Source organism: Eggerthella sinensis, assembly GCF_003339815.1.
Lineage (GTDB): Bacteria > Actinomycetota > Coriobacteriia > Coriobacteriales > Eggerthellaceae > Eggerthella > Eggerthella sinensis.
In genome coordinates, this window is sequence record NZ_PPTT01000003.1 from 1 (window position 1) to 115,343 (window position 115,343).

General features: G+C 63.8%; 92 protein-coding genes, 4 tRNA genes and 1 riboswitch (1 of these 97 running past the window's edge). Of the genes, 28 read left to right on the forward strand and 68 right to left on the reverse strand.

Going from position 1 to position 115,343, the window contains the following annotated elements:
- Positions 1-285: 285 nt before the first annotated feature.
- Entirely contained in the window at positions 286-555 is a 270-nt protein-coding gene (locus C1876_RS01950; RefSeq protein WP_114545055.1) for an ACT domain-containing protein, read from the reverse strand.
- Between the two features lie 188 nt (positions 556-743).
- Positions 744-1,313 carry a GTP cyclohydrolase I FolE gene (gene folE / locus C1876_RS01955; RefSeq protein WP_114545056.1) on the reverse strand — a complete coding sequence of 190 codons (570 nt, stop codon included), beginning with the start codon at positions 1,311-1,313 and terminating at the stop codon, positions 744-746.
- 173 nt (positions 1,314-1,486) lie between these two features.
- Here folE and C1876_RS01960 point away from each other — a divergent pair, with 173 nt between their 5' ends.
- On the forward strand, positions 1,487-3,109 hold the full coding sequence (locus C1876_RS01960; protein WP_158544550.1) for an FAD-dependent oxidoreductase: 1,623 nt from the start codon (positions 1,487-1,489) through the stop codon (positions 3,107-3,109).
- A 99-nt stretch (positions 3,110-3,208) separates the two neighbouring features.
- Positions 3,209-4,756, forward strand: coding sequence for a response regulator transcription factor (locus tag C1876_RS01965; RefSeq protein ID WP_114545058.1), 1,548 nt, complete (start codon positions 3,209-3,211; stop codon positions 4,754-4,756).
- A gap of 99 nt (positions 4,757-4,855) precedes the next feature.
- Here C1876_RS01965 and C1876_RS01970 read toward each other — a convergent pair whose 3' ends face one another.
- Complete coding sequence (locus tag C1876_RS01970; protein WP_114545201.1) at positions 4,856-5,533, reverse strand: cytochrome c3 family protein; 678 nt, start codon at positions 5,531-5,533, stop codon at positions 4,856-4,858.
- A 69-nt stretch (positions 5,534-5,602) separates the two neighbouring features.
- The gene (locus C1876_RS01975) at positions 5,603-7,267 is read right to left on the reverse strand and encodes an FAD-dependent oxidoreductase (RefSeq protein ID WP_114545059.1); all 1,665 of its coding nucleotides are present in this window, start codon (positions 7,265-7,267) and stop codon (positions 5,603-5,605) included.
- A gap of 298 nt (positions 7,268-7,565) precedes the next feature.
- Here C1876_RS01975 and C1876_RS01980 point away from each other — a divergent pair, with 298 nt between their 5' ends.
- Positions 7,566-9,152, forward strand: coding sequence for a LuxR family transcriptional regulator (locus C1876_RS01980; protein ID WP_158544552.1), 1,587 nt, complete (start codon positions 7,566-7,568; stop codon positions 9,150-9,152).
- Here C1876_RS01980 and C1876_RS01985 read toward each other — a convergent pair.
- The 4 genes from C1876_RS01985 to C1876_RS02000 all read right to left on the reverse strand — a co-directional run bounded on the left by C1876_RS01985 (position 9,149) and on the right by C1876_RS02000 (position 13,079).
- The gene (locus C1876_RS01985; protein ID WP_114545061.1) at positions 9,149-9,793 is read right to left on the reverse strand and encodes a peptidylprolyl isomerase; all 645 of its coding nucleotides are present in this window, start codon (positions 9,791-9,793) and stop codon (positions 9,149-9,151) included. The genes C1876_RS01980 and C1876_RS01985 overlap by 4 nt on opposite strands.
- Before the next feature lie 108 nt (positions 9,794-9,901).
- Positions 9,902-10,759, reverse strand: a complete 858-nt coding sequence (locus tag C1876_RS01990) for an exodeoxyribonuclease III (RefSeq protein WP_114545062.1) — start codon at positions 10,757-10,759, stop codon at positions 9,902-9,904.
- 86 nt (positions 10,760-10,845) lie between these two features.
- A complete protein-coding gene (locus C1876_RS01995) occupies positions 10,846-11,454 on the reverse strand; it encodes a cytochrome c3 family protein (protein WP_158544554.1) in 609 nt (202 codons plus the stop codon).
- Between the two features lie 20 nt (positions 11,455-11,474).
- Complete coding sequence (locus C1876_RS02000) at positions 11,475-13,079, reverse strand: FAD-dependent oxidoreductase (RefSeq protein ID WP_114545064.1); 1,605 nt, start codon at positions 13,077-13,079, stop codon at positions 11,475-11,477.
- Positions 13,080-13,245: 166 nt separating this feature from the next.
- Here C1876_RS02000 and C1876_RS02005 point away from each other — a divergent pair, with 166 nt between their 5' ends.
- Complete coding sequence (locus C1876_RS02005; protein ID WP_158544556.1) at positions 13,246-14,682, forward strand: response regulator transcription factor; 1,437 nt, start codon at positions 13,246-13,248, stop codon at positions 14,680-14,682.
- 121 nt (positions 14,683-14,803) lie between these two features.
- Positions 14,804-18,142, forward strand: a complete 3,339-nt coding sequence (locus C1876_RS02010) for a metallopeptidase domain-containing protein (RefSeq protein WP_114545066.1) — start codon at positions 14,804-14,806, stop codon at positions 18,140-18,142.
- On the opposite strand, the gene C1876_RS02015 is transcribed toward C1876_RS02010, so the two are convergent.
- Complete coding sequence (locus tag C1876_RS02015; protein WP_114545067.1) at positions 18,133-18,603, reverse strand: 23S rRNA (pseudouridine(1915)-N(3))-methyltransferase RlmH; 471 nt, start codon at positions 18,601-18,603, stop codon at positions 18,133-18,135. The two genes, C1876_RS02010 and C1876_RS02015, sit on opposite strands and share 10 nt — an antisense overlap.
- Before the next feature lie 67 nt (positions 18,604-18,670).
- On the reverse strand, positions 18,671-20,332 hold the full coding sequence (locus C1876_RS02020) for an FAD-dependent oxidoreductase (RefSeq protein WP_158544558.1): 1,662 nt from the start codon (positions 20,330-20,332) through the stop codon (positions 18,671-18,673).
- 200 nt (positions 20,333-20,532) lie between these two features.
- Between C1876_RS02020 and C1876_RS02025 the strand changes: the two genes are divergently transcribed.
- On the forward strand, positions 20,533-22,020 hold the full coding sequence (locus tag C1876_RS02025; RefSeq protein WP_114545069.1) for a LuxR family transcriptional regulator: 1,488 nt from the start codon (positions 20,533-20,535) through the stop codon (positions 22,018-22,020).
- An 80-nt stretch (positions 22,021-22,100) separates the two neighbouring features.
- On the opposite strand, the gene C1876_RS02030 is transcribed toward C1876_RS02025, so the two are convergent.
- Positions 22,101-23,912 (reverse strand): FAD-binding protein, encoded by a 1,812-nt coding sequence (locus C1876_RS02030; protein WP_114545070.1) that lies wholly within the window; start codon positions 23,910-23,912, stop codon positions 22,101-22,103.
- A gap of 316 nt (positions 23,913-24,228) precedes the next feature.
- Between C1876_RS02030 and C1876_RS02035 the strand changes: the two genes are divergently transcribed.
- Complete coding sequence (locus C1876_RS02035; protein WP_244909991.1) at positions 24,229-25,686, forward strand: helix-turn-helix transcriptional regulator; 1,458 nt, start codon at positions 24,229-24,231, stop codon at positions 25,684-25,686.
- 77 nt (positions 25,687-25,763) lie between these two features.
- On the opposite strand, the gene C1876_RS02040 is transcribed toward C1876_RS02035, so the two are convergent.
- From C1876_RS02040 to C1876_RS02095, 12 genes are all read right to left on the reverse strand, one after another.
- Positions 25,764-26,657: a 4Fe-4S binding protein gene (locus C1876_RS02040; RefSeq protein ID WP_114545072.1), complete on the reverse strand. Its 894-nt coding sequence runs from the start codon at positions 26,655-26,657 to the stop codon at positions 25,764-25,766.
- Positions 26,654-27,406 carry a 4Fe-4S dicluster domain-containing protein gene (locus C1876_RS02045; protein ID WP_114545073.1) on the reverse strand — a complete coding sequence of 251 codons (753 nt, stop codon included), beginning with the start codon at positions 27,404-27,406 and terminating at the stop codon, positions 26,654-26,656. Before C1876_RS02045 ends, C1876_RS02040 begins: the two co-directional genes overlap by 4 nt.
- 57 nt (positions 27,407-27,463) lie before the next feature.
- Complete coding sequence (locus tag C1876_RS02050; protein WP_114545074.1) at positions 27,464-28,141, reverse strand: TorD/DmsD family molecular chaperone; 678 nt, start codon at positions 28,139-28,141, stop codon at positions 27,464-27,466.
- 240 nt (positions 28,142-28,381) lie between these two features.
- Positions 28,382-29,260: a dimethyl sulfoxide reductase anchor subunit family protein gene (locus C1876_RS02055; RefSeq protein ID WP_114545075.1), complete on the reverse strand. Its 879-nt coding sequence runs from the start codon at positions 29,258-29,260 to the stop codon at positions 28,382-28,384.
- A gap of 2 nt (positions 29,261-29,262) precedes the next feature.
- Positions 29,263-29,835, reverse strand: a complete 573-nt coding sequence (locus C1876_RS02060; protein WP_114545076.1) for a 4Fe-4S dicluster domain-containing protein — start codon at positions 29,833-29,835, stop codon at positions 29,263-29,265.
- A 1-nt stretch (position 29,836) separates the two neighbouring features.
- Positions 29,837-32,752, reverse strand: a complete 2,916-nt coding sequence (locus C1876_RS02065; RefSeq protein ID WP_114545077.1) for a molybdopterin-containing oxidoreductase family protein — start codon at positions 32,750-32,752, stop codon at positions 29,837-29,839.
- A gap of 360 nt (positions 32,753-33,112) precedes the next feature.
- Positions 33,113-34,399: a sensor histidine kinase gene (locus C1876_RS02070; protein WP_114545078.1), complete on the reverse strand. Its 1,287-nt coding sequence runs from the start codon at positions 34,397-34,399 to the stop codon at positions 33,113-33,115.
- Positions 34,400-34,402: 3 nt separating this feature from the next.
- A complete protein-coding gene (locus tag C1876_RS02075; protein WP_114545079.1) occupies positions 34,403-35,107 on the reverse strand; it encodes a response regulator transcription factor in 705 nt (234 codons plus the stop codon).
- Complete coding sequence (locus C1876_RS02080; RefSeq protein ID WP_114545080.1) at positions 35,104-35,826, reverse strand: sensor histidine kinase; 723 nt, start codon at positions 35,824-35,826, stop codon at positions 35,104-35,106. The genes C1876_RS02075 and C1876_RS02080 overlap by 4 nt, the downstream gene beginning before the upstream one ends.
- A 4-nt stretch (positions 35,827-35,830) precedes the next feature.
- Positions 35,831-36,577 carry a TorD/DmsD family molecular chaperone gene (locus C1876_RS02085; protein WP_114545081.1) on the reverse strand — a complete coding sequence of 249 codons (747 nt, stop codon included), beginning with the start codon at positions 36,575-36,577 and terminating at the stop codon, positions 35,831-35,833.
- 52 nt (positions 36,578-36,629) lie between these two features.
- Positions 36,630-37,181, reverse strand: a complete 552-nt coding sequence (locus C1876_RS02090; RefSeq protein ID WP_114545082.1) for a DMSO/selenate family reductase complex B subunit — start codon at positions 37,179-37,181, stop codon at positions 36,630-36,632.
- 3 nt (positions 37,182-37,184) lie between these two features.
- Positions 37,185-39,818 (reverse strand): molybdopterin-dependent oxidoreductase, encoded by a 2,634-nt coding sequence (locus tag C1876_RS02095; RefSeq protein WP_114545083.1) that lies wholly within the window; start codon positions 39,816-39,818, stop codon positions 37,185-37,187.
- A 300-nt stretch (positions 39,819-40,118) separates the two neighbouring features.
- On the opposite strand from C1876_RS02095, the gene C1876_RS02100 reads away from it, so the two are divergent.
- Positions 40,119-40,562: a MarR family winged helix-turn-helix transcriptional regulator gene (locus tag C1876_RS02100; protein WP_114545084.1), complete on the forward strand. Its 444-nt coding sequence runs from the start codon at positions 40,119-40,121 to the stop codon at positions 40,560-40,562.
- A gap of 3 nt (positions 40,563-40,565) precedes the next feature.
- On the opposite strand, the gene C1876_RS18110 is transcribed toward C1876_RS02100, so the two are convergent.
- The gene (locus tag C1876_RS18110; protein WP_158544560.1) at positions 40,566-45,602 is read right to left on the reverse strand and encodes a SpaA isopeptide-forming pilin-related protein; all 5,037 of its coding nucleotides are present in this window, start codon (positions 45,600-45,602) and stop codon (positions 40,566-40,568) included.
- 258 nt (positions 45,603-45,860) lie between these two features.
- Positions 45,861-45,964, forward strand: a riboswitch (glycine riboswitch).
- Positions 45,965-46,081: 117 nt separating this feature from the next.
- Here C1876_RS18110 and C1876_RS02110 point away from each other — a divergent pair.
- Positions 46,082-47,599 (forward strand): alanine/glycine:cation symporter family protein, encoded by a 1,518-nt coding sequence (locus C1876_RS02110; RefSeq protein WP_264464925.1) that lies wholly within the window; start codon positions 46,082-46,084, stop codon positions 47,597-47,599.
- Positions 47,600-47,704: 105 nt separating this feature from the next.
- Here C1876_RS02110 and C1876_RS02115 read toward each other — a convergent pair whose 3' ends face one another.
- Positions 47,705-49,183 carry a LuxR C-terminal-related transcriptional regulator gene (locus tag C1876_RS02115; protein WP_244909992.1) on the reverse strand — a complete coding sequence of 493 codons (1,479 nt, stop codon included), beginning with the start codon at positions 49,181-49,183 and terminating at the stop codon, positions 47,705-47,707.
- A gap of 220 nt (positions 49,184-49,403) precedes the next feature.
- On the opposite strand from C1876_RS02115, the gene C1876_RS02120 reads away from it, so the two are divergent.
- Positions 49,404-51,218 (forward strand): flavocytochrome c, encoded by a 1,815-nt coding sequence (locus tag C1876_RS02120; RefSeq protein WP_114545087.1) that lies wholly within the window; start codon positions 49,404-49,406, stop codon positions 51,216-51,218.
- 146 nt (positions 51,219-51,364) lie between these two features.
- Entirely contained in the window at positions 51,365-51,967 is a 603-nt protein-coding gene (locus C1876_RS02125; protein WP_114545088.1) for a cytidylate kinase-like family protein, read from the forward strand.
- Positions 51,968-52,097: 130 nt separating this feature from the next.
- Here C1876_RS02125 and C1876_RS02130 read toward each other — a convergent pair whose 3' ends face one another.
- The 4 genes from C1876_RS02130 to C1876_RS02145 form a co-directional block, all read right to left on the reverse strand.
- Positions 52,098-52,466, reverse strand: a complete 369-nt coding sequence (locus tag C1876_RS02130) for a tRNA-binding protein (protein ID WP_114545089.1) — start codon at positions 52,464-52,466, stop codon at positions 52,098-52,100.
- Between the two features lie 9 nt (positions 52,467-52,475).
- A complete protein-coding gene (locus C1876_RS02135; RefSeq protein WP_114545090.1) occupies positions 52,476-52,985 on the reverse strand; it encodes a shikimate kinase in 510 nt (169 codons plus the stop codon).
- An 81-nt stretch (positions 52,986-53,066) separates the two neighbouring features.
- Positions 53,067-54,014, reverse strand: coding sequence for a DMT family transporter (locus tag C1876_RS02140; RefSeq protein WP_114545091.1), 948 nt, complete (start codon positions 54,012-54,014; stop codon positions 53,067-53,069).
- A gap of 9 nt (positions 54,015-54,023) precedes the next feature.
- Positions 54,024-55,505, reverse strand: coding sequence for a helix-turn-helix transcriptional regulator (locus C1876_RS02145; RefSeq protein WP_114545092.1), 1,482 nt, complete (start codon positions 55,503-55,505; stop codon positions 54,024-54,026).
- A gap of 184 nt (positions 55,506-55,689) precedes the next feature.
- On the opposite strand from C1876_RS02145, the gene C1876_RS02150 reads away from it, so the two are divergent.
- Entirely contained in the window at positions 55,690-57,330 is a 1,641-nt protein-coding gene (locus C1876_RS02150; RefSeq protein ID WP_114545093.1) for an FAD-dependent oxidoreductase, read from the forward strand.
- 84 nt (positions 57,331-57,414) lie between these two features.
- Here the strand turns inward: C1876_RS02150 and C1876_RS02155 are convergent, their stop codons facing one another.
- Complete coding sequence (locus C1876_RS02155) at positions 57,415-59,355, reverse strand: DUF2207 domain-containing protein (protein WP_244909993.1); 1,941 nt, start codon at positions 59,353-59,355, stop codon at positions 57,415-57,417.
- A gap of 127 nt (positions 59,356-59,482) precedes the next feature.
- Between C1876_RS02155 and C1876_RS02160 the strand changes: the two genes are divergently transcribed.
- A tRNA-Ser gene (locus C1876_RS02160) sits at positions 59,483-59,573 on the forward strand.
- Between the two features lie 55 nt (positions 59,574-59,628).
- Here C1876_RS02160 and C1876_RS02165 read toward each other — a convergent pair.
- The 3 genes from C1876_RS02165 to C1876_RS02175 form a co-directional block, all read right to left on the reverse strand.
- Complete coding sequence (locus tag C1876_RS02165; RefSeq protein ID WP_114545094.1) at positions 59,629-59,994, reverse strand: guanylate cyclase; 366 nt, start codon at positions 59,992-59,994, stop codon at positions 59,629-59,631.
- Positions 59,995-60,105: 111 nt separating this feature from the next.
- Positions 60,106-62,088 (reverse strand): hybrid sensor histidine kinase/response regulator, encoded by a 1,983-nt coding sequence (locus tag C1876_RS02170; protein WP_114545095.1) that lies wholly within the window; start codon positions 62,086-62,088, stop codon positions 60,106-60,108.
- Positions 62,089-62,205: 117 nt separating this feature from the next.
- Complete coding sequence (locus C1876_RS02175; RefSeq protein ID WP_114545096.1) at positions 62,206-62,760, reverse strand: LemA family protein; 555 nt, start codon at positions 62,758-62,760, stop codon at positions 62,206-62,208.
- 220 nt (positions 62,761-62,980) lie between these two features.
- Here C1876_RS02175 and C1876_RS02180 point away from each other — a divergent pair, with 220 nt between their 5' ends.
- Positions 62,981-63,550 carry a DUF308 domain-containing protein gene (locus C1876_RS02180; RefSeq protein ID WP_114545203.1) on the forward strand — a complete coding sequence of 190 codons (570 nt, stop codon included), beginning with the start codon at positions 62,981-62,983 and terminating at the stop codon, positions 63,548-63,550.
- Here the strand turns inward: C1876_RS02180 and ispE are convergent.
- Complete coding sequence (gene ispE / locus C1876_RS02185) at positions 63,547-64,599, reverse strand: 4-(cytidine 5'-diphospho)-2-C-methyl-D-erythritol kinase (protein WP_114545097.1); 1,053 nt, start codon at positions 64,597-64,599, stop codon at positions 63,547-63,549. The genes C1876_RS02180 and ispE overlap by 4 nt on opposite strands.
- Complete coding sequence (locus tag C1876_RS02190; protein ID WP_114545098.1) at positions 64,596-65,099, reverse strand: nucleoside deaminase; 504 nt, start codon at positions 65,097-65,099, stop codon at positions 64,596-64,598. The genes ispE and C1876_RS02190 overlap by 4 nt, the downstream gene beginning before the upstream one ends.
- Positions 65,100-65,221: 122 nt before the next feature.
- Between C1876_RS02190 and C1876_RS02195 the strand changes: the two genes are divergently transcribed.
- Positions 65,222-65,309, forward strand: a tRNA-Ser gene (locus tag C1876_RS02195).
- 24 nt (positions 65,310-65,333) lie between these two features.
- On the opposite strand, the gene C1876_RS02200 is transcribed toward C1876_RS02195, so the two are convergent.
- Complete coding sequence (locus C1876_RS02200; protein ID WP_114545099.1) at positions 65,334-66,746, reverse strand: MFS transporter; 1,413 nt, start codon at positions 66,744-66,746, stop codon at positions 65,334-65,336.
- Positions 66,747-67,000: 254 nt separating this feature from the next.
- Complete coding sequence (locus C1876_RS02205; RefSeq protein ID WP_114545100.1) at positions 67,001-68,347, reverse strand: citrate/2-methylcitrate synthase; 1,347 nt, start codon at positions 68,345-68,347, stop codon at positions 67,001-67,003.
- A 294-nt stretch (positions 68,348-68,641) separates the two neighbouring features.
- Between C1876_RS02205 and C1876_RS02210 the strand changes: the two genes are divergently transcribed.
- The 5 genes from C1876_RS02210 (at position 68,642) to C1876_RS02230 (ending at position 73,500) form a co-directional block, all read left to right on the forward strand.
- Positions 68,642-70,237, forward strand: a complete 1,596-nt coding sequence (locus C1876_RS02210) for an ABC transporter permease/substrate-binding protein (protein ID WP_244909994.1) — start codon at positions 68,642-68,644, stop codon at positions 70,235-70,237.
- On the forward strand, positions 70,238-70,996 hold the full coding sequence (locus C1876_RS02215) for an ATP-binding cassette domain-containing protein (protein WP_114545101.1): 759 nt from the start codon (positions 70,238-70,240) through the stop codon (positions 70,994-70,996).
- 143 nt (positions 70,997-71,139) lie between these two features.
- Positions 71,140-71,778, forward strand: coding sequence for a TetR/AcrR family transcriptional regulator (locus tag C1876_RS02220; protein WP_114545102.1), 639 nt, complete (start codon positions 71,140-71,142; stop codon positions 71,776-71,778).
- Positions 71,775-72,710 carry an ABC transporter ATP-binding protein gene (locus C1876_RS02225; RefSeq protein ID WP_114545103.1) on the forward strand — a complete coding sequence of 312 codons (936 nt, stop codon included), beginning with the start codon at positions 71,775-71,777 and terminating at the stop codon, positions 72,708-72,710. Before C1876_RS02220 ends, C1876_RS02225 begins: the two co-directional genes overlap by 4 nt.
- Positions 72,703-73,500, forward strand: coding sequence for an efflux permease Rv1217c-related protein (locus C1876_RS02230; RefSeq protein WP_114545104.1), 798 nt, complete (start codon positions 72,703-72,705; stop codon positions 73,498-73,500). Before C1876_RS02225 ends, C1876_RS02230 begins: the two co-directional genes overlap by 8 nt.
- On the opposite strand, the gene C1876_RS02235 is transcribed toward C1876_RS02230, so the two are convergent.
- From C1876_RS02235 to C1876_RS02255, 5 genes are all read right to left on the reverse strand, one after another.
- Positions 73,497-74,693 carry a S41 family peptidase gene (locus C1876_RS02235; protein ID WP_148707936.1) on the reverse strand — a complete coding sequence of 399 codons (1,197 nt, stop codon included), beginning with the start codon at positions 74,691-74,693 and terminating at the stop codon, positions 73,497-73,499. The genes C1876_RS02230 and C1876_RS02235 overlap by 4 nt on opposite strands.
- A gap of 103 nt (positions 74,694-74,796) precedes the next feature.
- Positions 74,797-76,839 (reverse strand): FAD-binding protein, encoded by a 2,043-nt coding sequence (locus tag C1876_RS02240; protein WP_114545106.1) that lies wholly within the window; start codon positions 76,837-76,839, stop codon positions 74,797-74,799.
- 207 nt (positions 76,840-77,046) lie between these two features.
- A complete protein-coding gene (locus C1876_RS02245) occupies positions 77,047-78,459 on the reverse strand; it encodes a helix-turn-helix transcriptional regulator (RefSeq protein WP_148044496.1) in 1,413 nt (470 codons plus the stop codon).
- A gap of 130 nt (positions 78,460-78,589) precedes the next feature.
- Complete coding sequence (locus C1876_RS02250) at positions 78,590-79,015, reverse strand: protease inhibitor I42 family protein (protein WP_114545108.1); 426 nt, start codon at positions 79,013-79,015, stop codon at positions 78,590-78,592.
- A 63-nt stretch (positions 79,016-79,078) separates the two neighbouring features.
- Entirely contained in the window at positions 79,079-79,657 is a 579-nt protein-coding gene (locus C1876_RS02255) for a protease inhibitor I42 family protein (RefSeq protein WP_114545109.1), read from the reverse strand.
- 288 nt (positions 79,658-79,945) lie between these two features.
- Between C1876_RS02255 and C1876_RS02260 the strand changes: the two genes are divergently transcribed.
- From C1876_RS02260 to C1876_RS02270, 3 genes are all read left to right on the forward strand, one after another.
- Positions 79,946-80,022: transfer RNA gene (locus tag C1876_RS02260), tRNA-Arg, on the forward strand.
- Between the two features lie 170 nt (positions 80,023-80,192).
- Complete coding sequence (locus C1876_RS02265) at positions 80,193-81,545, forward strand: magnesium transporter (RefSeq protein WP_114545110.1); 1,353 nt, start codon at positions 80,193-80,195, stop codon at positions 81,543-81,545.
- Between the two features lie 4 nt (positions 81,546-81,549).
- On the forward strand, positions 81,550-82,848 hold the full coding sequence (locus tag C1876_RS02270; RefSeq protein ID WP_114545111.1) for an Nramp family divalent metal transporter: 1,299 nt from the start codon (positions 81,550-81,552) through the stop codon (positions 82,846-82,848).
- Positions 82,849-82,881: 33 nt separating this feature from the next.
- Here C1876_RS02270 and C1876_RS02275 read toward each other — a convergent pair whose 3' ends face one another.
- Entirely contained in the window at positions 82,882-83,355 is a 474-nt protein-coding gene (locus C1876_RS02275; protein WP_114545112.1) for an Rrf2 family transcriptional regulator, read from the reverse strand.
- A 319-nt stretch (positions 83,356-83,674) separates the two neighbouring features.
- Here C1876_RS02275 and C1876_RS02280 point away from each other — a divergent pair, with 319 nt between their 5' ends.
- Positions 83,675-84,301 (forward strand): 5-formyltetrahydrofolate cyclo-ligase, encoded by a 627-nt coding sequence (locus C1876_RS02280; protein ID WP_244909995.1) that lies wholly within the window; start codon positions 83,675-83,677, stop codon positions 84,299-84,301.
- A 124-nt stretch (positions 84,302-84,425) separates the two neighbouring features.
- Here the strand turns inward: C1876_RS02280 and C1876_RS17765 are convergent, their stop codons facing one another.
- Entirely contained in the window at positions 84,426-84,587 is a 162-nt protein-coding gene (locus C1876_RS17765) for a hypothetical protein (protein WP_170139506.1), read from the reverse strand.
- Positions 84,588-84,813: 226 nt separating this feature from the next.
- On the opposite strand from C1876_RS17765, the gene C1876_RS02285 reads away from it, so the two are divergent.
- The gene (locus C1876_RS02285) at positions 84,814-86,247 is read left to right on the forward strand and encodes a response regulator transcription factor (RefSeq protein ID WP_114545114.1); all 1,434 of its coding nucleotides are present in this window, start codon (positions 84,814-84,816) and stop codon (positions 86,245-86,247) included.
- A gap of 23 nt (positions 86,248-86,270) precedes the next feature.
- On the opposite strand, the gene C1876_RS02290 is transcribed toward C1876_RS02285, so the two are convergent.
- The 12 genes from C1876_RS02290 to C1876_RS02345 form a co-directional block, all read right to left on the reverse strand.
- On the reverse strand, positions 86,271-87,809 hold the full coding sequence (locus tag C1876_RS02290) for an FAD-dependent oxidoreductase (RefSeq protein ID WP_114545115.1): 1,539 nt from the start codon (positions 87,807-87,809) through the stop codon (positions 86,271-86,273).
- Positions 87,810-88,003: 194 nt separating this feature from the next.
- On the reverse strand, positions 88,004-89,665 hold the full coding sequence (locus C1876_RS02295; protein ID WP_114545116.1) for a Na+/H+ antiporter NhaC family protein: 1,662 nt from the start codon (positions 89,663-89,665) through the stop codon (positions 88,004-88,006).
- Between the two features lie 97 nt (positions 89,666-89,762).
- Positions 89,763-90,764: a YdcF family protein gene (locus C1876_RS02300; protein ID WP_114545117.1), complete on the reverse strand. Its 1,002-nt coding sequence runs from the start codon at positions 90,762-90,764 to the stop codon at positions 89,763-89,765.
- A 156-nt stretch (positions 90,765-90,920) separates the two neighbouring features.
- Entirely contained in the window at positions 90,921-92,459 is a 1,539-nt protein-coding gene (locus tag C1876_RS02305) for a sodium:solute symporter family protein (RefSeq protein WP_114545118.1), read from the reverse strand.
- A 459-nt stretch (positions 92,460-92,918) separates the two neighbouring features.
- Entirely contained in the window at positions 92,919-94,154 is a 1,236-nt protein-coding gene (locus C1876_RS02310) for a phenylacetate--CoA ligase family protein (protein ID WP_114545119.1), read from the reverse strand.
- 185 nt (positions 94,155-94,339) lie between these two features.
- Positions 94,340-95,329 (reverse strand): diguanylate cyclase domain-containing protein, encoded by a 990-nt coding sequence (locus tag C1876_RS02315; protein ID WP_244909996.1) that lies wholly within the window; start codon positions 95,327-95,329, stop codon positions 94,340-94,342.
- Between the two features lie 78 nt (positions 95,330-95,407).
- Positions 95,408-96,004, reverse strand: a complete 597-nt coding sequence (locus C1876_RS02320; protein WP_114545120.1) for an indolepyruvate oxidoreductase subunit beta — start codon at positions 96,002-96,004, stop codon at positions 95,408-95,410.
- A complete protein-coding gene (locus C1876_RS02325) occupies positions 95,997-97,958 on the reverse strand; it encodes a thiamine pyrophosphate-dependent enzyme (protein ID WP_114545121.1) in 1,962 nt (653 codons plus the stop codon). Before C1876_RS02325 ends, C1876_RS02320 begins: the two co-directional genes overlap by 8 nt.
- A 109-nt stretch (positions 97,959-98,067) precedes the next feature.
- Entirely contained in the window at positions 98,068-99,819 is a 1,752-nt protein-coding gene (locus C1876_RS02330) for a hypothetical protein (RefSeq protein WP_148044497.1), read from the reverse strand.
- Complete coding sequence (locus C1876_RS02335) at positions 99,749-100,324, reverse strand: RNA polymerase sigma factor (RefSeq protein ID WP_114545123.1); 576 nt, start codon at positions 100,322-100,324, stop codon at positions 99,749-99,751. Before C1876_RS02335 ends, C1876_RS02330 begins: the two co-directional genes overlap by 71 nt.
- 149 nt (positions 100,325-100,473) lie before the next feature.
- On the reverse strand, positions 100,474-100,944 hold the full coding sequence (gene purE / locus C1876_RS02340; protein WP_114545124.1) for a 5-(carboxyamino)imidazole ribonucleotide mutase: 471 nt from the start codon (positions 100,942-100,944) through the stop codon (positions 100,474-100,476).
- Between the two features lie 68 nt (positions 100,945-101,012).
- Positions 101,013-101,651, reverse strand: a complete 639-nt coding sequence (locus C1876_RS02345; protein WP_114545125.1) for a TetR/AcrR family transcriptional regulator — start codon at positions 101,649-101,651, stop codon at positions 101,013-101,015.
- 193 nt (positions 101,652-101,844) lie between these two features.
- Here C1876_RS02345 and C1876_RS02350 point away from each other — a divergent pair, with 193 nt between their 5' ends.
- The 3 genes from C1876_RS02350 (at position 101,845) to C1876_RS02360 (ending at position 104,938) form a co-directional block, all read left to right on the forward strand.
- Positions 101,845-102,015, forward strand: a complete 171-nt coding sequence (locus C1876_RS02350; protein WP_114545126.1) for a twin-arginine translocase TatA/TatE family subunit — start codon at positions 101,845-101,847, stop codon at positions 102,013-102,015.
- A gap of 89 nt (positions 102,016-102,104) precedes the next feature.
- Positions 102,105-102,180, forward strand: a tRNA-Phe gene (locus C1876_RS02355).
- 361 nt (positions 102,181-102,541) lie between these two features.
- Positions 102,542-104,938, forward strand: coding sequence for a transporter substrate-binding domain-containing diguanylate cyclase (locus C1876_RS02360; protein ID WP_244909997.1), 2,397 nt, complete (start codon positions 102,542-102,544; stop codon positions 104,936-104,938).
- Between the two features lie 60 nt (positions 104,939-104,998).
- Here C1876_RS02360 and C1876_RS02365 read toward each other — a convergent pair whose 3' ends face one another.
- The 12 genes from C1876_RS02365 to C1876_RS02420 all read right to left on the reverse strand — a co-directional run.
- Positions 104,999-105,601: a type II secretion system protein M gene (locus C1876_RS02365; protein ID WP_114545127.1), complete on the reverse strand. Its 603-nt coding sequence runs from the start codon at positions 105,599-105,601 to the stop codon at positions 104,999-105,001.
- The gene (locus tag C1876_RS02370) at positions 105,588-106,232 is read right to left on the reverse strand and encodes a PilN family protein (RefSeq protein ID WP_114545128.1); all 645 of its coding nucleotides are present in this window, start codon (positions 106,230-106,232) and stop codon (positions 105,588-105,590) included. The genes C1876_RS02365 and C1876_RS02370 overlap by 14 nt, the downstream gene beginning before the upstream one ends.
- A gap of 2 nt (positions 106,233-106,234) precedes the next feature.
- Positions 106,235-107,230: a pilus assembly protein PilM gene (gene pilM, locus C1876_RS02375; RefSeq protein WP_114545129.1), complete on the reverse strand. Its 996-nt coding sequence runs from the start codon at positions 107,228-107,230 to the stop codon at positions 106,235-106,237.
- A 33-nt stretch (positions 107,231-107,263) separates the two neighbouring features.
- Positions 107,264-108,145: a prepilin peptidase gene (locus tag C1876_RS02380; RefSeq protein WP_114545130.1), complete on the reverse strand. Its 882-nt coding sequence runs from the start codon at positions 108,143-108,145 to the stop codon at positions 107,264-107,266.
- Positions 108,146-108,152: 7 nt separating this feature from the next.
- Positions 108,153-108,566, reverse strand: a complete 414-nt coding sequence (locus tag C1876_RS02385) for a type IV pilin protein (RefSeq protein WP_244910012.1) — start codon at positions 108,564-108,566, stop codon at positions 108,153-108,155.
- Between the two features lie 111 nt (positions 108,567-108,677).
- The gene (locus C1876_RS02390) at positions 108,678-109,886 is read right to left on the reverse strand and encodes a type II secretion system F family protein (RefSeq protein WP_114545132.1); all 1,209 of its coding nucleotides are present in this window, start codon (positions 109,884-109,886) and stop codon (positions 108,678-108,680) included.
- On the reverse strand, positions 109,886-110,941 hold the full coding sequence (locus C1876_RS02395; RefSeq protein ID WP_114545133.1) for a type IV pilus twitching motility protein PilT: 1,056 nt from the start codon (positions 110,939-110,941) through the stop codon (positions 109,886-109,888). Before C1876_RS02395 ends, C1876_RS02390 begins: the two co-directional genes overlap by 1 nt.
- 21 nt (positions 110,942-110,962) lie before the next feature.
- Positions 110,963-112,669 carry a GspE/PulE family protein gene (locus C1876_RS02400; RefSeq protein WP_114545134.1) on the reverse strand — a complete coding sequence of 569 codons (1,707 nt, stop codon included), beginning with the start codon at positions 112,667-112,669 and terminating at the stop codon, positions 110,963-110,965.
- Positions 112,670-113,167, reverse strand: a complete 498-nt coding sequence (locus C1876_RS02405; RefSeq protein ID WP_114545135.1) for a hypothetical protein — start codon at positions 113,165-113,167, stop codon at positions 112,670-112,672.
- Positions 113,164-113,445: a hypothetical protein gene (locus C1876_RS02410; protein WP_244909999.1), complete on the reverse strand. Its 282-nt coding sequence runs from the start codon at positions 113,443-113,445 to the stop codon at positions 113,164-113,166. The genes C1876_RS02405 and C1876_RS02410 overlap by 4 nt, the downstream gene beginning before the upstream one ends.
- A gap of 56 nt (positions 113,446-113,501) precedes the next feature.
- Complete coding sequence (locus tag C1876_RS02415; RefSeq protein WP_244910000.1) at positions 113,502-114,155, reverse strand: hypothetical protein; 654 nt, start codon at positions 114,153-114,155, stop codon at positions 113,502-113,504.
- Positions 114,152-115,343 carry the 3' portion of a pilus assembly FimT family protein gene (locus C1876_RS02420; RefSeq protein ID WP_114545138.1) on the reverse strand. It continues 2,969 nt past the right edge of the window, so the window shows 1,192 of its 4,161 coding nt (coding positions 2,970-4,161); its start codon lies off the right edge, out of view; its stop codon occupies positions 114,152-114,154. The genes C1876_RS02415 and C1876_RS02420 overlap by 4 nt, the downstream gene beginning before the upstream one ends.

Here is a 115,343-nt window from a genome sequence, read left to right on the forward strand (position 1 = left end):
AATGCATCATAACCCTAGCTGGCGGCCACCGCCCCGCAAGGGCGGAGCCTTCGACGCGCACCCGCATAGCGGGTGGTTCTTTTCCCGCCGCGCTGCGCGCGCCGGGCGGGGTCACGACCCCGAAAAAGAGATGCCCGTTTCGCGCGAAACGGGCATGGGAGGTTGCGTCGGTAGGGCCATCCGCAGCCTCGGTTCGTCCTCCTGCGGCGGCCGAGGCGTATCTTTCGATAGCGCCCGAACCACGAGCGCTATCGCCCTCGTCGGCCACCCACCTGAACGTTCGGTTTAGATCTTGTACATGAACTGGAAGACGTCTTCGCGTTGGATGATGATTTGGACGCCGAGGGCCTCGCCCACCGCTTCCAGCTTCTCCTGCACGGTGTTGAAGTCGGCCACCTCGGGGTTGAGCGTGGTGAGCATGGTCATCGAGAAGATATCGTCCAGGATGGTCTGGCTGATGTCGTCGATGTTCGCGCCGCACGCGGCGAGCGCCGTCGCGACTTCGGCAACGATGCCGCTGCGGTCCTTGCCCAAAACGGAGACTACGCACTTCATGTTGGTTCCTTCCCTTGCCAAAGCCAATTATGAGATTATAGTACCTGATCACGAACGAATGTTTCACGTGAAACATTCCCCGCATGCGAATCACGGGATATGCGGCGACTCGCCCGGTGACTATCTTCGCTCGGAAAACACGCTACACGTTCTGTGGCGTGTTTTCCGAGCGAAGATTGGTGGTGCCGTTATTTCCTGCGTGCGAAAATGAGCGACAGCGCTTCGGCGCGCGTCGCCTGACTCTTCTCGAACGCGCCGCGGACGGCGCTTGTGGTGGTGGTCGTGCCGGGCTTCTTCACGCCGCGCATGCTCATGCACATGTGCTCGGCTTCCAAAACCACGATGACCCCTTGCGGATGCAGCTGCTCGATGAGCGTGTCGGCGATTTGCGACGTGAGGCGCTCCTGCACCTGCGGGCGTTTCGCGAACGCGTCCACGAGGCGCGCGAGCTTCGACAGGCCGCAGATGCGGCCGTTCGCTGCCGGGATGTAGGCGATGTGCGCCACGCCGAAGAACGGCACGAGATGATGCTCGCACATGGAGTAGAACGGGATGTCGCGCACGAGCACCATTTCCTCGTGATGTTCGTCGAACGTGGTTTCGAAGTGTTCGGCGGGGTTCTCGGTCAAACCGGCGAACACCTCTTCGTACATCTTCGCCACGCGCTCGGGGGTTTTCACCAAGCCCTCGCGCTCGGGGTCCTCGCCCACGCCCTCGAGAATCAGCCGCACACCCTGTTCGATTTTAGCTCTATCCATAACCATCTTTCCATCGAATCCACGAACACGCATGATACCACGTCGCAGCATCCCCCGCGGCGGGTGAACAGGCTCTCCCGATAAACACTCCCCGTCGGGGGATGGCGGCGGCGTTGAATCAGCCGTATGGTCGATCTCGTGCAAGGGGCACAATCGACACCAAGGAGGGAACCATGAAGAACGTATCGCAGGAAGGATTCACCCGCAGGACCTTCGTAGCAGGAGCGGGGCTGAGCGCCCTCGGCGCCGTCGCCGCAGGCATGTTGGGGTGCGCGCCCGAAACAAGCGCAGCCAAGCAAGCGCCCGCAACCGACGATCAGGCGGAAACGAAAACCGCCGCGGCTTCGCCAACCGATGTCGCCATGACCGAAACCGTGGAAGCGGATGTCGTGGTAATCGGCACGGGCGTGTCGGGCTTGACCGCGGCTATCTCCGCCGCAGAAGGCGGCGCTCGTGTCACCGTCCTCGAGCAGCTCGACGGGCTCAAAAAGGTGTACGCCCACAGCATCACGGCGGTGGGAACCTCGTTCCAAAAGGAGCTCGGAGAAGACTGGACGCCCGAGGAACTGGTGGATTTCTGGAACCAATACCCCGATAGCGATTCGTTTATGGACCGCGAGGCACAGCTGTTCGCGGCACAACATTCCGCAGAATCGATCGAGTGGCTTATCGACCACGGCGTGGACATCGTCGGCGTCACCGCTCCTCCGACCAACCCCTTCCAAGTGCCCGTGCGCACCTTCGTCACCAGCGCCGATCGCGACGGCGTGAAGGCGTACCTCGAACCGCTCAAGGCGAAAGCGGAAGAATTGGGCGTGGAATTCCGTTTCTCAACCGAGGCGACGAAGATCGTCGTGGACGACAAGGGCTCGGTCACGGGGCTCGAAACGGTTTCGGGCTCAACCGGCACGCTTTTCAAGCTCAAGTCGCTCATCGTGGCCGCGGGCGGCTTCGGCGCCTCCCCCGACCTGCTGCGTCTGTACGCGCCGCGTACCCCGAACTGCTCAACGTTCGACGGAGAGTCAAAGGGCTTTGCGATCGTGCAGGCTCCCACCGTAGGCGCCGACGTGGTGGCGCCGGGCGGCACGATGGCCTACTTCGTGAACGTCGACGGCGGCTACACCGACAATGTCGGGCAGGGAATGTTCGTGAACCGCGAGGGGAAGCGCTGGGTCAACGAGAACCTGTACTTCCTCGATCGTGCGGGCATTGCGTACAAGCAAGGCATCACCGAATACTGGGCGCTCTACGATGCGACGCTGTACGACCAGGTGGCAGCCCAAACGGGTGAGAAGGGGCTCGCATCCGGCAGCATCGTCACCGCCGACACCATCGAAGAGCTTGCGCGCGCCATGAACGTCAACGTCGCAGCGCTCAAGGAAACCGTCGACGAGTACAACGGATTCTGCACTGCAGGCGAAGATGCCGCATTCGGAAAGCCCGCAACGCGAGCGGGACGCGTTTTCGATCCGGACGACGCCAAAGCATACGATCTCGACCTGATCGAAAAGGAATTCACCCTGCTCAACCCCCTGGCAACGCCTCCGTTCTACGCCATCAACGCAACCGTGCAGACAATGGCGCTCTCGGGAACCACGGGCGGCATGCGCACGAACACCGATGGCGAGGTGCTCGACGTCGAAGGCAATCCCATCCCCAACCTGTACGCCGTGGGAGAATCGGCGAACGGCCACCTCATCGGCTACTTCTACCCGCAATCGGGCACGTCGCTGTGCATGTGCTTCTGCTTCGGCCGCTACGCAGGAGCCGCAGCTGCCGAGAACGCAAAGAGCTAGCGCTCGATAACGGAGCAAACGACCACCCTCCCTTCCCTCGACCCCCGCAGTTGGCGGGGGTCGAGCCTATGCTACACTCACCGCAAGGAGGGATATTCCATGCAACACGATGCCACGCGGCAATCGGGACGCTCGGTCATGCGCACTCTGCGCCGATTCCGAGCCATCGCCACCTCGTATCCGGCGGTCTGGATAGGGTTCGCTTTCGTATGCGCCTGGCCCTGGAGCTGCACATCGGCCTCGCTCGTGTACGAAAATGCGAGCACCGTGGGATCGGCGGCGTGGCTTGGGTCCAATCTCACGTACCTGGTCATGGGCCTCTGCGGTTTTGCACTGGGGCTTTCTCGCAAACGTGACAACCCAACCGGCGCAGCGACGTCAACGGCTGCGGTCGCGGGAGTCTGCTACGTGGCGGCTTCGGTTCTGTTCGTGATGTTGTGCAAGCTTCCGAGCGAAACCATCGATGCCAGCTATCAAGCCGTGGCGGTGATCTGGCCGTTCTTCGCCGGAGCAGGGCAAGCGCTCCTGTTCGTCGAATGGGTGAAGGCCTTCGGCGCCGTGGGGCCTCGCAAAACCATTGCGCTCGTGGTACCCGCGTCCATACTGGGGGCAGCGCTGCTTATCGCGCTCAACTTCATTCCGCAAGAAGCGCGCGAACTCATGCCAGCTCTCGTCGGCGCCGCAGCTGCCGCGTGCGCGTACGCCATGGCGCGCACGCTTCGCACCCGCGCAAAAGCAAACGAGCCGATGAAGGAAACCGCACCGACCGCCGCCGGAAAAGCAGCTCGTCAGCGACCTCCCTGGAAATTGCTCGTCACCGCCGCCGTTGCAGGATGCGCGTTCGGCATGTTCCAAAGCCTTTCGTTCACCGGCACGTTCGGAACCACCGCTTGGTACACATTCGGCGTTGTAGGGTTTCTGGTTGCCGCCATCCTGCTCGCCCTCATCACCTTGGTTCTTCGCCTGAACTTCAACTACATGATCTACCGGTTCTCTTTTGTGCTCATGGCTTTGGGAGGATTCGTATGCGTGATAGCACCGATCGGTTCGGCATGGGGGTACGGTATATTCTGCGTGGGATATCGCTGCTTTGACATGCTTGTTTGGTGTCTGTGCGCCCATCTCATCTACCGTCGGCACGCCTCGTCCGAATGGCTGGGCGGCCTGTGCGTAGGATCGCTGCTTATCGGACGCTTTCTGGGCTTCGAAGCGTTCACGTTGCTGCACGCCGCCCCGTTCGACATCTCGGATACCCTGCTCATCGTCACCGTCATGTTCGCGCTCATGTTCACGGCTCTTTCCCTGGTGAACCACAACAACCTGCTTGAAGCTTGGGGTATGGCGAAACCGGGCGAGGCAGACGATGATGCCGAGCTCCTCACGCTGTGCTGCGCGCACATCACCGACGCGTGCGGCCTCTCGGCGCGCGAGCGCGACGTGTTCGAGCAATTGGCACGCGGATCGAGCCGCGCCGACGTGGGTCGTATGCTGGTGCTGTCCGAGGAAACGGTCAAGACGCATATCCGGCACATCTACCGAAAATGCAACATCCACTCGCGACAAGAGCTCGAAGGCCTTGTCGCCGCAACGCGCGACGAGCTGGAAAACGATCGCATGGACCTCGCCAAGCACGATACCTTCGAATAGGCCGAAGGAGCAAACCCCAACGCAAAGCGAGGGCCCGGCTGGGAGGCAGGAGGCCGGGCCCTCTGCGAGTGGGGCGAAGGGGTTCGATGGTGCGAGGCGCTAACTCACGGCGCGTTGTCGCAGTTCATGGCAGGTGCCGCACTCGAAGACACCGCGATGGTGGCACTGGGCGCAATACTTCATGGCGTCCTTTTGCAGGTCCTTCGTGTGCACCTTGTGACAATCGGTGCAGGTGGGCTGGTTCGCGTCGTGCTGCTCGTTGCTGGGGAGCTCGTGCGGGTTCGCCACGGTGCCCTTGTCGTCCACGAGCTCCTGGCTGTCCGCCGTGATGGCGGCCATGTCCTCCATGGTGCCGTGGCAAGCGGAGGCCTGGCACGTTTCCGCATCAACGGTGACCACCGTGGCCTTGGACGCCGGCTTGTCGGCATACGTCACGCCCTCGTGCGCTTGCTTGAGCGTGGCTTCCTCGGTGTGGCACTGCGTGCAGGCCAAGTCGGCGTGCTGAGAAGCCTGCGGGCAGCTGGCATCCTGCATGGTGTCCGCCTCGTGCGTATGGCAGGTCTTGCAGTCGATCTGCATGTTCCAGTCAACCGCCTGCGTGGTCATGGGGTCTTCCTTTTGCGCGGACTTGGCCGAATCGCCGGAGTCCGCACCCTCGGACGCCTGCGGGCTGCAACCTGCAGCCAATCCCAGCAGCAGCGCGAGAAGCACCGTCATGGCGACGATGGCCGCCATCATCATGCCGCGCTGCCGCGTACGTTCTTGTTGTAGGCTCATGGCATCGTCCTTCGTGGTCGGCCCGCCCGGACGGCGCCGGGCGGGCTTCGCGCTCATGTGTCGGATAGGCTACTTCTTGTCCCACGCCTCGAGGCCGGCGCAGTGGCGTCCGCCGATACGGCCCCACACCATGTTCTCGGAGTTGTTTCCACCGGTGATGCCGTAGCTGTGCGCTTGGAAGTTGCCGAAGCTGCCTGCCGCGTACAGACGCGGGATGATGTTGCCAGCAGGATCGAGCACCTGGGCGTTCGCGTTCTTCTTCGGGCCGCCCAACGTGGAGCAGGAGCCGGGATAGATGGAGATGGCGTAGTACGGGCCCTCTTCGGTGAGCTTGTTCTCTTCGGCCGTGAGCTCGCGATCGAAGCGCGCGTCCTTTCCGACGTCGCAGAACGCCTGGTACTCGTCGAACGTGGCCTTGAGCGTCTCGTAGTCCATCCAGTGGTCGAAGTCCTTGATCTTCTTGGCAAGCGCCTCAAGCGTGTCGCCCTTCAGCACCCAGCCGCGCTCGATCTCCTTCTGGTTGTCGTCGGTCCAACCGTCCCACGCACGAATCTCGTCGGGCAGGTCGGAGGTGTAGTTGCCACACTCGAACCAGCCGCCCTGCTGTGTGCCCATCGGGCCGCCGTCGATGCCCTTCTGGTCGAAAATCTGCCACGACGGAATGCGGTCGTAATCGTCGATGGCGTCGTTGAACGACATGAGCGTGTGCCAGCCGTTGTGCGCCGTGCCGCCCGTCTTCGCCTCGTTCTGGAAGCGCTTGCCCAGACGGTTCACCGTGAAGAACGCGTCGGATTGCGGGCTTGCGAAAATGGCGAAGTCGTAGTCGGGATCGCGCGTCCACATGGCGGTCGTGGAGATGACCATGCCCATGTGCCACAGCTTCGCGCCCACTTCTTCAACCATGCGGATGCCGTCGCCCGTGTTGTACTGCCAGCCCTCGAACTTGAACGGGTAGATTTTCAGGTACTCGTTCTTGAGATCCTCGTTGAACTCGAAGCCGCCGGTGCACAGCACCACGCCCTTGCGCGCCTTGATGGTTTTCTCGACGCCGTCTTCCAGGAAGCGCACGCCGCAGATTTCCTTGGTGTCGGGATTCTGGATGAGGTGCTCTTCGGTGCACTTGAACTTGAGCTCGATGGGCAGGCCAAGCTCGGCGCGCTTCGCCTCAAGCTCGTGGAACGTCGTCATGCCGAAGCCGTCCACCGACGACACGCCGATGCAGCCGGCATACTTGCCGTCGTCGAGGAACCAATACTCGGGGATGGTGCCGGCCAGCGCTTGCTCGGCAACCTCGTAGGTCATGCCGTACTTGTCGGCGTAATCGGTGTGCTGCGAAGCCTCGGCGATGTAGGCGTCGATCATATCCTCTTCGATCAGGCCGTGGCCGAACGCCACGCAGTAATCGCGGAACACCTTCTCGTCCTTGATGACCGTCCATTCGCCGTTGTTGATGCGGCTGTTGCCGCCGCCCTCGGCGGGAGCCTTTTCCAGAATGACGACCTCCGAGCCGCCTTCGTCAGCCGCGACGAGCGACGACCACATGCCGGCGCCGCCGTAGCCCACCACCACGACGTCGGTCTCGTAATCCCACGACTTCGGCTGCCAATCCGCCGATGCGGCGGTGGAGCCCGACGCGCATCCGGCAAGCGCGGCGCTGCCGGCCACGGCGGCGCCCGTAATGGCGGCACCCTTCAGGAAATTGCGGCGAGACAGACTCTTCGATTCCGTTGCCATGCTTCCTCCTTGTGGTAGAACGGATACGTCCGATCAATCGCCCCTTGCGATGATGCCCATCCCTCGAAGGGCTATCCGTTCATTGAGGCGCATTCTAGTGAGCGTTGCACGGCTTGGCACCGCATGGGGAATGTGATTTTTCTTTTCGCTCATTTATCCGATGCGAACTGGGAAAACGTTAGCTTCTCACACTATTGATCCGAGGGACCGAACCAGCCTGAAACGAAACCACGTACCAATTGTGGATCAAATTGGTCGGCGAGTATGTTTATACTGGGGGAAGGGATGGAAGGCGTACATGGCTGGGGAGATCATGGTGCGAAGCGGGGACGCGGCCCAAAATCCGCATATGGGGCTCAACGATCAGAAGCTCATCGACTACCTGTTGGTTATCGCCGGGTTCGGCCTGTGCCGGGCGTGGATCGTGTTTTGCCTGTCGGCTTCTATCGACGGCGCATCGTTCAGCGTGGACTGGGCGTTCTTGCTCATGGGCGCGGCGGCGGCCGGCATCGCGGCGTGGCGGGCATCTCGCGCGCGTTCGCACGACGAGGGGCATCGTCGCCACGAGCACCTGACCACCGTCATGGTGGGGTTCATCGTGGCTTCCATCGTGTTCATTCCCGCATCGGCGTGGCTCAACTCGCCGCTGCTGCTTGCGCTCGGAGTGCTCACGGGCGGCGCGGGGTCGGGCCTGCTGCAGGTGGTATGGGGCGAGCGCTTCGCCGCGCAGAACCTGTACTTCTCGCTGCTGAGCGCGCCGGCCGCAGCCATCGTCACCGGGCTCGTGCTCTCGATGACGTCGGCGAACTCCCAGATCATCTTCGTGTCGCTGCCGCTCGCATCGCTGCTGTTGCTCGTGGTGGAGTGCAAGCGCTGCGGCGTGGCGTGGCGCACGAACAAGGACGAGGACGGCGCCGACGAGCCGCCCGTCGAAGAACCGCCCGCCGACGGGGAGCAACCCGCACGCATCCGGCTGGACAAGGCGTCGCTCAAGCTCATGGTGTCCATCATGGTGTTCTCGTTCCTCGTGCGGTCGTTCGACGCGTTTCCCATCGTGGGCCACGATCCGTTTCAGCTGTTCGGCGGGTGCGGATCGTTCTCGCTCGTCATCGTCGGCGGCATGTTCCTGGCGATTTCCGTCGTGCTCAAAGACCGCATGAACGTCTCGCTCATGTACCGACTGTCGCTGCCTATCATCATCACGGGGCTCGTCATCATCGCGCTGTTCTTCGGGTCGCGCACGTTCTGGTCGGTGCTGCTCGTAGGCATCGGGTACGAGCTGTTCGACATCTTGTCGTGGATTCTGTTCGGCGACATCGCGCGCACGCACGTGCATTCGGGCACGTACGCCTACGGGCTGGGCGTGGCGTTCACGTTCGTGGGCATGGCCGCCGGCTACCTGCTGGGCAGCGCGCTGAGCCCGCTCGTGGAAGACGGCACCATCCAGATCAGCGCGTTGGCGCTCGTGGCCATCGTGTGCCTCGTGATCATCGCGTTTCTCGTGCTGCCGGAAAGCGTGATCGCATCCATTCCGCGCGCGGCGAAGCACGCGGACGAGGGCATGTCGGGAGCGGAAAACGTCGAGGGAGCGAAAGCGGCTGACGACGCTCTTGAGTCTGCGGAGGACGATGCGGAAAAGCCTTCCGACCTCGATGTTTCATGCGCGGGAGTGGCCGAGCGGTTCTCGCTCACTCCGCGCGAAAGCGAGGTGCTCGTGTTCCTCGCGCGCGGGCGCACGCTGCCCATCGTGGCGCGCGATCTGCACATCACGAAGAACACCGCGCGCACCCACATCGAGAAAATCTACCAGAAGACCGGCATCCACAAGCAGCAGGACCTCATCGACTACATCGAGGATTGGGACGAAGCCCCTCACGCCCGCTAGATCACCGGCTTGCGGCTGAGCAGCTCGTCGACGGCTTCGGTTGCCTTGCGGGCGGTTTCGTCATCCGCAGCCGCCTGGTCGGCGGGAAGCTCGTGCGCGCCCTCGATGCGCACCCGTTCGATCAGGTCGCCGATGCGCAGACGGTGCATCACCTCAAGCCCCTCGATCACCTGGCCGAACGCGGTGAACTGGTCGTCGTATTCGGGATGATCGGCCAGCGAGAAGAAGAACTGGCAGCTCCCGCTGTCGGCGCTCTTCTTGTGCGCAAGCGACACGGCGCCTTCCCCGTGATGATTGCGCGGGTTGCCAACCCACTCGTCGGCAATCACGTAGCCCGCGTCGCCCATGCCCGGATGGATACCGCGCAGCTGCTCGCGCACGGCCATGCGCACCTGCTGCGGACGAAGCGGCCGCGTGATAGGGCATCCGCCCACCACCACGTCGCCGTCGCGCCGTCCGTAGAAGTTCAGCTCGTCGTAAAACCCCTTCTGCGCCAGTTCGACGAAGTTGCCCACGGTGAGCGGCGCTTCCTTGCCGAACAGCTCCACGCGCATGGTGCCCTTGTCCGTCTCGATGATGGCCACCTCGTCGCCCGACGGCACGTAGCGCGGCGTGTACAGCGGCTTCAAAATCTGCCCCATGAAATTCCCCTTCCCTCACGTTCATGACGCCACCACCCTACGCCGAACGCCCCCTCAAAGCATCGGATCAAGAATGCGATTTTCCGGAACGAGCGTGATTGGCCTCTCCTACAGCTCCAACTCCAACCCTACCGGGCAGTGGTCGCTGCCGTAGACTTCGTCGTAGATGCAAGCGCTTGTGATCTTCGGGGCCAGCTCGTCGCTGACCAGGAAGTAGTCGATGCGCCACCCCGCGTTGTTCTCCCGCGCCTTGAAGCGGTAGCTCCACCACGAGTACGCGCCCGTCACGTCGGGATGCAGCGCGCGGAACGTGTCGGTGAACCCGTCGCCCAGCAGGTGGGTGAACGTGCCGCGCTCCTCGTCGGAGAAGCCCGCCTTGCCGCGGTTCGGACCCGGGTTCTTCAGGTCGATCTCCTGGTGCGCCACGTTGAAATCGCCGCACATGATGACGGGCTTCGGCTCGGCCGTCTCGCCCGGCTGCGTCACCGGCAGCTCGGAGATGGCCACGTGCCCCTCGCCCTTCGCCGGACGCTCGACGGGCACGCCGGCGGGCAGCACGCCCTCCTCGAGCCCCTTGCAGAAATCGCGGAACGCGTCGTCCCACTCCATGCGGTGCGCGATGCGCGCCAGCTCGTTCTGCGCGTTCGGCGTGTACACGTCCACGAACCAGAACTTCTCGAACTCGAGCGCCACGATGCGCCCCTCGGTGTCGAGGTGCGGAAAGCCCAGGCCATGCAGCGCCTGCAACGGCTCTTCCTTGCAGAACACCGCCGTGCCCGAGTAGCCCTTCTTCTCGGCGTAGCTCCAATACTCGCGATACTGCGGCAGGTCGAGCGTGGCCTGGCCCTCCTGCAGCTTCGTCTCCTGCAAGGCCACGATGTCGGCATCGAGCTCGCACACGATGTCCTCGAAACCCTTTTTGAGGACGGCGCGCAAGCCGTTCACGTTCCACGATATGAAGCGCATAGCAACCTCCTCCGTCGCCCCCGGCGACTTCCTGTGTGTCGCGACTCAGTATAGCGGAACGAGACAAAAGCTCACGCGCACGAGCATCATTCGTGGCAGGTATAGCATTCGTACTTATCATAATGATGGCATCCCAAACAGAGTTCGGGTGCCGCGCCGAGAGGGTCACTGCGTTCATGGGCGCGGTGACAATCGACGCATCGAACGTCGACATGACCCGGAGTATCTGGTAGGTCGTGGGGATTCACGGTCAGCCCATCCTCATCGGTACATCCGATGTAGTCAGCCGCGCGAGATAGTAGATCCCCCTTCTCGTGACACGACAGGCATCCGTCGTTGGTCACCTTGGTAGTTTTCAGGCGCTTGGGTGTTTTGTCATCGGTCGTCACGCCTTCGTGGACACTTGCAAGCCCCGCATCGTCACCATGGCAGGACGAGCATGTCAGTCCTTCGCTCACATGGGCTCCGGCAAGACAGGTTGCATCGTCCATCGAGCTCGCCTGATCGACATGACACACCATGCAGTCGACCGTCGGTGACCAGGAGACCGACACCGCCTCAGCCGCAGCGGCGTTCTTCTCACCGCTTGAGCCTGGCTGCTGTGGAGCGCAGCCCGCCACTGACGCGCCGCCAATCAACGCCACGACGCCAAGAACAAGCACCGACCGCCGCAATCGCATCCGGTTCGCTCGCATAGTAGCCCCCTTCCGCACGATTAGTTCTCTTTGCTTTCCCACGGCTCCTCTTCCACGGCGTTGTTGGCCGCGATCTGGCCCGACACAACGATTTCGCAGATGTTCCATCCGCCGCCGGAGTACAGAAAGCCCTGTACGGAACCCATTTCACCTGTTCCGTACAGATGGCCCACCGGTTGACCGTCAGGCTTCACGATCTGCCCCTTCGCGTTGCGGCGTGGGCCACCGAACGTGTTGACACCGCCGGGATACATCTTGAGCGCATAGTAAGGCGGCGTGCTGAGTGGCTGCATGTCGGCTGCAGGACGCCCGAACTGAGGGTCTTCGCCCACCGATGCGTACCCGTTAAAATCACTCAAGGTTTGGGCCAGCACCGCGGGGTCCATATGGCCCTTGATTTCAGGATCGTCGTTCATCTTCGCAGCAAGTTCTTCGATGGTGTCGCCCTTCAGAATCCACCCGGCAGCAATTTCCTTACTATTATCTTTGCTCCATTCGTATGCGTTCACCTTCATCATGCCGCCTGTCACCACCGGACCGGCATCGACGGCCGTCTGGTCGAAGATGGAAAATGCGGGGATGGCCGGGAAATCACAAAGGTCGGTGCTGAACTTGACAGACTCAAGCACCGCCGAATGGGCCTTCCAATTTTCGTTCATGAAACGCTTGCCGTAATGATCGACCAGCAAATAAGGATCGGGGGTGCCGCCTTGCAGACCGAACCCCAAATCGGGAAAGAACGGAATCACACGGCCGCCGATAAGACCCATATGCCACAGGTCCGCACCCGCAGCTTGCGCCATGCGAATACCGTCGCCGGTGTTGTCAGGGTTAGCATAGAATCGCGGCGTCGGCGCGTACACATACTGGTTGAGCATGTCGAAATCGTACTCGAATCCACCTGTTGCGAGCACAACCGCCTTGGTTGCCTTCACATACACATCGCTATCGCCCCGTTTGGCTTTCACGCCGATAACGACGCCCTCGTTGTTCGTGACGAGCTCCATCGCAGGCGTCTCGTACAACACCTCGATGTCGCGCTCGTCGGCTGCATCCTGCAGCACCTGCCACAATTCGGGACCCTGCCCCTTGAAGTTGAAGCAGTTGTAGTTGGCGCCCTCGGGAAACAGATCGAGCGGATACTCGGTGGTTTCGCCGGCATCGAAAATGTCAGCTCCCAAACCCTGCATGAACTCGCCGGTATGGGGAGCAAACTTCGCCCATGAAGCAATCACGTCGTCGGGCGTTGCACCGCGCGAAGTGGCCGTCAAGTAGGCGACGGCCTCGGATTCGCTATTGAAGTTCATCATCGTAGCATGACACAGGCGCGTGGAATTGGTCTGGTTCATCTTATCGCCATCATCCTGCGGCTGCTTTTCAAGCACGAGCACACTCGCGCCGTTGTCGCTTGCTTGGATTGCCGTGATGGCACCCGAACCGCCAAAACCGCACACCACGATCTCGGCTTCATGCTCCCACGCGATGACCTCCTCCGCGTTGCGCACCTCTTTCGCGGCACCTCCCTGCGCGGTTCCGCCCGCCGAGCACCCCACCATACCCGCTGCGGTTGCGGCTGCCGCAATACCTGCTCCAACGATGAAATTCCTGCGACTAAGCTCACTCATGTCATCCTCCTCGTGCTCTATGTCTCCTTGTCTTCGAGCCTCCCTTCGGCTCTTCCAAAGAGATACCTCCCTCCATATCACCCGTTACAGCGCAAAAATTTCTCAACATAACACGCTGCGTATGCACCTCCTCCTGATACGATGCGGGTGTAGCAAGGGGAGGGCTATGGGGAACAATCAGAGCAACCAATTCGGAGCGGTACTGAGCTTCCTGCTCGCCGCGGGATCGTACTGGGCGCTGGGCATTCTTGTGTCCACGGATGCCTCGTCGTTTCATCTTGTATCGGCGGAGACAGTCGACCCGATGTACTTGTGGATGCTGTTACGATGCGCCGCATTCGGCATGGCTATTGCGTGGTGCGATCGATTGGCCAGCCGGGTGCGGCGTCCGTGGTTCAGCGTTGCCGCAGGGCTCACGTTCATCGCTTCCTGGTTCGCGATCGCGCCGCTCGTGCCGACAGGCCTACCGTACTCGTTGCTCCCGTACGCAGGCTATGCAATTGGGTATGTTGGCCTGCTCCTATCGCTCGTACCGTTTCTCGCCGGCATTCAATCATGGAGCATGCGCGTTATTCTCCTGTCGGCTTCCATGGCGGTGGGATTCCTCGAATTGCTCGTGATACGGCACTTCCCCGAAAGCGTGCAAGTGCTCGCACCCGTGCTGATTGTGGCGCTCTCGGCGACCGCTTCCGCGGCGCTCAATCGGGCAGCGCCGCGCGCGAATGCTCCCGGCGCACGCGATGGCGAGCTTCGCACGCTGCTTATGAACATACCCGTTTCGATGCTGGTGGGCTTTGTCGCGCTGTCGGTGCCACTCTCGTTTTTCAGGAGCTATTCAAACGCGTTCCAGACCCCAGTAGAATGGTCGCTCGTCACAGCACTGGCGCTATCGTTCACCATCGTCATTTGGGCGCTCAACAAGTTCTGGATCAGCCTGCACGTGAACAAGACGCTTTACGTGTTCTGTTTCGCCTCGCTGCTGTTCGTCGGCATGCTCACGCTTTCGTTCTTAGGCATTGGGTCCATCGCCGGCTCGCTCATCTACGCTGGGGCGTACCTTCTGCGCGCGTACATCTATGCAGCCATGGGCGTTTACGCACGCGAGGGCAACCTCGGCGACGGCATCCGCCTCTTCTCGATAGCCAGTATTGCCATCATGGTAGGTCATTTCATCGGGCTGCTCGGGTCGAACATCGCAGCGCACTTTTCCACGTCATCGTTCGAGTACCTGTTCATCGTCATCATCTACGCGGTATTCTTAGCTGGCTATTACTTCGCTTTCCGTATCGAACGCAGTATGCGCATCGCCGTTGAAGAACCCTCCGGCGAACAACATGCCGAAGAACACGTCCCCGACACGTTGGTCACTGCTATTGAAGAATTATGCGATGCGGCAGCGCAACGCTACGGGCTGTCCGAGCGGGAAACGGATATCGTCACGCTACTCATGCGCGGAAAGAGCGTAAACACGATCGCCGAAGCCCTGGTGCTTTCCCCTAACACCGTGAAGTCCCACATGAACCGCATCTACAAGAAGATGCGCGTGCATTCGCGCGAAGAGCTCATGGCCGCCGTCGAGAAATGCACGCTGCGGAAAGGCTAGCGACCCTCGATATGCGCTTGGGCATTCGGGGAGCTTGGGGATGCCGATCTCCGAAAGGGGGTGGGCGAATGTTGAGCGCGCGGGTATGATAACGAAACTGGATTCGGGTGAAGGGGACCTCATGATTCGTGCTACTCGATTTGCCGCGGCTTCGCTGGTGGCTCTGCTCGCTCTGTTCGCGCCGGGGCTGGCGTTCGCTGACGAGCAACCCGTCTCGCCGTGCGTGGCAACCGACGAGCAGTGCGCGGCGTACGCCGAGGACGGCACGCTTGAAGCGCGCTCCGCGTTCCAGGAGAACCTGGGCAACGACGAGCCGTCCGCAGGGCTCGTGCAACAGGCCATCGCGCGCGAGCAGGCCAACAACGGCATCGCCACGAACGCCGTGCCCGGCGACGACAGCGGCATGGCCCTTGCGGGCAAGGCGCACGTGCTGGCGCTGCGCGTGTCGTTCCCCGATCAGACATTCGCCGAGGGCGACACGCTCGAGGCCCTGCAAGCGCTCATCGGCCCGCGCAGCGAAGGCGAAGCCGCCTTGCCGAGTGCCGGCCCCTTCCCCTACGAGAACCTGCACGACTACTATCAGCGCGCATCCTACGGCAAGCTCTCCATCACCGGCGAGGCGTTCGACTACGAGGCGCAGCACGAGCGCGCCTACTACGCGACGAACATCGGGTCGCTGTTCAGCGAGGCGCTCGCCTACCTCGACAAGCAGCCCGACGTCGACCTCGGACGCTTCGACGCGAACGGCGACGGACGCATCGACGCCGTCTACCTGCACTTCGCCGGGCCCGACACCGGTTGGGGCAGCGTGTGGTGGAGCAACGAGCAGGTGTTCGGCGCGGAAACGGCTACGTACGCGAACGGCGTGCGGCTGTGGAACGGCGTGGCGCTGGCGAACCCGTGCGACCAGGCGTGGGCGGCGCAGACGATCATCCACGAAACCGGTCACGTGCTGGGCCTTCCCGATTTCTACGATTACCTCAGCCAGAAAGGCGGCGCGACGAGCCGCACCGGCATCCTCACGTTCGACATGATGATGCAGAACCAGGGAGACCACAACGGGTTCTCCAAGTGGATGCTCGGATGGCTGCCGGAGAGCAAGGTCACGCGGGTGTTCGCGAACGAGGACGGCATCGACGTGAAGCGCGACGGCCAGGTGGTGCAGCACGTCGATGCTGCACCGGACGGCAGCTCGTCCATCGAGGAAGCGCTGTCGGCGTTCACGTCGGACGACCTCAAAGAGACGGGCGGGATCATCGTCGTATCCAACGAGGACAAAGGCACGGGCATGTTCTCCTCGTACTACCTGCTGCAATACGACCAGTTCGCCAGCAATCAGAGCGTGTACTACGAAAGCGGCGGCCAGAGCACGCAGATTCCTTCGGGATTCCGGCTGTTCCGCGTGCAAGCGGACATCGGCGAAGGCGGGGGCCTCCTGCATTCCAACACAGCCGGCACGGTGCACAACCAGCTCATCGAGCTGGTCGACCCCGACATGGGCGTCGCGCACGCCAACGGCACCTTGACCGTCCCAACGGCTATCGGGGCCACCGCGTACGGGTGCATGCTCTTCGCGGGCGACCAGATGACGCCGGAGGGCTACCCCTCCACGAACTTCTACGAGAACATCAACGTCGGCTTCACGGGATTGACGTTTGCCGTCACGGAAAGCGGTGCGGAAGCCGGGCGCGTATCCATCTCGTACTCGGACGCCGACAAGCCCGCCGACCCCGCGGACTTCACGCTCACGCCCGCCTTCGACAGCTTCTCGAACGTGGACACGCTCACGTTCAACGCGTCGTCCCAGCCGCTGCTCGCCACAGCGCTTCCGTCGGCGGTGCAGCTGATAGTTGACGGCGAACCGCACGCTCTCCTCGACATCTCAGTGGACGGCACCACGGTGAGCCTGCCCTGCCTACTTGACGCGAGCAGCATCGGGCCCACGTCCACGTGCGAGATCGTGTTCCCGCCCGGCATCTTCGTCCTGTCGCAGGCGGGCGGGGAAACCGCGTACTCGCCCGAGATACGGCTGCCGCTCACGCCAAGCGCTTCGATGACGGCCGTCGGGCGCTCGGGCACGTACGAAGGCACCGCGTACCAGGCGGACACGACGACGCTCAGCAGCGTGTTCACCAGCCCCGACGGCACAAAGCGCTTCTTCCAAATAGCCGACGGCGTGCTCAAGCTGCACACGATTGACTCCCGGGACGCCGGGCGAGTGACCTCGCTCGACGTGAGCAATGCACCACTCGCCTCCTCAGGTGGCGAACAGCGGCTCAGCGTTGCAGCGCTGTCGGACACCATGGCGTTCCTCGTGTATTACAGCGCAACCGGCGCGGAGACGGGCACCGGTTGCTGGGTCGATATGGAGCGCGGCACCGTAACCGCCTCGCATGTCATAGAGCAGGCCTACGCCATGCCGTTCGCATCGAGCGGCACCTCCGTGGTGGTTACGTCGTACTATCGGGGGCTCCCAAGCCCCGACGGCACACGGGGTGGCATGCTGCTCACCTCGCTCACGCCGCGCGAGGACGGAACGGTGGAGACGCACCACGGCTGGACGGCCGCGCAGAACGCGGCTGCCGCCAGCCCGAACGCCCTCGCGTGCGCGTTTTCGGACGAGAACGGCACGCTGATCAAAGAGGTGCGCGTTGCCGAAGCGGCCAACCTGGTGGAAGCCCTCGCGAAGAGCACCGCCACGGCCGACGACGCGGCAGCGGCGGGCGAGATGTGCACGACCGAACGCGTTGCCGCCGTGCTGCCGCTCTCATCGAGCCGCACGGTGCTCGATGTGCAGCGCGCCGATGGCGACTACTACGTGCTGATGGGTTCGGACTACATGCATTCCGAACCGGACGCGGCGCAGACGAACATGGTGGTGCGGTTCGACGCCTCGGGAACCGAGCGCTCGCGTTTCGTCGTCACCGTTTCCGAGGGCGACCCGTACGGACGGCTGCGCGTCGCGCGCTACGGCACGGTGGCGCTGTTGCGCTCGACCGTTTCCCCGAAGCACAGCATAGCCCTGACCAACGCGCTGTTCTGCACGAACGACGGACAGCCCCTCTCGACGCTCACCACGGCATCCGTCGGCACGGGCGCGTGGCTTGCCGACGGCTCGTGGCTTGACGTGGGCACCTCCATCGCCGGCTCGTTCGGGCCGAAGGGGTCCCCGGTTGAGCCGGGGTCCGAAGGCGGTGGCGAAGGCGGCGAGGCGGAGGGCGCGAAGGCGCGCTACACCATCACGGCGACGCTCGACCAGAAACCGACCGACCCGGGCGACAACCCGGAAGAGCCCGTCAACCCGCAACCCCTTCCGCAGCCGAACGATCAAGCTAGCAGCAACCCGAAGCCGCTCGCATCAACCGGCGACCCCGTCGGCGCGGCGACGCTTGCCGCCTGCGCGGCCATCATGCTCGCGGGCGTCGCGCTTGCGCGCATGCGGCGAAGCTCCTACTTGTGATACGGCTCGCCGCGCGAGATTTTCTGCGCGCGGTACAGCTGCTCGAGCAGCACGACGCGCGCGAGGTTGTGCGGCAGCGTGATGGGACCGAACGACAGCGTCTCGTTCGCGCGCTCGCGCACGGCCGCACTCACGCCGTCGGAGCCGCCGATGACGAACGCGATGTCGCTCGTACCGCCCAACGCCAGCGCGTCGAGCCGCTGGGAGAACGACACGCTCGAGCGCTCCTTGCCGTCGATGGCCAACAGGATGACGTGCGACGATGCGAGCAGCGCCGCCACGATGGCAGCCCCTTCGCGGTCGCGCGCCGCGTCGATGCCGCCGGCGCGCGCGGGGTCGATGTCGGCGATTTCCTTCACTGCCGTCTTGCCGTACGGTTGCATGCGCTTGAGGTACTCGGCGCACGCGTCCGCCCAAAACCGCTCCTTGAGCTTCCCCACCGCCACAATGGTGAACTTCATGTGCATCTCCTTCGTCGTCCACCATCATACCAGCGACGCCCGAAGGAGGGTTCGGGCGTCGCAAGCTTTACTTCCCTGCCACTATCGTCTCCACGGCCACGCGCGCGGTGATGATGGCGCGCGAACTGGGAACACCGGGGATGCACATGGGCTGCACGAGCCCGGCGAACCACGCGCCGCCCGAGTTGTTACCGCACGCGAACAGCCCCGGGATGACCTCGCCCGCTTCATCGAGCACCTGAGCGTTGAGGTTGATGGCAAGGCCGCTCAGGCAGCTGAGCGAGAACGCGTGACGCGGAACCGCATAAAACGGCGCCTTCTCAATGGGGAACAGGTACTCCGCCGGCTTCCCGAAGTCCTCGTCCTTGCCCTGCTCAACCAGCGTGTTGTACCGGTCCACCGTCGCCTTGAGCGTCGCCGCGTCCACGCCCACCTTACCTGCCAGCTCTTCGATGGTGGCACCTTCGCACATCGTGCCCAATTCGAGGTGCGCTTTGATGATGGCAGCGTAGTCGCTCAGGCCCGCATGATCGATGCCCTTCTCGTCGAGATACGCTCGATAGGTTGGCGCGAACGCCTCGACCGGCGGGTCCGATCGGTACAATCCGGTTCCCATGAGCGGCTTGTACTGCTCGTAGTTCGCATCGAACACGTCGATGTGCATGCAATCAGGCTGCGAGGCGTCCTGCAAAGGGATCAGCCCATACACCACGTCTTCGTTGCTGAAGCGCTGTCCTTCCCGATTGACGCGCAGCCAGGGAATGCCGCTGCCGAACACCTGCGAGGTGTTGAAGTCGATGAGATCGTAGTGGATGTTCGTGCAGTGCGGCTTCTTGTCCATCGCCGCGCCCACCCAGAGCGCCATAAGGTCGCCGTCGCCCGTGTTCACCGCCGGCGTGACCGCGCTTGAGAAGCCTTCCGCATGCGGCATGAACTCGGCGCGCATGGCGGGATTGTTGCCGTAGTCGCCGGCGCACAGGATGACCGCCTTCGACGCCTCGAACTTGAGATACGAGCCGTCGTCGCCCTGCGCGATCACCGCCGTCACACGGCCGGTGCCGTCGCCCTCGCGCTCAAGCTGCACGGCCGGCGTGCTGAACCGGAATTCGACGCCCTTCGCCTGGGCCTTTTCCGCTAAAAGCGGCATGGCCGCGATGCAATCGAACATGCCCATGATGGGCTCGGGTTCGTCCCAGCTCCACGAGGGCGCATCGAGATCGGTGTCGGCCATGAGATCGTACAGCCAATCGGCATCCTTGCCGCTGCGCTCCTTCCACAACTCGATGAAGCGGCGGTCGGGCAGGTTCGTCGCTTGGCTCATGTACAGGCTGAGCAGCTCGTCGACGTCGTACTTATCCGGCGCGCCCGCTTCGATCTGAGCGCGGCAATTGTACGACGCGATGCCCGTGGCATAGTTGAACACGCGATCGAGCTTTTGGAGCACGATCGTCTTGAGCCCCGCCTCCGCCGCGCTCATCGCCGCACAGCAACCGGCCAAGCCCGCGCCCACGATCACCACGTCCGTCGACACCGTTTCCGCAATGTCGTCCGCGGCGATGGGCTCGGGCGCTTGCCTCCAGTCGGGCGCGGTCTCCGTCGTCGGCGCCTGCGCGGCCGTCGCCCCTGAAGAAGCGGGCGCGCACCCGAGCAAACCCGCCCCGGCCATTGCGACCGTCCCCATGCCGGCCCCCATCAAAAACGAGCGTCGCGACACCTTTTGATTACGCATGTCCTCTCCCTTCAATCGAGCGCCGACCGACCCCCGGTCGAGCGCTGGCCCCATACAACCAGGAAACGCCGCGGACGTCTTCGCCCCTCACGAGGAACTTCCCCGATTCACCCGCACGGGTGAATTCAGGCGAATCCCGAAAAGGCCCCCGAAGCGCCGCGCCGCATGGGGTATGCTGGCCCCGAGGGGAGGAGGTATGCATGAACCATTCGCCGTTCAATCCCAAATCGGATCGGAAACGAGCGCTGACGGATTTCCGCCGAACGCTGAGCGCCCATCCGTACGCACTGCTCTGCTTCTGCGGCTATGCGACGTGGATGATCCTTGTGTTCCAAAGCTCGGCGCTGCTGCCGTCTGCACAGTTCTTCGGATGGAGCCTTCCCGGCTGGTTGCCCCCGATGGCGTGCATGGCGCTCACCTCGTTCCTCTTCGCCATCGCCTTCTGGGTGAAACGATTCGTCATCCCCCGTCGCGCGCTGCTGATTGCCATGGGCACGCTCATGACGGGCGGAGCGCTTTGCTTCGCGTTCTGGCTGGGCGCCGGAGACGTTCTTGCAGGGTCTACCGCGCTGCTCTTCGTCGGCTCGCTTTCCACCGGCATGGGCACGGCGCTTCTGTACATCGAGGTGAACCGGTTGCTCGGGCAGCTCGGCATGCGCAAAACCGGATTCCTCGCAATCGCGGCCATGGCGGCCTCGTCGCTGCTGACGTCGGCGCTGTCGTTCGCACCCCTCAGCGTCAAGCTTCCCGTCATCGTCGCGCTGCCGCTGGCGGTTGTCGCGCTGTACCGTAAGGCCATCGCGCCGTTCCCTCCCGAAGAATACCTGCTGCACGGCATCGACGCACGCCTGTACTTTCCCTGGAAATACCTTGTCACGTCGTTTTTACAGGGCGTGTCGCTGGGTATCGTAAGCGGCAGCGTCGTGTTCTTGCGCGCTCACGACCTGGGCGTCCTGCCCAACGCTCTCGGGTGCGTGCTGGCGTGCGCCTTGTTCCTGGTCACCATCACGTTTCTCAAGCTCGATTTCAATCGGCTCATCTACCAGATAGGCTTCCCTCTGATGGCTTGCGGCTTCTATCTGATCGGACTGCTTGCCCCCATCGAAGCCTTCGGCGGACTGCTGCAAATGCTGGGCTATTACTTCGTCGACCTGGCCATGTGGTGCTTGGGGTCGTACCTCATCAAGAACTGCGGGCTGCCTGCCACCTGGATTGCCATGGGACCCAGCTGCAGCCTGTTCATCGGCACCATGGCGGGAGGATTGCTCGGTTGGCTAGCCAGCGGAACCTTCCCCTACGAGGGCGTGAGCGCCATCATGAACGGAACGGCGCTGCTGCTGCTCGTGTCGGCGCTGCTGCTGGCAAACGAGGACAACTTCAAATTCGGCTGGGGCACGCTGCGCCCCATATCGGAGGAAGACGAGATCGACTGGATAGGGCACGTCTGCGCCTATCTGGAAAGCGAGTACGCGCTGACGGCGCGGCAGGCGGACATGCTGCGGCTCCTGACCGCCGATTACTCTCGCAAGGAAATCGCCGACGAGCTGTTCGTCTCGGAGGACACGGTGAAAACGCACATCCGCAATCTTTACCAGAAGCTGTCGGTGCACTCCCAGAAAGAGCTGATGGAGCTTGCGAAAGCGACGTCGGTCATGCTGAAGATAGAGGCCCGCAGGCCCTCCGCATAGGCGACGCCCGAGGGAGGGTTCGGGCGTCGCAAGGGGGAGGGTATGCGGTTGGGCGCGGACGCGGGGTCTGCCTGCGCGGGTTACGCGTTCGCCAGCTTCTTGACCACGTGCAGGGCCTCGGTCATCGTGCGGCCGCAGGCAACGCCGTGCATCTGGTCGGGGTAGTTGCCGCTGAACAGCGAGCCGGAGCAGTCGCCGGCGCAGTACAGGCCCTCGATGGGTTCGAAGTCGGTGTTGAGCGCCTGGCAGTCGGCGTTGATGCGCACGCCGTCGATGGTGGTGAGCAGCGTGCCGCCCAGCGTGGCGCCGAAGAACGGCGGGGTGCGCAGCTCGGACAGGCGGTAGGCCTCCTTGCCGAAGTCGACGTCCTCCTGGTTGTCGAACAGCTCGTTGTAGCGCTCGCACGTGGCGAGGAACGTCTTTTTCGCATCGGCGTCGAAGCCCAACTTGTCAGCCAGCTCGTCGAGCGTGTCGGCCTTCTGCAACCGACCGTCGGCGAGCTCCTTCTCGAAGTAGGCATCCAGATCGTAGGTGCCGTCTTCCTTCTTCATACCGGCGGCCATCTGGCGCGTCATGGCCGAGCAGCCCAGGGTGTGGAAGCGCTGCACGTCGTCGCCGAAGTTGCCGTCCCACACGCTGACGTACACGCCGCCCGGCTGCTGCGCGGCCGCGTGCGGCAGGTAGTCGTAGTCGGCCGACTCGAGGGCGAAGCGCTCGCCGCGCAGGTTCACTTTGAGGAAGGGCTGCGTACCGGGGTTGAACTGGCCGTTTCCGGGGAATTGCGGCTTGCCGGCCTTGATGGATTCCTCGGTGTAGCCCGCCGTGGTGCCGGGGGCCACCAGGCCGCGGTCGAAGATCATCGTGGCGCTGGTGATGTCCTTCACCGCACCGGCCCACAGCGCCGCCTTGATGCCCATGCCCTCGTTGTTCTGGTTGTAGCCGAGCGCCGTGACCGACGCGGTGGTGATGGGCGACAGCGCCGACAGCATGGCCGGGTTCGCGGAATAGCCGCCCGTGGTGAGCAGGACGCCCTTCTTCGCGTTGATCTGGGTGTAGCCGTCGCTCGTCTTGAAGATGGCGCCCGTCACCTTGCCGGAATCGTCGGTGACCAGCTTCACCAGCTCGTGGCTGTAGGAAATCTCGTAGCCGTTGTCGTTCATCACCTTCTCGAACAGCTCGTTGCGCACGGGCACGCCGTCGCGGCCGCCCTCGGCGTTGCCGTAGTGGTGCTCGCCGGAGGGGGTGTAGAAGGGGGTGGCGCCCATGCCGCCGGGCATCTCGAACTCGTCGGCGATGACCACGGCGCCCGCGGCGCTCATGTACTGGTCGACGTACTCGAACATGTCGTTGCTCTCGTTCATCCACATGTTGATGAGGTTGTGGTCGCACGTGCCGCTGGAATAGCGGGCGAACTCGCCGTGGATGCGGGCGCGATCGGTGTGATAGCCCTGGTCGGTGAAGGGCTTCGTGTCGACGGCGTTGAACCAATGGCGCGTGGCGCCCACCTCGGTGCCCTTCTCGCACAGGATGAAGTCCATCTTCTGGTCGGACGCGTACGCGCCGGCGATCATGCCGCCGTTGCCCGCGCCCACGATGAGCAGGTCGGTGTCCTTCGTCTCGGTGATGTCGCCGTCGGCAACCTCGGGCGGCGCGCCCAGCCAATCGACGGTGATGGCGGCGCTGCCATCGTCCACGGCCACGGCGTTGTTGTCGGCGACGGCGGTTGCGCCCGTCGTGCTCGTGGCGGCCTCGGCCTCCGCAGAACCGGCGGCCTTCGGCGCGCAGCCGGCCAGGCCGAGCGCAGCGAGAGCGCCGACGCCCGTCATGCCGCCGATGAAGCTACGACGCGAGATGCCGTTGCCGTGCCCCTGCGTGGTTTCGTTCGTTCCCATGATGGTCCTCCTCGTGTGATGCTGGTACGTGTCGTGCGGCTGCCAGGCGAAACCCGCTTGTGAGAACCCGCCGGGACGAACCGCTTCCCTCGCCCTGCATCCTAGGCCCCAGCCGGCGGGATGGAACCACCCCACCCGGGGCGTTTTGCGCGATTGGCCGCAGGGCGGCCCGCTCCCCCCGCGGGGGTGATTTCCCCACGTTTTCCCAGTTGAGTGAACGAAAGCGGCGCGAAGCGCTCGCTTCGGCGCGGTCGATACCGTACAATGACAAGCAGTACCGGGGAGATGAGGGGTCGTGGAGGGAATCGCGCAACGCTTGAGAGCATTGAAGGAGGCCGCGTCGTCGGATGCGGTGCTCTGCATTGTTGCGTTCGTGCTCACTTCGTGCACAGGTTGGATACTCAACAGCAGCATCTATGCACACGTGGCCACGTATTACGGCATCGCGCGCGAGTTCTCCACCCTGGGAACCGCGGTGTTCTTCCTCGTGTTGTTCGTGGTGGCCACGCGCAAACCGTCGCTGCTCGACCGACGCACCGTCACCATCATCGCGCTGGGATGCCTGATCACCGGTTTGCTCGTGCTGCAATTCGCCCTCAAACTGCACGACGGCCTCGCCACGGTGGCGGGTTTTCTGTTACTGCACTTCGGCTCGGCGTGGGCGGCAACGATGCTGGCGCTCTCGCTGTGCTCGCTGCGCAGCTCCACCTCGGTGCTGCTTGCCGTGGTGGTGGGCTCCGTTGCGGGCGAGGTGCTGCGCGTGTTCCTGCCGCTGCCCTCGTTCGAATGGGGTCTGAGCATCGTCATGGCCTGCCATGTTGTCTCTATTGCGGTACTGTACCGCCCGGCCGGGACAAACCTCGCCTCCATCGCGCAGGGAGCATCGCCGATGAATCTCGAGTTGGCGAACCCCGAGTCGTTCTTGCAGCCTGCTCATGCGCTGTTCCTGTGCGTGTTCCTGTTCAACGTGGCAACGGGATACGGCCTCACGCTCAACGAGGTTGAGCATGCGCCGGTCAGCGTCGATGCGAGCGCGCTCGTGCTGGTGGGCGTGGCGCTGTGGATGCTGCTTTCGCGCAGCCGCGATAAGGAGGATCAGCTGTTCTCGTTCTCCGTCTTGCTCGTGGTGGCCGGATTCATCATCGCGCCTTTCACCTTCGTTTCCGGCATGCCCTCAACCAACGCGCTCCTGCGCATCGGGGTGAGATGCTTCGACATTCTCATCTGGCTTGTGGTGGTTGCCGTGGGGCGGCGAAACATACTGGCCCTGTTGCCGACGTTCGCACTCGTGCGCAGCATGGGCGCGCTCGGCACCGACGCGGGCGCCATCGCGGGCCACACGTCCAACGACCTGGTGGGTTCGAACGGCGATATGGCTATGCTCATTGCCGAAGTGGCGCTGTTCGCATTCGTCGCGTTTCTGTGGGTTGGATTCCGCAAGTTCAGCTTCGCGGACACCATCCGCGGCGTAGCGGGCATGGAGCCGCCGCGCGCCGTCGAGGCGACAGCGGATGCGCCCGAGGAAGCGCCCGCGAGCGTGCAGGCCGAGGCGAGCATCGAGGACCGCTGCTCCGAGCTGGGTCCATCGTTCGGGTTGACCGACCGCGAGACGGAAATTTTCGCCATGCTGGCGCGCGGGCGCAACGGGCAGTACGTGATGGACCACTACGTCATCTCGCGCAACACCGTGAAAAGCCACGTCAAACACATCTACGCCAAGCTCGACGTCCATTCCCAACAAGAGCTAATCGACCTGGTAGAGTGCCGAGGATAGGACGCGCGCAGCATACCTGATGTCATCCTGAGCGGAGCGCCGAAACAGACGGGGTACGGCGGAAACACCCCTCGGCGTTACTCTCCTTTTGCGATGGGGTCGTCATCGGAGATCACGACAGGGACCTGGTTCTCCTGAACATCAGAGGGGGTGCCGAAGCCGAGCTTGATGGACTTCGTGGGGCAGTTCTCCACGCAGTCGAGGCAGAAGGTGCAGGAGTCCAGCGTCGCTGTGCCGGGGCTCGCCACGTCGATGCCCTCGGGGCACGCGGTGGAGCAGGCGCGGCAGCCGTCCTTCGAGATGCAGGTGGCGCAGTCCGCCTGCGGGCGGGCGCCGAGGCCCAGCCTCGCGCGCGCCTTCGCGGCGAGCCCGAAGAAGAACCCGAGCGGACAGATGGACGAGCACCAGCGCTTGAACAGGAAGAGCTCGGCGAGGAGCATGAGCGGGAACACGATCAGCTCCCAGCCCGGCTGCAGCAGCACGAACACGCGGTTGAGGGCCCAGAGCGTGCCGAAGACGAGCCCGATCGGGCACAGCAGGCAGAACACGGGGAACCCGACCGCGAAGGACACGGCGAGCAGCACGGCGAGGACGAGGCCCTGGGTCTTGAGGCCGGCGCTGCTCGCGCAGGACGCGCAGGACGACGGCTTTTCGGGAGCCGCCTCGCCGCCGCGGCCGAGGATGCCGCGGGGCGCGCGCCCGCCGAAGACGTTGCGCAGCAGCTGCGAGGGGCACAGCCACGAGCAGAACGCCCGTCCCAGCAGGAACACGACGGCGAGCACGGCCAGCACGCCGGGCAGCAGCGCCCACGGGACGGAACCCGACGCCGCCGCGATCTGGGCGAACCCGGCCGGGCAGAGGGCGCACAGCGTGCCCAGGGGGGCGCCGCCGCCGAGGTGGGCGGAGGCGGCGGCGAGCGCGAGCACGCCCGCCGCCACGGCGATGCGGGCCATCTTCACCTTGGTCTTCATGAAGCGCCTCCCGCCTCCCTCGTCGCGTCCGGCCCGTCGGGGTGCACGCCCTTCGAGTGGGGCGCGGCCGCCTCGCCGGAAGCCGCGGTGCGGCCCGCGGCCAGCTCCGCGCTCGAGATCGCGCCCTCGGCGAGCGCCGCCCGCGCCGCGGCGCTCTCGCGCGACGCCACCACGATGCCCTTCGCCGAGGCCGACGCGTCGTAGGCGCGCAGCGACGCCGAGGGGCACACCTGCTCGCAGCGCCCGCAGCCGTCGCAGAAGTCCGCGTGCACGACCGGGCGGTCGCGGTCGTCGAGGGTTATCGCGCCCTCCACGGGGCACTCGTCCCCGCACACCGTGCAGCCGGCCCAGTCCCAGGCCACGCACGCGTCCTTCACGACCACCGCCACGCCCAGGTCGCGCTCGCGCTCCCCGCCGGGCGACAGCGCGCCGGTCGGGCACGCCTCGACGCACCTCATGCAGAAGTCGCAGCACCCGTCGGCGAACGACAGCATGGGCGTGCCGTACGCCACGAGGCTCTCGGCCAGCGGCACCGGCGTGACGATGCCGTAGGGGCACGCCTGCAAACAGCGCATGCAGCGGTCGCACGCCGCCGCGAGCGCGCGGTTCGACGCCGCGCCGGGCGGGCGCACGAACGCCGCGTCGGCCTGGCGCGACACCGCGCCGAACCCGCCCGCGCCCACCATCGCCGCGCCCACCGCGCCGGCCGCGAGGAACCCGCGCCGGGTGATTTGCTCCACTCTGATCATCCCCTCAATCACAACCTTGGTGTTTCACGTGAAACATGCGCCTCTCGGGCGAACGGACTACGCCAGCACGTCGGACAACTCGGCGGCATCGGCGTTCAGGAAGCGCTCGGTGAACGCCGCCAAATCGAAGTAGAACCCGCCTTCGGCCGCCTTCCGCATGTCGGCCGCGAAGCGCTCGATCCAGTTCAGCAGGTGATCCTGCACGAATGCCAATTGGGCGCGCAGCTGACGCTCGGCGCCGTCCGCATCGCCCGCGCGCAGCGCCTCCACCGCACGACCACACAGCAGCGCCATGAAGGCGAGCTCGACGGCCAGGTGATCCTCCGGCTCCTTGAATCCCGGGTTCTTCGCGAACCCAGCGCCGCGATACACGTTGAGCACCTCGCTGTAGGCGTCCTGCATCATGAGACCGCCCTCGCTCGTGTACACCGACTCGTAGGGGAAGGCCTTCTGCGCCGTGCGCGGCCCCATGCCGAAGAAAGCGCGGTCGAACACGACGGCCAGCTGCTCGAGCTTGCCCTCGTCGCACGCGGCCAGGTCGGCTTGAAGGGCGGCGAACCCGTCGGCCAAGGCGGCATCGTCGGAAGACAGCGCGGCACCCTGCGAAAACGTCTCGGCGAACGCCGCGTCAATCTCAGTCTCGTAGCAACGCGACAGCAGCGCATACACGCGGCCGCGATTCTCGCAGAAATCGATGAGGTTCTCAACGAGCTCCGCAGGCATGGTATCGGTCATGATTGATCTCCTTGCGTCGTTCCTACTATGTGTGGCGCGCAGCGCCTTTCCCTTGGCGCGCCCGAATGCTCTCGGAGGGGTTCGGCGCTGCGCGCCGATCGAGGGATGCGCGGGTCGAACGATCGGCGCGCAGCGCCGAAATCCACCGGCAAGCTCCCGGGCGCGCCATGGGGAGGTGGAGGGAGCGCACCGGCGCGCCCGGGAGAGGAAGGGGGCACCCGGGTAGAGCACCCCCCATCATCAGTGGTAGATGAACTGCTCCACGCTTGTGCCTACGCCGTACATGATGATGCGTATCACCACGGCGCCGATGGCGGTGCAGGCGCAGGCGGCGAACAGGTACATCGCCAGCTGCTTCGGCTGCACGGTGCCGGAATCGCCGGCGCCCTTCGTGGACTGGACGCATGCCAGCGCGGTCAGGGCAACCGGAACCACGATGCCAATCACCACGACGCCGGCCCAGAACATAACGGCCATGTCGCCGGAGATCAGACGCTCGATGGAGCGCGTCGGAGCCTGGTAGGGCGCTACGGCGATCCAGATCACGTACGCCACGGTGGTGACGGCCATGATCAGGACGCCGGCCAGCGCCAGCTTCAGCGCGAACCCGCCTTCCTCAGCCGCGCGGCCCTTCAACAGCACGAGCCCGCACATCAGCGTCATGCCCAGCGCCAAACCGGCGCCCAGGAACATCAACGGCAGGGCGATGCTGTCCCACGCGGGACGAGCGGCGATCAGGTACGACGCGCCCGCCACGAACGGCAGCACCAAGCCGATGACGCCGCCCAGCACGCCGGACACCTTCGACGCCGTGGGGTAGTCCTTCTTCGCCAAAACGAGGTAGATGAGCGCCACGATGCCCATGATGGCAACCACGAACAGCTCCTTGGACAGACCCGAACCCAGGTTGCCCAGCAGGTGCGTCGCACGCTCGGGATGCCCCATGTGCAGCACCGACACGCACCCGCCCACGGCGAGGCAGATCAGCGCGATGAGCGCACCCGCAAACCGCACGTCGCGGAACTTGCCTCTCAGCTCGCCCACGGCCAGAAACACGAACGAGCCCGAGGTGACGCCTAACAGCACGCTGAAAATCAGAAGCGGCCACTGAATTTCCATGGTTACTCATCTCCCTTCCAGGCGCACTTGTCCATGGCGTAGTCCACGCCCGGATGGTTCCCCACGTCCTTCAGCTTGTACGTCTTCTTCGCGGCGCGCAGCTTCGACACATCGGACTCGGGATCGTCCAGATCGCCGAACTTGCGGGCCTGGCCGGGGCAGTGTCGCACGCACGCCGGCTTCTCGCCCTTGTCGATGAGGTGCGCGCACATCGTGCACTTCTCGATGACGCCCTTGTCCTTCGACTCGTCATAGGTACGCACGCCGTACGGGCAGGCCATAACGCAATACTGGCAGCCGATGCACTTCGAGTGGTCCACCAGCACCACGCCGTCGTCGCGCTGGTAGGACGCGCCCGTCGGGCACACGCTCACGCACTGCGGGTTGTCGCAATGCTGGCACGCAACCGGCAGGTAGTACATCTCGAGGTCCGGGTAGGTGCCGGAAGGACCCACCGTCAGCACCTTGTTGTAGAACGTTCCCAGACCCACGTTGTTCTCTTGCTTGCACACGACGGCGCAGGAGTGGCAGCCGATGCAGCTATCGAGGTCGATATCAATAATGTTGCGAGTCATGTTACTTCGCACCCCCCTTCGTCACCTGCGTGACGCCGTCCTGCTGATCGTCAGCGGCAAGCTGATCGGCGGACAGCGGCAGGAATATCTTGAGGTCTTCCGAATTCATGCAGATGTTCTTCGGCGCACCGTCGTCGGCCTTGTACACCTTGCACAGGCCGCCGAAGTTGTCGGTGCCCACGGCGGGATCGTACGGGCCGTTGTTCTCGAACAGCACGTTGCAGTTCGAGTCGAACGCGCCGTGCAGGTCGTCGGTGGCCTCGCGCTCGGGGAACCACCAGTCGTGCTCGACGTGGATCATGCCCGGCTTGATGGCCTCGGTGAGGTTCGCGCGCTGCTTGATGCGGTCGACGTACGTCTCGATGTACACCCAATCATCCTGCTCGATGCCATGCTCGGCAGCGGTGGCGGGGTTGATGTCCATCGTCGGGAACATGTGCACCTCGCGCAGCCACGGGCTGTTGCGGTACTCCGTGTGGAAGAACGCGTGGGAGCGGCCGCCCGTGATGAGCGTGTACGGATACTCTTCCAGCAGGTCGGGGCGCGACAGCTTCGTGATAGGCGGCTCGATGTACACGGGCAGGGCGCCGTTTCCGTACAGCAGCAGGTCTTCCGACCACAGTTCCATCTTGCCGTTGTCGGACTGCGGATGCGGCGGGATCACCGTGCCGTCCGGCTTCTTCGCGCCGGGGAAGCGGTAGACCGAGCCCATCTTGTTGCCGCGGTACATGGTGTTGAAGCCGGGACGGAAGTCGCTCGTCTTGCGCATGAAGCCCGTCTCGTACTTCGGCGCGTTCTTCACCGTGGCCATCTCGACACCGGTCACGCTCACGCGCTCGCGGAATTCCTCGAAGTTCGCACAGCTCAACTGCGGAGGAAGCGTCTCGGGGCCCTTCACCATGTAGTCGAAGAACTCGTACTTGTCCTTCCAGTACATATCCACGTCCATGTACTTCGCGAACTCGAAGCAGATGTCCATGTCGTCGCGGCACTCGCCGAGCGGCTCGTGGAACGGCTGGCGAATGAGGTACGTGTGGCTGGTCGGGTAGCCGTGGCCGGAGTGCGCCCACTCCACGCGATCCACCTCGTTGGGGTGCGCGGCCGGCAGGATGATGTCGGCGAGCTCGCCCGAAGGGGTCATGTACAGGTCGACGTTCACGAAGAAGTCGAGGTTCTTGAAGCCTTCGACAATCTCGTGGCCGCCCTCGATGGAGAGGATGGGCTCGGACGTCTGCTGCCAGTATCCGTAGATCTGGAACGGGTCGCCCTTCGCCATGGCCTTCGTCGTGGCCGCGCCGAAGCCGCCCTGCTGGCCGTAGATAACCTGACCGCCGGAGTTCTGCTTCGTCTGTTTGAGCTCGCCGGTGGCGTCATCGGCCACAAGGATGTCCTGGTAGCCGGTGTTCTGGCACACGGACAGCTGCTTGATGTTCATGGCCGTTTCCTTGCGGCGCTGGCCCATGCGACCCTGCTGGTTCGGCACGACGTCGAACATGAAGGAGTCGTAGCCGGTGGCGGGCTCGCGGCCGATGTTCTGGCCGCCCTTCGTGTCGAAGTTGCCGGCGAGCGCCATCATGATGGTGAACGCCTGCGAGATGCCGGACGTGTTGATGGAGAACTCCACCTTCTGGCCGCGCGTGAAGCACGCGTGCGGGCTCGCATCGATGTAGGCGTTGATGGCTTCCTTGATCTTGTCTTCGGGAAGCTCGCAGAACTCGGCGGCGCGCTCGATGGTCCACGGCGTGACGTGCTCGACGAGGATGTCCCAGCTCGTGCGGTAGGTCTTGCCGTTGATCTCATGGCTGCCGGACAGCGCGGGCTTCGCGTCGGCAACGATGTTGCCTTCGGCGTCGAGCCACTGGAAGGCCTTCGGGCCGCCCACGCCGTTCTTGTTCTGCCAGTCGCCGGACCAGAAGATCAGCTGGTCGCTGTTCTCGTCCCACGCGGCGTACAGCTCTTCGTTGCCGTCCTCCTTGAGGTAGGACTCGCGCAGCTGGTAGCCCGTGCCGTTGCCGTCGGCGTCCTTCTCGTCGATGAAGAACGGGGCATTGGTGTAGGTGCGCGCGAACTCGGTGGCGCACTTGTCGGACTTGATGATTTCGTTGATGAACGCCAGCACGAGCGCCATGTCGGAGCCGGGACGGATGGGCAGCCACACGTCGGCCTTGGAAGCCGTGCAGGTGAAACGCGGATCGACGCAGATCACCTTCGCGCCGCGCTCCTGCGCGCGCTTGACGGTGAGCCAGTCGTAGTAGCCGCGGCTGCGCTCCTGGCGGCACCAGATGAGGATGCAGTCCGTGTTGTTGCCGTCCCAGCCGGTGTACTGCGTCTCGTCGCCGTACAGACGCTGGCTGGAGAAGTACGAGCCCACCCAGCACAGGTTGCCCACGCCGAACGTGGCCGTGGAACCCAGCTCGAGCCACAGCTTGTTGATGGCCTGGAACTGCAGCATGTCGCGGCCCGTGCCGTACTGGTGCGCGATGGTGTGCCAGCCGTGTTCCTCGCCGATCTTCGTGAACTCGTCGCGCGCGGTCTCGTAGGCTTCCTCCCACGTGATGCGCTTCCACTGGCCGGAACCCTTCTCGCCCACGCGCTTCTGCGGATAGCGCACGCGCAGCGGGTTGTACAACTCCTGCGGGATGGCGAAGCAGCGCCCGCACAACGTGCCCTCGCTGAACAGGTCGGGGTTGCCCTCGATCTTCACGAGACGGCCGTCCTTGACGTGTCCGAACAGCGCGCAGCGGCCGTAGCACTGGCGGCACGCACTGGGGATAATCTTCACGTCGTCGGACGAGGTGCTGGTGGCCGCCGCGTCATCGGCGAGAGCCGGGGTGGCCGACGCGCCGAGCAGCAGCGTCGAAGCGGTCGCAACGGCCGAAGCCTTCACGAAGCCTCGGCGGCTCATCTTTAGTGACATCTCTCCTCCTTTTGCCTCGTCTGCATGCAGGGGACAGAGATGTGGATGGAATGCGACCCAAGATACCCCCCTGGTGACGCTCCCCCGTGCAAGCTCCCCGCTCTCGTTCCCCCGTTACTTGCAGTGCTAACTATATCACCTGATAATATTAGGGCAACTATTTTAAGATATCTTTATAAAGAATAGTCGTGAACACGGAAGAGGGGCCGAGTTAGCCGCGGTGCACACGGGAAGAGGGAGTTGTCATCCTGAGCGGAGGCCGCAGGCCGAAGTCGAAGGATCCCGTGCGGCGTCAGCGTACGAGGAACCCGTACGAATGTTTCACGTGAAACATCGGGATGGAAGAAGCGGTCGCTGCCCCTAGCGGGCGTCGAAGGTGATGCGGATGGTGGTGCCTTGGGCGGGTTCGCTGGCGATGTCCATGACGGCGTTGTGGCGGTCGACGATCCACTGAGCAATGGGCAGGCCGAGGCCCGTGCCCTCGGGGTTCATGCTGCGCGCCGATCCCGAGCGGTAGAAGCGCTGGAACGCCATGCTGATGTCGTCGGCCGACATGCCGATGCCGGTGTCGCGCACCTCCACGACCACCTTCCCCTTCGCCGCGCTGCTCAGGCCCACGTGCACGCTGCCGCCTTCGCCGGTGTACAGCAACGCGTTCTCCACGAGGATGGTGAACAGCTCTTCGATGCGCTCGGGGTCGCCCACGATGCGCGTGCCCGGCTCGATGGCGGTCTGCAGGCGAATGCCCCGATCGCGCGCGATCTGCGACACGTCCTCGCACACCCGCGCAAGCGTCGCGCTCAGCGCCACGTCCTCATAGACGATCTCGTCGCCGTCCGCGTCGGCGCGCGCCATGGTGAGCAGGGCCGACAGCACGGTGTTCATCTTCTCGGTGCTGTGGAACACAGCTTCGAGCCCCGCCTGCTCCTCCTCCACCGTGTGCTCGGGGTGGCGCATGATCATCTCGACGTTCGCCTTCGCCACGGCAAGCGGGTTCTTCAGCTTGTGCGACGCGTCTGCCGCGAACTGGCGCTGCTTGCGCCATGCCTCGTTGATGGGCACGATGGAGCGCTGCGCCATGCGGTAGCTCATGGGCACGATGATGGCCAAGCTCAGCAGCAGGCACAGCGCGCTGGCCAGGCGCAGCTCGTTCTGCATGGCGATATCGCCCGAGATGTCGCGGAACAGGATGATGTCGTGCGTGTTGTAGTGCCGGTCGCCCTCCTGGATGGAGAAGTCGCCTGCAGCGCGATGCACGCGGTAGTACTGGCCGTTCACGATTTCGGTGGTGTCGCCTTCGCCCAGGTCGCGGGACAACAGCTCGTCGATGTCGGCTTCCACGATCTGACTCACGGGATGCGGGTTGAGGTACTCCCCCGTCTCCGTCTCGAAGTAGATGATGGGCAGCAGCGAGGTGGACAGGCCGTAGGAATGGTTCTCGGCCGACTGGTGCTCGTCCACGAACGCCTCCACCTGGTAGGCCGAGCGCGCGTCGATGTGCCAGTAGCTGAACACGGTGGCCCACACGTTCAGCACGATCACGAACACGGCGAACAGCGAGAACATGGTGACGAAATTCGACAGCGCGAACCGTCGCGCAATCTTCTTGGACAGCGCGCCCGCCGTGTACACCTGCTGGCTTCGCATGGCCTATACCTCGTCGCAGAACTTGTAGCCGACCCTCCAGACGGTCAGCAGGTAGCGCGGCGTCGACGGGTTGTCCTCGATTTTCTCGCGAATCTTGCGGACGAACACGGTGATGCTGCGCAGGTCGGTGTCGCTGCTCTGGCCCCAGATATGCTCGAGGATCTGCTCGCGCGTGAACACCTTGCCCGGCGACGACGCCAGCAGCGCCACGATCTCGAACTCCTTGGACGTGAGGTCCACCGCCTTGCCGCGCACGCGCACCTCGTAGCTGTCGAGCAGCACTTCCACATCGCCGATGGCGATGCGCGAGGCGGGCTCGGCCTGCGGCGCCTCGGCCGCACGCTCGTTGTCGTAGCGGCGCAGCAGCGCGCCGATGCGCAGCGACAGCTCCACGGGGCTGAACGGTTTCACCAGGTAATCGTCGGCACCCGCCTTGAACCCGACGCTCTTGTCAACGATATCGCCCTTCGCGGACAGGAACAGCACCGGCACTTTGCTGCCGCGCTTGCGCAGCTCGCTGCACGCGTCGAAGCCGTTGAGCTCGGGCATCATCACATCGAGGATGACGAGGTCGGGATGCTCGGCCTCGTAGAGCGCGAGCGCCTCGCTGCCCGTGCCCGCGCAGCAGAAATCGTAGCCGTCTTCCACGACGATACGCTCGATGACCTGGCGCAACCCCTCGTCGTCATCGGCCAGCATGATGTTCATACGATCCCCCGTTCGCTCGGCGCGGACGTCGGCAACGCGATGGTGAACGAACTCCCCGCGCCCAGCGTGCTGTCCACGCGCACCGTGCCGCCGTGCATGGCGACGAACTCCCGCGCCACGGCCAACCCCAGGCCGCATCCCCCGAAGCTGCGCGCGACGGAATCGTCCACCTGCGCGTAGCGCTCGAACACGGCCGCCTGGTCCTCTTCGGCAATGCCTATCCCATTATCGTCGATCCGCAGGTGCACGGCACTATCGTTTTTCCGATGGAAGGCGTGCACCACCACAAGGCCGCCGCGCGGCGTGAACTTCAGCGCGTTGTCCACGAGGTTCTCGAGCGCGCGGCGCAGCTTGTCGGGGTCGGCCTCCACGAAGGGCACGCCGGGAGCCACGAAACTCACCAGCTCGATGGCGCGCTCGTCGGCGCGCGGGCGCATGTGCGCGTCCACCTCGCACACCACATCCACCAAATCGACGAGCTCGACGGACAGCGCCGCCTTGCCGCTGTCCAGGTACATGACGTCCAGCACGTTGTCCAACGTGTCGGACAGGCGCGACGCGCTGGCCGCCACCTCGGTCCAGGCAGCGCGCTGCTGCGCCGACATGCCAACGCCTTCACGGAGGGACACGTCGGCGAAGGCGAGGATGGAGCTGAGCGGGGTGCGCAGCTCGTGGCTCACCCCGTCGAGAAACCCCAGGTATTGCGTGTGGCTCGTCATGCGCTCAGCCAACGAGCAGCCGGTCGATCGTCCGGCGGTCAACCGCGCAGAACGCCGCAGCCATGCGGCCGGCCGCCGGGTACACCCCCGTGGCTTCGTGCTCGCTCAAGCGCGTGGCGAACGCGTCGACCCAGCGCAACAGGTGCTCGTCGAGGAACGCCGCCTGCGCACGCAGCAGGGCTTCGCCGTCACTGGCGGCGGGCGCGGCGGCCTCGTCGCTGGCGGCAGCATCGCCCTGCGCGTCGCGCTCGGCGCGCTCGTCGCACGTTTCGTTCAGCGCGACGACCGAGCCCGCCAACGCAGCCATGAAGTTCAGCTCGATGGCCAGGTGATCGTCTGCCACGTGCGGATACGAGGCGGGAAGGTAGCCCGCCTCGCGGTAGGCGCGCCGCACCGCGAGCGTGCTTTTCTGGAACAGCAGGGGATCGGGGTTCACGTACACCGACTCCCACGGGGGCGCCGGCAGCGCGGCCGGCCCCACGAACAGCCGGGTGTACGTGCCCGCAAGCTGGTCGCACGCCGCCTCGGGCGACGACGTGTTGGGAAGCGCGCCGCCAAAGGCCGACACCGCTTCGGCAAGCGCCTCGTCGAGCGAGGCGGCATACGCCAGCTGTTGGGCGACGTTCTCGTCGCGCAGGAGGCCCATGAGCCCCACCGTCGGATCGTCGCCGAACAGCCTTCCGAGGAGGGTGTACATGAAGTGCCTATGAGGGAGGGAGAAGGCAGGGTCGAACGTTTCGGCAGTGCTCATGGGATGCTCCTATCCGCGGCCCGGTGGGAAGCCGGGCCGCTTGCGTGCGTGGTTACGCCGTCACCGCGTGGGGATCGGGATTCAAAACAAGCGACGGGTTCGTCTCGGAGGACGCGGGCAGCACCGTGATGTCGGCCGTGCCGCCGTACTGCTTCCGCAGCTCTTCGACGTCGCCGAACTTGAGGGCCCGCATGAGGCAGGCGGCAACGCAGGCCGGCTCTTCGCCGGCGGCGAGCAGCTCCTTGCAGCCGTCGCACTTGCCGCACTTCTTCTCCTCTTCCAAGTAGTCGGGCGCGCCGTACGGACACGACATCATGCAGGTTTTGCACCCGATGCACTTGTCGTGATCCTGGACGACCAGGCCGTTCTCGTCCTTCGCGATGGCGCCCTGCGGACAGTTCGCCATGCACAGCGGCTTCTCGCAGTGGTTGCACCCCAAAGACAGGTGGTAGAACCACGGCTCGGGGAACGCGCCGCCGTCGAAGCGCTGCACTTCGCGGAACAGGGTGTTCACGCCCAAATCGTTCTTGTCGTTGCACGCGATCTGGCACGTCTTGCATCCCGTGCAAATCGTCATATCGTAGTAAAAGCCCAACTGCGTCATGGTTTACTTCCCTTCCTCTGCGAAGAAAATGCGCTGCGGCCACGTGTAGTCGGCCTCGAGCGTGCCGTTGTACTTCTCGATGCGCACGTTGCAGCTGTTGAAGCCCGAATGGCCCTCGCCCGTGGGGTTCTGGCCGGTCAGCGTGTTGGTGGCGCCGGCACGGTCGTTGCCGTCCTCGTCGAATTCCATCCACGCGCCCTCGCCCAGCAAACACGCGCCGGGACGCATGCGCTCGGTGGCGTACACGGGGCGCAGCACGGTGCCGTGACGGCTGGTCACCTTCGCGATGTCTCCGTCGGCGATGCCCAGCTCGGCCGCGTCGGAGGCGTTCATCCAGAACTCCTGCGCGAACGCGCGGCGCAGCCAGGGGACGTTGTCCAGGTTCGAGTGCGCGCGGCGCTGATAGTGGAAGTTGGCCAGCTGGAACGGATAGCCGTCGGCGATGCCCGCCTCGTAGCCCTCCACCGGCGGCTCGTAGTACGGATGCGCGTGCTTCGTGGAGAAGCCGATGCCCTCGATCTTCTCGGCCAGGCTCTCGCAGTAGATCTCGAACTTGCCGGACTTCGTGTTGAGCGGGTGCGCTTCGGGGTCGGCGATGTAGTCCTCGAACGCGGTGAACTCGAACTTGTCGTTCTCCTTGCGCGGGAACTGGTACACGCCATCGGCCAGGAACTGGTCGTACTCGACGCGGCCCGTCTGCGGCTCGCCCTGCACGCCCAGCTCGTCGATCTTCTCCTGGGTGATGGTGACGAGCGGCTCGTACTTCGTGCCGTCGTCGGTGCACACCTTCGTGCCGGCCACCGAGTCGAAGAAGCGCTGCGCCATGGACTTCGGCTCCACCTCTTCCTCGTTCGCACCCAGGCCCTTGCCAATTTGGCGCGCGATCCAGAAGTCGTCCTTCGCCTCGTACAGCGGCTCGCAGATGCGCGAGTACACGATGGCGATTTCGCGGTTGCCGTAGTCCACGCCGCCGTCCTGCTCCCACTTCGTGGTGACGGGCAGCACGAGGTCGGAGTACTTGGCATCGGTGGTGAGGTCGTAGTACTGCGCCATGACGAACTCCACCGCGCGGTGCGCCTCGATGCCCATGCCGCCCGAGCCGAGGTTCTGGCTGAGCGTGGCGCCGTCGCCGCCGTGGATGATAGCCTTCACGGTGATGGGCTTCGTCTCGCCGTTGTCGAGGTACTCGCCGTCCAGGATGGCGCGCCACATGTTGCCGTTGTTCAGGCGCGTCTTGCAAGCGTTGTCCATCTTGCGGCCGATGCCGTCGGTGCCGCATTCCACGAGGCGCGGGCCGCCGTTGCCGGAGTACTTGTGCATGGTGGGCGCCACGCCGCCGGCCGGGTTGCCCATGTTGCCGCTCATCATGGCCAACGTGAGGATGGCGTGCGCGTAGTCCTCGCCGCAGTTCGTGCGGGCGGGCGCGCCGCCGGACACGATGGCGCACGACTTCGCCGTGGCGTACTGGCGGGCGAATTCGCGGATGACGTCGGGCTCGACGCCGCAGATTTCGCTGGCCCACTCGGGTGTCTTCGGCGTGCCGTCGTAGGTGCCCAGCAGGTAGTCCTTGAAGTTGTCCTGCGGGTCGGCGCCTTCGGGCATATGCTCCGCGTCGAAGCCGATGCAGTACTTGTCGAGGTACTCCTGCTTATGCAGGCCCTCGTCGAGCATCGTGTACATCATGCCGAAGATGAGCGTGATGTCGGTGCTGGGACGACAGGGAATCCACTGCGCGTCGAAGATGCGCGCGCTGTCGGAGTAGATGGGGTCGACGCAGATGAACTTCGCGCCGGCCTTCTTGGCCTGCAGGTAGTTGTACGGGGGGTTGCCGCCGCCCGACACGGCCGGGTTGCAGCCCCACAGCACGATGAGCTCGGACTTGCGCAGGCGAATGCGGTCGTTGCCGTCGTTCGCGCCGGTGCGCTCGTGGCCCGAGTAGTTCTTCGCGCTCGACGGACGCTGCTCGAAGATATTCGGCGAGTTGGGCTCGCCGCTGTCGTCGCCCGCCACGAAGGCGTACGTCTCGGTCCAGCCGCCCCACGAATACTGGCCCCATCGCGGGGTGAATCCGCCGCTCAGCGCGAGGGCGCGCTGGATTTCCTTGCCGCTCGGGCTGAACACGGCCTCGGGGCCGTACGCCTCGCGAATGCGCTTGATCTCGCTGACGGCGATGTCGATGGCCTCGTCCCAGCTGATGCGCTCCCACTCGTCGATGCCGCGCAGGTGGCCGTTGATTTCCTTACCGCCCGGCTGCCAGCTCTTGCGCTTCATGGGGTAGCGCAGGCGGTCGGCGCCGAACACCTGATGGCGCTGCGAATGCCCGCGAGCGCACGCGCGCTGCTGCGGGAAGTCGGGATCGTCGTCGGGGTGCGTGTCGTCCGTCTTCTGACGCACCACCACGCCGTCCTGCACGAGCACCTTGTTGACGCAGCGGCCGCCGCAGTTGTGCCAGCAGGCCGCCGACTTCCACTCGCCCTCGGTCAGCGAGCTGGCGAACGCTTCGTCCGTCTCCTCGGTCTTCTTGACCGCCGTCTCGCATCCGGCCAACGTCCCGCTCAAGGCGATGGCTGCGGTGGCGGCGGCGCTCGCCTTCACGAACCCGCGACGACTCAACGCCGTCGTTGCCTTCGATTCCATTGCGCTCCCCCTTCGTTCTCGTCTACGCACGACCTTCGTCGCGCTGACCCCATACTAAAGAGCGCGGAAACTAATAACGATGCAGCCGATATTCAGTTATTGCAGAGAGTTTGTTTCTGAATTATTACCGGGAAACACACCGGTTTACGAGGGGAAACACCAGCGTGCAGGTGTGCTTTCGCCAACCCGGCGGCGTGGTTTTTGGGCGCGCACGGCGCAAAGACGTTGACGGATTATTGCCGGATGTGATTAATTGAGGGGGTAATCCGAACCCGCGCGATAAGCCGGAAGCAGGCCACCATGATCAACCAGCATAATAATCTTATCGGCTTTCTTGTGTACGACGCCCAACGCGCCATATCGAAATCGCTTGAAACCGCCCTGAAGCCCTACGGCGTCACGCCGGGCCAGTGGAACCTCATCAATCAGCTCGACCAAGCGGGCGAGCTTTCGCAGAAGCAGCTTGCCGAACTGACGCGCAAGGAGCAAGCCACTATCACGCGCTACCTCGACACGCTCGAGCGCAAGGAGCTTGTGGTGCGCAACCAGCACAAATCGGATCGCCGCGCGCACGTCATCTCGGTCACCGACAAGGCGCGCGAGTTGGTGGCCGCCGTGCAGCCTATCACCGTCGACGCGGCCGACCGCCTGATCGAGGGCATCGACCAGGCGGATATCGACACGTTCGTCACGGTGCTCGCGAAGCTCAAAGAGAACGCGGACAACTACGCGAGCACCGACTAGCACCTAGTCGCGACGGGCGCAGCGGCGCGCCACCACCACGGCCGTCACCAGCGCACCCGCCGCCACCACGCCAAGGGCTCCCAGCACAGCCGCGAGCGGGAAGGCGTCACCCGTACGGGCAATCGACGCAGGCGACGACGAGCTGGGCTTGTAGGTTGACGAAGGCGTACTCGGGTTGGACGGGTCCGTCGGGTTCGTGGGGTCGGTGGGGTCCGTCGGATCGACCGGATCCACCGGGTCAGGCGGCACGGGCGCGTTCTTCATCGTGAGCTCGACCTGCGCAGGCTGCCCCACCGCCACCTCGAACGCCACCGGCGTCTCGTCGAGCACGTAGCCCTCGGGGGCGGCCGTCTCCACGAAGCGGTAGTCGCCCACGGCGAGGCCGTCCACCTTGACGATGCCGTCGGCCCCGGTCGTCAGCGCCTCGAAGCCCGGCACGGTTGCCCAGGTGCCGTCGGCCAGTCGCTGTTCCAGCTTGAACGTCGCGCCGGCGAGCACCGTCGTCGGCTTGTCGGCGTCCACCTTCGTCAGGATGGCGCCGCCCAGCACCGGCGTTTTCGCGTTCGTGGCCGTCACCGCCGCCGCGAGGTTGGGCGTGTCGGCCGTGAGCTCGAACGGGAAGGGCTCGCTGGCCAGCTCGTAGCTTTCAGGGGCTTCCAGCTCGACGAAGCGGTACGCGCCCAGGGGCAGGTCGCGCACCTCGATCTTGCCGTCGCCGTCGGAAGTCAGGCGCTCGGAGCCCTCGACCGCGGCCCAGGAGCCGTCGGCCTGCTGGGCTTCCAACTTGAACACGGCGCCCGGCAGCAGGACCGACGCGTCGTCGGCGTCCACCTTCGAGAGCGCTACGCTGCCCACGGGCGGGACCTTCTCGTTGGTCGCCGTGACGCTCACCACGACGGGCGCGGGGGCGGCCGCGTCGATGGCGAACTCTCGCGGCGTCTCGTCGAGCACGTAGCCCTCGGGGGCCGCCGTCTCGACGAAGCGGTAGTCGCCCACCGGCAGATCGGCGACCTCGACCGCGCCCTGCCCGTCCGTCGTCAGAGCCTCGTTGCCCGGCACGGTCGCCCAGCTGTCGTCGGCCAAACGCTGTTCCAGCTTGAACACGGCGCCGGGAAGCTTCACCGTCGCGTCGTCGGCGTCCACCTTCGTCAGCACCGCCTTCCCGAGCACCGGGCTCTTCGCGTTCGTGGCCGTCACCGCCACAGCGAGCCCCGGCGTGTCCTCGGCCAGCGCGAACTCCACCGGCTGCGTTTCCAGCTCGTATCCCTCGGGGGCTTCCAGCTCGACGAAGCGGTACGACCCCAGGGGCAGGTCGGCGACCTCGATCTTGCCGTCGCCGTCGGTGGTCAGGCGCTCGGAGCCCGCCACCGTCTCCCAGGAGCCGTCGGCCTGCTGCGCCTCGAGCTTGAACACGGCGCCCGGCAGCAGGACCGACGCGTCGTCGGCGTCGACCTTCGTCAGCGCGACGCCGCCCACGGGCGGGACCTTGGCGTTCTCCGCCGTGAGGTTCACCACGACAGGCGCCGGAGCGGCCGCGTCGATCGAGAACTCGCGCGGCGTCTCGTCGAGCACGTAGCCCTCGGGGGCCGCCGTCTCGACGAAGCGGTAGTCGCCCACGGCGAGGCCGTCCACCTTGGCGATACCGTCGGCCCCGGTCGTCAGCGCCTCGAAGCCCGGCACGGTTGCCCAGGTGCCGTCGGCCAGGCGCTGTTCCAGCTTGAACGTCGCGCCGGCGAGCACCGTCGTCGGCTTGTCGGCGTCCACCTTCGTCAGGATGGCGCCGCCCAGCACCGGCGTTTTCGCGTTCGTGGCCGTCACCGCCGCCGCGAGGTTGGGCGTGTCGGCCGTGAGCTCGAACGGGAAGGGCTCGGTGGCCAGCTCGTAGCTTTCAGGGGCTTCCAGCTCGACGAAGCGGTACGACCCCAGGGGCAGGTCGCGCACCTCGATCTTGCCGTCGCCGTCGGTGGTCAGGCGCTCGGAGCCCGCCACCGTCTCCCAGGAGCCGTCGACCTGCTGGGCTTCCAACTTGAACACGGCGCCCGGCAGCAGGACCGACGCGTCGTCGGCGTCCACCTTCGTCAGCACGACGCTGCCCACGGGCGGGACCTTGGCGTTCTCCGCCGTGAGGTTCACCACGACGGGCGCCGGAGCGGCCGCGTCGATCGAGAACTCTCGTGGCGTCTCGTCGAGCACGTAGCCCTCGGGGGCGGCCGTCTCCACGAAGCGGTAGTCGCCCACCGGCAGGTCGGCGACCTCGACGATGCCGTCGGCCCCGGTCGTCAGCGCCTCGAAGCCCGGCACGGTTGCCCAGGTGCCGTCGGCCAGGCGCTGTTCCAGCTTGAACGTCGCGCCCGGCAGCTTCACCGTCGCGTCGTCGGCGTCGACCTTCGTCAGCACCGCCTTGCCGAGCACCGGGCTCTTCACGTTGAGCGCGGTCACCGCCACCGCGAGCCCCGGCGTGTCCTCGGCCAGCGAGAACTCCACCGGCTCGGTCTCGAGCTCGTACCCCTCGGGAGCCTCGAGCTCGACGAAGCGGTACGACCCCAGGGGCAGGTCGGCCACCTCGATCTTGCCGTTCTCGTCCGTGGTCAGGCGCTCGGAGCCCTCGACCGCGGCCCAGGAGCCGTCGGCCTGCCGGGCCTCGAGCTTGAACACGGCGCCGGGGAGCTTCACGTCCTGGTCGTCGGCGTCCACCTTCGTCAGCGCGACGCCGCCCACGGGCGGGACCTTCTCGTTGGTCGCCGTGACGCTCACCACGATAGGCGCCGGAGCGGCCGCGTCGATCGAGAACTCGCGCGGCGTCTCGTCGAGCACGTATCCCTCGGGGGCGGCCGTCTCCACGAAGCGGTAGTCGCCCACCGGCAGGTCGGCCACCTCGACCGCGCCCTGCCCGTCCGTCGTCAGAGCCCCGTTGCCCGGCACGGTCGCCCAGGTATCGTCGGCCAAACGCTCCTCCAGCTTGAACACGGCGCCCGGCAGCTTCACCGTCGCATCGTCGGCGTCCACCTTCGTCAGCACCGCCTTCCCGAGCACGGGGCTCTTCACGTTGAGCGCGGTCACCGCGACCGCGAGCCCCGGCGTGTCCTCCGCCAGCGCGAACTCCACCGGCTGCGTTTCCAGCTCGTATCCCTCAGGGGCGGATACCTCCACGAAGCGGTACGTCCCCATCGCCAGGTCGCGCACCTCGATGAGGCCGCTGCCGTCGGTGGTGAGCGTCTCGTAGCCCGGCACGTCGGTCCACGTGCCGTCGCTCGCCTGCTCCTCCAGCTTGAATACCGCGCCCGGCAGCTTCACCGTCGCGTCGTCCGCGTCCACTTTCGTGAGCGTCACGCTGCCCAGCACGGGGCTCTTCGTGTTCTTCGCGGTCACGGCCACCGTATGGTTCGGCGTTGCCGACGTGATGGCGAATTCAACGGGCTGCCCCTCCATGATGTACCCCGTCGGCGGCACAAGCTCCACGAAACGGTACTGCCCCAACAGCAAGCCCGTGACGGTGATCAGGCCGTTTCCATCGCTCGTGAGATTTTCCGCACCCGCGACGGTCGCCCACGAGTTGTCGGGCTGCATCTTCTCCAACTTGAACACGGCACCCGGCAGCGTGATGTTCGAGTCGCCGGCATCCACCTTCGTCAGCACGGCTTTGCCGTCCCTCACTTCCACGCCGCCCGAAATCACGGTGAAGTAAGCGCCGCCCGTCGACGTCTCCGACGAGCTGTCGCCGTACGTGAGCGTGGCGGTGTTGTCGTATTGGCCGGTGGTGGACGCGTCGGAGCGCAGCTCCACGATGAACGACGTGAAGTCGCCCTTGTTCGGACCCGACGCGCTGAAGTACTTCATGATGATGGCCTTCTGCGTAGGCGTCACGCCCTTGCTGTCAAGCAGCTGCGACAGCCCCGCCTCGCCCTGACCGCCGAGGATGTTGCCGATGTTGAGCGCGCTCGAGCCGTCGCCCGTGGGCACGTTGCCGTACCCGATGTACACCACGCGGTTCTCCCACACGCCGATAGTGGGCGTGGAAGCGAAGCGCACCTCGCTTGCGAACTGCTCCTGCGTGATGCCGTCAGACGATCCCTTGTCCACCAGGGCGAACAGGTCGGTGATGGGATAAGCCGCGTACTGCTCGGTTTGCGCCTCGCCCGCATCCGTCGTTGCCGCAATAGGCATGTACACCACCACGTCGCCCGACGTGATGGCCTGACCGCCCTGCAGCTCGTCGGTGAGCAGGAGATTACGCTGCTGCGGCGACGGATCGGAGCCGCCGGCCGCATAGTTCGCGTACGCGTTCACGATGTTGTCCAGGTTCACGCCCATGGTCCACACGATCTGGTTCTGACCGGCCACCTGCGAGCCGTACTTGAGCAGCGGCGTGCCCGGCAGCGGCCCCGTCGTCGGCGGGTCCACGTTGATGGAGGGCAAAGCGGTGCCGTTGACGGTGAACACGATATCGTCGCCCACGCCGTTCACGTAGCCTTCGAGCGAGAAGAACCCGCTGTGCAGCGACGGGAATTCCGCGCCTTCGGCCGAGATGGTGGTGACAATGGTGATATCTTGACCGGGAATCATCGAGCCGTTCGCGTCGCGGTTGCCGTTGACCACGTACGATCCGATCACCTTCGACGTGGCCGGATCAACCAAATCCACGGGGCCGAAGTTGCTGGCAAGGAAGTGATCCTCGCCGTCGATGGTGAACGTGAAGGTGTCGCCCGCGTTCACATCGGTCATATCGGGAATGCTCCAGTCGATGTAGATGCGCACGTATGCGCCGCTGGTCAACGTGGTGCCGGCAGGAATGTCCTGCCAGGTGTTGCCCGTTTTCTTCTGCAACTTGATGCCGTCGACGGACACCTTGTCGGTCACGTCCATGGCCGCACGGGGCGTGGGCGCGTCGTCGACCGCATCCGCGGCGGCATCTTCGGCAAACGCCGGCGCGCGAAACGCCAGCACGCACAGGGCCACGATGCCCATCAGCACGAAGAATGCGCGTACGCGATGGAGTCGGGAAGAAGCGGAGCAGGTGGAACCAACCGGCTGGGGAGCCATGCTAAACCTCCTTATAGGGGGATATCTCTGCACTGACTTTTCAAGGTACGCGAACGTCCCGCCGACCCCTGCCTCATCACCGCGTCGGTTCCCCTCCCGTATCGCCCCCGTCATGCGGCCGTTGTCGACTTTGATCATCCGTTGATTTCGCAAATGTCAAACAACGGGTTAACAACAGATGGGTTCCTTGCTACAATACCTTTCAATTTCATAGCGTCACCCCGTTGATACGTCCTGGATCGAACGAAACAGGACGCGGAAGGGGCCTCTGGAGAATCCCATGCATGGGTGCCGAAGGGGCAAGGCGCATCGCCGCAGGCGATGCCGCTGAAACTCTCAGGCAAAAGGACAGAGCAAAGCTACCAGCTTGTCGCGGACTCGCATGTTTTGCGCTCCCCCTCTATCCTCATGATCCTCCTGCAGACCCGTCCTTTGGCGAGGCGCCTTTGAATGCACGTATCGATCCAAAGGAGGAAGTGTTGGAAGCGTTCTTTAGCACCGTCAACGACCTATTGGTAGCCGTTGACGACTTTATCTGGGGCATCCCGCTCATGGTGCTCATCCTGTTCGGAGGCATCATGCTGACGGTGCGCCTGCGCGGCGTGCAATTCCGTCATCTGGGACGCGCCCTTCGCTATATGGTCAAGAACGAGAAAGACGGCACCGGAGAAGTGACCAGTTTCGGCGCGCTGTGCACCGCGCTGTCAGCCACCATCGGTACCGGTAACATCGTCGGCGTGGCCACGGCCATCGTCGCCGGTGGTCCGGGCGCGCTGTTCTGGATGTGGCTGGCTGCACTGTTCGGCATGGCGACGAAGTTCTCCGAGGGCCTGCTTGCCGTGAAGTACCGCAACATCGACAAGAAAACCGGCCATGTGCTGGGCGGTCCCTTCTACTACATCGAGCGCGGCATGGGCATGAAGTGGCGCTGGCTGGCGAAGGTGTTCGCATTCTTCGGCATGTGCGTGGGCCTGTTCGGCATCGGTACGTTCACGCAGGTGAACTCCATTTCCGGAGCCATTACCGGGTTCTTCGACCCCGAGAAGGCCATGACCGTGAACATCCTGGGCATGGACTACTCCATTGCCACCGTCATCGGCTCGCTCGTGCTGGCCGTGCTCGTGGGCCTCGTGGTCATCGGCGGCCTCAAGCGCATCGCGAAGGTGTCGGAGCGCGTCATCCCCGCTATGGTGGTGCTGTACGTGGGCTTCTCGCTCGTGCTGATCTTCGCGAACCTCGACAAGGTTCCCGGCGCGTTCGCCACCATCTTCCAGAGCGCGTTCGGCTTGCAGGCTGCGGCCGGCGGCGCCCTCGGCGCCATCATCGTGGCCATGCAGAAGGGCATCGCGCGCGGTATCTTCTCGAACGAGGCCGGTCTGGGTTCCGCTCCCATCGCCGCTGCCGCCGCGCAGACGAAGGAGCCGGTGCGCCAGGGCCTCGTGTCCATGACCGGCACGTTTCTCGACACCATCGTGGTGTGCACGATGACCGGCCTCGCGCTGGTCATGACGGGCGCCTACCAGCTGCCCGGCATCGAGGGCGCCGCCATTACCACGGCTGCGTTCCAGGCGGGCCTGCCGTTCATCCCGGCCGACATCGTGGCGTTCGTGCTGATGGCGTGCTTGGTGCTGTTCGGCTTCACCACCATCCTGGGCTGGGACTACTACGGCGAGCGCTGCCTTGAGTACTTCAGCAACGGCAACATGAAAAGCGTGCAGGTGTATCGCTGGCTGTACATCGCCGCCGTGTTCATCGGCCCGTACATGACCGTGGCCGCCGTGTGGACCATCGCCGACATCTTCAACGGCCTGATGGCGCTGCCCAACATGATTGCCCTCATCGCGCTGTCCGGCGTGGTGGTGAAGGAGACGCGCGATTACTTCGAGCGCCTCAAAGCCGCCGGCAACGAGGACGAGATGGAGCCGCATCTTCCCGGCGACAACTGGGACATTCCGCCCATCGACCCGCTGGACGATCGTCTGGGCGTGGCCAACTAACGACCCCTCCCGCGCGTCAAGCGCGCAACAGCAGAGAATGCGCCCTCGGCATCACCGCGCCGAGGGCGCATTCTTGCGTTTAAGGAGGGGTGTCATCCTCCGCACCTACGCGGTTAGCCCCTCTTCGTCGTCTACCGTGGCGGCGGGGCGGCGGGTCTTGCGCACGGGCTTCTCCACGTCGTCGAGCAGCTCGAACAGCTCGGTCTTGCTGTGGATGTCGAACTTGCGGTAGATATGGTTGATGTGCGCCTTCACGGTGCCCTGCGACACGTACAGCACCTCTTCGATTTCCGCAACGGTGTTGCGCTGCGCGATGAGCTGCAGCACCTCTTCCTCGCGCGGGCTGAGGTTGAAGGCGCGCGACAGGTCGGACACGCGGATGGCAAGGCGCCCCTCGGACGACGCGTTCTCCAGCCCGTCGTCCTTGAGCACGATGCCCCACTTCGCCGACAGGCCGCGCTCGGTGAAGAAGATCACGAGGAACGTCAGCACCACGGCCACCGCCACGATGCCGTACAGCATGGACGTCAGCTCGTCGCCCAGGTTCGCCGACGCGCCCGCGAACACGAGCCATCCCAGCAGCTCAACCACGTAGCGGATGCCGCGCTCGATGCCGTTGATCCACACCGCGTTCACCCCGAAGCGGTACGTGATGTTGCTCATGACGATCATGATGTACATGGACAGCATGGTGTAGCCCGCGTCGTAGCACAGCGCCATGATTTGCGCGTTCGTCCCAAATGTGGGCATCACGAATAAGAACCCCACGATGAACAGCGGAAACGCCAGTTGGTAAATGGTGTCGAAGTTGAACCAGCGCGACGCCGACAGCACGCCGAAGAACACGAGCACCGTCACGAACAACGCACCCAGCACGTTGCCGGGCACCAGCAGCTGCGTGGGCAGCGCCCCGAAGCCGCCGGCGAACGTGCACACCGCCATGAGCAGGATGGGCTTCCACGGGATGGTTTTCGGGTCGCCTTCCTTCATAGCCGGGGGCAGATCACGCTCGGGCAAGCGCCGCATGCTCGAGCGCACGCACGCCAGGCACACGAGGGGCAGCACCACCGAGAAGAACGCCAGATACGGCACCGACATGCCCAGGAACAGCCACTTCACCACCTCGCCCACGGCGATGGCCAGGGCGTGGTACAGCGCCACGCGCATGGGGTTGAGCGAGCCGTAGAACTCGGCCCACATGAGGATGAGCGAGCCCAGGCCGCCGCCCGCCGCCAGCAGGCCCACCACCTTGAGCGCAGGCAGCGGCACGAAGAAGCACGCCACCACGATGAGCGCCGACCCGCCCACCATGCAGGCGCCCGTGAGCATGACAGCCGTGCGATTCGCCCACAGCGGCGTGATGCGGCGCGCGGCGAACGCGAGCGCCAGCGATGCGATGCCGATGGCCCCCTCGAACAGGAAATAATCGAACACCGAGATGGTGGGGAACGCGTCGTAGCGGAAGAACGTCGCCAGCCACGCACGATACAGCCCCACGCCGAAGAACACGAAGGGGATGGCCGCCACGCGCAGCAGCACGGTTTTCCATCGATCGACGAAACCCTGTTTTTCGGTATGTTCCACGCAACCTCCGCCGGCGGACGCGCGCATCGGTGCGCACCCGGCCGCTTCCTCCCCTTGCTTTTCCGAATTCATACTACCCGACTCGCCTGCGTTCGCAAGGGGTTATACCGCGGGTTAAGCATTTAACCCGAACGGACAATTGCCGCTCTGCCGCAAAGCGATAGGCTGGGATCAGCGCTTGAACAGGGAGTAAGCGCACCAACGTAAGGGAGGACGTATCATGACAGGATTTTCTCGCAGGCAGTTCATCACCGGCGGCGCCGTGGCCGCTCTGGGCGGCACGCTCGCGCTGGCAGGCTGCGCGCCCAGCGGGTCGGCCGACTCGAAGGGCTCGTCCAACGGCGGCGGCATGTCCGCTGGCGTGGGCACGGGCATGGGCAAGCACGGCGCGTTCAACGTGGCCGTGGAAGTGACCGACGGCAACCTCGACCGCATCACCATCCTCGACTCGCGCGAAACGCCGGGCATGGGCGACGTGGCCATGGAGGAGCTGACGCAGCTCATCGTGGACAACCAGACGCTCAATGTGGACACCATTTCGGGCGCGACGCTTTCCAGCATGGCCTTCATCGGCGCCGTAGGCGACGCCCTCGACCAGGCCGGCCAGAAGGCGAGCGACTGGAAGAAGCGCGACAAGGCCACGCTCGCGCAGGCCGAGCTTCCCGCGTCGGCCGACGTGGTGGTTATCGGCGGCGGCGGTGCCGGCTTCGCGGCGGCCATCACGGCAGCCAACGAGGGCAAGAGCGTCGTGCTGCTTGAGAAGATGGGCGTGTTCGGCGGCGACACCGCGCTGTCCGGCGGCGAGATGGCCGCTCCCGGCAACTGGATTCAGGTGCAGGAAGGCATCGCCGACAGCCCCGACGCGCTGGCGAAGGACATGCTGGAAGGCGGCGACAACGCGGGCGACCCCGCGCTCGTGCAGATCATCGCCGAGGGCGCGCTCGACAGCTCGCAGTGGCTCACGTTCGAGGGCGGCATCTCCTGGAAGCACGACCTCATGCAGTTCGGCGGCCACAACACGAAGCGCTCCATCATCCCCATCACCCACAGCGGCAGCGAGATGACCACGAAGCTGACGAAGCGCGCAGGCGAGATCGACACGCTGACGCTGGCGAAGAACTCCCCCGCCGTCGAGCTGGTGAAAAGCGGCGACGCCATCACGGGCGTGAAGGTGAAGAACACCGTGACGGGCACCGAGTCCACCATCGCCTGCAAGGCCGTGGTGCTGGCAAGCGGCGGCTTCGGCTCGAACATAGACATGCGCGTGAAGTACAACCCGGCCATGGACGACTCCATCCTGTCCACCGACTCCGTGGGCGCCACGGGCGATGGCATCACCATGGGCGAAGCCGCGGGTGCGAACCTCATCGACATGCAGTACATCCAGACCTACCCCGTGTGCGACCCCGAAACCGGCTCGCTGCTGTACGTGGGCGACGTGCGCCTCGAGAGCCGCGCTATCATGGTGAACAAGGAAGGCGACCGCTTCGTCGAGGAGCTCGACCGTCGCGACGTGCTGTCCAACGCCATCGTCGAGCAGACCGACGGCAAGGCGTACATGCTGTTCAACCAGTCGAACGCCGACGAGACGGGCCTGCTGGTCACCCACGAGGACGAGTACGAGAACCTCGAGGCGCGCAAGGTCATCGTGAAGGGCGACACGCTTGAAGCCGTGTGCGAGCCCTTCGGCGTCGACGCGGCCGAGCTGGCGAAGACCGTGGAGAAGTGGAACCAGTACTGCAAGGACGGCAAGGACCCCGACTTCAACTTCCGCGGCGACTTCAACGCCATCGAAGACGGCCCCTACTACCTCATGGCCTACAAGCCCGCCGTGCACTACACCATGGGCGGCCTGCACATCAACACCGACGCGCAGGTGCTCGACAACGCCGACGCTCCCATCCCCGGCCTGTACGCCGCCGGCGAGGTTGCCGGCCACAAGATGGGCACGAACCGCCTGGGCTCCTGCTCCATGTCCGACATTTACACGTTCGGCCGCATCGCCGGCAAGAACGCCGCTGCGTTCTCCGCGTAAGCCGCACGCATTCAACAGCCTTCCCCTCTGCCGGGCCGCGCTCACCCCTCCGGGCGCGGCCCCTTCCTTTTCTGCGTCGTTTCGGTGTCCGCTTGGCACGAACGGGTACAATGGGCACCAACGCATTCGACCACGGAAGGATTAGCATGGACCAGCATCTCGTCTTTGCGATCAGCAGGGAATACGGAAGCGGCGGCCGAGAAATCGGCGAGTGCCTGGCAAGCGAGCTGGGCATCGCCTACTACGACAAGCTGCTGCTCAAGCGCATCGCCGAAGAGAGCGGGCTCAGCGGCGACGTCGTGGAGGATTTCGACGAGAAGCCCATGCGGCCGTTGCTGCTCAATCCCAACAGCTTCTTCTGCGGCACCGACATCGAGCACCCCGTGGCCTCGCGCATCTACAAGACGGAGGTGGACATCCTGCGCTCCATCGCCGCCGAAAGCTCATGCGTCATCGTGGGCCGCTGCGCCGACTACGTGCTGGCCGATCAGCCGGGCCTCGTGAGCCTGTTCGTGAGCGCGCCCATGCAGGCCCGCGTCGCGCGCGTCATGCGCCGCAACAACCTGTCCGAGAGCGAAGCGCGCAGCCGCATTGCGCGCGTCGACAAGAACCGCGCCAGCTACTACCGCTACTTCACCGACGAGAACTGGGGCATGGCCCGCAACTACGACCTCTGTCTCAACTCGGGCGACCTCGACGGCCCCGGCGCCGTCTCCGTGATTCGCAGCTTCATCGAAGCCCGAAAGTAGCCGCCCCCCCTTGCTCTCCCCCTTGCGCGGCGACACTTTTCCCTTGCCCCCCCTTGCGCGGCGACAAGATTTCCGACCAGGCGGAACGCGTTCCGCCGCGCAAAAAAAAAGGGGGGGGGGGCAGTAAAACCTACCCCGCGCGCACGCCGTTGGGGACGTCGCGCTCGGGCATGGCGAGCGCGGGCAGGATGCCGTCCTCGTAGCCGATGTCGTAGATCATGCCCTCGGACACCTCGCCCGCCATCTTGCGCGGCGCGAGGTTCACCACGAACAGCGCCTGCTTGCCCTTGAGCTCGGCCTCGCAGTCTTCGCGCTCCTCCTTCATGCCCGAAAGAATGGTGCGCGTAAAGCTGCCGAAATCCACCGTCATCTTGATGAGCTTCTTCGAGCCCTCCACGTCGTCCACGGCCACGATGCGCCCCACGCGGACGTCGATCTTGTCCAGGTCGTCAATCGTGATGGTGGGTTTGACGGGGGCCGTTTCGATGGATGCGTCCATGAGAGCCTCCTACTTCAGCGCGTCGGCAACCTTGCGCGCGGCCGCGGTGATGGACAGGTCGTTGACGTCGACGGTGACCTCGGCGTACTCCTCGTACAGCGGCAGGCGCTCGTCGTACAGCTCGCGCAGGCTCATCCCGATGCCGCCCTTCAGCACCACGCCGCGCTCCTGCAAGTCGCTCAGGCGGCTGACCAGCTCGTCGAACGATATCTTCAGGTACACGATGGTCCCGATTTCCGCGAGATGCTTCATGGCCTCGTCGGAGTACACGGCCGAGCCGCCCGTCGCGATGATGGACTTCGACGCGGTCAGGTCGCGCAGAACCTCGTTCTCCACCTGGATGAAGCCCTCCGGGCCGCACGCGTCGATGAGCTTCTGCAGCGTCTTGTCGCAGCTGTTCTGGATTACCAGGTCAGCGTCGATGAAGTCGTAATTCAGGATCTTCGCCAGCACAATGCCGAGCGTGGATTTGCCTGCACCGGGCATGCCGATGAGCACGATGTTGTCTTTTTCTGCCATGCCGCCTCCTCCGGAAGGTTCAAAGCATGCGCAATCGCTGCGCATGCGCGTAAACATTCTCAGATTATACCAGCTCGGGCGTTAGTCAACGTGCACGGGAACGGCTTCGAGCTGCGGGGCCTGCTCTTTGCGTTTGAGCGGGAACATCTCGCTGACCAGGATGGCGCCGAAGATGAGCACGAAGCCCGCCACCAGCTTGAGCCCTACTTGCTCGCCGTACAGCATGACGCTGAACAGCACGCCGAACACCGATTCCAAGCTGAGGAACAACGACGCCTGCGCGGGCGGCACATGCGCCAGCGCCACGTTTTGAATGACGAGCGCCACGCACGATGCGAAGATGACGAGGTAGGCCATGTTCCAGAAGAAGTCGGGCGTGAGAGCCGACGCGGGCGGCAGCGTCTCGAAGCACGCGCCGTACGCCACGCCGCACGCGCCGCCGATGAAGAACTGCATGACCGTGAGCACGAGCACGTCGTTGGTCTCCGAAAACTTCGACACGTACACGATGTGCACGGCGAACAGCAGCGCCGACACGAGCGTCATGAGATCGCCGTACCCCATGGACAGCTCGCTGAGCGAGCCTTGCAGCGACACGAGCCCGATGCCCAGCACCGCCATCACGGCAGCTAGCAGGTTGAACGCCGTGGGGCGCTTGCGCGCGAGGACCCACCACGCGAACGGCACGATCACGCAGTACGTGGCCGTGAGAAACGCGTTCTTGCCGGGTGTCGTGTTGTCCAGCCCGATGGTTTGCACCCAGAACGCGAGGAAGCACAGCACGCCCAGAACAAGCCCCTTCATCAGGTAGTCTTTGGTGAACGCCAGTCGCATGCGCCGCCAAAACACCACCGCGAGCACGACCCCCGTCGCCAGGAAGCGAAACCCGATGAGATACGCCGGCTCGAGGACGTCCACCGCGTCCTTCATCACGACGAAGCTGAACCCCCAAATAATGGTAGCAACCACCAGCAGCAGCTTGTACACGCTGGTAGGAATGCGCCCCGCTATGTCAGAAAATCCCCTCATGGCGGCTCATTATAGCTCGTCTCCCTGCACGAGGTCGAGGAGCTCTTGTTGGGAATGGACGTCGAGTTTCTGGTAGATGTGCTTCACGTGGGTGGCCACGGTGTTCTTCGACAACACGAGCGTGTCGCGAATGTAGGGGCGGCTGCGTCCGCGCGCCAACAGCGCGAACACCTCGCGCTCGCGCCGCGAGAGGCCGTGCGCGCTTGCCAATGCGGCGCAGCGCGCCTCGAGCGGGTCGATTGCGACGGGCGTCGCCTCGCTTTCGTGCGGAAGATCCGGCACGGGAGCCGTGCGCTCCACCCAGGCACCATCGCGGTGCGGCGCGAGCAGCGTCGACACCACGAACACGCCGATGAGCACGAGCGCGCACGTCTTCGCGTCCGTCACGCCCTGCATCACCAGCCCATGGAGAAACGGCCCCGCCAGGTACCCGATGAGCACGCCCGTGTACGTTGCGCACACGCCGATGCCCACGAGAAACGTAACCGTGCGGTTCGTCTTCTGCGACAGGCGCACGAAGTACAGCACCGTGATGATCTCGAGGCCGGTGAACACGACGCTTCCCAGGCAGTACGAAAGCGCATCGGCCGCCCAACTGTCGAACGCCGTGCATATCAGGCTGAACACGAGCGGCACCGAAATCCACCGGTACACCGCCCCCAGATCGACGCGCGTGGAAAACACCACGAGCAGCGCCGAGAACGCCGCGGCCACCAACATGCCAACCGCCGTCGTCGCCGACTCCATCGCCGGCAGCAGCGCGGCCGAGAACAGGAAGGGCGCCGTGCAGCCAATGCCGTACGCCACCGCAATCAGCACGAACGCGCGCACCACGTTCGCCGTGCGCACGCGCGCGTCGTGCGGCGTCTCGGTGGGGTCGAACCGCGCGACGACGCGCTGGTCGACCGAGCGCTTCGTCAGCAGCAACAGCACGCCCGAAGCCACGGGCAGCAGCGCCACCACCACCGCAGCCGCAACGCCCGACAAGCTGGGCACCACGAGCACGCACAGCAGCGTGGTGACGAACGAAGCGGGGATGGCCGTCTCGGCCACGTCGGGTTCGATACGCGCAAGCTCGCACGACCACAATAAAATGAGCACCACCGGCCCGATGCCCGTGCCTACGCCGCCCACCGCAAGCGCGAACGCGGCGGCCGCCCCGCTCGCGTACGGGTACCACAGCGCGGCAAGCGTGCCCGCCACCGCCAGCAACGGCCCCGCCACGTACATCGAGTTCGACGCCGACAGCTCACGGCCCCGAAACATCAACGCCAGCACGAGGCAGGCCACCGGCGTCAGCACCGCCGACACCAGCCACAGCAGCGTCCCCTGCAACGCGAGCGCCGGGGCATCGCCCACCGCAAGCGGAATCTCCCACAAGCACGAACTCCACGCGTACGTCAGCCCCACGCCCAGCAGGCGCAGCGGAAACGGCGGCTCGAACCGCGCCGCAATGCGGTCGATACGCGAAGTGGTTGATGCGTTCCCCATGCTGCTCCTCCCTGATCCACCGCCACGGTACTACGCGGCACGCGGGGCGAACATCACCGCATCGAGGTGATTTTTCTCCCGTTTCTCCAGATCATGAGCATACCCTCTCGCCGCGGTGATGTTTTCGCGCCGCAGCGGCACTACGATGGCCCTCGCTCGATCATAACGCACAAAGGAGGACTTGATGGGAACAGCAATGGATCGTCGTTCGTTTTTGGGGCTGGCAGCGCTGGGGTCGCTTGCCGCCGGCGCCGGGCTGGCCGGCTGCGCGCCGCAGCAGAGCGCGACGGCAACCGCGCAAGCGAACGCAACCGAAGCGGACGCCGCTGCCGGTGCCGCCGGCACGAGCATCCCCCGCAAGGAGGGCTCGAAACAGCAGTCGTGCGACGTCGTGGTGGTAGGCGCCGGCGCGGCGGGACTCATGGCGGCACTCAAGCTTGCCGAAGCCGGCAAGAGCGTCATCGTCGTGGAGAAGGCGCCGTCGGCGGCCATGTCGAACTTCAGCATGTGCGGCGGCCCGGCCGCCTGCGAGACGAAGCTGCAGGAGCAGGAGGGCGAAACCGTCACCCTGGACACCCTGTTCACGTACATGTACGACTTCTCGCGCACGAGCGTGAGCGGCGCGCTGCTGCGCAGGTGCCTCGCCGGCACGAGCGACGCCCTCAACAGCATGATCGACCTGGGCATTCCCATGTCGCTGTGGCCGGACGTGTACGGCAACGGCTTCCGCGCCCGCCACTACCTTGAGACGGGTGGCGAAGAGCGCGTGGCTCCCCTCGTCTCGGCCATCGAGACGGCGGGCGGCACGTTTTTGTACAGCACGGGCGGCGAGAAGATCATCATGGAAGACGGCGCGGTGAAGGGCCTGCAAACCGACAAGGGCATCGACATCATGGCACCCAACGTGGTGGTGGCAACCGGCGGCTTCCTGGGCGGCGAGGACATGCAGATGCAGGTGTTCAACACCCGCGTGTTCTCGTTGGGCAACTCCCTGTCCGACGGCACGGGCATCGCCATGGTGCTCGACGCGGGCGGCGCGCTCGACCGCAACTTCGCCGTCCTCGGCAACGAGTGCGGCGCAGTGTCGGCCGCCACCAGCAGCAGCCCCTTCACGGAGGACTACCACAACCTCAACGAGCACTACGGCTATTGGCTGTTCGGCGGCTTGTACACCGACACGGCCGGCGAGCGCTTCATCAACGAGGAGCGCATCGCCGAGCTGCCGCTCGCCATCGGCGGCGAGGCGCTCATCCGCGCCGGCAAGGCGTACGTCATCATGGATTCCGACTACTACGAAGCGGTGAAGGGCGACGGTATCTACGCCTACCTGGGCGAACCCGAAAGCTGGGTGGCCGGCCCCGAGGCCGACTACTACAAGACCACGCCCGAGAACGCCGACAAGCACCTGCAAGAGGCCATCGACGAAGGATGGGCGCTCAAGGCCGACACCATCGCCGAGCTTGCCGAGAAGTTCTCGCTCGACGCCCTCGAGCAAACCGTCGAAACGTACAACGCCGCCTGCGCAAGCGGCATCGACGAGGAGTTCGGCAAGAGCGCACCGTTCCTCAAGCCGGTCAAAACCGCGCCGTTCTATCTCTTCGAATACGTTCCGAGCGCCTGGGGAACCAACGGCGGCGCCAAGGTGGACAGCCATCTGCGCGCCATGGACACGAACAACAAGCCCATCCCCGGCCTCTACGTTGCGGGCGTCGATCAGGGCAGCGTCTACAGCGTACCGTACTACACGAACCCGGGCGCCTCGGTGGGCCTCGCCCTCGGCTCGGGCGTGCACGTTGCGAACGAAATCGTGAAATCCCTCGCGTAACGCCACCTGAAACCCTCTCCGACCCCTCCCCCTCCCTCAACGAAGCGGCCCCGGAATTCCGGGGCCGCTTCGCCTACCAGCACGTTATCGGGCGCCGCCGCCTCCGCCGAAGCCGCCGCCTCCGCCGCCGGAGAACCCGCCGCCGAAACCGCCGCCGCTCGAGAAGTTCCCGCTCGCGGCCGACAGCGCCGACTGCGCCGTCGACATCGTGTTCGCCATGGACGTGTGCAGCATATCGCCCACCGAGGGCATGGCCGCACCGGCCGCGTTGTGGCCTCCCGTGTACCAGAACCACCACGGCATGTACGTCATGCCCATCGAGCCGTCGTATTCGAACAGCTGCGGCATGGTGGTTTGCAGCTGCTTGATAGCCTGGTCGGCCACGCCGAACAGGTACGCGTACACCATGAACTCGCCCCACACCTTCACGTCGGTGGGCGGGCGCTCGTCAAGCGACGAGAAGTCGCGCAGCCAGTTGCGCAGCGCCTTGCTCTTGGCCGTCAGCTCGTTGCCGCGCACGCTGCGGCGCGGCATGTAGTTCGCGATGACGCCCAGCGCAATGGCCGTGGGCACCATGAAGATGAGCGGGATGAAGTTCTCCATGATCAGCCAGATGGCAACGCCGGCCACGGCCACCACCACGGCGAGCGCGATGAGGTAGCCCTGGTAGCGCCTGCCCTTGGCCTCGAAGAAGTCCTCGCGGTTCGTCTCGGCCGACAGCGCGCCCTGCCACCCCTGCATCGCGTCGACGAAATCCTGCGGGTGATCTTCGCCATACTTCTTGATGGTGCCGAACCACAGCGAGTCGGCCCCGTTCGCAAAACGGTCGAACAGGAGATCGAGCGTGCGCCGATCGAGCGGGTCGGAGATCTCGCTGGCCGCGGGCAGTTTCGTGATGTAGTAGTCGGCGACGTCCTTCGTGCGGCCGAAGGCGCCCGGCTCCGTGTAGCTGCCGGCGTCGATGCGGATGGCGCCGATGTGCGCAAGGTGCATGAGCGTGGCCGTGAAGTCGTCCTGGCTTTCGCGATCCCAGCGCCACAGGCGGCCGATGGCCGCCGGATGAACCGACGGGTCGGGAACGTCGCGCCAATACTCGTCGGTGAACGAGGGCTTGTGTTCGCGACCGTACTTGAAGTACGCACGTAGCGCCCACACCAGTAGCAACACGCAGATCACGCCGCAGCCGATGACGAATCCAAGCGACAGCACGCGGTCGCGGTTCGCCTGATCGGCCCACGACTGCTCGTCTTTCAACACCTCGTCGAGGCGGTTCTGCCCCTGATGCAGCTGCGCGCTCTCGGCCGACAGGTTCGTCAGCCAGTTCACGGGGAACACTACGCGCGCCTCGGCGTACTGCCCGGCCTTCACGTGCGGCACCTTATACGTCACGGTGCCGTCGGCGTTCACCGTCACCACGCCGTCGAGCGGCCCATGTCCCCAGGCGCGCACGTTCTCGCCCGGCTGCACCTCGGTGCCCTGCGGCACGGGCAGCGCAAGCGTCATGGTCACGTCGTCGGATGCCTCTTCCCACTGCGAGCCAATGTACTGCCAGTACACCTCGCCCACATCCTGATACGCTTGCGCGCCGTTCACCACCGTGTAGTCGAGCTCGATGATGCGGCGCTCGTCGGAGGCGTCGAAGAATACGTACACGCTGTTTTTCGGCGTGTCCACGGAATAGGAGTCCTTGCCCGGGCCGCCCGAGTCGCGCCAATCCAGCACGAAAGCCTCGCTCGGCAGCGTCGTCCATTCGCCCGTCACGGCCCCGTCGCTGTCGACGTTCGCCATGCGCACGCCGTTGACCTTGAGCGACGCATTCGACGGCAGCCCGTTGAACGTCCACCATATGGCCGTGAAATCGCCATCGAAATCGAAGGTGCGCTGCTCGGTCACCTGCAGCGAGCCGTCGGTTTCCACTTGCGCCTGAATATCCACTTTGGGCATGGTGTACGACTTCGCATGGGCCGGGGAGGGGGCAAGCGCCACGATGGCAAGCGCCAACGCCACGCAAAGTGCGCACAGCAACGCCAGGTTCCTTCGAGAAACGGCGAAGGAAGCGTGAAGTTGCGAACCGCTCATGTTTTGCACGATCATGCTCCTTGCAACTTGGAGGTGGTCACGGTATCATAGCAAACCGCACCTATTATACCGCGGAGAGCTGACCGAGAGGCCGAAGGTGCTCGCCTGCTAAGCGAGTACACCCCAAAAGGGTGTCTGGGGTTCGAATCCCCAGCTCTCCGCCACCGCATTTCAAACCCTCGTTTCGAGCCTCGCGCTCGGCCGAGGGTTTTCTTGTACCTACCGCTTGCGCCAGCGGTCGAAAAGCGAACCGGGGCGCGTCGTTTTCGCCGCCTTGATGCGGTACGCGGGGTTGTGCCGCAGAAACACCCGACGGCAGATGCGCGTCACGGCAAGACCGATAAGTGTGGTCAGCAGGAAGCTGAACGCCAGGTCGAACACCGCATCGTTGTGTTCGAGCCACGCGTATGCGCATGCCAGCAAGAAAAACACCGACAGCACGCCCGTGATGGCCGTGAACATCTTGATGAGCAGCTCCTTGGCGCGGTTCGGGGAATACCGCCAGGCAGCAACGATGTACACGATCGCCGCAACCACGGCGAGCACGATGAGCAACGGCACGATACGCGAAAGACGAGCGATCATCGATGGCATTCCTTTCCCCGGTCGGGATGCGCGAGCATCCGGCAGCGGCTAACGTTGTCGGCATCATACCAGACCCGCGCCCACCAGTACGACAACAACTCAACGGGCAACCTATTCGTCGCCCGGTCGCTCCACAAACGTCTGGAACAGGTGGCACACCTCGCTGATGCCGATGGGTTTCACCGCGAAACCGTCCATGCCCGCCTCGAACGCGCGCTGGCGGTCTTCCACGTAGGCGTTCGCCGTGGTGGCGATGATGGGCGGGCGCTTCCGTCCCGCCTTTGCATACCGCTCCACGATGGCGCGCGCCGCTTCCAGCCCGTCCATACCCGGCATCTGAATATCCATGAAGATGAGGTCGAAACGGTCCTCGGGCTCGCCTTCCAGCAGTTCGAGCGCCTCAATGCCGTTCCACGCGCGCTCCACCGTTGCGCCCGTCGACGTGATCATCTCTTCGGCAATCTCGCCGATGATCTCGTTATCCTCCGCAAGCAGCGCGTGCACGTGCGACCACGAGCAGGTTTCAACCGGCTCGTCGGAGGCGAGGTGCTCGGTCATCATCGTTTCGGCAAGCTGCTCTTCGCATTCCTCGCCCTCGCATGCGACGAACGGCAGGATGAGCGTGAAGCAGGAGCCCTTTCCGCATTGGCTTCGCACGGTTATGGTGCCGCCCATGAGATCGGCGAGGTTCTTCACGATGGCCATGCCGAGGCCCGTTCCCTCAACCGACAGACGCGTCGGAACGTCTTCGCGCTCGAACGGGTCGAACACGCGCGACATGAATTCCTTCGACATGCCGATGCCGTCGTCCTCCACGATGAAGCGGATGAGGCGCACGGGGCGCTCGCTGCCGTTCTCGTCCATCGCGGAGGAGGGCAAGCCGTGCTCGTCGATGAAGCGCTCGCGCTCTTCGGACGTGAGCTCCTCCACCTCGAAATTCACCAGACCGTCCGGCTCGGTGTACTTCACCGCGTTGCCCAGCAGGTTGATAAGCACCTGGCTCACGCGCATCTCGTCGCCCATCACCAGGCCGTCCGCCACCTCGACGCGCGAGACCGCGAACGTGAGGTGCTTCGTATCGGCCTGCGGCCGCACGATGGACGTGAGCGTTTCCACCACCGAGCGAATATCGAACGGCCTCGAGCTCAGGTCGATTTGGCCGCTCTCTATCTTGCTCATATCCAGCACGTCGTTCACGAGGTTCAACAGATGGTGCGACGAAAGCTGTACCTTGCCCAAGCTCTCCCGTACCCGCTTCTCGTCGTCGGCGTGCTCGTAGGCGATGTCGGTGAGGCCCATGATGGCCGTCAGCGGCGTGCGAATATCGTGCGACACGTTCGACAGGAACTTCGATTTCGCCTCGCTTGCATCGAGCGCGGTGGCGACGGCGCGACGCAAGCTTTCCTGCAACTCTTCTTGCTGGCGGTTCTTGCGCCTGAGCACGAAGAAGAACAGCACGAGCGCGAGCAGCACGGCGGCCATGAGCACCGTTGCGGTGGTGATGGCATCGACGCGCGTGGCGGTAACGGCATCGTAGAGCCGATCGAACGATTGGGAGGCGTTGTTCATGATGGCGTCGTTGTGCTCCACCATCACGTCGATGCGCGGGTTGATGTTGAAGGCAAGGAAGTCCGAGATCGTCTCGTCGCTCGCATCGCTCAGGCTCAGGCTGACCAGCTTTTGCTGCTCGATGCGCAGGTCGCTGTATTCGTCGACGAGCGCTTGCGCCGTTTCGGTATTGCCGCGACAGCGCTTCGCTATCATGTCGATGGCGTCCTTGAGCTCGGTATCGATGATGGCGAAGTCGGTTTTGACGCTTGCCACCGTTTCGGGCGTGCGCGTGTACGCCAGCCGATCGTCGAGCGTGCGAATTTGCATGAGCAAGGTCTCGGTTCGACCCGAGGCCACCGTGACCGTGTACGGATGTTGCTTGAGGTCTTCGGTCTTCGTGTCGATGGCGTTCATGTTCACCAGCAGCACGGCATAGAACGATGCGAGCAGAACCAGCAAGATAAGCGCGGCGATTGCATAGACCGGACCCGAGTCGAGCATACGTCCGAGCCGATCGCGCTTACGCGATGAAACCTTGTTCATGAAGGCAGCTCCGATATACGAGCGTATGACCGCACGCGAGGGAAGTGCGGCGAATCCTACGCGGAAGATTTCTTCACACGAACGCCGCCCGGCTCGGGCGGCGTTCGTCGAGTCTACTTAGAACTGCACCTTCGGTGCAACTTCGGCACCGGCAGTCGCGTCGAAGCTGTCGCGCTGCTTGAAGCCCATCATGCCGGCGATGAGCACCGCGGGGAAGGTCTGAATTGCGGTGTTGTACTTCATCACCGTGTCGTTGAAGCTCTGACGCATGTAGCTGATTTTGTCTTCGGTGTTGGAAAGCTCGGCCTGCAGCTGCTGGAAGTTCGTGTTCGCCTTGAGGTCGGGATAGGCCTCGGCAACGGCGAACAGGTTTTTCAGCGCGCCGGTCAGAATGCCGTCGGCTTCCATCTTGCCCTCGGGCGTGCCGGCGTTCATCACGGCGGTGCGCGCCTTCGTCACCTCTTCGAGCGTACCGCTCTCGTGAGCCGCGTAGCCCTTCACGGTTTCGACGAGGTTCGGAATGAGATCGAGACGGCGCTGCAACTGCACATCAATCTGCGCCCAGGCGTTGTCCACCATGTTGCGCAGCTTGATGAGGTTGTTGTACAGCCCGATCACGGCCACAACCAACACGACGACGATGACAAGGATGATGATCAATGGAATGCTCATATCGCTCCTTCGCTATTACGTAGACAGCATTCTACCATCGCGCAACCCTTTGAGGGAATATGGAACCATTCGGTAAACCAAACCGTAACGCTTATGTTTCAGAAGGCTGACGGTTCCCGCACCCTTCGCGGGCTTTCGGGCGTCCTTTTCCCGCGCATGATAGGTTTCGGGATACCTCCCGCTCCGCTCCCGCCCCCGCAGAAAGGCCGTCGTGGTTGCCATGCCCGATTCCCATATCGCAGAAACGTTCAAACATCGCAGCAACGTCGGTAAGGTGTCGGTGGTCGCGCTGCTGTTGCTGCCGCTCATCGGCCTCGGGTGCGTGCTGCTCCCCAGCGACATCGTGCTGACGCTGCCGTACCTGCTGGGCGGCGTCATGGCAGTGTCGGGCATCGCGAGCGTGGTGGCGGGCGTGCGCGCCCGCAAGCTCGAAGCGGGAAAGCACAGCATTGGCACCGGGCTCGTCATGGGCGTGGTAGGCGTGGTGGCCGTGCTGCAGGGCAGCGCCTCCATCATCTACATCGGCGTGATCTGGGGCGTGTTGGGCCTGTTGAAGGCGGCGCACGGGTTTGACGACACGCTGCGCCATATCGCCGCGCACGAACGGTTCATCCTGATTCTGGCATTCGCCGTGTTCAACCTCGTGGTGTCCATCCTCTTGGTGTCGAACCCGTTCGGCAGCATCGACCACCACATCATCGTGCTGGGCGTCGAGCTGCTGGCCTACCCCTTCCGCGTCGTGCTGACGAAGCGGGGCATGCGCGTGGAAGCCGAGCCCGACGAGGGTTAGCGGTTCGGGACGACGGCTGCGCGCGTCGAGCCGAAGGTGGTGGCGCGCGCCCACCAGCCGCGCATGCGCGCTTCGGCCGCCACGCGACCCGCGTCGGCGAACGTGGGACACTGCATGAACACCGCCGAGCCGCTGCCCGACATGAGCACGCGCTCCACGTCGCTGCGCTCGCTCGCCCACGTGCGGATGTCCACGAGCGCGGGCAACAGCTGCTCGGAAACGGGCACGAGGTTGTTGCACAGCGGCACGTCGCTCGCCTGGCGGGCAGCGAGAGCCGCGTCGCGGTCGGCTGCGGGAATCGCGGTGGGGTGCTCGTCGAACGCACGGTACGCGGCGGCCGTCGACACGCCGCCCTCCGGTTTCACCAGCACCACGTTCGTGTTCATGGGTTGCAGGTTGTGCGCGAACACGTCGCCGACGCCGGTGAAGCACGCGCAGCCGCCGTGCAGGAAGAACGCCACGTCGGCGCCCAGGCTGCGTGCCGCTTCCTCGATGCGTGGGTCGTCGGCCGGCACGCCCCACAGGTGCGCGGCTCCCAGCAGCGCAGCGGCCGCGTCGGACGAGCCGCCGCCCAGACCGGCTTCGGCGGGGATGTGCTTCTCGACGCACACGGCCAGGGTCTCATCGCCTGTGCGGCCGACGGCGGCAGCCAGCAACCGCACAGCCTTCGTGACGATGTTGCGCTCGACAGGCACGTCGAGCGGCACGAGCCCCTCGCGCGCGATGCACGACAGCTCGACGCTGAGGCCCTCGCCCCGTCCCGGTTCCAGCTTCATGCGCAGCACGTCGTGCAGCATGAGCGCGTGCATGATGCTGATGGCGTCATGGTAGCCGTCCGGGCGTTTCGCGCCGATGTCCAGGAACAGGTTCACCTTCGCCGGCGCCACCAGCTTCACGGCGGCGGGCGTGTTGAAGGCGGCCACGTCCACACCCTGCGCAACGCGGGCTACCGCCAGCATGTCCACGGCGTGTTCGTCGCTCGCAAGACGCTCGGCGCGCTCCGCGGCGCGGCGGTCGGCGTCGGCGGGGAGGGGAGTCGTTTGCGTCATGAGGGATTCACCCGTTTCTTCCTCTTCTTGGCAAAGAAATCGCGCAGCAGCGCAGCGCATTCGTCGTCGAGCACGCGCGGCGTCACGTCGAACGTGTGGTTGAGGCGCTCGTCGGCGTTCACGCTGTACAGCGTGCCGAGCGCGCCCGCCTTCGGATCGGCTGCGCCGTACACGCAGCGATCAACCCGCGCCTGATGCATGAGGCCCGCGCACATGATGCACGGCTCCAAGGTCACGTACACGGTGCAGCCCGTCAGGCGCCACACGCCCAGGTGCTCGGCCGCCTGCTTGAGCGCGATGAACTCGGCGTGCCCCGCGGGGTCCCGCGTCGTCTCGCGCAGGTTGCACGCGCGGGCAATCACCTGCGGCTCGGCCAACGGGCGACGCGTTGCGGGGTCGATGGGCTCGTACACGACAACGGCGCCGATGGGCACCTCGTCAAGCGCCTCGGCGCGGTGCGCCTCGTCGATAGCCATGCGCATGTAGTCTTCGTCGATCATGCCGCCTATTATATGGTATCCTACCGATGCGTTCGGGAACGCGCCGCGAAAAAGCTTGGTGCGAACGAATGTTTCACGTGAAACATTCGGCGACGATTCTCCCGATACGCATTCACCTATGCGGAGGTGTGGCCGAGTGGTCGAAGGCGGCAGTCTTGAAAACTGTTAAGCCGCAAGGCTTCGTGGGTTCAAATCCTACCACCTCCGCCAGATTTCCCTTCGCCGCTATTCCCCTCATCGCTTCTTGTGCAGCGCGCGGGCGTAGAAAAACGCGAGCGCTCCCGCGGCCACGGCTATGCCGATGGCTATCATCATAGTGTCGGCAAATCCGGCGGCGTAGGCTGCGGGCTTCGATAAGCCGGCGGCCGTGTCGTGCAGCACGTCCGACGACAGGATGCCCACGAACAGCGCCGAGCCCACCGCGTTCGCTATCTGCACGAACGTCGAATTGATGGCGGCGCCGTGCGGCAGCATCTCGGAGGGAAGCTGCGCAAGGCCCGCCGTTTTCGACGGTGCCGTCACGAACCCGAGGCCCGCGTACGCCGCCACCGAAGCCAGCACCACCACCCACGTCACGCGTCCGCCGGCTGCCAGCACCACCCCGGTCAGCCCCACCACGGCAAGCGCGAAGCCGCCCGGCACGAGCGGCCAGATGCCCCATCGGTCGTACACCTTGCCGCCCGTGAACAGGAAGCCCGCGTTCACCAGCACGGGGCCCAGCAGCAGGGCGCCGGCGAAGAACGCGGTGAGCCCCTGCGCGCCCTCGTAGTACAGCGGCAGCAGCACGCTCAGCGAGAACGACACCATGGCGCCCAGCATGTTGAGCCCGATGCCGATGGTGAACCGCGGGTGCGCAAGCGGGCGCAGGTTGAGCAGCGGGTTCTCGCGCTTCAGCTGACGATGCACGAACAGCGCGATCACCGCTGCGCCCACGAGCAGCCCCGCCAGCGCGGGGAAGAAGTCGTGCGTGATCTCGCCCAGCCCGTACACGAGCGCGCCGAGCCCCACCAGGCTGAGCACGGCGCTCAGCAGGTCGACCTTCTCGCTTTGCCGCGGCCGCACGTCGTGCATGCGCGAAAAGCCCACCGCCATCAACGCCGCGGCCAGCGCGCAGGGCACCACGAACATGGCGCGCCATCCGAAGAACGTGAGCACGAGGCCCGACACGACGGGGGCCACGGCCAACCCCACCGCGATGGCGCCGCTGTTCAGCGCCAGCCGCACGCCCAGCAGCCGCTTCGGCGAGATGGTGGTGAGCACGCTCGTGGCCGTCGGGTAGAACAGCCCGGTGCCCACCGCCTGCACGAGGCGGCACCCCACCAGCGTGGGGAAGTCAGGCGCGACCAGCGCCAAGGCGCTGCCGAGCGCAATGGCCCCCGTGCCCACGAAGAACACCCGGCGCAGCCCGAACCGGTTGAGCAGGAACGCCTCGAGCGTGATGGACGTGGCGGCAACCACCGTGTACCCCACGATGAGCCAGTTCGCCATCGACAGCGTGACGCCGAAGTGGTCGGCCACGTCGGGCAACGCGATGTTCACCATGGTCTGCGCAAACGACGCCAGAAACGAGCACGCGAGGATCATCACCATCATGCTCTTCTTCGAGCGCGTGGTCTCACCCGCCCCCGCTCCTGTTGCCTGCTGCATTCCGACCGCCTTCCGTCCGCGTCCGTCGCGCACGCGCGCGACGAACCCAGTCTAGTGGCCCGATGCCCACAGCACGCAATCCGTCGCCGCCGCGCAACGCCCCGGTTGCGCAACCGATGCCAAACGCACGGCATGCCCCGACCCGCCACGCACTCTGTTTCACGTGAAACGTGCGTACGTGCAAAGAAGGGGCGCGCATCGGCTTCGATGCGCGCCCCTTTCGATTCACGTGGTGCTGATGCTGTGCGAACGACCTAGCGCTCGCTCATGGGCACGTAGTCGCGCTTGCCGCTGCGCACCGACTTGTACGCGGGACGGATGATGCGCTTGCCGGAGACGATCTCCTCGAAGCGGTGCGCCGCCCAGCCGGACATGCGCGCGCACGCGAACAGCGGCGTGAACAGGTCCTCGGGGATGCCCATCATCGAATACACGAAGCCGGAGTACATGTCGATGTTCGCGCACATGTCCTTGTTCGTGCCCTTTTCGCGCAAGATGACCTCGGGCGCCAGGCGCTCGATGCTCTTGAGCAGGTTGAACTCGGCCTCGTACTCCGTGCCCACCGCCAGCTTCTCGGCGAACTGCTTGCAGATGATGGCGCGCGGGTCGGACTTCGTGTACACGGCATGGCCCATGCCGTACACGAGGCCCGTGCGGTCGTAGGCTTCCTTGTTCACGATCTTCGCCAGGTAGTCGGCCACCTGTCCCTCGTCGGACCAGTCGGCCACGTTCTGCTTGAGCTCCTTCTGCATGGCGAGCACCTGATGGTTCGCACCGCCGTGCTTCCAGCCCTTCAGCGACCCGATGGCACCGGCGTACGTGGAGTACGGATCGGTGTCGGAGGAGGTCAGCACGCGCGCGGTGAACGTGGAGTTGTTGCCGCCGCCGTGCTCGGCGTGCAGGCACAGCATGATGTCGAGCATGCGCGCTTCCTCCGGCGTGAACTGACGGTCGGGGCGCAGCATGGACAGGATGGTCTCGGCCGTGGACTGGCCGGGGATGAAGCGGTGCATGATCATGGAGCCGTTGTTGTAGCGCGCCTGCTTGGCGTAGTACGTCAGCACCATGATGCGGGGCAGACGCGAGATGAGCGAGATGGCGGTGTGAATCTCGTGGTGCGCCGAGCGATCTTCCGCATCCGGGTCGTAGGCGTACAGCAGCAGGATGGTGCGCTGCAGCATGTTCATGATGTCGGGCGGCGTGTCGCGCATGATCATGGAAGCGGTGAAGCCGTCGGGCAGCTCGCGCTCGGCGTCGAGCACGGCGATGAAGCCGTCGAGCTGCTCCTGCGTGGGCAGCTCGCCCATGAGCAGCAGGTACGCCACTTCCTCGAAGCTGAAACGGCGGTCGGCAACCGACGTGTCCAGCAGGTCGTACACGTCGTAGCCGCGATAGCGCAGCATGCCTTCGTCAGCGGCCTTTTCGCCATCGGACACCACGTAGCCGTGCACGTTCGCGATGTTGGTGAGCCCTGCAACCACGCCCGTGCCGTCGGCGTTGCGCAGACCGCGCTTCACGTCGAACTGCTCGTAGCTTGCGGGATCGATGGAATTGATCGCTTTGAAGTTCTCGTACAGCGCGATCTTCTTCTCTTCATTCATGACGCGTCCTTCCTGCCGCGCGCACGCGGCCCCTCTTCCGAAACGAACATGTCGACCGCCCCTGAATGTGCGGCCTCTGATGGGTATGGCAGATGGGAAAAAACGTCTCTCTTTATTATGATAAAGCGCATAAGCGTCGCGCGCAATGAACACGGGTCAGTTACTCGGCGAAAACCACAGGGTGGCCTTCGCGTCGCCAACCGGTGACGATTGGTCAACGCACCCGCTCCTTGGTCGAGAAGCGAAGCGAATTCCCTACAATGGAGGCACGCGCCCGAAAGCGAGGATCTCCCTGTGATTGAATCCATGTTCACCCTGCTCGTCGAAAAGCGCGCGTGGTTTTTCGACTTACTGCTTCAGCATATCGGCATTTCGCTCGTGTCCATTGCCCTTGCGGCCCTCATCGGCCTGTCGTTGGGCATTGCCATCGCGGCGTGGCGGCGCGGGGCGAAACCCGTGCTCGCGCTGGTGAACTTCGTGTACACCATCCCGTCCATCGCGCTGTTCGGCTTCCTCATTCCCGTCACCGGCATCGGCGACCTCACCGCCGTCGTGGCCCTCACCATCTACGCGCTGCTGCCCATGGTGCGCAACACGTACACCGGCCTCACCACCATCGACCCCGCCATCATCGAAGCCGCGCGCGGCATGGGCTCCACCGACCGGCAGCTGCTGTACCGCATCGAGCTGCCGCTGGCCGCGCCCATCATCATGAGCGGCATCCGCAACATGGCCACCATGACCATCGCGCTCGCCGGTATCGCCAGCTTCATCGGCGCGGGCGGCCTTGGCGTTGCCATCTATCGCGGCATCACCACCGGCAATACGGCCATGACCCTGGCGGGCAGCGTGCTCATCGCGCTCTTGGCCATCGTGGTGGACCTGCTGCTGGGCCTGGCCGAAAAATCCACGCGCCGCCACCTCGAGCCGCAGCGCAAACGGCGCCGCAGCCGCTCAGCCGACGGCGACGAACCCGCCCGCAAGCCGCGTCGCCGCCTGGCGCCCGTCGTGGCCACCTGCGCGGCCGTGGTGCTCGTGGTGGGCGGGGCGTTCGCGTTCATGAGCCGCGGGGGCGGCGAGAACGTGGTGAACATCGCCACGAAGCCCATGACCGAGCAGTACATCCTCGGCGAGATGCTGAACACCCTCATCGAACACGACACCGACCTCACCGTGGAGCTCACGCAGGGCATCGGCGGCGGCACGTCGAACATCGAGCCCGGCATGGAGAAGGGCGACTTCGACCTCTATCCCGAGTACACGGGCACCGGCTGGAACGCCGTGCTCAAGCACGAGGACACGTACTCGGAGGACATGTTCGACACCATGCAGCAGGAATACGAGTCGCAGCTGGGGCTCGAATGGGTGGGCATGTACGGCTTCAACAACACGTTCGGCCTTGCCGTGAGCAAGGACGTGGCCGAGCGCTACAACCTGCACACGTACTCCGACCTGGCGCAGGTAGCCGGCGAGCTGAGCTTCGGCGCCGAGCCTGATTTCTTCGACCGGCAGGACGGCTACCCCGGCCTTGCGGACGCGTACGGCATCGATTTCGGCTCCACGCGCGACATGGACATCAGCTTGAAGTACCAGGCGCTGTTCGAAGGCAAGGTGGACGCCATCGTCGTGTCCACCACCGACGGAAAGGTGGCCGACGACCGTCTCGTCGTGCTCGAAGACGACCGGCATTTCTACCCCTCCTACCTGTGCGGCAACGTCGTGCGGCAGGACACGCTCGAGAAGCACCCCGAGCTGCGCGACGAGCTGCTCAAGCTGCAAGGAGCCATCACCGACACCGACATGGCGCGCATGAACAACGCCGTGGAGACGCAGGGGCAGGAGCCGAAAGCCGTGGCCGACGCGTTCCTGGCCGAGAAGGGGCTGATGTAGATGACGGAGAGCACCGCGCCGGCCATCGTGTTCGACCAGGTGACCAAGCGCTTCGGCGACGCCGTTGCCGTGAACGACGTGAGCCTCGACATCGACGAGGGCACGTTCGTCACCATCATCGGCAGCTCGGGCTGCGGCAAGACGACGCTGCTGAAAATGGTGAACGCGCTGGTGATGCCCGACGAGGGACAGGTGCTCGTGCACGGGCACGCCACGTCGAGCGTCGACCCCATCGAGCTGCGCCGCAACATCGGCTACGCCATCCAAGGCAGCGTGCTGTTCCCGCACCTCACGGTGGAGCAGAACATCGCGTACGTTCCCACGCTGCTGAACAGCGGCGACAAGGCCCGCACCGCCGAGGCCGTGAAAAAGTGGATGGATATCATCGAGCTGCCGCGCGACATCATGGACCGCTACCCCGCCGAGCTGTCGGGCGGGCAGGCGCAGCGCGTCGGTATCGCCCGCGCGCTTGCCGCAAGCCCCGACATCCTGCTTGCCGACGAGCCGTTCAGCGCCGTCGACGCCATCACGCGCGGCACCTTGCAGGACGAGATCAAGCGCATCCACCGCCAAACGGGCATCACCGTGCTGTTCGTGACGCACGACATCGACGAAGCGCTCGACCTCGGCGACAAGGTGCTCGTCATGGAAGCCGGCCGCGCTGTGCAGTTCGCGGAGCCGTGCGAGATCCTGCGCGCGCCCGCCACCGAGTTCGTCGACCGCCTCGTCACCCGCAAGCGCACCGTCTACGCCCGCTAGCGCGCGGGCGGCGCGCCGGGCCCCACGCGCCGGAAAAATCTTCTTCCGACCCCTTCTAAAAAATAGTCAACGGTATAGGATGATCCTCAACTCGTTGACCGGCCGGTCAACGAGGCCCTACCAGCCGGACGAGGGGAGGCCCCGTGGACAATCGGCACGAGAAGTTCGAGAAATTCGAGAACCTGCCCGACGAACGTCAGGAGGCCATCGTCAACGCCGCGGTGGAGGCGTTCGGACGCAACGACTACAAGAGCGCCTCGACCGAAACCATCGCGCGCAAGGCGGGCATCTCGAAGGGGTTGCTGTTCTTCTACTTCAAGAACAAGAAGGAACTCTACCTCTACCTCATGGAACGCCTCATGGAGAAGGTGTCCGACCTCGTGGTGGACGACGCGTTCTACGAGATCGACGACTTCTTCGACCTGCTCGTCTACGCGTCCGAAAGCAAGCGCAAGGTGCTCGTCAAGTTCCCCTACCTGCTGGAATTCTCGATCCGGGCCTACTACCCGGAGCACAAGGACATCAAGGAAACGATGGACGGCTGGACGCAGCGCCAGATCGATCTGATGTTCTCGACGTACTTCAAAAACGTGCGGTTTGACCGGTTCCGCGACGACGTTGACCCGAAGTACGTGCTCAACCTGCTCATTTGGATGGCCGACGGCTACCTGCACCAACAGCGCGCGCTTCATCAGCGCATCGACATCGACGACATGATGGACGAAATGTACCGCTGGTGCGAAATGCTGAAAGCCTATGCGTACAAGGAGGAGTACCGATGAGTCACCCGAGTGACCTCGAGCATAGCCCCGTCATCGAAATCCGGGGGCTCAAGAAAGATTACGGAAGCGGGCGCGGCGTGTTCGGCGTGTCGTTTGCCGTCGAGGGCGGCGAAGTGTTCGGCTTCCTGGGCCCGAACGGCGCCGGCAAAACCGTGACCATGCGCAACCTCATGGGCTTCATCCGGCCCGACGAGGGAACGGTGCAGATCAACGGTCTGAACTGCTTCAGTCAGCGCGCTCGCATTCAGGAGCATCTGGGCTACCTGCCGGGCGAGATCGCCTGCATGGACGAGATGACCGGCGCGGCGTTCCTGGAATTCATGGCCCGCATGAAGAAGCTGCGCGACCGCACGCGCATGAACGAGCTGGTGGAGTACTTCGAGCTCGACCCCGCACGGCGCATCCGCAAGATGTCAAAGGGCACGAAGCAGAAGGTGGGCCTCGTATGCGCGTTCATGACCTCGCCCGACATCATCCTGCTCGACGAGCCCACGAGCGGCCTCGACCCGCTCATGCAAAGCCGCTTCATCGACCTCGTGCTGCAGGAGAAGCGACGCGGGGCCACCATCCTGCTGTCGTCGCACCTGTTCGAGGAAGTGGAACGCACCTGCGATCGCGTGGCCTTCATCCGCGCGGGCCAGCTTGCCGCCGTCGAGCGCATGGACGACGTGCGGAAGTCGCGCAAGCGCGTGTTCGTCATCACGTTCGCCGATGCCGCGGCGCGTGACCGCTACGCCCGCGCGCACGTCGACGCGTCGCCTCAGCCGCAGGGAGCCGCCAGCGTCGAGGTTACCGTTGCAGGAAACTTCGACGCGTTCGTGAAGGATCTCGCCGCCTACGACATCGTCGACCTGACCGCGCGCGAGCAAACGCTCGAGGAGCTGTTCATGCACCTGTACGGCACGATGGAGAAAGGGGGCTCCCATGAATAAGACGCTGTTCGCGAAGGAGCTGCGCGCCAACCTGTTCGTCAGCGGCATCATCGCCGCCGTGCTTGCCATGTACATCGGCATGATCATCAGCATGTTCGATCCGAAGCTGGGCGAGAGCCTCGACCTCATGATGCAGAGCATGCCCGAGATATTCGCCGCATTCGGCATGTCGACGCAGGCCACCACCCTCATCGACTTCATGCTGAACTACCTGTACGGCTTCCTGCTCACCATTTTCATCCTCGTGCTCATCCTCATCATGGTGAACAAGCTCATGGTGCGCTACCTCGACCGCGGCGCGATGGCCTACCTGCTTGCCACGCCGAACAGCCGCACGCGCATCGCGCTGACCATGGTAGGCGTGATGGTGACCGTGCTCGTAGCGCTCATAGCCGTGGTCACGGCGCTCGAGGTGGGTTTTGGCGAGGGGATGTTCCCCGGCGAGCTGGATTTCGAGGCCCTGGCACGGGTAAACGCCGGGTTGTTGGCGCTGTGGCTGGCGCTGGCCGGCCTGTGCTTCCTATCGGCCTGCCTGTTCTCGAACGCCACGGCCGCGCTGTGGGTGGGCGGCGGCCTGGGCATCCTGTTCTTCCTCATGCAAATGGTGTCGAAAGTGGGCGACAAGTTCGAGTTCCTGCAGAACATCAACCCGCTCACGCTGTTCGACTACTACGGCTTGGCCGCCGGCGATGCCTCGGCCGTCGGCGGGGCCGTCGCTCTCGCTGCGAGCGCCGTGGCCCTGTTCGCCGCCGCCGTGGTGGTGTTCGACCGCCGCAACCTCAGCATTTAGCGTTCGAGCGCGCGGCGTTGCACTTCGTCCGAGACGCACTCTTCCGGTGTGAAGGGGACCAGGGTATCCGGCGCGATGCCCGTCCCCGACACGCCTTCGCCGCGGAACGCGGCCTCCGTCTTGCTCATGGGGTACACGAGGGTGTAATACTCGTCGAACGACACCGCGAGCGGATTCGCATAGTCGATTGCCCCGCTTGTCGCGCGGCCCACCACGCGCATGTCAACCAGCCCTTTGCTGCGCGCCGCCTGCGCAATCCGCACGATGCGCTCGCCCGCCGCGCCCGTGGTCACGTCGGTGAGCAAGCGCACGGGTCGGCCGGGGTTCTCGCCCTGCACCTCGTAGTCCTCGCGCTCAACTTCGCGCACGAAACCCGTTCCCTCGTGCGACGCCAGACGCTCGAGCTCCTCGTCCACCCATCCGGCGTCGACCGGATCGAGCGACGCCCGCACGGCCATCAGCTGCGCGCGGCGCACGGCGCAGTTGCCAACCGTGTAGTTCGTGTACTGCACCTCGTCGCCCAGCACCTCGCCCACGTTGACGCGCCCCGCGAACAGGGCGGTCAGGATGCGGTCGTACGTCGCATCGTCGAACACGGCGGGAGCGCGGCGCAGGTCGATGATGGTCACGTCGTCCTGCACGCGAACCGGGTCGGCGGGTTCCGCGACGGCCGCGTGCGCATGCGGGAAACGCCTCATGCGCATGTCTTCCTCGCTTCCGTCCGCATGGCGCACGAGCACATGGGCGCAGCGGGACACGAGGTCGTCCCATAGCTGCCGATCAGGATCGTCCCCGTTCACCGGGTTGCCGATGGCGTAGCGCAGATGGTCGTCGGGCTTGCTGCGGTTCAGCAGCACGATGGCGTCGCCCACCGTGAACCGTTCGTCCTCGCGCACCTCGACCACGTACAGCTCATCGCCGTACCGGCGCACCGAGAACCCGCAGCGCTCAGGCTGATAGGGGCATTCCGCGCTCACTAGCAGCGACAGGTTGGGATCGTGCAGCGTCGCGAGGTACTGCGTCAGATAGCATGCGAACAGCTCGTCGTCGAGCCGATTTCCCTTCCACGCCTCGCCGAACGCAGTGAGCCACTGCTTCGTCTCGTTGAGCGGCGCCTTTTCAGGCGCGCCCGCATAGTCGCGCTCCAGCACCGACATGACCGCCTGAAGAATTCGATCTCGCTTTTCCGCCACCATGGGCTCCTCCCCGCACCGCCCCGCGCGATGCCATCCAACTTGCGAAAGGCGGGCGGAAGGAGCATACTCCCCTCCCGCCCGCTGCGTACTCCGGCGAACCTTACTGCGAGGCAACTTCCTTGCCGGCCAGGCGACCGTGCGTGCCCGCCATGCCGATGGAGTTGCCGGCGCACGGCGTGGAATAACCCGTGCCGTAGCGGCCGCCCAGGCTGTTGCCGCAGGCGTACAGGCCCTTGATGGGCGCGTACTCCTCGTTCATCACGTTGAGGTGCTTGTCGGTCATCAGGCCCGACATGGTCACCATGGAAGGCGACGCCGAGCGGCTGCCCACGCTGCCCTTGATGCCGTAGAACGGCGGCTCGTCAACGGGAATCATCGCGGAGCTGTCCTTGCCGTAATCGGCGTCGGCGCCCGCCGCACACAGCTCGTTGTAGTGGGCGATCGACTCGAGCCACGTGTCCTGCACGTCGGCGGGAACTTCGAGGTAGCCTGCCAGCTCCTCAAGCGTGTTCGCCGCGATGACCGTGGTGTAGCCGCGCTCGGCGATGGTGCAGTTCTTCACTTCGCCGCCCTCGGCACCGGGCTGAATGGCGGCCATGCCGTCCAGCATGTCCTGGTAGTACTGCGGACGCCCGCCGTTCGGGCCACCATGCTCCACGCCCGACGCACACACGCTCTTCATCCACTTCTGATCGGTGACGAGCCAGGCCGAGCCCTCTTCCTGACGCGCGCTTGCCGTCTGCGCGCCGGTGAGGTTGCCCTCGTTGCAGAAGCGCTCGCCCTTGCTGTTCAGCCACAGCATGGCGTTCGCGCCCCACGGGCCGCCCAAGCCGCCGCCGAGGATCATGCAGCCGCGCGGCGCGGGCTCGATGAAGCCGCCGGCCATGCAGCCCAGCTTGACGGACGAGCCGTCGCGCCCGCCCATGAAGCTGTAGAAGTCGGCCTTCAAGCCGCCTTCGCGCTCGTTGCGCTCCATGTACTCGTTCAGCAGCGCCCAGCACATATCGGGGTTGCCGCAGTAGTCGCCACCGGCAAGGACAACGCCCTTCGTGACGTTGATCTGGATGTTCTTGCCTTCTTCTTCCACGATGACGCCGGTCACGTCGCCGTTGTCGTTCTGCACGAGCACCACGGCCGTGCTGCCGTAGCGGATGGTGCCGCCCAACGACGTGGCCTTGTCGAGGCACGCCTGATTCACCTTCGGCAGCACCGAGTTCGCGGCGACGCCCTGAATGGGCTCGTCGTTGTACTCGCCCATGAACTGCACGGCGCCCGCCCAGGTTTTGGTGCCCGGCGTAAGCGGGTAGTTGGTCTTGTTCAGGCACTCGTAGATGTCGGTGCCCGCCTGAATCTTGTCGTAGTCCATATTCGCCTGAACGATGACCCAGCCGTCCTGCGTGTTGTCGTACGTGTAGCAACGCTCGTCGATGCCCATTTCCGCGGCCACTTCCAGCATGTGGTCGAGCGTCGCGCCGGAGTTCTCCACGTAGGCGCGCACGATGTCGGGATAGTTGCGCCCGCCACCGCGCGTGACGAACTCGTTCACGATGTCGCCCGTGTTCCACGTGCCGAAGCCCTGATCGGTGACGAACTTCGCGTTGAAGCAGCCGAAGTCCTCGCCATACCAGCTCATCGCGCTCTCAAGCTGCTTCTCGACGGCCACCACTTTGCCGTCCACCTTGCCGCCGTTCGCCTCGGCCACTGTCTCGCATGCCGCGAGGAACGCCTGCGTGCCCGAATGGCCCAGGCCGACAATCACCACGTCGGCGTCAACCGTCTCGTCGGCCGTCACGCTGGGAGCCTCGCCCAGCCAGTCGCCCGGACCCGAGTACCCGAACACGCGACCCTCGGCCTTCGCCGCTTCCTTCGCCGCCGTGCGGTCGACCGGACCCGCGTTGCCGCCGCCGGGACCTCCGGGGCCGCCCGCGCCACCGGCACCGCCTTCGCCGCCGCCCGAAGCCGCCGACGAACCCGCGTCATCCGCACCGCTGCTCGCGGTCGTGGACGCCTGCGGAGCGCAGCCGAACATGCCCGCGGCAGCGAACACGGCGACGCTCGCGGCGCCGCCTTTGAGGAAGCTGCGGCGCGAGAGATACGATCGCCCGCGTGCCAGCCCTTCGTCCAGGTTCATGTCGTTTTCCATGATGCTCCCTTCCCCTTGCTCGACGGAACGCGTCGCCTGCGATGCCCTCACGGCCGGCGCGCTTCCGTGCCGCGTCGTCCCATCGGAGGCGCGGCCTTCTCCTGCCGCCCTCGGAGGTTCGACGGGCGGCCTTTCAAGGGCAGAAGTATAGGAATCGGCTAATGCCAAAACGGGTGATTTTGAAAAAGGTAGTTTGACCTGGAGATTCTATTTATCGAGCAAATCGATGAGCTGTTGCTTGGAGTGAATACCCAGCTTCACGTAGATGTTTTTGACGTGCACGCGCACGGTGTTCTCGGACACAAACAGCCGCTTCGCGATGGACACGCGCGTATGCCCCTTCGCCAAAAGCCCCAAGACGTCGGCCTCGCGCTCCGACAACCCGTGCGCCTTCACCAGCCGCGCGCAAGCCGTCTGCACGGCATCGTCGCGCTCGACCGCCGCGCTCGCGGGTTCCACGTGCGCCGGCGCCGGAGTCAGCGCCTTGCCCGTGCCCACCGACGAATCGAGGTCGGAGCCCCAGTTGCCCATGAGGAAGCTCGCCGACACCACCGCCAGCACCACGAGCGAGATATCGACGTACAGCACGGTTTGCGCGTCCGAGCCGAAATGCAGGAACAGCACCTGCCCCGCCAGCTCGCCCACCGCGAACCCCAGGAACAGCAGCGAGAACACGCCCGGGAACAGCAGGGCGATGCTCGCCTCCTCCCGGCGCGCCAACTCGAGCATGAGCAGAAACGCGAACAGCCGCACGAGCGTCCACACGCACTCCGACACGAGCGAGCCGTACGTCGACAGGACGGGGAACACCACGTTCGACAGCAGCATCACCACGATGCACGGCGTTGACAGCCGCACGAAGAACGCGAGCCCCAGTCGGCCCTTGCTCACGGCCCACACGAGCGCCACGAGGAAGCACACCGCCAAGCCGAGCGCGGCCGAGCCCCAATCGAGCTCGAATTTGATGCTCAGCACCGAGCCCGCCGCCTTCGTGCCCGCGGTCACGCCCAGCACGATGGCGTAGACGGCAAGTCCGTAGATGTATCCGTGCGAGCGCCGCGGGCGCACCACCACCGGCCGATGATCGGGCGTTGCCGCCGCTGCGTCGCCGCCCGCTTCCCTGCGCGCGACAACCACGTAGCACGCCGCGGTACCCAGCCCGAGGAGCACGGCCGTCACCACCTGGACGGAATCGCCGGTCAACGCGGTGACCAGGCACAGAGCCGATGAAATGCCGAATGCTGCCAACGTTGCCGCGAACGCCTCGTTCGCCTCCATCTTCGCGAACGAGAACGACCACGCGTACATGATGGCCGACGAGGCCAATCCCACCACCGCGCCGGCCAGGTAATCGGCCCAACCCGTCAGCGCATCGAAGCCCAGAAACACCGTGGCCAGCATGCCCGCGCACGCCGAGACGCTCACGAGGGCAATCATCCACGTGCGCGAAAAGGCCGATATGTCGAACTTGTAGCTGATGAGGCAGAAGATGCCCAGACACGCCGCACCGATGTACGCAGCGAACAGCGGCGAGACGTCGAGGTCCACCGAGTGCATGCTCGCGAACCCGAACGCGCGCTGCTGCCATGCCAGCAACAGCGCCAGTCCCCCTGTTTCCATTTTCAGCCCTGCGCGAAGCAGTGCGCCTACCAGGTTGGACGGCACGGCATCGCGCGAGATCGCGTTCCCCATCGTCGCCCTCCCGCGTCGACCGATTCCTGCAGCGATTTCGTTGATGCTCTAAATAATACTATAGTTCTTCAACCTGTTTGAACTCCCCGTTTTCCACCGTCGCCTTCAAGGTGATGGCCTTGTCGCTGTCGGTGGATTCCCATGAGCGGGCGTACGTGAAGGTGAGGGTGGCTTCGCCCGAGCCGGAGGCTTTGAAGGCGAATATCTGCACGCCGCCTTCGCCCGCCTTGGGTTCGTTGCCGTCGCCCGACGCCACGTAGTTGTCGCCCTCCGCCGTCACGGCATCGCCCTCGATGGCGCACGTCCATTCATAGCCCGTCGTGGGATTCGCATCGAGCTGCACCTCGAGCTCGCCCTGCGAGAACTGCGCACGGCCGTCGGTGACTTCGACCGCCGTGCTCTGCGCCGCCGTGCAGCCCACCGCACACGCGACGAAGGCCGCCATGCACGCCCCAAGCAACACAAGCTTCATCGGCTTCTTCATGGCGGTTCTCCCTTCGTCGCGGGCATGCGTGTTCGCATTACCCTGCATTATACGATGATTGCGCTACTCCTGGATGCTCACGGCGGTGAAGGCGCCATCCTGCACCGTGGCCTTCACCACGATGGTGGTCTTCACGTCGTCGGCGTTCGTCGTGTTCGCCAGCTTCATCGTGATGGTGGAGTCGCCGTTGTTCTGGCCGTCGGCCAAGAAGCCGAAGGCGTGCATGCCGGCCGAGCCCACCACGTCGTTGGCGTTCTGGTCGTTGTAGTTGGAGGACGGAAGATCGGCGTCGGTGTCCTTCAGCACGGTGTTGCCGTCAACCTCGGCCGTCCACTGGTACTGAACGTCCTGGTCGGAGTCGAGCAGCACCAGCATGTCGCCCTGAGAATACGCCGCCCAGCCGTTCGGCACCTTGAGCACGGTGCCCTCGCCGATGCTGCCGCCGTCGCCCATCTGGCTGCCGCCGTTGTCCGTACCGGTTCCGTTCTTGCTGTTCTCCACGCTGGGGTTGGCGATGTCGGAGTTGTTGTCGTAGTTGTCGGTGTTGGCCGCGTTGTCGCTCGAACAGCCGGCAACGGCGAACAGCGCCAACAACAGAGCGGCAACCACGCCGATCATCGACCATTTTGCAGTCTTCGTCATGAGAATCCTCGCTTTCTACGGTGAATGGAAGACACGTTCCGCTCTATCCTAAGCACCTCGCACCACGCGATAGCTGAGGCCGCCGCCTCGTTAATCAGCTGCCACCCGAACGAGTGTTTCACGTGAAACATGCGGTATCGAAGTGCACGGACGGAATGCGGGACTTGCACGAGAAGTTTTGCATCGTCGCAGGTCAAATCCAATCTTGCCGAACTATTTCAAAAACTCTGAAAAAGCCGTTGACAGGGCGCAGCATTACCGGCATAATACTTTTTGCTGTTTCGACGTGCGCCGTTACCTCAGCTGGATAGAGGGACTGACTACGAATCAGTACGTCGGGGGTTCGAATCCCTCACGGCGCACCATTTCAGCTTCTAATTCCGCAACGACTGGCAGCAGCACGTGCGGTTTTTTTATTGTCCAGAGGAAAGGTACGTACTTGAAGGTTCGAAAATCGAAGCCTCACAGTAAGTAGTTTTCCTTCAGCTCCCCCTTACACCGGCAGTTGAAGGATGACTGCGGTAAGGGAATAATCATGCTCTATCTCTCTCAAATGATGGGGAAGCCCGTCGTGGATACCGAGGGCGAGAAGATCGGTACCATTTCCGATCTTGCCATCTCCACCGGCGAAGTCTTCCCGCGCATCACCAGCCTTGCGTTCCAGGGTCCCGGCAAAGTGCCGTTCATGATCTCGTGGCGCAAATACGTCGAAACGTTCGACGAAGACGGCATCGTTCTCAATGCCGAAGCTCACGATATCCGCTTCAGCTATCTGCAACCTGACGAAGTTCTGCTCGCTCGCGACCTCATGAACCGTCAGATTGTCGATACGCAAGGCATGAAAGTCGTGCGCGTCAACGATCTCAAGCTTTCCGTATCTGGCTCGCAGCTGCGCCTGCTGGGCGCCGAAGTGGGCACGCGCGGCATCCTGCGCGGCCTGGCCCCCTGGCTCGAGCGCGCCGTCGTGGCCGTAGCGAAGCTGTTCGGCAAGAAAATCGACGAGCAGATCATCGCCTGGAACTACATGGACCTGCTCGATCGCGACCTGTCCGAAGTGCAGCTGTCCGTCACGCACAAGCGCCTCGACGAGCTGCACCCCGCCGACGTTGCCGACATCCTCGAGCAGCTCGACCCGCAGCAACGCGCCAACGTGTTCCAGCATTTGGACGACGCGCAGGCCACCGAGGCCATCTCGGAGATGGACGACGAGTACCAGGCCGACTTCATCGAAGACCTCGACGATGCCCGCGCGGCCGGCCTGCTGGGCGACATGGACCCCGACGACGCGGCCGACATCGTGCGCGACCTCTCCTACGAGAAGGCCGAAACGCTCCTGCGCCTCATGGGCGTGGAAGATGCCACCGAGATTCGCCGCCTGCTGGGCTACAAGGACGGCACCGCCGGCGGCATGATGACCACGCAGTTCGTGTCGGTGCGTGCCGACAACACCGTGGGCGAGACCATCGAAGTGCTGCGCGAGCTCGACGAAGACCACCCCACCGTGCATTACGTGTACGTGCTGGACGATTACGACCAGTTCATCGGCGTGCTGTCGCTGCGCACCCTCGTGCTCACCGACGATGCGCGCCCCGTGCGCGAGGTCATGTTCGACGACGTCATTTCCGCCACGCCCGACGAGACGGAAGAAGACGTGGCCGCCGACATCTTCAAGTACGAGCTTCCCGCCATGCCCGTGGTGGACGAACACGGCGTGCTGCTGGGCATCGTCACCGTCGATGACGCGTGGGACGCCATCGAAGAGGACGTGAGCGGCGACAAGACGAAGGCAACCCTGCTCAAGGTGTTAGGAGGCCTCGTCGCTTCCATCCTGTTCCTTGCCTTGTACACGCTTGTGCTGCTGCAAATCATCGGCTACGCCGGGAGGTAGGGCCATGATGATGAAAAAGAACGAGAACAGGGAGCTCACGGTGATGGATGCCGAGCTGACCGAAGCCCCCGAGAAGAAGCAACCCAAGAAGATGTGGCTGTTGCTGGCCGCGCTCGGCCCCGGCATTGTCACCGCCATGGCCGGCAACGACGCGGGCGGCATATCCACGTATTCCACGGTAGGTGCGAAGTTCGGCTTCGCCACGCTGTGGGTCATCCCCCTCATGTGCATCCTGCTCATCGTCGTGGAGATGACGGCCGCGCGCATGGGCGCCGTCACCGGCAAGGGCTTCGCCGCGCTCATCCGCGAGCGCTTCGGCATCCGCCTCACGGCGCTCGCCATGTTTGCGCTGCTCATCGGCAACGTGGCCACCACGTTTTCCGAGTTCGCCGGCATTGCGAGCGGCATGGAGATGTTCGGCGTGTCGAAGTACCTGGCCGTGCCCGTTGCGGCGGTGGCGGTTTGGCTGCTGGTGGTGGGCGGCAGCTACAAGCGCGTGGAGAAGGTGTTCCTCATCCTGTCGCTCGTGTTCGTCACCTACATCGTGGCGGCTTTCATGGCCGAGCCGAACTGGGAAGAGGCGCTTACCAGCACCGTGGTGCCGCACATCGTACAAGATCAGAGCTTTGTATCGCTGGTCATTGCCATGATTGGCACCACCATTGCGCCGTGGATGATGTTCTTCAACCAGAGCAACGTCGTGGAAAAAGGCGTGTCGGTGAAAGACCTGTTCTCGCAGAAGGTGGACGTGGTGGCCGGCACCATCGCCGCCTGCCTGGTGGCATGGTTCATCATCGTGACTACGGGGTCGGTGCTGTTCCCGCAGGGGATCGAAATCGAGTCCGCCGCCGATGCCGCCCGCGCGCTGGCGCCCTTCGCAGGGCACTACGCCGAAGCGCTGTTCGCCATCGGCCTCATCGCCGCATCGTTCCTGGCCGCGTGCGTGCTTCCGCTCACCACGGCGTTCGTGATTTGCGAAGCCTTCGGCTGGGAAGCAGGCGTTTCGTTCAAGTGGAAAGAAGCGCCGCTGTTCAAGAGCATTTTCACGTTCGTGATTGCGTTTTCGGCCATCATCGTGCTCGTGCCGAACATCGACCTCATGGGCGTCATGCTCACGGCTCAGTTCGTCAATGGCCTCGTGTTGCCGGTGCTGCTGGTGTTCATGGCCATCATCGCCGCGGACAAGCGGGTTATGGGCGCGTATCGCTCGCGTATCGTGTCACGCGTGCTCATCTGGGTCACCGTGGGCATTGTCACCGTGCTCACCGCCGTGCTGCTGGTGATGCAGGTGCTGGGTATCTAGCTGGAAAGGTGCAGCCGCCGGCTGCGTTGACGCCTACTTGGCATCAATCAGACGGCGGCTTTCATCCTGGAGTCGTTCGGCCAAGATCGCACGGCTGTCTTCTGCGTTGCGAGCGCAGTCGAGCAGCATCTGCACGGTCAAGCTGGCCAGATAAGCGTCCATGCTTTCCTCGATGAGATCGTATGCTTGCTTGATGTCCTGCACCATCGCGCCGCCCTTGCGCGCGTCGCGCTTGGCACGCGTGGACTGCTTGGCGTCGTCATCGAGAGCTTCGAGGATTTCCAACACGTTCGTGTCTGCCGGGTCCTTGGCAAGGCGATACCCGCCGTGCTTGCCCGGACGGGCCTCGATGATGCCCGCGTTGCGCAGAAGCTGCGCGAGCTGAATGAGGTAGTCGCGCGGAATGGACATATCCTCGGCGATATCTTTTGAGGAGCATGTGGTACCTTGCGCAGCCAAGTACAAGATGGCGCGCATACCGTAATCGGTGGATGCCTTGAGTTGCACTGCTGTCTCCTAACTCTACGGCGCTCGGCATGCATGATGCCTGGTGAGCGGCCTACTTATATATGCCTGGTAGTCAATTTCTCCTTAGAAAACAGCAAACGACGCATTCGCAGCGTCGTTTGTGGCCGTACACCCTTGCGGCTGCGAGGGAGAACTAATCTAAGGTGGTCCGAGTGTACCCAATGCAAAACGATTATAGCAAGGTCAAAGATGGGTTTGCAGGTCAAATCGAATTGAAACGGTTACGTTTGCGCTAACTCCCCACACCTGCGCCATTATCGTGCAACGGCGCCGTTACGTCGATGCTATACTGCACCCCATGGACACAAAAGCACAACTGCGCTCGCGGGTGCTCGCGCGCCGCGATGCGCTGCCGGAAGAGGACCGCGCACGCAAGAGCGCGACCATCTGCGCGCGCCTCGAACAGCACCTCTGCGACGCGTTTGCGACCCGCACTCGCGGCGGCGCGAGCGAAGCTGCGGCACCCGCCGTGGCCGTGTTCGCGTCCATGCGCAGCGAGGTGGACACGCAGGCGTTCGTCGACGCGGCCTACCGACGCGGCTGGGAGGTGTGCTTCCCCTGCATGGTGCGCGAGGCCGACGGACAGCCCGCGCGCATGCGGTTCTACCGCGTGACGCGCGCTCAGCTCGATGCGGCCCGGGCGCGCTTCCTCGATACGCCCCTGCGCTGTCTGGCGTGCGCCGCGCTCGAAGCCGACGGCTTCGCAGCCGTTGCCGCCGAAGACCTCGATGCCGTGGTGGTGCCCCTCGTCGCATTCGACGACGACGGCAACCGCCTGGGCTACGGCGGCGGCAACTACGACCGCCTGCTCCCCGCCCTGCGCGACGACGCCGTGATAGCAGGCATCGCCTTCGAAGAGCAGCGTGTCGAAGCCGTTCCCGTCGAACCTCACGACCGCCCCCTCCCCCACATCGTAACCGCCTAGCTGGTTGGCGGCGCCGCGCAATGGAGGCATTGTCAGCCTGGAAAGCGCCGTGTACAATAGCAGGCGAGCCGCAGGGAGCTGTTGACTCCCCACGGCTCTCGGATCGCTTCGGCGGTTCGGACTTTTAGTGCTGTCCCGGTTCGTCCTCTTGGGACGACCGGGGCTTATCTTTCGACAACGCCTGCAGCACAAGCGCCGTCGCCTCAACCATCAAGCCGCTTACCGCAACCATCAGGCAAAGCACCTGCAAGACTACCCCGATAACAGCCAACGTCACATCATCCATAGAGGACACCTCCCTTCCGTATCTAGAATCGGAAATGGGTGTGTAGAGAGGTGGTTCCTCCCCGCCGGGTGATCCGTTCTTCAAGCGCGCTTCCAGCGCGGCGCCCCACCCGCCCGCATCATGCGGGTTGGTGCAACCTCCGGCGCAGGGGGCAACAAAGCGTTAGAATAGCAGCCACCTTGCGCGACCGCTTTTTATCCCTCGCAAACGGACGGACGACCTCACGATGCATGCACCGCACACGCTCGACCGGAAAACCGTGCTCCTCGCCATCGTGGCCACCCTCGGGTTCGGCCTGCTGCAAGGCGCGCGCCTGCTCGACGTCAACACCGGGCCGTACAGCCCGAGCCCCTACGCCCTGCTCGGCCTCGTGGTGGACGGCCTCACGTTCATCGCCGTGGCCGTGCTGTCGTACGCCGGCCGCATCGACCGGGCGCGGCCGCTGTTCATCGCGGCCATCGTGGCGAGCGGTCTGTACGCCGCGCTCGTCGTCTCCGGCAGCACGAACGAGGTGGCGCTCGTCGCTATGCAGGTGACGGCCGGCATGGGGTGGTCGCTGTCCATTCTGTGCTGGATGGAAGTATTCACCAGCTACCGGCCCCGGCTGTCGCTGCCCATGATCGCCCTCGGCTACCTCATCAACACGCTGCTGCCGCCGCTCACGAGCATGGTGCTCCCCGGCCTGGTGGGACGCAGCATCATGCTGCTGGCGTCGTTCGCGCTTTCCACCGTCGCGCTCTACTGGTGTCTGCGCAACAACCCGTACGTGGCGCAGCGCATGCAGGAACCGGTTGCGCCCACCACCTCCATGGCCGAGGCGCTCGCCCGCACGAAGCGCGCGGTGGTCAGCACCATTTCCTTCTCGCTCATCTGCGGATTCGTCATCGAGCTCGACATCTTCAACAACTTGCAGTACGCGCAGACCGACCTCACCGGATTGTTCGGCATCATCGCCGCGCTCGGCATGCTGGCGGTGCTTCTTGTGGTGAAACCGCGGAAGGCGAACATCGACTACATCAGCCCCATCACGGCGCTGTGCCTGGTCACCATCCTCTTGTACCGCAGCCTCGACTTCGCCGACGGCTACGCGGCCGGCGCGCTCATGACCACGTTCCTCATGTCGTTCTACGTGCTGCTGTGGCTCATGTTCATCAGCGAGGCGCACGAGCGCAAGCTCCCCGCGTTCTTCCTGTTGGGCCTGGCCATCGGCGTGGCACGGCTGTCGGTGGCGCTCGGCCGCTTCGTGGCGCAAATGCTGCTGGAAAACACGGGGCTCGACCCGCAGCTCGCGCTCGTGGGCTCGGTATGGCTGCTCGTGGCAACGCTGTCGCTCATGTTCTGGAGCTATCAGCGCTACACCGCCAAGCAGCGTCTCGTGGGCGTCGAGGACGCGCCCGAAGAGCCGACGGCGCCCCTTCGGCTCACCCCCGACGACGCGCTCGAGCAGCTCAAGGAAACGTTCGGCCTGTCCACACGCGAGTACGAGATGATCGAGGAGTTCGCCGCCGGCCGCAGCGCGCGCCACATCGCCGACACCTTCACGCTGTCCGAGCACACGGTGAAAACCCACCTGCGCCACGCCTACGCGAAGATGGACGTGCACTCGCGCCAGGAGCTCCTCGACCTCATCCAGGAAATGGGTACGGCGAAGCGGAGCTGACCCGACGCGAGCGCGCAGAGCGTTTATGCCGTAGCCAACGCGGCTCCCGTCAGGCGGCCCATGGTGAGCGCGCTCGAATTGGAGCAATGGCGCACGAAGCTGCGGTTGTACATGAAGCGGTGCGTCGCCTCGCCCACCACGAACAAGCCCGGGATAACCGCACCGCTCTCGGTGATGGCCTGGCACGACGCGTCGGTTTTCACGCCGCCCATCGTGGCTACGTAGGAAGGCACGAACGACACGAGGTAGAAGGGGCCGTCGCCGTACGGCACCAGCATGTCGGCCTTCTTGCCGAATGCCTCGTCGGCGCCCGTCGCGGCCGCCTGCTGATACGCCTCGAACGAGCCCGCCAACTCGGCGGCGCCGGCAGCGGCAGCCAGCTCGTCGACCGTGTCGGCCTTCAGCACGTCGCCCGTGGACAGGCCCTTCTCGATGACGGCCGTCACGTCAGCGTTCGAGCTGTCGAACAGCACGTAGTACGGCCCCGCCTCGTTATCGGTCATGGACGTGGCCAAGGCCGTCACCGGAGCCGCCTCGTTCACGAAGCGCGCGCCCTTCGCATCCACGAGCATCTTCGCCGACGTTGCCGCCCCGTCCATGCCGGTGTCGCACAGCTTCTTGAAGCCCACGTCGGCCTTCGTCAGCGCCCGCGTGGGCATGATGACGTTCGGGATGACCCACGGGTCCTCGTACAGCGCCGCACCGATGGCGGACGCCATGGTCATGCCGTCGCCGGTGTTCATGGCGTTGCCGAGGTACTGGAAGCCCATCTTGTTGATGGCGGGCACCAAGCTGTCGCAGTAGTCCGCGCTGCCACCGAAGCCGCCGGTTGCGAGCACCACCGACCCCGCGCGCAGCTCCTGCGCGCCGGACGGCCCTTCCACCTTCACGCCCACCACGGCATCGCCGTCCATGATGAGCTCCTTCGCCTCGGTGGACACCATCGTCTGCACGCCCAAGCGCTCGAGCTCGGCGGCGAACACGTTGACCACCTGCACGCCCGCTTCGGTGCTCGGGTCGGCGCTCGTGTCGGGCTTCACCGTGTCGGTGCCCACCATCTCCTTCGTAAACGACTTCTCGAACGAGATGCCCATCTGCTCCACCCACGCGATGGTGGCGCAGCTTTCCTCCATCAAGTGCTGCATGCGACTGTAATCCGGGTACGGCGCGTCCACCTTGCCGATTTCGGTGAGCTCGCGATAGCGGCCCGTGAACGCATCCATCGTGTCGGGCGTCTCGCTGTCGTAGCGCCAATCGGCCTGGTTCTCCGCAACCTGGGCGATGGACACGTTGCCCTTCGACGTGAGGAACGTCGAAGTGAGGAACGGCGCCTTGTCCACAAGGATCACCTTCGCCCCCTGCTGCGCGGCGGAAGCCGAACACGCGAGGCCCGCCAAGCCTGAGCCGATGACCACGATATCCGCCTGCGTCGCCTCGCCTTGCGTCGGCGCGCCGTCGGCCTTCTTGGACTCCGGCTGCGGCGCGCATCCCGTCAGCGCTAGCGAACCGCCCAGCACCATCGCGCCGATCACGAACTGCCTTCTCGAATATATGCTCCCCATAATCTTCTCCTCTCGATGATGGCGGCCCGTGCCGCCTCGAACGGCCCGCACTATACGATGCACGCGGCAGCGCACCATCGCACGAAAGGATGTAATTGCACAAAAATGCCCGGACAGCAGGCCGCCGTCCGGGCAAAAGAGCGCGCATAACGCGCCGAAGCGCCGTAGCGCCCCGGCGTCCGAACGCCCCGCCGCTAGGCCTTCACCGCACCGTATTTCGAGATATTCAGCACGAAGATCGCGGCGATCATGAGCACAACGCCCACGCCAAGCGAGATCCACGGGCTGCCCGTCAGACCGGCAACAACGTAGCCCACGATGCACACGGCCGCCACCACGGACGCGTACGGCAGCTGCGTGGCCACGTGGCGCAGGTGGTTGCACTGCGCGCCCGCCGACGACAAGATGGTGGTGTCGGATATGGGTGACACGTGGTCGCCGTACACCGCACCGCCCAGCGTCGCGCCGATGGCCACGAGAAACAGCGGGTCCTGCGCCGGGAACACCCCGATGACGATGGGCAGGATGAGCGCGATGGTTCCCCACGACGTGCCCATGGCAAAGCCGATGAACGCCGCAACCACGAAGATGACGGCCGGCAGCAGCGCCAAGCCCACGCCGATGCTGTTCAAGAACCCGCTGACAAACTCGCCCGTGCCCAGCAGGTAGCGGCAGGTGCCGCCGAGGCTCCACGCCAGCACGAGAATCATGATAGCGCCCACCATGGAACGCACGCCTTCGGCAACGCCATCCATATAGCCCGCCAGCGTCATCAGCTTGCGCGGCAGGAACATGGCGGCCGCAACCACCAGCGCCACGCATACGCCGATGCACAGGCCGAACACGGGGTTCTCTCCCACCGCGACGGCGAAGTCGACGCCCTGGAAGAAGCCGCCCGCGTACAGCATGCCCAAGATGGAGAAGATGATGAGCACCACGATGGGGATGATGAGGTCGAACGTGCGGCCCTTGTCCGAGATGGACATGCCCTTGAATTCCTCGACCGCGATCTGCGCGGCTTCATCAAGCTCGTCTTCTTCGGCGATAACCGTGTCAAGCTTCAGCGGCGGCTGCAGGTCGGCATCGGACTTGTCGGCCAGTCCCACCGTGGACATGGACTCGAGCGCGCTGTCCTTCGGCGGAATGCGATGCTGCTGCGCGGCAGGCTGCTGCGCCTCGGCCTCGGCAACGCGCATGGGGCCGAAGTCGCGCTTGGTCGCGCACATGAAGAAGACGAACACGATGGTGAGCAGCGCGTAGAAGTTGTAGGGGATGGACTGCACGAACGTCGTGAAGCCGCCCTCGCCCAGATAGCCGCCCACGGCCACGGCCCACGACGACACGGGCGCGATGATGCAGATGGGCGCCGCGGTGGAGTCGATGATCCACGCCAGCTTCTCGTGGCTGATGTTGAAGCGGTCGGTGACGGGTCGCATGACCGCGCCCACCGTGAGGCAGTTGAAGTAGTCGTCCACGAAGATGATGATGCCCAGCACGGCGGTCAGCACCTGCGCCATCTTCGCATTCTTGATGTGCGTGGACACCCACTCGGCATAGGCGCGCGATCCGCCGGCGGCCGCGATGACCACCACGAGCGCGCCCAATAACGCAAGGAACAGCAACAGCGCCCCGTTGCCGGCGATTTGCTCGGCCATCATCTGCGGCACCATGGTGAACGAGTCGACGAGCGGCTCGACGCCCACGCCGTTGAGCGAGAACTGGTAAATCATCATGCCCACGAACACGCCGATGGCAAGCGAGGAGTACACCTCCTTCGTGATCAGCGCCAGCCCCAGCGCCAAAATCGGCGGTATGATTGACCATACCCCCGTGCTGATGAGGTCGAATCCTTCCATATGATCCCCTTTAACGATACGAACCGCGCGCCGTCCGACCCGGCGCGCGTGTGTGATCCGCTTAGTATACGGCATACAAAGGGGTAACGCGAAGCTCCTACAGCTGGAAAAGGACGACGGAGGCCGGGAGCAACCACAGGACGAAGATGACCACGAAGGGCCAGCGATGGGCGTTGCTCACCGCCACGAATTCGCGAATGAACGCCGTCGGCCAGAAGTACCGCGCGGTTTTGCTGCCCACGCCATCGGCTGCAAGCCCAATCTTGTGCGCGTACTCGGCCGTGCGGAACACGTGGTAGTCGCTTGTCACCACGGCCGCGCGATACTGCCCCGCACCCGAGCGCGCGTCCATGATGGCTTTGCTGTTGCGCAGGTTTTCCATCGTGGTGGTGGAGCGGTTCTCCTCGATGATGGCGTCGGCGGGAATGCCGCACTCCTCGATGAGGTACGTGCGCATGGCCTCGGCTTCCGACACCTCTTCGTCGGCGCCCTGCCCGCCCGACGCGATGATGACGGCGCTGCGGCCGGCGGCCTCCCACAGCTCCACGCCCTTCTGCAAGCGCGACGCCAGCAACGGCGTCGGTTTCGTACCCGACAGGCCCGCCCCGTGCACGACGATATAGTCGTAGTCGCGGCGCTTCGGCAGACGTCGGTACAGCCACGAGTACAGCAGCAGCGCGAAGAACGTGAACGCGACGTACGAGCCCTCCATGAACACGAGCAGGCTCACCGCAAGCATCCACGGCGGCGTCGGCGTGAAGGCGAACACCGGCAGCGCCACGCACGCCACCACGATGAACAGCGCGAACAACCCCGGCAGCAGGTGCGACAGCGACAGCCCTTCGCGCTTCACCACCACAACGGTGTTCGCCAGCAGAAACACGACGAGCGCCACCGTGCCCACCGGAATAGCCGCGATGCCCAGCAACACGAGCCACGGCAGGTCGAACTGGATGGACAGACCGTACATCAGGAACATGCACAGCAGCAGAAAATACAGCGCGTTGCGGAACTGCCGCGGTTCCTTGCGGTAGTTTTTGACAAAGAGAAACCCGAACACGATGGCGGGAAAATATATGAGTGCGAGCTGGAAAAACATGGATGGGCTTTCAACGGAAGGCAGACGATACCATTCGACAGTATAGCGTTCGTCTCATCATTGTCGCCAAACTGTTCATTTTCCCCGCAGCGAACGAGTGTTTCACGTGAAACACTCGTTCGCGCTCAGGTTGCAGTGCGCGGCGATGCCGGGGGCCTACTCGCCTTCCAGCTCGAGCTCGTACTCGCGGTCGATGGCGCCCTCAGCGTGCGGCGGGTCCACCTCGAACGGCACGCTCTTCGTGAACAGGCTGATCACCGGCACGATCACGAGCGACAACACCATGGCGATGGCTCCGCAGTTGATGGGCGACGCGATGAACGCGGTGCCCACGAACCCGGCAATCATGTTGCCCGACGTCAAGCCCACGCCCACGATGAAGCTTGCCCACACGGCCGGCTTCGAGATGCGCTTGGAGTACAGCCCCCAGAAGAACGGGCCCAAGAACGAGCCGGCCAGCGCGCCCCATGAGATGCTCATGAGCTGCGCGATGAACGTGATGGACGAGTTGTACTGGATGAGCGCGAGCACGGCCGAGATGACGATGAACACCACGATGAGCACGCGCATGTAGCTGAGCTGCTTCTTCTCGCTCATGTTCTTCACGACGTTGTCCTTGATCAGGTCGAGCGTGAGCGTGGACGACGACGTGAGCACGAGCGACGACAGCGTGGACATGGACGCGCTCAGCACGAGCACGATCACGATGCCGATGAGCAAGTCGGGCAGGGTGGACAGCATGGTGGGGATGATGGAGTCGTACACGGGCGTGCCCGCGGCCGTCATCTCAACCTGACCGCCGTACAGGCGGCCGAACCCGCCCAGGAAGTAGCTGCCGCCGGCCACGATCATGGCGAACACCGTGGAGATGATGGCGCCCTGCTTGATGGCCGGGCCGCTCTTGATGGCGTAGAACTTCTGCACCATCTGCGGCAGCCCCCACGTACCCAAGCTGGTAAGGATGATGACGCCGAGAAGGTCCGGCAGGTTCGGTCCGAAGAAGCTCACCAGCGGGCCGGCCATCTCGCTTCCCTCGACCGGAATGAGCGACAGCGACGTGATGGCCTCGGTGAAGCCGCCGTTGTTCACGAGCACCGCCACAATGACGGCAACGATGCCCAGCAGCATGACGATGCCCTGGATGAAGTCGTTCATAACGGTGGCCATGTAGCCGCCCAGCACCACGTAGATACAGGTGATGGCCGCCATGCCGATGACGCACACCTCGTACGGCAACCCGAACGCCATGCCGAACAGCCGCGACAGGCCGTTGTACACGCTGGCCGTGTACGGGATGAGGAACACGAAGATGATGGCCGCGGCCGCGATGCGCAAACCCTTCGACTGATAGCGCGCGCCGAAGAACTCGGGCATCGTGGACGCGCCCAGGCGGTGCGTCACCTCGCGCGTGCGCGGGCCGAGCACCCACCAGGCAAGCAAGCTGCCCAGAATGGCGTTGCCGATGCCAATCCATGTGGCGGCAATGCCGTACTTCCAGCCGAACTGCCCGGCGTAGCCCACGAAGATAACGGCGGAAAAGTAGCTCGTGCCGAACGCGAACGCCGAGAGCCACGGCCCCACGTTGCGCCCGCCAAGGATGAAGCCGTCAACGCTGCCGGTGTGTCGTCGGCAGTACAACCCGACGCCCACCGCCACGCCGACGAAAATGAGCACCATGCAAATCTTTTCGATCATGGGAGATTCCTTCTCGATCATCTACCTACAGGTCATGCTATCCACAGCAGTGCGAACGAAGGTGTAGCGTGAAACATTCCAACGTTACCTGCTGATTCGCAGGAGGCGCACATGACTTTGCCGGGGCACGGCACCCGTCAGCACAACACCGACGAAGCGCCATGGGCAAACCCATGTGCTAGAGGTATCGGTAGGAATAGTAGGAAAGGGCGCGGTAGGCGCGCGCATCGGCCGCAGGGGACGACGGCGTCGCAAGCATGGATGCGAGCGAGTCCGCCGGGCGCGGAGCAAGGGAGCGGCACACCGCGGCAACGTCAAGCTGAAGACGCCAGCGCTGCTCAATCGTGGTATGTCCCTTCGCAGAATGCATGCGCATACTCTACCACAGTGGAGCATCCCCACCCAGCACAAATTTGAGGCGGCCGCGCAGGGATTCTCGCGCGGCCGCCTTGTGGGTTCTTAGTACCTGCTGTCGAAGATGCGCTTCGTTTTCTTCTCGCTGCGCGGGAGTTCGCCCATGGGGACGCCGATGGCGTCGGGGGTGCAGCCGCACTTCGCCTTGAAGATGAGGGCCAGCTCCTCCTGCGCGCGCTCCTTGGCCTCATCCTCGAGCGGCGTCTCGAACAGCACGGTGAGCACGTCTTTGCCGCTGATGTTCTCGATCATCACCTGGTACTCGCTCGACGTGCCGCCGGTGGCGGCAATGACTTCCTCCACCTGGGCGGGGAAGATGTTGCAGCCCTTCACCTTGAACATGTCGTCGGTGCGGCCCGTCAGCGTGTCGATGCGCGGGTGCTCCAAGCCGCAGGCGCAGTCGCCCGGGATGATGCGCGTGAGGTCGTGCGTGCGGTAGCGGATGAGCGGGGCGCCCTGCTTGCGCAGCGTGGTCAGTACGAGTTCGCCCACCTCGCCGTCGGGCACCGGCGCGCCGGTGACGGGATCGACCACTTCCACGTACACGTAGTCGGCCCACACATGCATGCCGTGATGCTCGGTGCACGAGATGCCGATGCCGGGGCCGTACACCTCGGTGAGGCCGTAGATGTCGAAGATCTCGACGCCCAGCTCGTTGGCGATGCGCTGGCGCATCTTGTCGCCCCACCGCTCGGAGCCGATGACGCCCTTGCGCAGGTACACCTTGTCGCGCAGGTTGCGCTCGGCGATTTCCTCGGCCAGCAGCAGCGCGTACGAGCTGGTGGCGCACAGCACGGTGGACTTCAAGTCCTGCATCATCTTCAGCTGCTTCTCGGTGTTGCCGGGACCCATGGGGATGGCCATGGCACCCAGGCGCTCGGCGCCCAGCTGGAAGCCGATGCCGGCCGTCCACAGACCGTAGCCCGGCGTGATCTGGATGCGGTCGGTGTTGGTGATGCCCGCCGTTTCGTAGCAGCGCGCGAACTGGATGGCCCAGTCGGTCACGTCCTGTTGCGTGTAGGGGACGATGACCGGCGTGCCCGTCGTGCCTGATGACGAGTGGATGCGCACCACTTCCTCGTCGGGGACGGCCTGCAGGCCGAGCGGGTAGGCGTTGCGCAGGTCGTCCTTCTCCGAGAACGGGAGCTTCTCGAAGTCCTCCTGCGTCTGCACGTCGGAAAGGTCGATGCCCTCGAACTTCGCCGCGTAGAACGGCGAGCGGTCTTTGAGCGTGGCGAACTGGGTTTTGATGAGCGCGAACTGGTCGTTGGTAAGCTGCATGACGGTCCTCTTCTCAGACGATGGGCGAGTTCAGGGTATGAAGATGCTTCAAGCCCGCAGGCGCGAGTCTTGAAGCTAAAGCCATCGCCCCGCCGAAACCACGGCTGGGATGGAGAAGATGTCGTTCGCATGTTCCATGCTTGCTATTCTAGGCGAACGCGCCGCGCTTGCCTAGCGAAAATCGATCACCAGCTGAAGCAGCCCTTGCCACGCCCCTTGCTCGCGTACAGCGCCTCGTCGGCGGCGCGGTACAAGTCGTAGAACGTCTTGCCGCGCGCAACGCGCACGATGCCGAGCGAGCACCCCAACGGCACGGCGCGGGAAGCCGAATGGGACGTCCACGTGTCAATGAGCTCGCGCGCCTTCGCCTCCGCTTCCTCGATGGACAGCGGCGCGGTGGAGAACACGGCGAACTCGTCGCCGCCCATGCGTCCAACGAGCGCGTCGCGGGCGAACACGCGCCCGAGCGTATCGGCGAATTCCACGATGACGCGGTCGCCCTCGGGATGGCCGAGCGTGTCGTTCACCTGCTTGAAGTTGTCGAGGTCGATCATGAAGAACGCGCTGTCGGTGCTGCCGCGGGTGAGCGCGGCGGCCACGTGCTTCTCGAAGGCCGCGTGGTTGAGCAGCTCGGTCATGGAGTCGAGGTCGGCGCGGCGCTCGAGCGCCTTGGAGTATTCGAGCGCGGCGTTCGCCTGCTCGGTGGCCGTTTTGGGATAGTACTCCTCGCGTCGCTGGTCGACGTTGGGCGTGGAGTGGTGCAGGTGGCTCATGAACCAGCGGTCGCCGTCGCGGCGGAAGAGCAGCGTGAAGCGGGTGTCCATCTCGACGAGCAGCGGTTTCGGACGATCTGGGCGTTCGCGCACCCACAGCGTGCCGAACACGACGCATCCGTCGGAGCCGAGAGGGCGCGCCTCGTAGTACTCGTCGAGGATTTCGAAGGTGACGTCTTCGGCCTCTTGCTGATCGCGCTCGAGGCCCTCAAGGAAGGACGCGAGGCTTGCATAGAACTCGTGCTTGCCGGTGCCGATGAGCGACAGTCCCTGAGGGTCGATAGCGTCCACGATGAACTGCATGCTTTCGTCCGACGGCTCGATGAGGTACGCGCCCCACAGCTTTTTGGACAGGGCAACCGCTTCGTCCAGCCATGCCTGGTTCATCGTGTGTTGCATCATGCCCCCGCCCTCTATGCATGCCATCAGGTGATTCAGTATAACAGCATCGGATACGTTAGAGGGGGTGTTCTTTAATTATTACGCCTTCTCTACCGCGTCGATGGCGGCCACATTGAGCGCGACGAAACGGGGCTTGACGCACTCCTCGATGGCGCGGCGCAAGTCGTCGAGGTCGAGCGCGATGCGCCCCTCCTTGAGCGCGCTTGCCAGCAGCACCGAGTTGAGCACCTTACGGCTGCTCACCGCATCGGTGAGCGCCGCGTCGTCAACGGCGATGAAGCGCTGCTCCGAGCCTTCGAGCGCTTGCTCGATGCGCGCTACCACGTCGTCGGCGCGGTAGGGCCGATCGGACAGCGCCGCCGTCACCGGTTGAATGGCCGTGGTGGCGGTGACGAGGAGGCCGTCGGGCGCGAGGAAGGGAAGCACGCGCGCGGCCTCGGCCGGCTCGAACGCGATGATGAGGTCGGCCGTGCCCTGCGCGAGCAGGGGCGCGAACACCTCCTCGCCCTCGTCGCCCATGCGCACGTGCGACACCACGTTGCCGCCGCGCTGCGCCATGCCGATGGTCTCGGCCGTGCGCACCTGCCAACCCTTGTCCTGCGCAGCCTGCGCCAACACCTTCGCAGCGAGCACCGTGCCCTGACCACCCACGCCTGCAAGCATCACATTACGCACGGGAGCCTCCTTCCGCCGACGCAGGCGCCGATGTTTCACGTGAAACATTTGTTTGGGTCATCCCCAGCGCATCGAAGGGGCATATTTGCGTACAGAGACCGCAGCCGTTGCAGAGGCTGGGGTCCACGAACGCTTGGCCGCGCTCGCGGCTCTTCGGGCCACGCGCGTCGGGGTCGAAGCCGATGCCGGGGCAGCCGATTTCGGTGATGCACTTCTTGCAGCCCGTGCACGCTTCCGCATCGACGAGGGCCGGAGCGCCCGGCTTCACCAACTGGATGCACGGCGATTCGAACAGGATGGCCGACGGGCCCTCGAAGTCGACGGCCTCCTTCACCGCCGCGATGGAGCCCTCGAGGTCGAGCGGGTCAGCATGCACGATACAGGTGAACCCGACGGCCTCCAGCACGCGCTGGATGGAGATGGGCTCGCGCTTCGGGCCCATGAGCGTGACGCCGGTTCCGGGGTGCGGCTGCGAGCCGGTCATGGCCGTGGTGGCGTTGTCGAGCACGCACACTGTGACGTCGTGGCCGTTGTACACGGCGTTCACGATGCCGGGCAGGCCGCTCGCGAAGAACGTCGAATCGCCCACGAACGCGAGCGTTTTCTTGTGCGGCTCGGCCACCGAGAAGCCCTGCGCCATGGTGATTCCCGCGCCCATGCACAGGCACGTGTCCACCGCGTCGAGCGGCTGCGCGTTGCCCAGCGTGTAGCAGCCGATGTCGCCGCACAGCACGGCGGGCGTTTTGCCCAGCGCGCGCTTCACCGCGTAGAAGCTGCCGCGATGGGGGCAGCCCGCGCACAGCACCGGCGGGCGCACCGGCAGCGGGTCGTCCGCGGCATCGTAGGAGGCCGGGGCAGCCGCGGGCGCAGCTGCGGGAATGCCGAGGAACGCCGCGATGCGCGCGGCGCTGTCGTCCACGTCGTTCTCGCCGCGGTCGCGCGTGTCGCCCGTCAGCTTGCCTTTCACCTCGAAGGCGGCATGGGTGCGGCCGGCGTGCACGAGCAGCGCGTCTTCCAGCACGTGATCGAGCTCTTCCAGCACGAGCACCTGCTGCAAGCCCTCGGTGAATTGCGCAGCCAATTCCTCCGGGAAGGGGTAGGGCGTGCCCACTTGCCAGAAGCGGTAGGCGGGAACCTCGACGCCCCGCTCGGCTGCGCGGGCCTCCACCATGCGCAGCGCCTCGCGCGCGTACGCCGCCGACACGCCGCCGGCCACGATGCCGAGCCGCGGCGTCGTGCCGCTTTCCGCCGCCGGGTTGAACGCCGCGAGCGTCGGCTCGGCGGCGAAGTCGTGCGCGATGGCCGCAAGCCGCTCGTTGATTTCGCCGTGCGCCTGGTAGGCGCGGCGCGGGAAGATGACCCACTTGGAATCGCGCTCGAAGCCCTCGTCGGGCACCGGGCGCGCGTCGGTGACGTCCGCAACGTCGAAGAACGTCGAGGCGTGGTTGATGCGCGTGGTGGGACGCACGATGACGGGCGTGTGGTAGCGCTCGGACAGGTCGAACGCAGCCTGCATCATGGCGAAGCCCTGATCGGGCGTGGCGGGATCGAGCACGGGCACCTTCGCGAAGCTCGCGAAACGACGCGTGTCCTGCTCGGTCTGCGACGAGATGGGACCCGGATCGTCGGCCACGAACAGCACCATGCCGCCCTTGACGCCCACGTAGTTCAAGCTCATGAGCGCGTCGGACGCCACGTTGAGGCCCACCTGCTTGCAGGTGAACAGGCAGCGCGCACCCGTGTACGACGCGCCGGCCAGCAGCTCGAGCGCGCTCTTCTCGTTCGTGGACCACTCCACATGGATGCCGCGCGCGGCCCCTTCGCCATGGAGCTTCGCCACCGTTTCAATCAGCTCGGACGACGGCGTGCCCGGATACCCGGCCACCACGCGCACTCCGGCCTCAAGCGCCGCATGCGCGAACGCCTCGTTGCCCATCAGCAGTTTCTTCGTCATATCGCGTTGCCCCCAGCCAATGCAAACAGATGTTTCACGTGAAACATTCTTGTCGCATCATGATAGCAAACGCGGATGCACCCCGAAGGGCGCATCCGCGAAGGGCATGCTATAGCAGCGATTTGATGCGGAAGGCCACGCTGTCGCCCTGGTACGAAGAGAGGCAGAACAACGGGTCGTCTTGCTCGTCGAGTTCGTCGGACACCACGTACACCACGGACAGCTCGCGCGTCTCGCCCGGCGCAAGGACGCAGTCCCAACCGGAATTCGTGGCAGCATCGAAGCCCGTCGTCCACATCATGCGGCTCGCCATTCTGGAGAAATGCCCCTCGTTGTCGTCGAGCACCGCAAGATCCCCCAAAGCCGCCGTGTAGAGCAAGACCTCGCCGTCGGAGCGGTTCGTCGCCTCGAACGTGACCGTGCGATACGAGAATCCCGACGTCAAGCTGCCGTCATCCTCGATATGGTAGCCCATCTGTTCCTCCGACACCTTGTTCGCATACGCCATATCTCCCCGATAGCCCGCGTATTCGATCGTATCCTCAACAGCCAGTCCGAACGGCAGCTGTGCGCTTCGTTCGAGCCTCAAATTCGCCACTTCCAGCTCGCGCGGTTCTGAATCTTGGCTGGCCCACGACCCGTTTTCCGGCACGGACACGATCACCGACGACGAAGGATCGCAGATCGAGTCCTCGCCGATCACCGCGTTCTCCACCGGCTCGAACGTGTTTGCCCGGTCGAATACGAACGGCACGGTATCGTTCAGCCACTCGTTCGCGTTATCGAGCGGATACGGATGCGGCCCCTCGGTCTCGTCAACGATGACGCCATAGAGCGAATGGAGCCAGAAGCACGCGCCGTCTTCGGTGACCTCGGGCGCATACACGTTCGGCATGGTGGAACGATCGACGATCTCAGGGTAGATCGTGATGTCGCCGTACCCGTAGAAAGCGTCGGGGTCGTCCATCTGCGCCTTGAAGTCAGCGGTGTGCAGCTCGATGGTCTGCGTAGCGCATGAACCGTCTTCGAAGTACGCGGTCACCGTGATGGTCTGGCCGTCGAACGTGTCGAAGACCGCATCGGTGTTCGCAAGCGGGCTCTCCGCGCTGTCGGCAACGTCGCCGTAGTCCGCGTTCGTCCACAGGCCGAAGCTCTTCGCGTCGCTGTCATCCTGCTCGTCGATGGGCAGGTCGATGGTGGAACCGAGCATCTTCGTGAGTTTCACCGTGATGTCCCGATCAGGATCAGGCACCCCGAACCCATCAACGATCTCCACGTCCTCGTACAGGCCGTAGTATTCTCCCAGCCCCGCCTTCGTCGGTTTCCATAGGCTCAATTCGGCAACGCGCTCGGGGTCATCTCGCCCGTTCACCGTCTCGTAGCTATTGCGATAGAACATGCCCGCCGACGTGGTGGCCTGAATGCGCACGATGCCCTCGCCCTTGACGGTGAACATGCAGCCCGTGTACTTGCCGTACCGCAGGTACCAATCCTTATCCGCCGTGGTCAAATTGCCCGAACGGTCGAACACGATCATGCCGTCCTCAGTGGGAGGCACGAGCGTGCGCGTTCCCGACGCATACGCCTGCACGGAGAAGCTCTGCGAAACCCCCGGCGCCTTCCCCGTTCCAAGCGGGATGAGCGCCACCGCAATCACGAGCGCACACACACCCGCCGCCGCGAGGGGCAGCCACCGCCGCCGACGAGGCGCGGCCGGCTGCCGGCGCGCATGGGGGACGCGAGTCCGACGCTCGGCACGCCGCGCGCGCTCGATTTCGGAGAGGATATCCTCATGCACCGAATTCGGGCTCTTGACCTCTTCCATCAAAGCACGATACTCGTCCATCGGCGATTTGCTCACGGGACTCCTCCTGTTCCAACAGCGTTTTGAGCTGCGCGCGGGCGCGATGCAAACGGCTACGCACCGTCGCGGGACGGCATTTCAAAATCTCGGCGATCTCCTCCGTGGCGTACCCTTCCACATAATGAAGGTGCACGACCGCGCGATACTTCTGCGGCAAGGTGCCCAGCACGCGCCACACGTCGTTCGCAAGCAGCGCCTCCGACGCGGCCGGCGACGTCGGCAGCAACGACTCGTCATCGGGAAGCGGCTGCGTCCGATGCCGCGACGCCGTGCGGCGAAGTTGATGGCACCGGTTGATGGCCACGCGGATGAGCCACGCCTTGAGGTGCTCGTCGTCCCGAAAAACTGTGACGTCCTTCAGCAGGCTGATGAACGTCTCCTGGCAGATGTCGTTTGCGTCGGCGGGTTCGTGCGTCTGACTGAGCGCAAGGCGATAGACCATGTCCTCCCATTCGTGCAGGGCATGGTGCATGAACTCATCTGAACGCAACGTCGTGGTCAACCGGAAACCGCCTCCTTACCCCGAACATGCCGGCGTCGCGGAAAATGTTGCAGGATGTTCAGAAAATTGTACGCCCCCGCATGCCGAAGCATACGGGGGCGTTGAGAACGAGAACTGCCGGGGTGCGGAACGCGTGCGCGCGGTTCTGCTTACGCGTCGGCCATGCCTTGCTTGAAGTCGATGATTTTCTGGCGGGCGCCGTCGCAGCCGGTGCCGAGGATCTGCACGGCGAGGATGGCGGCATTCTTCGCGCCGTTGATGGCCACGCACGCCACCGGCACGCCGGAGGGCATCTGCACCATGGACAGCAGCGAGTCGAGGCCGCCCAGGTCGCTCGTCTTCATGGGCACGGTGATCACGGGGTTCGGGGTGTACGCCGCCACAACGCCGCCCAGGTGCGCAGCCTTGCCCGCCGCCGCCACGATCACGCGGATGCCGCGCTCGTGCGCCGTGCTTGCCCACTCGTGCACCTCGGCCGGCTTGCGATGCGCGCTCGCCACCTTCACCTCGTAGGGCACGCCGAACTCGTCGAGCTGCTTCATGCACGGCTCCATGGCGGGCATGTCGCTTTCAGAACCCATGATGATGCCGACGACGGGGCTGTTTTCTTCGCAGGGCATTCGCACTCCTTTGGTTGTCTTTTCGCTTAATGTGATGTGCTCAGTGTAGCGAACCGGGGGCATCGGCGCTATCCCACAATGCGCCTGATGATGGCTTCCACCTCGGTCGCTTTCGGCAGGCCGCCGGCGGGGTCGTCGGCCACGTGGTACAGCGCGAACTTCGCCGCTTCGAGCGCCTCGGATACCACGATGCTGGCCTCTTCTTCGGCCGACATCTCCGCCGCACATGCTCGGCACGCGGGATGTTCTGCCATATAGGTCGTCACGATCAAGCGAAAATCACTCACGAATCCGAACGTGTTGTCGAGGAAGAGTCGCATGAGCGCCGGCGTGTCCTTCACGAGCGCCATACGCAGCGCGGCGATGTCGCTTTTCCAGTCGAACGAGCCCACCACGTCGAGGAACAGCGACAGCGTTGCGTGATACATCGACGACGGCATGAGGCGGTCGAACGCCGCATGCACCGTGTTCGGGTCGAGCTCGTACACCCCGATGCCTACGATGGCGGCGTCCTTCGTGGGAAAGTAGTTGAAGAACGTGCCCTGCGACACGTTCGCGCGATCGCAAATCTGCGCAACCGTCACGCCCTCGTAGCCGCATTCGTCCACGAGCGTGATAGCCGCGCGCTCGATGGCCGAGCGCGTCGCCCGCCGCTTTCGCTCGCGCAGCCCAACCGGTCGGTCGCCTTCCTGAGCTTCTTGTGCCATGTTTCGCGCTCCCTCATATGCTCTTACGTCATGCATCCGCGTTTCCGTCATGCATTATACGGGCCGTCGTTCCTCTTTGCGTCAATATTGTCAGTTTTACTTCAAATTTATAGTGACTTCAAATTTATGGTTGCTATAATGCTCGATGCGCGCTGCTACCGTCAGCGACGAAACACCCCGAAAGGAGCACGCTATGAAGATATTTGGAATGGGCATGCCTGAGCTCATACTGATTCTGGTGGTGGTGCTCGTTATCTTCGGGCCGAAGAACCTGCCGAAGCTCGGCGGCATGCTGGGTCGCTCGGTGAAGAAGATTCGCGGCCGCGTGGAAGACGACGACGTCGACGGCGCCCAAACCGCCTAATCTTTCGTGCGAAAATCGCATATCAGCGCTTGACCCCGGCCCCAACGACCGGTACAATATCGTTCCACGTCCTCACGGACGCTTGATGTGGTCGGGTAGCTCAGTTGGTAGAGCAGCGGACTGAAAATCCGCGTGTCGAGGGTTCAAGTCCCCCTCCGACCACCATCGTATGTAGAAGCGCTTCCCTTGGGGAGCGCTTTTTTGTTGTCGGAAATCCGCCAGCCTCAATTCTTCGTACAATCGTAAAGAAGCCCCCCCCCCCGGAGCATTTATGAATGGAACGAGCTATACTGAGGTCTTCGAAGAACACATAAGCGCTGCCTTGGTGGCTGCGTAGACAGAATGAGGCAGCGTGGCGAAAAGAGGATATCGAGACTTGATTCTTCGTGGTCGCACGAGAGCATTCCTCTCGGCGATACTTGTCTGCATCCTCATTGCATGCATGCCTCTCGGATCGAGCACGGCGCTCGCCCAAAACGAGAAGAGTGAGACACCGGCCGCCCAACGCGTTATAAAAGTGGGCTACATGGATCATGAAGGCTCGCTTTCGCAAAACGAGGATGGGACGTACTCAGGCTACACGTACGACTACCTGATGCGCATCGCTCAGTTCACCGGCTGGACGTACGAATTCGTCGAAGCCGAAGGCGAGACCGGCAACGATCAAGCTATCAACCTCATGGAAATGCTCGACAACGGAGAAGTGGACATCGAGGGCGGCATGACGTACAGCCCTGCGCTCGGCGAAATGTACGAATATCCCGAGAACAGCTACGGCGCGGCTCACACTTCGCTGTTCGTACTGAACTCGGGCGCCACCGTGTCGCAAACCGACCTGTTTACGCAGGAAGAGCTCCGCGTCGCCATCAACGCCACCGCCAAGAAGCGACGCGCGGAACTTGAATATTTCTGCCAGCAAAACGGAATCAACCTCGTCACCGTCGATTGCACGAGCACCGAGGAGATGCTCGAGAAAGTGGAAGCGGGAGAAGCCGACACGTTCCTAGAAATCGATATCAACATTTACCCGAATGCGCACATCGTCGCTTCGTTCGCCGAACGACCCTACTTCTTCGCCGGACCGAAGGGCGACCGCACCATTATCGACGAGATCGATGCCACCATCCAGCGCATCAACGAGAGCAATCCGACGTTGCAGGACAACCTGTACGACAAGTATTTCATGAAATCCGAGACCAACTTCACCCTCACCGACGAGGAGAAGGAATACTCGCGTCAGCACGAGACGCTGCGCGTGGGTATCATCTCTGAAAAGGCGCCGCTCCAAACGTTCAACGAGCAGACCGGCGAGTTCAAGGGCGTCACCAAGGGAGTGCTCGACTACCTAACTCAAAATTCAGGGCTCTCGTTCGAGATCGTCGAGATACCGCGCTCGGACGATCTCGCAGCCGCTATTCGCGATGCAGATGTCGACATCGTCGGCGGCATCAACGACACCGGCACCGAATCCAAAGAGCTTGGCGTTTCGCTGACCGCTCCTTACATGTCCACCTCCTCGCTGCTTGTGTACAACAAGTTCGTCGACCCCGACGATCTCAAAAACAAGAAGCTCGCGTTGCCGTGGGAATCCGCCGCCCTCGCCCCCGAGGGTGCCGACGTCGTCGTGTACGATACGCTCGAGGAGTGTTTCGAGGCGGTCAACGCAGGGAAGGCCGACTACACGTACGGCACGTCGTACACCACGCCCTACTACCTCAGCATCGACAACTTGACGAACCTGCTCTATCTGCCGGCCTCGACGCAATCGATCGACATCTGCTTCGGTGTGGTTCAGCCGGTCGAGCCCGAGCTGCTCGTCATCATCAACAAGTCGCTGCGCGATCTCAGCACCGCCGAACTCGATTCCATCATTTACGATAATTCCCTCATTGACCAGGGAGAACAGATCAACCTGTTCATCGGTGACCACTTGCTGGAATTCGCCCTCGGTTTCATATCGCTCCTGGTCATTATCATCGTGCTGCTTATGTTGTACTTGCGTTCGCGCGTTGTTGCCGCACGCACCGTGCGCGAGGAGAATCTTCGTTTCCAGGAGCTGTACCGCCTGGCCAACGAGCAGTTCTTCGAGTACTCCATCAAGACGGACACGCTACGCATTTCGAAGTCGAAAAATGCGCTCAGCGGCTTCCCTGACATAGCGGCCGAATCCGACGAAAAGTCGTCGTACCTCTCAGTCGACAATGCGCGCGAACGCATCCGTGCGAACGGAAGCCCCGAGCTGCTCGACGCGTTCACCTCGCCTGCTCATTCCGTCACCGAAGTACTGTGCAGCACGGGCGACGATACACGACAATGGCTGCGCATCACGTCGCACTTCGTGGAGGATGACGCCGGCAAGCCCATTTCGGTCATCGGAAAGATTGCAAACATCGACGACGAGATGCGCGAGAAGATGGACTTGTCCGAGCGGGCGCACCATGACGGCCTTACTAGCTTGCTGAACTGGAAAACCTTCCAGGAGAAAGCGGGCGCGCTGCTGGTCACCGGCAACGCCGGTGCGCTGCTGGTGGTAGACACTGACGACTTCAAGAGCGTCAACGACACCTACGGCCACCTCGCGGGCGATGGCGCGCTGCAAAAGACCGCGGAAGCGCTCACGCAAGCATTCCGCCCCCAAGACCTCATCGGTCGCTTGGGCGGCGACGAGTTCGCCATCTGCGTCGACGGGCCCATCGACCTCGAACGCCTGCAGCAGGCATGCGCCGGCATCGTCGAGCGCGGCGTGATGTTCCCCGATCAGAACGGTGAGGATCGCACGGTGACCCTGAGCATCGGCGGGGTGAAGCTGGATGGCAAGGCCGACTCGTATCAGAGCGCCTACCGTCAAGCCGACAAGGCCCTCTACCGCGCTAAGGCGGACGGCAAAGACCGCTACGTCATCGAAGAATACCGGCCGGACTAGAACCGCGTAGCACGGGATCCTTCGACTCCGCGCTACGCGCTCCGCTCAGGATGACAAGGGCTACTTGTTGTCTTTTTCCACGAGGCCGCTCGTGTTGGTGGCACCGTTGATGGTTTCGAGGTAGGTCACGCTGAGGGTTGCACTCACGCTGCTGACGCTTCCGTTCGCAAGGAGGTCACCCGTCAGCGAGATGTCGTTGATCTGGCAGCGATACTTCCCGTTTTCCAGCTCGCGCACCACGGTGAGAGCCGACGCGTAGTCCGGCACGGTGAACGACACCGTCACCGGGCGGCGCACCAGCTGCCCTTCAAGCGTGGGCTGCCCGAACGAAAGGTTGTACGTCGTGGCGCTTTGCAGCAGCGCATTCAGCTCGTCGAGCTCGCTGCGGATGTTGTCGTACACCGCAACCTCGGGTAGGTTCTCGTTGTCGCCAAGCGCCGCGAGTTCCTCCTGCATGCGAGTGCGCGCGACGGCCAGCGATTCCTGCACGTCCGTGCTCGCCTCGATTTGCGCGAGCTGCTGATTGTTGGCCGCCACGGTGTCGGCGACGTTCTTGATCACGAGGAAGTAATAGCAGGCCACGATCACGAGCACCGCCAGAATCAAAATGAGCACCGTCTCGCGGGTGGAGAAAGAACGGTTCAAGATGCTACGCCGCGCCATTGCTGGCCCCCTCTCCCTCAGCAGACTGGTCGTTCTCGGTATCGTTCGCTCCCTTGAACACAATCTGGATGGTTGCCGACGTGCTGCTATCGTTTTCGCCCTGAGCGGTGGAAACCGTCACGTGCGACACGCGCTTGTCGGTTTCAAGGTTCTCGACGAGCGCCGATATCTGGTTCAGATCCGCGCCGAGGCACGTGACCGTGGCCGTGTTGCCCACCACACGCAGCGAGGAGAGGTAGCCCACGTCCATAACCTTCTGCTGCAGCAGGTCGAGCACGGTGTCGCGATCGGTCAGGTCCTGCTCTTCCGAGGTCAGGCCGGGCACCACATAGCGATCGTACTGCGCGTTCAATTCGGCGTAATCGGCGTTTTCAGCCGTGAGTGCATCGAGCCGCGCCTGCGCAGCGGCCACGTCGTTGCTACTCGCCATGCTGCTTGCCAAGGGATCGACTACGGCGAACTTCGCGAATATGCCAATGAGCACGAGCGCGATAACGAACAGCGCCAGCTGCACCACCAAATTGCCGCGCGTCCTCTCGGTATCGACGAGGTTGATCGACGTCTTGGTGGGATAGGTGGGCGCCTTGCCTCGCTTGAGCGACCCCAGCGACACATCCTGTTTCAGATTCATGGCTACCTCCCCACCTTCATGGTTGCGCCGATGGCGGCAGGGCAGCGAATAGTTTCTTCCGCCGAAACCTTCGAAGAGGGCAGCACGTCGGTAATCGAGGATACGCGGATGTCCGCATGGTCGGCAACCGCTTCGACAAGCGGAACGAGCAGCGATCCGCCGCCGCAGCAGTACGCGGCCTCGATGGTGGTGTTCGGGTTGTTGAAGCCGTAGAAGTTGAGCGCACGGCCAATTTCAACCGCGATCGACTGGTACACGCCGCGGACGGCTTCGGAGGTTTGCGAGTTTTCGAAATTGGAGCGTTTATACTGGTCGGCAACGTGTTCGTCAACGCCGAACTCGTGCGCGATAGCGCGGTCGATGTCGATGCCGCCAATCTCGATGACGCGCGCAACGTCGTACGCGCCATCGAGGAAGAAGTGCAGCTTGGTCACGTGGTGCGAGAAGTCGATGACGCAGCAGTTCGCGAGCGCGTTCGGATTGCCGCCCACGAGGTTTTGGTACGCCGCCTGTTCGGGCAGCGCAACGCGCAGGTGCAGACCAGCGCGACGAAACATCTCGGTATAATCGGCAATGGCCTGCTTCGGCGCGGCGACGGCCAGCAGCTCCATGCCCTCCGGCACGCCGTCGGGGCCCGCCTGCATGCCGAGCATCGCGTAATCGTATACGTAGCGGTCCTTGCCTTGCGAAATGTAGTCGCGAAATTCGTAAGGAAGGTTGAGCTGCAGCTCTTTTTCGGTCATGGCCGGAAGCGACAAGCGACGAAACAGGCTGTCGGTGCCCGGCACGACGAATGCGGCGTCCTTCGGCACGCCGCCTGTGTTTTTCACGACGCTCTTGATGAGATCGGCCATCGCATCGTGGCTGACCACACGGCCATCCACCACAAGACCGTCGGGAAGCGTTTCAATCGCAACTTTGCTTACGGTTGCACCGTCGCAAACCGCCAGCTTGATGCTGCTATCCCCAATGTCAACGCCCGTGTACGTTTTACCCATGCGGCGCGTTTCCTTTCAACCGCTGCGTACCTGTCAGAACAACCCCGCATACCACGTGAGAATAGTCGGCCCCGCCAGCAACGTAAACGTCGTTGCCGCGGCGATGGCCGGCCCAAACGGGATCGCTCTTGTCCGGACGCTTTCGCCCTCGGCTGAAGAGGACGGAGCCGAAAGCCCCTGGACAAGAGCAAACACCAAGCCCATCACACACGCCACCAGCAAGTTGAGCAACGACCCTGCCAGTCCCAAGAACAACCCCACCATGAACAGCAACTTCACGTCGCCGCCCCCGAGGGACGTACGCTTCGTCACCATATCGAACACGAGCGACATCACCAGCACGCCGCCGCCAACCACCACGGCGCCCGCAATGCCGTCAAGCGCCACCGCGCCACCCGGATGAATCCAGCTGGCAAACAAGCTGCCAACCGAGAAGGCATCCGCGCTCGGCGTGGGCATGAACCAGATAGAAACGAGCCACAGCGCGCACCCCGCAAGCACGAACCCGTTCGGAATGGTGAACGTGTCCAGGTCGATGAGCGCAACCGCCATGAGGATGCAGATGAGCACCAGGTAGGTTGCCGTCTGCACCGAGATGCCGTAGCGCACGGCCATCGCCATGAACAACGCCGCCATGAGCACTTCGACGATCACGTAGCGGGGACTGACCTTCGTGCCGCAATGACGGCACCGGCCGCGCAGCACGAGCCACGAGACAATCGGGATCAGGTCGGGCACGCCCAGCACATGGTCGCACGTCGTGCAATGGCTGCGGCCAGCCAACACGCTTTCGCCGTTGGCCCGCCGCCACGCCAGGCAGTTCACGAAACTTCCCAAGCAAGCACCGAGTACGGCGGCGATCCCCAAAAGGATCGCCGCCTGCACCGGAGTTAGGATGCTGAAAGGGAGGGTCACGGACTTACTAACCGGTAACCTTATCTCCCTTTATTTTAACGCTTACAGCCTCACCGTCAGCGCTAGCCGCAATTGCCGCACCAAGAGTCTTCGCAGCATCATCGGACAAGCCGCCCGTAACATCCGTTGCTCCAGCAATTTCAGTCTTACCAAAATCGGTAACATTGCCGTTTTTATCAACTTTTGCATAGAAGGTAACTTCCGAGGTCTTGTCGGTAATAGTAGTATCCGTCAGATATGCAGAAGTCGCTTCAGACTGAATGGATCGTCCAGCCGAACGACCAACAGCCATATTTGCACTATCCATTGCACTCGTAAACACAGGTATTGCCACGGCCACGAGAACCATAATGATCGCAACTACGATCAGCAGCTCGGCGAGCGTGAAGCCGCCACGATCCTCTCTTACCCTCTTTATCATCTCTTTCACAGTTTGATCCTTTCTCGTTGCCCGAGCCATCCAGGCTCGAACCTCATCCCGCTTCTCTCTGCACGATGTTTCAATTTCGACACCCCCGGGTGCCATAAAATGCTACATCGCAGCATACAACGAAAACATGGGCAAATACAGGGCGATAACGATGAATCCGGCGAACACGGCCATGAGCACCAATAAAGCGGGTTCCATCAGGGAAAGCGCCTTGTCGGTCACGCGCTGCGTCTCGTCGTCGTAAAACGTTCCCATCGTCTCCAACGTGCCCTCGAGTTCACCGGTTTGCTCGCCCACCGTCGTCATCTCAACGAGTGTGCGCGGCAAGAAACTCGCCGCTTCCAACCCCTCGCCGAGCGTGCGGCCCTCTTCCAATCCGCCTTCCAAACGCCCCACTTCGCGCGACAAGGCATAGTTGCTCATCACACGCGAGGTGATGGCCACGGCGCGCGTGATGGGTAGGCCGGCAGCAACCAGCATGCCCATCGTGTTCGCGAACTGCGCCGCGCCCGAATAGACGCCCACCGTGCCCAGCACCGGCAGCTTCAGCTTGAGAACCGCGAACGCCATCTTGCCCGGTTCGGTGTTCGCGTACAGCTTAGCGCCCACGATAATCAATGCGATGACCACCACGATAACCACGATGTTGTTCCGAACGAAATCGGAAGCATCAATCAAAAATTGAGTCATAGCGGGAGTGTCGGCGCCCAGCGACGAGATCATGCCCGTCATCGACGGGATAACCATGACCATCATGATGGCCACAACCACCACGGCGATGATGGCCACGAAAATCGGGTACGTCATGGCGCCTTGCACCTTCGCCGCCACTTTCGCACGCTTGTCATAGTAATCGTGCAGCCGCTCGAAGCTCTCGGGCAAATGCCCGCTCTCTTCACCAGCGCGAACCGTCTCGATGAACACGCGCGGCAGGTTCTCGCCCTTGTTGTGGAAGCTCTCCGCCAGGCCATGACCGGCCGAAACGTCTTCGGCAACCTCCGTCAGCACGCGCTTGAGATACTTGTCGTTCGTTTGATCGCGCACCAACGTCGTCGCGCGCGACATGGACAGGCCCGCGTTCAAAATGGTGGCGAACTGCGCGCACATGATGGCGATGTTTTTCTGCTTGGCCTTGGGCTTGGTGATGTCCATGGTGAGCAGGTTCTTGCCTTCGCGCACCTGCTTGACGCTTTGCACGACGCGGCACAGCTCGCGCGCTCGCTCCATGGCCTCGATCTCGTCGAACGCCTCGACTACGCCGTCCACGCGTTCGCCGGAGATCGTTACTCCGGTGTAGGTAAAGGTGGGCATTAGCGAAGATTCTTTCTCACGAAGTCGACGTCATGCGCGGCGCCGACGGCTGTCTCGGACGTGATCTCGCGGTTGCGCGCAAGCGCGATGAGCGCGTTGTCCATGGTCACGCTGCCCGCAGCGGCCGACGTGCCCAGGGCGCTTGCGATCTGCGGCGTTTTCCCCTCGCGGATGAGGTTGCGAATGGCCGGCGTCACCATCATGAGCTCGCAGGCGAGCGAGCGGCCCATGCCGTCGCGGCGCGGCAGCAGCTGCTGCGACAGCACCGCCACGAGCGACGTTGACAGCTGCATGCGAATCTGACGCTGCAGCCCTTCGGGGAACACGTCAACCATGCGGTCGATGGAGTCTGCGGCCGATTTCGTGTGGAGCGTCGCTAAGACGAAGTGGCCCGTTTCCGCTGCCGTGAGGGCCGTTTGGATGGTGTCGAGATCGCGCATCTCGCCGATGAGGATGATGTCGGGGTCCTCGCGCAGCACAGCGCGCAGGGCGTTGTGGTACGTTTCGGTGTCCTGCCCGATTTCACGCTGCGAAATGATGGATTGATCAGGCGTGTAGATGTACTCGATGGGATCTTCCATCGTGATGATGTTCTCGGCGCGCGTATGGTTGATGGAGTCGATGAGCGCTGCAAGGGTGGTCGACTTGCCGCTGCCCGTCTCGCCCGTTACCACCACGATGCCGCGCTGAATGCGGGGGAACTCCATGACGGCGGGCGGCAGGCCCAGCGATTCGAGCGCGGGAATGCGATCGGACAGCAGGCGCAGCGCGGCGCTCACGTGCCCCTGCTGACGGAACAGGTTGATGCGCACACGCACGTCGGCGATGGTATCGGCGCGGTCGAGCTCGCCGATGCGCTTGATGCGGTCGAAATCGCCTCCGGCCAGCTCACGGCCAAGCTGTTCGCAGTCGTCGTGCGACAGCGGAGCGTCCCCGTCGATGCCGGCGTCCATGAGGTGCCCGCCCACGCGGAACTTCACGGGCAGCCCGCACACAAGATGCACGTCCGACGCGTTCACCTGGTGCGCGAGGTCTATGATCTGCTCAACGTTCATATGGCTGAGATTCCTGTTCTCTTATTCGAGGGCCGTGATGGTCTTGCGCGCTTCCGCGACGGTGGTAACGCCCGAAAGCACCAGTTCGCGACAGCTGTCTTCCATCGTCTTGAATGAACCGCTTTGCTCGATGGCGTCCTTGAGCTCCTCGCGCGTGGCGCCGCCCGTGATGCGGCTGCGCAGCGCGCGATCGATAACGAGAATCTCGAACACGCCCGTGCGCCCGCGATACCCCGTGCCGAAGCACATGGGGCAGCCCGAGCCGCGATAGAATTTCATGTTCGGATCGTAGTGCAGCCCGATGGCGTCGAATTCTTCGGCGTCGGGACGGTACTCCTCGCGGCAATGCGGGCACACCTTACGCACGAGGCGCTGCGAGATGACGCCGCGCACGCCGCTCGCGATGAGGTACGGCTCCACGCCGATGTCGATGAGGCGGTCGATGGTGGATGCGGCGTCGTACGTGTGCACGGTGGACAGCACGAGGTGTCCGGTGATGGCGGCGCGCATGGCGATCTCGGCCGTCTCGCCGTCGCGGATTTCGCCCACAGCCACGATGTCGGGGTCCTGACGCAAAATGGCACGCAGACCGCTCGCGAACGTCATGCCCGTTTTCTCGTTGATCTGTACCTGGTTCACCGCGTCGATGTTGTATTCGACGGGGTCTTCCAGCGTGACGAGGTTCACCGAATCGGTGTTGAGCTGGCGAATCATCGTGTACATAGTTGAGCTCTTGCCCGAGCCGGTGGGGCCGACGATGAGCACCATGCCGTTGTTCGAGCCGATGAGGCGTTGGTATTTCTCAAGGTTCGCGCCTTCAAGGCCGATGCCCGACGGGTCGAACAGCGACTCGCTCTTGTCGAGCAGGCGGATGACCACGGTCTCGCCATGGATGGTAGGCAGCGTGTTGATACGCAGGTCGATGTCCTGCTTCTTGAGGCGAATGTTCGCGCGGCCGTCCTGCGGCACGCGGCGTTCGGACGTGTTCATGCCACCCATGATTTTCAGGCGCGAGATGACAGACGCCTGCAATTCCTTCGGCACGGTGAGGATGGTGCGCAGCACGCCGTCGATGCGCATACGCACATGCAGGTCGGCTTCGCGCGGCTCGAGGTGAATATCGCTTGCACGCTCGGTTGCGGCGCGCTCAATGATGCTGTTCACGAGGCGCACGGTGGGAGCGGATTGCGCGTCGGCGTCATCGCCGAGCGTCGAGGTTTGGAACGAGCCGGCGGCGGCATCGTCCGAGCCGGTCGCGCGCACGTCGCGCTTCATTTCCTCGATGGCGCGCGCGGCGCCTTCGTTGCCGTACAGCGTCATAATGGCACGCATGAGGGAATCCTGCGTGGCCACCATGGGAACCACGCGTTTGCGCGTGGCGTTCTTCACCGCCTCGATGGCCATGAAGTTCAGCGGGTCGCTCATGGCGAGGTACACTTCTTCGGGCGACGTGCGCACCGGCACCACGTTATACTGCCGCGCGACGTTTTTGGAAATGACACGACTCATCTCGGGGTCGAGGTCCGTTTGCGACAGGTCGATGAATTCCACGCCCAGCTGCATCTGCAGCGCCTCGATGAGGCCCGCTTCCGTAATGACGTCCTCGGCGATAAGCTCGTCGCCCAGGCGTCGCTTCGTCACTTTCTGCTGTTTGAGGGCGTGCCCAAGCTGCTCATCCGTGATGAGGCCCGCATCGATCAGCACGTCACCCAAGCGTTTGTAGGCCATTTACGATCCTATCCTCTTCACGGTCATAGTGGTTCCAGCAAGCGTTTTTCCGCCTGAATTGATGGTGATACCGAACGTCCAGGTTCGAGTGGACGCGTTGTACTCAAGATTATCGAGCGTTGGCGTGAGGCCGTTTTCTACTGGTACGAGACACGAATCGCTGCTGGCTTTCAGCCAGATGCCGGGATTCTCTTTGCCGCTTGCCAGCGTCGCTTGTTCATGCAGGGTCGCGCTCGTGAACTTGGTTGAGCCGTCCTCTACGCCCAAAGCGTACACCAGCTCGTTGCTCACCACTTCCACCGCCTGCGACAGCATGGCATCAGCCTGTGTCTGCAGCGTAATCTTGGCATACGACGACATAGCCGCACCAAGCCCCGCCGCCACAGCGATACACAACAGCCCTATAAAGATGATGCTGACAAGCTGCTCCGCCAGCATAAACCCCCGCGTATCCCGCAGGCGTTCGCGCACATGCGCCACACTTGAACGAAGGATCATTTTGATTGCCCTTCGCAGTAGTAGGTGTAGTTATTCGAGGTATAGTACATTACCTTGATTTCTTGAGTATCACTCCCTGGCTTGTCTGCCCCATTCGGCATGGTTACCGTGATACTGTTGCTGTTGGCCGACGACGTCATGAGCGCGGTTTCCTCTGCATAAGATGCACTCAGCGCACGCTCGCTTCTTGCCGCAACGCTGACGGAAGCCATCACCATCGTCGCGAGCATCGTCGCCCCCAACACCGCGATCAGAATGGCGGTGAGCGCCTCAACCATCGAATCGCCTCGTTGATCGACAATCTTTCGACGGAATTTGTCGAACGCGCGCCTCATCATGACGCGCCCCCCGACGTTTTCTCGATGACCGTGTTGTCACCGTACGAGAACTCAACAAGTCGACCCTTCACGTCATACGAAGGAGTGCACTGAATGTACACGGTCATGTTGTACTGAGAATCCGCTGAAAGCGACGGGCTTAAGGACAGATCAACGGTTATATTGAGATCAGGATCGATCGTGATTTTCCCGTATACCGTTTTAAGATTGCTCATCACTTTCGATTCGATTTTCAGACGATTGTCATCTGAAGCGCCAACAACATACGACTCCCCTTTTGCACGCTTTGCAAGTATGGCATCAGTTTGACTTTGCGTCCAAAGGCTTTGACCTAACGAAGAAGCCACACCGCCAATATCGACTACAGTCTTTCCATCGGCATATGAGACCTTCACAACGACCGATTTTTTATTCCACGTCAGGTCTTCTCCTCCCAGCTGCTGAGCAACAAGCTCCGCAGCCGATTGCATCGTGTACTCATCCTGCTGCAAATCGACATGCGTCTCCACCGACTTCGCCTGAACGGAAGCCGCCGTAACCACAACCGAACCCACAACCCCGCAAATGAGGAAGAACACGAGCGCGATGACGATAGAGGCACCGCGCTCATCGACGACCATTCCGCGACGCTTGTTAGCATTCGCGCTCATGAAGAACTTCCGGTATCATTTTCGCCTTCTTGGCCTTCGTCCTTGACTTCTGTTTCTGTTTTTCCAGCAGGCGCTACAGGTATTTGATCTGGATTGGCATTCTCCGGTGCAGGAACTTCTTCCTGCACCTCGGAATTCGCCGAGCTCTCGTCTTCCGCAACATCTTCACCCGAAGGATCGGGGGCAGGGTCAGGACTCGCAACGTTTTCTGGAATAGAAATAGAAGCTCCCAGTACGATATCCGGCAACACATCCCTTACCAGAATCACATTCTTGTACGTGCTGTTCTTTATCTCTCCTGTTGTGTTTTCCCGACCCGCAAGTGCACCAGCGATAAGCTTATTCTTTTCATCAACTTGATTTGCCGGGCCTTGTAGCTTGACATTCGTAACCAAGCATCCGTCCAGTCCTGAAGAACCGTCCAGATAGCCCACTAATCCCCCCGCACCCATGATTCTTCCTTGGTAAGCATGGTACGCTTGGGTTTTTGTACCAATCGTAACGTCAATTGCTTCGCTTTTCTCGATATTGGTATTTAGAGCATAGCCAACGATCGAACCGAAGCATACGTCAGTTCCCCAACTCGCACTTTCATTATTACCGGAGGAAGTGAGCTTTATACTATTCGCCTTCAAACCCGTCAATTCGGAGTCTTGAGCTCGACCAACAAGAATACCCCAGCCGCTAATATTGGCACTTTTTTGAACAATACCAATACTCGCAACGGGAACATCATTTGACGCAATTCCCTCTACGCTGCAGTTGCTAAGAACCGATTGAGAAACAGACCCTGCGAGTAAACCGATATTGGTAAACGAGTCGTCATAATCCCAAATCCAAGCATATGAAGACTCAGGGTAACCGCTTAAATCTTCGTGCATATGAATATTCTTGAGACACGCTTTCTCTACGGTACCCTCGTCAGACAAAGTCCCCGCAACACGAGGGAACAACACCGACGACCCTCGTGTAGAAGTAGACTCGCCCGCAATTTGAACTCGCTTAGAGTTTATCGAGTTAACATGAGCATTCCAAATGCTATAGTCTCCGCCATCATAGATACCGCGAAAAACGGACCCCTCTCCATCATTGGAGAACACTCCATTATTGACCGAACGCTGTGCCATATCGATATCGCAGGTCTGGTGAAAGCTATCACTAACGTACTTTCGTACGATTTTTTCACTT

What these genes read in the sequence shown, in the direction of transcription:
- C1876_RS02170 (WP_114545095.1), bottom strand. Translation starts at nt 62,088, where the DNA reads ATGAACAAGGTTTCATCGCGTAAGCGCGATCGGCTCGGACGTATGCTC.
- C1876_RS02225 (WP_114545103.1), top strand. Translation starts at nt 71,775, where the DNA reads ATGAGTCACCCGAGTGACCTCGAGCATAGCCCCGTCATCGAAATCCGG.
- C1876_RS02025 (WP_114545069.1), top strand. Translation starts at nt 20,533, where the DNA reads ATGAACCATTCGCCGTTCAATCCCAAATCGGATCGGAAACGAGCGCTG.
- C1876_RS02190 (WP_114545098.1), bottom strand. Translation starts at nt 65,099, where the DNA reads ATGATCGACGAAGACTACATGCGCATGGCTATCGACGAGGCGCACCGC.
- C1876_RS02350 (WP_114545126.1), top strand. Translation starts at nt 101,845, where the DNA reads ATGAAGATATTTGGAATGGGCATGCCTGAGCTCATACTGATTCTGGTG.
- C1876_RS01995 (WP_158544554.1), bottom strand. Translation starts at nt 11,454, where the DNA reads ATGCGAGCGAACCGGATGCGATTGCGGCGGTCGGTGCTTGTTCTTGGC.
- C1876_RS02065 (WP_114545077.1), bottom strand. Translation starts at nt 32,752, where the DNA reads ATGTCACTAAAGATGAGCCGCCGAGGCTTCGTGAAGGCTTCGGCCGTT.
- C1876_RS02365 (WP_114545127.1), bottom strand. Translation starts at nt 105,601, where the DNA reads ATGGCGCGGCGTAGCATCTTGAACCGTTCTTTCTCCACCCGCGAGACG.
- C1876_RS02200 (WP_114545099.1), bottom strand. Translation starts at nt 66,746, where the DNA reads ATGCAGCAGGCAACAGGAGCGGGGGCGGGTGAGACCACGCGCTCGAAG.
- C1876_RS02030 (WP_114545070.1), bottom strand. Translation starts at nt 23,912, where the DNA reads ATGGGAACGAACGAAACCACGCAGGGGCACGGCAACGGCATCTCGCGT.
- C1876_RS02395 (WP_114545133.1), bottom strand. Translation starts at nt 110,941, where the DNA reads ATGAACGTTGAGCAGATCATAGACCTCGCGCACCAGGTGAACGCGTCG.
- C1876_RS02240 (WP_114545106.1), bottom strand. Translation starts at nt 76,839, where the DNA reads ATGGAAAACGACATGAACCTGGACGAAGGGCTGGCACGCGGGCGATCG.
- C1876_RS02270 (WP_114545111.1), top strand. Translation starts at nt 81,550, where the DNA reads ATGATGATGAAAAAGAACGAGAACAGGGAGCTCACGGTGATGGATGCC.
- C1876_RS02125 (WP_114545088.1), top strand. Translation starts at nt 51,365, where the DNA reads ATGGACCAGCATCTCGTCTTTGCGATCAGCAGGGAATACGGAAGCGGC.
- C1876_RS02080 (WP_114545080.1), bottom strand. Translation starts at nt 35,826, where the DNA reads ATGACGAGCCACACGCAATACCTGGGGTTTCTCGACGGGGTGAGCCAC.
- C1876_RS02005 (WP_158544556.1), top strand. Translation starts at nt 13,246, where the DNA reads ATGGGGAACAATCAGAGCAACCAATTCGGAGCGGTACTGAGCTTCCTG.
- C1876_RS02385 (WP_244910012.1), bottom strand. Translation starts at nt 108,566, where the DNA reads ATGATAAAGAGGGTAAGAGAGGATCGTGGCGGCTTCACGCTCGCCGAG.
- C1876_RS02400 (WP_114545134.1), bottom strand. Translation starts at nt 112,669, where the DNA reads ATGGCCTACAAACGCTTGGGTGACGTGCTGATCGATGCGGGCCTCATC.
- C1876_RS02095 (WP_114545083.1), bottom strand. Translation starts at nt 39,818, where the DNA reads ATGGAATCGAAGGCAACGACGGCGTTGAGTCGTCGCGGGTTCGTGAAG.
- C1876_RS02255 (WP_114545109.1), bottom strand. Translation starts at nt 79,657, where the DNA reads ATGACGAAGACTGCAAAATGGTCGATGATCGGCGTGGTTGCCGCTCTG.
- C1876_RS02050 (WP_114545074.1), bottom strand. Translation starts at nt 28,141, where the DNA reads ATGACCGATACCATGCCTGCGGAGCTCGTTGAGAACCTCATCGATTTC.
- C1876_RS02250 (WP_114545108.1), bottom strand. Translation starts at nt 79,015, where the DNA reads ATGAAGAAGCCGATGAAGCTTGTGTTGCTTGGGGCGTGCATGGCGGCC.
- C1876_RS02285 (WP_114545114.1), top strand. Translation starts at nt 84,814, where the DNA reads ATGCATGCACCGCACACGCTCGACCGGAAAACCGTGCTCCTCGCCATC.
- C1876_RS01975 (WP_114545059.1), bottom strand. Translation starts at nt 7,267, where the DNA reads ATGGCAACGGAATCGAAGAGTCTGTCTCGCCGCAATTTCCTGAAGGGT.
- folE (WP_114545056.1), bottom strand. Translation starts at nt 1,313, where the DNA reads ATGGATAGAGCTAAAATCGAACAGGGTGTGCGGCTGATTCTCGAGGGC.
- C1876_RS02415 (WP_244910000.1), bottom strand. Translation starts at nt 114,155, where the DNA reads ATGAGCGCGAATGCTAACAAGCGTCGCGGAATGGTCGTCGATGAGCGC.
- C1876_RS02205 (WP_114545100.1), bottom strand. Translation starts at nt 68,347, where the DNA reads ATGAATGAAGAGAAGAAGATCGCGCTGTACGAGAACTTCAAAGCGATC.
- C1876_RS02370 (WP_114545128.1), bottom strand. Translation starts at nt 106,232, where the DNA reads ATGAATCTGAAACAGGATGTGTCGCTGGGGTCGCTCAAGCGAGGCAAG.
- C1876_RS02085 (WP_114545081.1), bottom strand. Translation starts at nt 36,577, where the DNA reads ATGAGCACTGCCGAAACGTTCGACCCTGCCTTCTCCCTCCCTCATAGG.
- C1876_RS02345 (WP_114545125.1), bottom strand. Translation starts at nt 101,651, where the DNA reads ATGGCACAAGAAGCTCAGGAAGGCGACCGACCGGTTGGGCTGCGCGAG.
- C1876_RS02040 (WP_114545072.1), bottom strand. Translation starts at nt 26,657, where the DNA reads ATGAAGACCAAGGTGAAGATGGCCCGCATCGCCGTGGCGGCGGGCGTG.
- C1876_RS02215 (WP_114545101.1), top strand. Translation starts at nt 70,238, where the DNA reads ATGACGGAGAGCACCGCGCCGGCCATCGTGTTCGACCAGGTGACCAAG.
- C1876_RS02120 (WP_114545087.1), top strand. Translation starts at nt 49,404, where the DNA reads ATGACAGGATTTTCTCGCAGGCAGTTCATCACCGGCGGCGCCGTGGCC.
- C1876_RS02175 (WP_114545096.1), bottom strand. Translation starts at nt 62,760, where the DNA reads ATGAGCATTCCATTGATCATCATCCTTGTCATCGTCGTCGTGTTGGTT.
- C1876_RS02230 (WP_114545104.1), top strand. Translation starts at nt 72,703, where the DNA reads ATGAATAAGACGCTGTTCGCGAAGGAGCTGCGCGCCAACCTGTTCGTC.
- C1876_RS02405 (WP_114545135.1), bottom strand. Translation starts at nt 113,167, where the DNA reads ATGATCCTTCGTTCAAGTGTGGCGCATGTGCGCGAACGCCTGCGGGAT.
- C1876_RS02000 (WP_114545064.1), bottom strand. Translation starts at nt 13,079, where the DNA reads ATGAGTGAGCTTAGTCGCAGGAATTTCATCGTTGGAGCAGGTATTGCG.
- C1876_RS02410 (WP_244909999.1), bottom strand. Translation starts at nt 113,445, where the DNA reads ATGGTTGAGGCGCTCACCGCCATTCTGATCGCGGTGTTGGGGGCGACG.
- C1876_RS02245 (WP_148044496.1), bottom strand. Translation starts at nt 78,459, where the DNA reads ATGGAAACAGGGGGACTGGCGCTGTTGCTGGCATGGCAGCAGCGCGCG.
- C1876_RS02045 (WP_114545073.1), bottom strand. Translation starts at nt 27,406, where the DNA reads ATGATCAGAGTGGAGCAAATCACCCGGCGCGGGTTCCTCGCGGCCGGC.
- C1876_RS02180 (WP_114545203.1), top strand. Translation starts at nt 62,981, where the DNA reads ATGCCCGATTCCCATATCGCAGAAACGTTCAAACATCGCAGCAACGTC.
- C1876_RS02060 (WP_114545076.1), bottom strand. Translation starts at nt 29,835, where the DNA reads ATGACTCGCAACATTATTGATATCGACCTCGATAGCTGCATCGGCTGC.
- C1876_RS02265 (WP_114545110.1), top strand. Translation starts at nt 80,193, where the DNA reads ATGCTCTATCTCTCTCAAATGATGGGGAAGCCCGTCGTGGATACCGAG.
- C1876_RS02140 (WP_114545091.1), bottom strand. Translation starts at nt 54,014, where the DNA reads ATGAGGGGATTTTCTGACATAGCGGGGCGCATTCCTACCAGCGTGTAC.
- C1876_RS02055 (WP_114545075.1), bottom strand. Translation starts at nt 29,260, where the DNA reads ATGGAAATTCAGTGGCCGCTTCTGATTTTCAGCGTGCTGTTAGGCGTC.
- C1876_RS02145 (WP_114545092.1), bottom strand. Translation starts at nt 55,505, where the DNA reads ATGGGGAACGCATCAACCACTTCGCGTATCGACCGCATTGCGGCGCGG.
- C1876_RS01985 (WP_114545061.1), bottom strand. Translation starts at nt 9,793, where the DNA reads ATGGGGCAGATTTTGAAGCCGCTGTACACGCCGCGCTACGTGCCGTCG.
- C1876_RS02305 (WP_114545118.1), bottom strand. Translation starts at nt 92,459, where the DNA reads ATGATCGAAAAGATTTGCATGGTGCTCATTTTCGTCGGCGTGGCGGTG.
- C1876_RS02090 (WP_114545082.1), bottom strand. Translation starts at nt 37,181, where the DNA reads ATGACGCAGTTGGGCTTTTACTACGATATGACGATTTGCACGGGATGC.
- C1876_RS02150 (WP_114545093.1), top strand. Translation starts at nt 55,690, where the DNA reads ATGGGAACAGCAATGGATCGTCGTTCGTTTTTGGGGCTGGCAGCGCTG.
- C1876_RS02100 (WP_114545084.1), top strand. Translation starts at nt 40,119, where the DNA reads ATGATCAACCAGCATAATAATCTTATCGGCTTTCTTGTGTACGACGCC.
- C1876_RS02295 (WP_114545116.1), bottom strand. Translation starts at nt 89,665, where the DNA reads ATGGAAGGATTCGACCTCATCAGCACGGGGGTATGGTCAATCATACCG.
- purE (WP_114545124.1), bottom strand. Translation starts at nt 100,944, where the DNA reads ATGCCCTGCGAAGAAAACAGCCCCGTCGTCGGCATCATCATGGGTTCT.
- C1876_RS01970 (WP_114545201.1), bottom strand. Translation starts at nt 5,533, where the DNA reads ATGAGCCTACAACAAGAACGTACGCGGCAGCGCGGCATGATGATGGCG.
- C1876_RS02075 (WP_114545079.1), bottom strand. Translation starts at nt 35,107, where the DNA reads ATGAACATCATGCTGGCCGATGACGACGAGGGGTTGCGCCAGGTCATC.
- pilM (WP_114545129.1), bottom strand. Translation starts at nt 107,230, where the DNA reads ATGGGTAAAACGTACACGGGCGTTGACATTGGGGATAGCAGCATCAAG.
- C1876_RS02390 (WP_114545132.1), bottom strand. Translation starts at nt 109,886, where the DNA reads ATGCCCACCTTTACCTACACCGGAGTAACGATCTCCGGCGAACGCGTG.
- C1876_RS02015 (WP_114545067.1), bottom strand. Translation starts at nt 18,603, where the DNA reads ATGAAGTTCACCATTGTGGCGGTGGGGAAGCTCAAGGAGCGGTTTTGG.
- C1876_RS02325 (WP_114545121.1), bottom strand. Translation starts at nt 97,958, where the DNA reads ATGACGAAGAAACTGCTGATGGGCAACGAGGCGTTCGCGCATGCGGCG.
- C1876_RS02010 (WP_114545066.1), top strand. Translation starts at nt 14,804, where the DNA reads ATGATTCGTGCTACTCGATTTGCCGCGGCTTCGCTGGTGGCTCTGCTC.
- C1876_RS01950 (WP_114545055.1), bottom strand. Translation starts at nt 555, where the DNA reads ATGAAGTGCGTAGTCTCCGTTTTGGGCAAGGACCGCAGCGGCATCGTT.
- C1876_RS02280 (WP_244909995.1), top strand. Translation starts at nt 83,675, where the DNA reads ATGGACACAAAAGCACAACTGCGCTCGCGGGTGCTCGCGCGCCGCGAT.
- C1876_RS18110 (WP_158544560.1), bottom strand. Translation starts at nt 45,602, where the DNA reads ATGGCTCCCCAGCCGGTTGGTTCCACCTGCTCCGCTTCTTCCCGACTC.
- C1876_RS02310 (WP_114545119.1), bottom strand. Translation starts at nt 94,154, where the DNA reads ATGCAGCTTACCAACGACCAGTTCGCGCTCATCAAAACCCAGTTCGCC.
- ispE (WP_114545097.1), bottom strand. Translation starts at nt 64,599, where the DNA reads ATGACGCAAACGACTCCCCTCCCCGCCGACGCCGACCGCCGCGCCGCG.
- C1876_RS01965 (WP_114545058.1), top strand. Translation starts at nt 3,209, where the DNA reads ATGCAACACGATGCCACGCGGCAATCGGGACGCTCGGTCATGCGCACT.
- C1876_RS02300 (WP_114545117.1), bottom strand. Translation starts at nt 90,764, where the DNA reads ATGTTTTTCCAGCTCGCACTCATATATTTTCCCGCCATCGTGTTCGGG.
- C1876_RS02315 (WP_244909996.1), bottom strand. Translation starts at nt 95,329, where the DNA reads ATGATGCAACACACGATGAACCAGGCATGGCTGGACGAAGCGGTTGCC.
- C1876_RS02290 (WP_114545115.1), bottom strand. Translation starts at nt 87,809, where the DNA reads ATGGGGAGCATATATTCGAGAAGGCAGTTCGTGATCGGCGCGATGGTG.
- C1876_RS17765 (WP_170139506.1), bottom strand. Translation starts at nt 84,587, where the DNA reads ATGGATGATGTGACGTTGGCTGTTATCGGGGTAGTCTTGCAGGTGCTT.
- C1876_RS02130 (WP_114545089.1), bottom strand. Translation starts at nt 52,466, where the DNA reads ATGGACGCATCCATCGAAACGGCCCCCGTCAAACCCACCATCACGATT.
- C1876_RS02165 (WP_114545094.1), bottom strand. Translation starts at nt 59,994, where the DNA reads ATGATCGCTCGTCTTTCGCGTATCGTGCCGTTGCTCATCGTGCTCGCC.
- C1876_RS02135 (WP_114545090.1), bottom strand. Translation starts at nt 52,985, where the DNA reads ATGGCAGAAAAAGACAACATCGTGCTCATCGGCATGCCCGGTGCAGGC.
- C1876_RS01960 (WP_158544550.1), top strand. Translation starts at nt 1,487, where the DNA reads ATGAAGAACGTATCGCAGGAAGGATTCACCCGCAGGACCTTCGTAGCA.
- C1876_RS02360 (WP_244909997.1), top strand. Translation starts at nt 102,542, where the DNA reads ATGGATCATGAAGGCTCGCTTTCGCAAAACGAGGATGGGACGTACTCA.
- C1876_RS02070 (WP_114545078.1), bottom strand. Translation starts at nt 34,399, where the DNA reads ATGCGAAGCCAGCAGGTGTACACGGCGGGCGCGCTGTCCAAGAAGATT.
- C1876_RS01980 (WP_158544552.1), top strand. Translation starts at nt 7,566, where the DNA reads ATGGCTGGGGAGATCATGGTGCGAAGCGGGGACGCGGCCCAAAATCCG.
- C1876_RS02020 (WP_158544558.1), bottom strand. Translation starts at nt 20,332, where the DNA reads ATGCGTAATCAAAAGGTGTCGCGACGCTCGTTTTTGATGGGGGCCGGC.
- C1876_RS01990 (WP_114545062.1), bottom strand. Translation starts at nt 10,759, where the DNA reads ATGCGCTTCATATCGTGGAACGTGAACGGCTTGCGCGCCGTCCTCAAA.